Annotated in this window: 64 protein-coding genes, 1 other RNA gene and 1 pseudogene; 29 read left to right on the top strand and 37 right to left on the bottom strand. The window is 72.5% G+C overall.

What is annotated here, in order from left to right:
• Positions 1-116 precede the first annotated feature (116 nt).
• The 13 genes from AMK33_RS05440 to AMK33_RS05380 form a co-directional block, all read right to left on the bottom strand.
• Positions 117-398, bottom strand: a complete 282-nt coding sequence (locus tag AMK33_RS05440; RefSeq protein ID WP_004987462.1) for an HU family DNA-binding protein — start codon at positions 396-398, stop codon at positions 117-119.
• Positions 399-734: 336 nt separating this feature from the next.
• Positions 735-2153, bottom strand: a complete 1419-nt coding sequence (locus tag AMK33_RS05435; protein ID WP_073931592.1) for an NAD-dependent malic enzyme — start codon at positions 2151-2153, stop codon at positions 735-737.
• 407 nt (positions 2154-2560) lie between these two features.
• Positions 2561-4954 carry a HelD family protein gene (locus tag AMK33_RS05430; protein ID WP_073931591.1) on the bottom strand — a complete coding sequence of 798 codons (2394 nt, stop codon included), beginning with the start codon at positions 4952-4954 and terminating at the stop codon, positions 2561-2563.
• A 60-nt stretch (positions 4955-5014) separates the two neighbouring features.
• Positions 5015-5776 (bottom strand): anti-sigma factor family protein, encoded by a 762-nt coding sequence (locus tag AMK33_RS05425; protein ID WP_327378543.1) that lies wholly within the window; start codon positions 5774-5776, stop codon positions 5015-5017.
• Between the two features lie 65 nt (positions 5777-5841).
• On the bottom strand, positions 5842-6426 hold the full coding sequence (locus tag AMK33_RS05420) for a sigma-70 family RNA polymerase sigma factor (RefSeq protein WP_004930798.1): 585 nt from the start codon (positions 6424-6426) through the stop codon (positions 5842-5844).
• 280 nt (positions 6427-6706) lie between these two features.
• Positions 6707-7300, bottom strand: coding sequence for a CGNR zinc finger domain-containing protein (locus tag AMK33_RS05415; RefSeq protein ID WP_073931589.1), 594 nt, complete (start codon positions 7298-7300; stop codon positions 6707-6709).
• A gap of 266 nt (positions 7301-7566) precedes the next feature.
• Complete coding sequence (locus tag AMK33_RS05410) at positions 7567-8721, bottom strand: uroporphyrinogen-III synthase (RefSeq protein ID WP_073931588.1); 1155 nt, start codon at positions 8719-8721, stop codon at positions 7567-7569.
• A gap of 140 nt (positions 8722-8861) precedes the next feature.
• Positions 8862-10220, bottom strand: coding sequence for a nitrate/nitrite transporter (locus AMK33_RS05405; RefSeq protein WP_073931587.1), 1359 nt, complete (start codon positions 10218-10220; stop codon positions 8862-8864).
• Between the two features lie 152 nt (positions 10221-10372).
• Positions 10373-11185: a hypothetical protein gene (locus AMK33_RS05400; protein WP_073931586.1), complete on the bottom strand. Its 813-nt coding sequence runs from the start codon at positions 11183-11185 to the stop codon at positions 10373-10375.
• 276 nt (positions 11186-11461) lie between these two features.
• Complete coding sequence (locus AMK33_RS05395; protein WP_073931585.1) at positions 11462-12787, bottom strand: acyltransferase family protein; 1326 nt, start codon at positions 12785-12787, stop codon at positions 11462-11464.
• Complete coding sequence (locus AMK33_RS05390; RefSeq protein ID WP_073931584.1) at positions 12784-14985, bottom strand: polysaccharide deacetylase family protein; 2202 nt, start codon at positions 14983-14985, stop codon at positions 12784-12786. The genes AMK33_RS05395 and AMK33_RS05390 overlap by 4 nt, the downstream gene beginning before the upstream one ends.
• Positions 14985-15722, bottom strand: a complete 738-nt coding sequence (locus tag AMK33_RS42115) for a hypothetical protein (protein ID WP_235617988.1) — start codon at positions 15720-15722, stop codon at positions 14985-14987. The genes AMK33_RS05390 and AMK33_RS42115 overlap by 1 nt, the downstream gene beginning before the upstream one ends.
• 1225 nt (positions 15723-16947) lie before the next feature.
• Positions 16948-17916 (bottom strand): LysR family transcriptional regulator, encoded by a 969-nt coding sequence (locus AMK33_RS05380; protein ID WP_073931583.1) that lies wholly within the window; start codon positions 17914-17916, stop codon positions 16948-16950.
• An 83-nt stretch (positions 17917-17999) separates the two neighbouring features.
• Between AMK33_RS05380 and AMK33_RS05375 the strand changes: the two genes are divergently transcribed.
• Together AMK33_RS05375 and AMK33_RS05370 are read left to right on the top strand one after the other, a co-directional pair.
• Complete coding sequence (locus tag AMK33_RS05375) at positions 18000-19346, top strand: MFS transporter (RefSeq protein ID WP_073931582.1); 1347 nt, start codon at positions 18000-18002, stop codon at positions 19344-19346.
• A 90-nt stretch (positions 19347-19436) separates the two neighbouring features.
• Positions 19437-20447 carry a LacI family DNA-binding transcriptional regulator gene (locus AMK33_RS05370; protein ID WP_073931581.1) on the top strand — a complete coding sequence of 337 codons (1011 nt, stop codon included), beginning with the start codon at positions 19437-19439 and terminating at the stop codon, positions 20445-20447.
• Positions 20448-20603: 156 nt separating this feature from the next.
• Here AMK33_RS05370 and ssrA read toward each other — a convergent pair.
• The 5 genes from ssrA to ftsE all read right to left on the bottom strand — a co-directional run bounded on the left by ssrA (position 20604) and on the right by ftsE (position 24609).
• Positions 20604-21007, bottom strand: a transfer-messenger RNA (tmRNA) gene (gene ssrA / locus AMK33_RS05365).
• Positions 21008-21204: 197 nt separating this feature from the next.
• On the bottom strand, positions 21205-21684 hold the full coding sequence (gene smpB / locus AMK33_RS05360; protein ID WP_030834350.1) for an SsrA-binding protein SmpB: 480 nt from the start codon (positions 21682-21684) through the stop codon (positions 21205-21207).
• Between the two features lie 60 nt (positions 21685-21744).
• Positions 21745-22905, bottom strand: a complete 1161-nt coding sequence (locus AMK33_RS05355; protein ID WP_079194759.1) for a S41 family peptidase — start codon at positions 22903-22905, stop codon at positions 21745-21747.
• A gap of 67 nt (positions 22906-22972) precedes the next feature.
• Entirely contained in the window at positions 22973-23890 is a 918-nt protein-coding gene (gene ftsX, locus AMK33_RS05350; protein WP_073931579.1) for a permease-like cell division protein FtsX, read from the bottom strand.
• A gap of 29 nt (positions 23891-23919) precedes the next feature.
• Positions 23920-24609 (bottom strand): cell division ATP-binding protein FtsE, encoded by a 690-nt coding sequence (gene ftsE / locus AMK33_RS05345; protein ID WP_030868506.1) that lies wholly within the window; start codon positions 24607-24609, stop codon positions 23920-23922.
• 309 nt (positions 24610-24918) lie between these two features.
• On the opposite strand from ftsE, the gene AMK33_RS05340 reads away from it, so the two are divergent.
• A complete protein-coding gene (locus AMK33_RS05340) occupies positions 24919-25110 on the top strand; it encodes a hypothetical protein (protein WP_073932041.1) in 192 nt (63 codons plus the stop codon).
• A 97-nt stretch (positions 25111-25207) separates the two neighbouring features.
• On the opposite strand, the gene AMK33_RS43660 is transcribed toward AMK33_RS05340, so the two are convergent.
• The 4 genes from AMK33_RS43660 to AMK33_RS05320 all read right to left on the bottom strand — a co-directional run bounded on the left by AMK33_RS43660 (position 25208) and on the right by AMK33_RS05320 (position 30579).
• Positions 25208-25867 carry an LPXTG cell wall anchor domain-containing protein gene (locus tag AMK33_RS43660; RefSeq protein ID WP_327378530.1) on the bottom strand — a complete coding sequence of 220 codons (660 nt, stop codon included), beginning with the start codon at positions 25865-25867 and terminating at the stop codon, positions 25208-25210.
• A gap of 319 nt (positions 25868-26186) precedes the next feature.
• Positions 26187-27293: a peptide chain release factor 2 gene (prfB, locus tag AMK33_RS05330; RefSeq protein ID WP_073931578.1), complete on the bottom strand. Its 1107-nt coding sequence runs from the start codon at positions 27291-27293 to the stop codon at positions 26187-26189.
• Positions 27294-27521: 228 nt separating this feature from the next.
• Positions 27522-28766, bottom strand: a complete 1245-nt coding sequence (locus AMK33_RS05325) for a serine/threonine-protein kinase (protein ID WP_073931577.1) — start codon at positions 28764-28766, stop codon at positions 27522-27524.
• A gap of 109 nt (positions 28767-28875) precedes the next feature.
• On the bottom strand, positions 28876-30579 hold the full coding sequence (locus AMK33_RS05320; protein ID WP_073931576.1) for a serine/threonine-protein kinase: 1704 nt from the start codon (positions 30577-30579) through the stop codon (positions 28876-28878).
• 481 nt (positions 30580-31060) lie between these two features.
• Here AMK33_RS05320 and AMK33_RS05315 point away from each other — a divergent pair, with 481 nt between their 5' ends.
• From AMK33_RS05315 to AMK33_RS05275, 9 genes are all read left to right on the top strand, one after another.
• Entirely contained in the window at positions 31061-34489 is a 3429-nt protein-coding gene (locus AMK33_RS05315) for an FHA domain-containing protein (RefSeq protein WP_073931575.1), read from the top strand.
• Positions 34490-34801: 312 nt separating this feature from the next.
• Positions 34802-36205, top strand: coding sequence for an ABC transporter substrate-binding protein (locus tag AMK33_RS05310; protein WP_073931574.1), 1404 nt, complete (start codon positions 34802-34804; stop codon positions 36203-36205).
• A gap of 7 nt (positions 36206-36212) precedes the next feature.
• Entirely contained in the window at positions 36213-37562 is a 1350-nt protein-coding gene (locus AMK33_RS05305) for a carbohydrate ABC transporter permease (RefSeq protein WP_079194758.1), read from the top strand.
• The gene (locus AMK33_RS05300; RefSeq protein ID WP_073931573.1) at positions 37559-38461 is read left to right on the top strand and encodes a carbohydrate ABC transporter permease; all 903 of its coding nucleotides are present in this window, start codon (positions 37559-37561) and stop codon (positions 38459-38461) included. The genes AMK33_RS05305 and AMK33_RS05300 overlap by 4 nt, the downstream gene beginning before the upstream one ends.
• Before the next feature lie 148 nt (positions 38462-38609).
• On the top strand, positions 38610-40880 hold the full coding sequence (locus tag AMK33_RS05295; RefSeq protein ID WP_073931572.1) for a bifunctional glycosyltransferase/CDP-glycerol:glycerophosphate glycerophosphotransferase: 2271 nt from the start codon (positions 38610-38612) through the stop codon (positions 40878-40880).
• A 177-nt stretch (positions 40881-41057) separates the two neighbouring features.
• A complete protein-coding gene (locus tag AMK33_RS05290; protein WP_073931571.1) occupies positions 41058-43262 on the top strand; it encodes a CDP-glycerol glycerophosphotransferase family protein in 2205 nt (734 codons plus the stop codon).
• Position 43263: 1 nt separating this feature from the next.
• A complete protein-coding gene (locus AMK33_RS05285; protein WP_073931570.1) occupies positions 43264-45474 on the top strand; it encodes a bifunctional glycosyltransferase/CDP-glycerol:glycerophosphate glycerophosphotransferase in 2211 nt (736 codons plus the stop codon).
• The gene (locus tag AMK33_RS05280) at positions 45471-46736 is read left to right on the top strand and encodes a hypothetical protein (protein WP_073931569.1); all 1266 of its coding nucleotides are present in this window, start codon (positions 45471-45473) and stop codon (positions 46734-46736) included. The genes AMK33_RS05285 and AMK33_RS05280 overlap by 4 nt, the downstream gene beginning before the upstream one ends.
• A 113-nt stretch (positions 46737-46849) precedes the next feature.
• Positions 46850-48403 (top strand): hypothetical protein, encoded by a 1554-nt coding sequence (locus tag AMK33_RS05275; protein ID WP_073931568.1) that lies wholly within the window; start codon positions 46850-46852, stop codon positions 48401-48403.
• On the opposite strand, the gene AMK33_RS05270 is transcribed toward AMK33_RS05275, so the two are convergent.
• Positions 48393-48806, bottom strand: coding sequence for an organic hydroperoxide resistance protein (locus AMK33_RS05270; protein ID WP_073931567.1), 414 nt, complete (start codon positions 48804-48806; stop codon positions 48393-48395). The genes AMK33_RS05275 and AMK33_RS05270 overlap by 11 nt on opposite strands.
• A gap of 136 nt (positions 48807-48942) precedes the next feature.
• Between AMK33_RS05270 and AMK33_RS05265 the strand changes: the two genes are divergently transcribed.
• From AMK33_RS05265 to AMK33_RS05245, 5 genes are all read left to right on the top strand, one after another.
• A complete protein-coding gene (locus AMK33_RS05265; protein ID WP_073931566.1) occupies positions 48943-49440 on the top strand; it encodes a MarR family winged helix-turn-helix transcriptional regulator in 498 nt (165 codons plus the stop codon).
• A gap of 79 nt (positions 49441-49519) precedes the next feature.
• The gene (locus tag AMK33_RS05260; RefSeq protein WP_073932039.1) at positions 49520-51121 is read left to right on the top strand and encodes a glycosyltransferase family 2 protein; all 1602 of its coding nucleotides are present in this window, start codon (positions 49520-49522) and stop codon (positions 51119-51121) included.
• Positions 51122-51177: 56 nt separating this feature from the next.
• Positions 51178-52161, top strand: coding sequence for a UDP-glucose 4-epimerase GalE (gene galE / locus AMK33_RS05255; protein ID WP_073931565.1), 984 nt, complete (start codon positions 51178-51180; stop codon positions 52159-52161).
• The gene (locus AMK33_RS05250; RefSeq protein ID WP_073931564.1) at positions 52161-53093 is read left to right on the top strand and encodes an ADP-ribosylglycohydrolase family protein; all 933 of its coding nucleotides are present in this window, start codon (positions 52161-52163) and stop codon (positions 53091-53093) included. Before galE ends, AMK33_RS05250 begins: the two co-directional genes overlap by 1 nt.
• Positions 53094-53113: 20 nt before the next feature.
• Positions 53114-53344, top strand: coding sequence for a S1 RNA-binding domain-containing protein (locus AMK33_RS05245; protein ID WP_235617986.1), 231 nt, complete (start codon positions 53114-53116; stop codon positions 53342-53344).
• An 89-nt stretch (positions 53345-53433) separates the two neighbouring features.
• Here AMK33_RS05245 and AMK33_RS05240 read toward each other — a convergent pair whose 3' ends face one another.
• The gene (locus AMK33_RS05240; RefSeq protein WP_073931563.1) at positions 53434-54060 is read right to left on the bottom strand and encodes a TetR/AcrR family transcriptional regulator; all 627 of its coding nucleotides are present in this window, start codon (positions 54058-54060) and stop codon (positions 53434-53436) included.
• Positions 54061-54204: 144 nt separating this feature from the next.
• Between AMK33_RS05240 and AMK33_RS05235 the strand changes: the two genes are divergently transcribed.
• The 4 genes from AMK33_RS05235 (at position 54205) to AMK33_RS05220 (ending at position 59881) form a co-directional block, all read left to right on the top strand.
• Complete coding sequence (locus AMK33_RS05235; protein ID WP_073931562.1) at positions 54205-55134, top strand: ABC transporter permease; 930 nt, start codon at positions 54205-54207, stop codon at positions 55132-55134.
• Positions 55127-55966, top strand: coding sequence for an ABC transporter ATP-binding protein (locus tag AMK33_RS05230; protein WP_073931561.1), 840 nt, complete (start codon positions 55127-55129; stop codon positions 55964-55966). The genes AMK33_RS05235 and AMK33_RS05230 overlap by 8 nt, the downstream gene beginning before the upstream one ends.
• A 91-nt stretch (positions 55967-56057) precedes the next feature.
• Positions 56058-58250, top strand: coding sequence for a CDP-glycerol glycerophosphotransferase family protein (locus AMK33_RS05225; RefSeq protein ID WP_073931560.1), 2193 nt, complete (start codon positions 56058-56060; stop codon positions 58248-58250).
• On the top strand, positions 58247-59881 hold the full coding sequence (locus AMK33_RS05220; RefSeq protein ID WP_073931559.1) for a glycosyltransferase family 2 protein: 1635 nt from the start codon (positions 58247-58249) through the stop codon (positions 59879-59881). The genes AMK33_RS05225 and AMK33_RS05220 overlap by 4 nt, the downstream gene beginning before the upstream one ends.
• 2 nt (positions 59882-59883) lie before the next feature.
• On the opposite strand, the pseudogene AMK33_RS45140 reads toward AMK33_RS05220, so the two are convergent.
• The 5 genes and pseudogenes from AMK33_RS45140 to AMK33_RS05200 all read right to left on the bottom strand — a co-directional run.
• Positions 59884-60076: pseudogene (locus tag AMK33_RS45140) on the bottom strand (cobyrinate a,c-diamide synthase); the annotation flags it as partial.
• Entirely contained in the window at positions 60049-61584 is a 1536-nt protein-coding gene (locus AMK33_RS05215; RefSeq protein ID WP_073931558.1) for a hypothetical protein, read from the bottom strand. The gene AMK33_RS05215 and the pseudogene AMK33_RS45140, both read right to left, overlap by 28 nt.
• 125 nt (positions 61585-61709) lie before the next feature.
• Positions 61710-66656, bottom strand: a complete 4947-nt coding sequence (locus AMK33_RS05210; RefSeq protein WP_073931557.1) for an NAD-glutamate dehydrogenase — start codon at positions 66654-66656, stop codon at positions 61710-61712.
• A gap of 626 nt (positions 66657-67282) precedes the next feature.
• Positions 67283-67951 carry an HAD family hydrolase gene (locus tag AMK33_RS05205; RefSeq protein ID WP_073931556.1) on the bottom strand — a complete coding sequence of 223 codons (669 nt, stop codon included), beginning with the start codon at positions 67949-67951 and terminating at the stop codon, positions 67283-67285.
• Positions 67952-67997: 46 nt separating this feature from the next.
• Positions 67998-68504, bottom strand: coding sequence for a DUF6912 family protein (locus AMK33_RS05200; protein WP_073931555.1), 507 nt, complete (start codon positions 68502-68504; stop codon positions 67998-68000).
• A gap of 605 nt (positions 68505-69109) precedes the next feature.
• Between AMK33_RS05200 and AMK33_RS44865 the strand changes: the two genes are divergently transcribed.
• A complete protein-coding gene (locus tag AMK33_RS44865; RefSeq protein WP_327378514.1) occupies positions 69110-69535 on the top strand; it encodes an Rv3235 family protein in 426 nt (141 codons plus the stop codon).
• Positions 69536-69623: 88 nt separating this feature from the next.
• Here AMK33_RS44865 and secA read toward each other — a convergent pair whose 3' ends face one another.
• Complete coding sequence (gene secA, locus AMK33_RS05190) at positions 69624-72470, bottom strand: preprotein translocase subunit SecA (RefSeq protein ID WP_073931553.1); 2847 nt, start codon at positions 72468-72470, stop codon at positions 69624-69626.
• A gap of 280 nt (positions 72471-72750) precedes the next feature.
• Between secA and AMK33_RS05185 the strand changes: the two genes are divergently transcribed.
• Complete coding sequence (locus tag AMK33_RS05185) at positions 72751-73320, top strand: GNAT family N-acetyltransferase (RefSeq protein ID WP_073931552.1); 570 nt, start codon at positions 72751-72753, stop codon at positions 73318-73320.
• Between the two features lie 49 nt (positions 73321-73369).
• Complete coding sequence (locus AMK33_RS05180; RefSeq protein WP_073931551.1) at positions 73370-74557, top strand: winged helix-turn-helix domain-containing protein; 1188 nt, start codon at positions 73370-73372, stop codon at positions 74555-74557.
• A 12-nt stretch (positions 74558-74569) separates the two neighbouring features.
• On the opposite strand, the gene AMK33_RS05175 is transcribed toward AMK33_RS05180, so the two are convergent.
• The 7 genes from AMK33_RS05175 to mtnA all read right to left on the bottom strand — a co-directional run bounded on the left by AMK33_RS05175 (position 74570) and on the right by mtnA (position 83474).
• Positions 74570-75316 (bottom strand): response regulator, encoded by a 747-nt coding sequence (locus tag AMK33_RS05175; protein WP_073931550.1) that lies wholly within the window; start codon positions 75314-75316, stop codon positions 74570-74572.
• A 202-nt stretch (positions 75317-75518) separates the two neighbouring features.
• Positions 75519-76211, bottom strand: coding sequence for a ribosome hibernation-promoting factor, HPF/YfiA family (hpf, locus tag AMK33_RS05170; RefSeq protein ID WP_073931549.1), 693 nt, complete (start codon positions 76209-76211; stop codon positions 75519-75521).
• A 311-nt stretch (positions 76212-76522) separates the two neighbouring features.
• On the bottom strand, positions 76523-77404 hold the full coding sequence (locus AMK33_RS05165; protein ID WP_073931548.1) for a ComF family protein: 882 nt from the start codon (positions 77402-77404) through the stop codon (positions 76523-76525).
• Positions 77405-77480: 76 nt separating this feature from the next.
• Complete coding sequence (locus AMK33_RS05160; RefSeq protein WP_073932037.1) at positions 77481-79319, bottom strand: LpqB family beta-propeller domain-containing protein; 1839 nt, start codon at positions 79317-79319, stop codon at positions 77481-77483.
• The gene (gene mtrB, locus AMK33_RS05155; RefSeq protein ID WP_235617985.1) at positions 79279-81630 is read right to left on the bottom strand and encodes an MtrAB system histidine kinase MtrB; all 2352 of its coding nucleotides are present in this window, start codon (positions 81628-81630) and stop codon (positions 79279-79281) included. The genes AMK33_RS05160 and mtrB overlap by 41 nt, the downstream gene beginning before the upstream one ends.
• Before the next feature lies 1 nt (position 81631).
• Complete coding sequence (gene mtrA / locus AMK33_RS05150) at positions 81632-82321, bottom strand: two-component system response regulator MtrA (protein ID WP_004930665.1); 690 nt, start codon at positions 82319-82321, stop codon at positions 81632-81634.
• 4 nt (positions 82322-82325) lie between these two features.
• Positions 82326-83474 carry an S-methyl-5-thioribose-1-phosphate isomerase gene (mtnA, locus tag AMK33_RS05145; protein WP_073931547.1) on the bottom strand — a complete coding sequence of 383 codons (1149 nt, stop codon included), beginning with the start codon at positions 83472-83474 and terminating at the stop codon, positions 82326-82328.
• 140 nt (positions 83475-83614) lie between these two features.
• Between mtnA and AMK33_RS05140 the strand changes: the two genes are divergently transcribed.
• Genes AMK33_RS05140 through AMK33_RS05120 form a run of 5 tightly spaced genes read left to right on the top strand, consistent with a single transcriptional unit; the run spans position 83615 to position 89237 of the window.
• Positions 83615-84976, top strand: a complete 1362-nt coding sequence (locus AMK33_RS05140; RefSeq protein WP_073931546.1) for a proline-rich domain-containing protein — start codon at positions 83615-83617, stop codon at positions 84974-84976.
• A gap of 4 nt (positions 84977-84980) precedes the next feature.
• A complete protein-coding gene (locus AMK33_RS05135; RefSeq protein ID WP_073931545.1) occupies positions 84981-85739 on the top strand; it encodes a DUF4129 domain-containing protein in 759 nt (252 codons plus the stop codon).
• Positions 85736-86938: a DUF4350 domain-containing protein gene (locus AMK33_RS05130; RefSeq protein WP_073931544.1), complete on the top strand. Its 1203-nt coding sequence runs from the start codon at positions 85736-85738 to the stop codon at positions 86936-86938. The genes AMK33_RS05135 and AMK33_RS05130 overlap by 4 nt, the downstream gene beginning before the upstream one ends.
• A complete protein-coding gene (locus AMK33_RS05125) occupies positions 86938-87927 on the top strand; it encodes an AAA family ATPase (protein ID WP_107425022.1) in 990 nt (329 codons plus the stop codon). Before AMK33_RS05130 ends, AMK33_RS05125 begins: the two co-directional genes overlap by 1 nt.
• Positions 87927-89237, top strand: coding sequence for a DUF58 domain-containing protein (locus AMK33_RS05120; protein WP_073931542.1), 1311 nt, complete (start codon positions 87927-87929; stop codon positions 89235-89237). The genes AMK33_RS05125 and AMK33_RS05120 overlap by 1 nt, the downstream gene beginning before the upstream one ends.
• Positions 89238-89356: the final 119 nt, after the last annotated feature.

The raw sequence follows: 89356 nt of genomic DNA, 5'->3' as shown, positions 1-89356 counted from the left end.
GACCGCCCCATCGGCGTTCGTGCAAGCGCCCTGAAGGGGCGCGGGGAACTGCGCGATCAGCCACAGACTGCCGGCAGTCGCCCACGGCGCCGAACCTGAGCGGCGCTCACGCGCCCTTACTTGCCCTTGGCGGCTTCCTTCAGCTTCGAGCCCGCCGACACCTTCACGCTGTACCCCGCGGGGATCTGAATCGGCTCACCGGTCTGCGGGTTGCGCGCGGTGCGCGCGGCCCGGTGGGTGCGCTCGAAGGTCAGGAAGCCGGGGACGGTGACCTTCTCGTCGCCCTTGGAGACGATGTCGCCGACGACCTCGGCGAACGCGGCCAGCACGGCGTCGGCGTCCTTGCGGGTCACCTCGGCGCGGTCGGCCAGCGCGGCCACCAGCTCACTGCGGTTCATGTTGTTACTCCCGTGTTCTTCTTGCCGTTGAGGCGTGCCACGCGGCGGAGCCGCATGTCGGGCACGGCCAAGCCGATGCTGCCAGGTTCCTCGGTGGGTCCCCGGACCCGGGTCCCTCGTCGGACCCTCGCGCCCAGGGACGCATCCTGCCTCTACCTGCGGCGGTAATGCCAATCCGGCACCCGCAGGAGTCGTGAGAACACCCCGGGGAGTCACACGAAGAGCGCCACGGCCCGGCCGCCACCATAAAGGGCGACCAGGATCTCCGGGTGCCCCGACGCGCCGGTTCCAACCGGTCGTGGTGATCCTCACAGCCCCCTCGGTGTCCGGATTTCCCTAGGAGGCCGACGCCCCCGCCGCCTTCGCCGCGTCGCGCACCGCGCCGGCGACGGCGCCCGCGACCTTGTCGTTGAAGACGCTGGGGATGATGTAGTTCGGGTTCAGCTCGTCCTCGGTCACCACGTCGGCGAGGGCCTGTGCGGCGGCCAGCATCATCTCGGTGTTGACGGTGCGGGACTGGGCGTCGAGCAGGCCGCGGAAGACACCCGGGAAGACCAGCACGTTGTTGATCTGGTTGGGGAAGTCGGAGCGGCCGGTGGCCACAACGGCCGCCGTCTGGCGGGCGATTGCCGGGTCGACCTCGGGGTCGGGGTTCGCGAGCGCGAACACGATCGCGCCCTCGGCCATCGCGGACACGTCGTCGCCGTCGAGGACGTTCGGGGCGGAGACGCCGATGAAGACGTCCGCGCCGCGCACGGCCTCCTTCAGGGTGCCGGTGAGGTTCTCGGGGTTGGTGTTGTCGGCGATCCAGCGCAGCGCGGAGCCGGGGGCGGCGTCGACGAGGTCCTCGCGGCCGGCGTGCACGACGCCGTGGATGTCGGCCACCACGGCGTTCTTCACGCCCGCGGCGATCAGCAGCTTCAGGATGGCCGTGCCGGCGGCGCCGGCGCCGGACATCACGACGCGGATGTTCTCGATGGCCTTGCCGGTGACCCGCAGGGCGTTGGTCAGGGCGGCGAGGACGACGATCGCGGTGCCGTGCTGGTCGTCGTGGAAGACGGGGATGTCCAGGGCCTCGCGCAGCCGCGCCTCGATCTCGAAGCAGCGGGGGGCGGAGATGTCCTCCAGGTTGATGCCGGCGAAGCCCGGGGCGATGGCCTTGACGATCTCGACGATCGCGTCGGTGTCCTGGGTGTCCAGGCAGATCGGCCAGGCGTCGATGCCGGCGAACCGCTTGAACAGGGCCGCCTTGCCCTCCATCACCGGCAGCGCGGCCTTGGGGCCGATGTTGCCGAGGCCGAGGACGGCGGAGCCGTCCGTCACGACCGCAACGGAGTTGCGCTTGATGGTGAGGCGGCGGGCGTCCTCGGGGTTCTCGGCGATCGCCATGCACACGCGGGCCACACCGGGCGTGTAGACCATGGAGAGGTCGTCACGGTTGCGGATGGGGTGCTTCGACGCCATCTCGATCTTGCCGCCGAGGTGCATCAGGAACGTACGGTCGGAGACCTTGCCCAGGGTGACGCCCTCGATGCCGCGCAGCTGCTCGACGATCTCGTCGGCGTGCGAGGTGGAGGAGGCCGCGATGGTGACGTCGATACGGAGCTTCTCGTGGCCGGACGCGGTGACGTCGAGGCCGGTCACCGAGCCTCCGGAGGACTCCACGGCCGTGGTGAGCTGCGATACGGCGGTTCCGCTCGCGGGCACCTCCAGCCGGATCGTCATCGAGTAGGAGACGCTGGGCGCCGTTGCCATGGCCGACTTCCTCTGCTTTTACCGTGTCGCTAAACGTGCCGTCCGATCGTCGCACCTACCCCTGAGTACGCGGTAGCCGCCCTGGATTGCGGACGTTTTGTTCACCGACATGTGCCGTCTAGCGGAAAGTTTTTTCCACCATACGAGAGGATCCCGGACAAGAAAAGAGGTCCACGTCACAGCTGTGACGTGGACCTCTCGAACACTTGAGTGACACCGACCCGCCATGCTCGCCTCGCGGCAAGTGGTCGCTCGAAGCGACTAAGGTTGGGCCCGGGGGCTTGGATCGGGCCGGTGCCACACCAAGGCTAACAAACGGATCCGGTAAGGCCATTCCCGTGGCGCAACCCGTTTTTCCGAGCGCCCCTCAGCTCCCCGGTCCCCCGATTCCCCAGTCCCGCGGTCCCTCAGTCCCTGAGCAGATCCGGCACCCCGGCCGCGTCCGGCTCGTCGCGGTCCGCCGAGACCACCGTGAGCTGCTGCGTGGCCCGGGTCAGGGCGACGTACAGGACCCGCAGGCCGGCCGGGGACTCGTCGGCGATCTCCGCGGGGGAGACGACGATCGTCGCGTCGTACTCCAGGCCCTTGGCCTCCAGGCTGCCGAGCGCCACCACGCGGTCGCCGAGCCCGTCGAGCCAGCGGCGGGCCTCCTCGCGGCGCTGCATGGCGACGACCACGCCCACGGTGCCGTCCACGCGCTCCAGCAGCCGGGCCGCCTCCGCGCGCACGGTCTCGCCCAGCGGGCCCCCGGCGACGGAGAAGCGCGGCTCGACACCGGTGGAGCGCACCGCCCTCGGCGACTGCGACCCCGGCATGGCGAGGGCGAGCACCTTTGACGCCAGTTCGGCGATCTCGGCGGGGTTGCGGTAGTTCACGGTGAGCTCGAAGCGGCGGCGCGGGCGGGTGCCGAGGGCCTCGTCGCGGGCCTGGGCGGCCTCGTCGGGGTCGGACCAGGAGGACTGGGCCGGGTCGCCCACGACCGTCCAGGTGGCGTGCCGGCCGCGGCGGCCGACCATGCGCCACTGCATCGGGGTGAGGTCCTGCGCCTCGTCGACGATGACGTGCGCGTACTCGACGCGCTCTTGGGCGAGCCGCTCGGCCCGCTCCCACTGCGTCTCCTCGCGCACCGGCATCAGCTCCTCCAGGCCGGTGAGCTGGTCCAGCGGGTCGAGCTCGCGCTTCTTGCGGGGGCGGGCCGGGGCGCCGAGGATCGCCTGGAGCTCGTCGAGCATCGCGATGTCGTGCACGGAGCGCCCGCCGCGCTTCAGCGCGCGGGCGACCTTGCGGACCTCGCCCGGGTTGAGGATCCGCCGGGCCCAGCGGCCGAGGCGCCGCTCGTCCGCCATGGCGTCCAGGACGGCCGCCGGGGTCAGCTCGGGCCACCAGGCGTCGAGGAAGGCGACGAAGTCGTCCTCGGTGGTGACGTCCTCGTCGAAGGAGGAGCGCAGCTCCGCGGCCAGCTCCGGGTCGGTGTGCCGGTTCCCGGCGCCGGAGCGCTCCCACAGGGCGTCCAGGAGCAGCTTGCGGGCGCGGGGGCGCAGCAGGTTGACCGGGGCGGTGCCGCCGAGGGCGGTGCGGCGGATACGTTCCAGCGCGTCGGACTCCAGCTCCAGGCGGCGCCCGAAGGCGACCACGCGGAGTCGGGAGGGAGGCCCGGCGGGGGGCGTCGCGGGGGCGTCGTCGGTGTCGTCGGTGTCGTCGCCGAAGGCGAGCTGCCCCGTACGGTCCGCGGCGGCCGGGCGGCCGGCCGGCCCCAGCTCCAGCGCACCGCGCGCGGCCTTCCGCAGCACCTTCAGCATGCGGTACGAGCCCTTGGCGCGGGCCACCGACGGGGAGTCGTACAGGGTGGCCTCGGCGCCGTCGACCAGCGAGCCGATGGCGCGGATGGCGACCTGGCCCTCCTCGCCGAGGGAGGGCAGCACGCCCTCGGTGTAGGCGACGAGCAGCGGGGTGGGCGAGACGATGAGGATGCCGCCCGCGTACCGGCGCCGGTCCTGGTAGAGGAGGTAGGCCGCGCGGTGCAGGGCGACGGCGGTCTTGCCGGTGCCGGGGCCGCCCTCCACGTAGGTCACGGAGGCGGCGGGGGCGCGGATCACCAGGTCCTGCTCGGCCTGGATGGACGCCACGATGTCCCGCATGGTGTGCGTACGGGCCTGGCCCAGCGCGGCCATCAGGGCGCCGTCGCCGATCACGGGCAGCTCGCGACCGTCCAGGGACGCCGTCAGCTCGGGGCGCATCAGGTCGTCCTCGACGCTCTGGACCCGGCGGCCCTTGGATCGGATGACGCGGCGCCGCACGACCCGGCCGGGGTCGACCGGGGTGGACCGGTAGAAGGGTGCGGCGGCCGGCGCCCGCCAGTCGATGACCAGCGGGGCGTAGTCCTCGTCCAGGACGCCGATGCGGCCGATGTGCAGGGTCTCGGCGATGTCGGCGGTGTTGTCGGGGCGTACGGCGCCCTCGGCGGGCTCGACGGCGGTGTACGCGCCGTCGGGGCCCTTCTTGCCGTCCTTGCCGAGCAGCAGGTCGATACGGCCGAAGAGGAAGTCCTCGTACTCGTTGTTCAGCCGGTTGAGGTGGATGCCGGCCCGGAAGACCTGGGCGTCCCGCTCGGCGAGGGCGCCGGGCGTGCCGACCTGGCCGCGCCGGGCGGCGTCGCGCATGAGGAACTCGGCCTCGTGGATCTTCTCCTCGAGGCGCAGGTACACCCGGTCGAGGTGTTCCTGTTCGACTCGGATCTCCCGGTCGCGAACGGAGTCGTGAACCGGATCGACCGCGGTTTCCTGTTGAGCCTGAGCGGCCACCGGGCCCCCTTCTGACGTGCTGGGCAGCCGTCAACCGTACGCGAAGGGGACCCCGTAAGGCTACGCGTCGACCTCGACGAGCAGCTTGCCGTCGAAGGTCATGACCTGGAAGTGGTCGATCTCGTTCGGTGCGAAGGCGGCGCCGCCCTGGACGTACAGGGGCTGCTTGGCCTTGTCCGTCTTGGCGTCGGGCAGGCCGTATCCCTCGCCGGGCACGGACCAGGAGTTCACCGTCTCGCGCTCGCCGTTCTTGCCGACGGCGACGAGCGAGCACTTCTGCGGGCCCTCGACGTTCTTCAGCTCCGTGACGATCTCGGTGCCCCAGAGCTTCTCCTCCAGGGCCACCGTCGCGGTCACCTGAGTACCGGGATCGGTCGCCATGATCTTGTCGGAGCTCTTGTCGAAGGCCTCCTTCGCGGGGTTGGCCGCGAGCGTCCGGTTGGCACCGCTCCCACCACCCCCTTCGTCGCCCCCGCCGCTCGCCGCGACGGCCACGAACGGCCCGCTGATGATCAGCGCACCGGCGGCGGCCACCATGTAGAAGTTTCGGCGGCGCTTCCTCGCGCGGCGCTCGGCCACCTCGTCGACCAGCTTCTCCACCACGCGCGGGGAGGGCTTGGCGGACAGCGACTCGCCCAGCGCGGGCGTCCCGGTGCCGGGCAGGTCCGCGAGCGCGGCCAGCATCGGTTCCATGCCGGCGAGTTCGTCGAGCTGCTGGGCGCACCACTCGCAGGTCGCGAGGTGCGCCTCGAAAGCGGTTGCTTCGGCGTCGTCGAGAATGCCGAGTGCGTAGGCGCCGACGGTCTCGTGTTCGTTCGGCACCGGTGATCCCTGCATGGGACCAGACATACCCGTGCCACCCTCTCCGTATCCCCCGTAGACCCTCGTCACGCCGTCACCCCCCGCTCCTCCAGAGCCAGCTTCATCGACCGCAGGGCGTAGAAGACCCGGGAGCGGACGGTGCCGCTGGGTATGCCGAGTGTCTGCGCCGCCTCATTGACGGTACGCCCCTTGAAGTACGTCTCGACGAGGACCTCCCGGTGAGCCGGGGTCAGGTCGTCGAGCGCGTCCGACAGCGTCATCAGCCACAGCGCCTTGTCGATCTCGTCCTCCGCGGGGATGACCTCCAGCGGCGACGGATCGACCTCCTGCGGCCGGGCCTGCCGGCTGCGGTGGCCGTCGATGACGATGCGCCGGGCGACCGTCACCAGCCAGGGGCGTACCGAACCGGTCGCCCGATTGAGCTGACCGGCGTTCTTCCAGGCACGGATGAGCGTTTCCTGAACGACGTCCTCGGCGCGCTGCCGGTCTCCGGCGACCAGCCGCAGGACGTAGGCCAGCAGAGGTCCGGCGTGCTCGCGGTACAGCGCCCGCATCAGCTCCTCGTCGGGTTCCGAGGGCTGTGAGGACATGCGATGTCGGGCCCTCGCTCCACGTTCATTGGCCACGGCCGCATCCTTGCGCACGCCCACCTCCGGTGTCCGGGGGATCCCCCAGTCGGTCGCTCGACAACCGGTACGGACGTCAGGGGGCGCGTGTTCAAAGCGAGATGACAGTTTTCCGCGAGGTCAGGTGACGACCGGGACATGAACCCACAATCCCCCCGCCGCTTCTTCACATTTCCGACACGACGACAAGAGTGTGACGTCGATCACAATGCGAGGGCGGTGAACAGCGGTGTAACCGACGTCACTTCGGCGCCCTTTCGTGGACCGCGCTTCGGCGTCCTTTCGTGGACGGCACCGGAGTCGGTCAGGCCCGCGCGAGTGCCGCGCGCCGGCGGTGGCGGGCGACACGCTCCCGGTTGCCGCAGATCTCGCTGGAGCACCAGCGCCGCCTGCGCCCCCGGGAGGTGTCGAGGTACACGATCGGGCAGTTGTCGCCCTCGCACTGCCGCAGACTCCCGAGCGCGACGGGGTCGGTGAGCAGATCCACCGCGTCCCGCGCGACGGCCGCGAGCAGCGCCGCGCGGCCGGGCGGGCCGTCTAGGCGGCGCACCAGCACGCCGTCCTCACCGGGCACCGCGCGGGGCACCGGCGGCGCGGCACGGGCCAGTTCGTTGACCCGGGCGAGCGCGAGGTCGTACGAGGGGACGCCGGGCGCCGGCCGGCCACGCACCAACGGGGCGAGCCGTCCGCGCAGTTCGCGGAAGGCCACCGGCCAGGACGTGTCGGCGTGGGCGAGCGCGGTGCCCGCGGGCACGAGCCCGGAGCCAGTGATCCAGGCGCGCAGCACCTCCACGGAGCCGAGCCGTTCCACGGGATGGGTGGTCGCGAGCAGATCCAGGCAGACCCGCCCGGTGTCGAACCGCAGCTCGTGGGGCGCCGTGACCGTACCCAGTGCCATGTTCCTGCCACCGCCTAGGTTGGCCCCGCGCGAGGGGCCGGTGAGCGATCCGGGAAGCTGTTCCCTTCCCACAGTGCCTGCCCGCCCCGGCCGCCGGAACCCCTGGAGCCTGTCCTCGGACTCCCGTCCTCCGCCCCGGAGGGTCGGGCCGCGTGGCGCCGGGTGCGTGCTCCGGGGACGCCTCCTGCTCCAAGCAGCCCGGAAGCGTGCGGGCGCCGCGAGACGAACGGAAGCCGGCGGCAGGGCTCGAACCCCTCGCGCCGTGCTCAGCTCTCCCCGTACTTCTCCTCCGCCACCGGGTCCAGGGCGAGGCGGTAGCCGCGTTTGACGACCGTCTGGATCAGCTTCGGGGCGCCCAGGGCGGAGCGGAGGCGGGCCATGGCGGTCTCCACCGCGTGTTCGTCGCGGCCCGCGCCCGGAAGGGCGCGCAGCAGCTCCGCGCGGGAGACGACCCAGCCGGGCCGCCGGGACAGCGCCCGCAGCAGCGACATCCCGGCCGGCGGTACGGGCCTGAGCGCGCCGTCCACCAGGACCGCGTGCCCCCGGATCTCCACCCGGTGCCCGGCGACGGGCAACGCACGCGCCCGCGCGGGCAGTTCCCGGCAGAGGAGCTGGACCAGCGGGCCGAGCCGGAAGCGCTCGGGCTGCACCGTGTCGATGCCGCGGGCCTGCAACGGCAGCGCGGTGACCGGGCCGACGCAGGCGGACAGCACGTCGTGGCCGAGCGCGGCGAGCAGGTCGTCGAGCAGTCCGCGTTCCTCCGCGCGGGACAGCAGGGACACGGCGGCGGGCGCACTGGTGAAGGTGACCGCGTCCAGGGTGCGGGCGACGGCCGCGTCGATGAGACGGTCGACGGGCCCGAGGTCCTCCGGCGGCAGCCACCGGTAGACCGGCACCCCCACCACCTCCGCTCCCCCGGCCCGCAGCGACTCCACGAACCCGGGCAGCGGCTCACCGTGGAGCTGTACGGCGATCCGCAGCCCGTCGACGCCCTCCTCCAGCAGCCGGTCGAGCACCTCCGCCATGGACTCCGACGCCGGCGACCACTCCTCCGTCAGCCCGGCGGCCCGGATCGCGCCCTTCACCTTCGGCCCGCGCGCCAGGATCCGCACCCCGCGCAGCCGCTCCAGCAGGTCCTCGCCCAGCCCCCAGCCGTCGGCGGCCTCCACCCAGCCCCGGAACCCGATGGCGGTGGTGGCGACCGCGATGTCCGGGACCTGCCCGATGATGTCCTTGGTGGCGGCCAGCAGCTCGCTGTCGTCGGCGAGCGGCACGATCCGCAGGGCCGGGGCGTGCAGCACGGCGGCTCCGCGCCGCTCAAGCAGCGCGCCCAGCTCGTCGGCCCGTCGCGCCGCGGTCACACCCACGGTGAACCCCGCGAGGGGCCCGTGTTCCGGTGGCTGCTCTTGTTCGTCGTACATGGCTCTCGTCCCGGCTCGAGTCGGCGTACTGCGGGGAGGTGCGTCCTGCGTGCGTGAAAGTGCGGCTCCACCTCCATGCCGATCGAGCCTGTCAACGATCCGTGACAGGCTCGGTTCGGCTTCATGTCACCAGTGTTACGTCATACGTCGGCGTAGCTGAGCTGCGGCTTCTCCTCCGGGGCGGCATCCGTGTCCGTCGGCCGGGCCGCCGGGCGGCGCAGGTATACGGCCCAGGTGACCGCGAAACAGACCGCGTAACAGGCGAGGAAGGCGACGAACGCGCCGGTGCCGGAGCCGTAGGAGAGGAAGGACTGGCGGAAGGCCAGGTTGATGCCGACCCCGCCGAGCGCCCCCACCGCGCCGATCAGCCCCATGGACGCCCCCGACAGCCGCCGCCCGTACGCGGCCGCCTCCTCACCCGCGAGCCCCCTGGCCAGGGCCTTCGCCTGGAAGATGCCGGGGATCATCTTGTACGTCGACCCGTTGCCGAGGCCGGTCAGCACGAACAGCACCACGAAGGCGACGGTGAAAAGCGCCAGCGACTTCTGCATGGAGGCGACGATCAGCACCGCCGTCGCCGCGCCCATCGCGACGAAGTTCCACAGCGTGATCCGCGCGCCGCCGTACCGGTCGGCGAGCGACCCGCCCACCGGACGGATCAGGGAGCCGAGCAGCGGGCCGATGAAGGTGACGTACGCGGCTTCGAGCGGCGTGCGGTCGAACTGGTTCTGCAGCACCTGCCCGAAGGCGAAGCTGTAGCCGATGAACGAGCCGAAGGTGCCGATGTAGAGGAAGGACATGATCCAGGTGTGCGCTTCCCTGGCGGCGTCCTTGGCGGCGCCGGTGTCGTTCTTCACCGAGGCCAGGTTGTCCATGTAGAGCGCGGCGAGCACGGCGGCGACGACGATCAGCGGGATGTAGATGCCGAGCAGCACCCGCGGTCCGCCGCTCGCGCCGATGATCGCGAGGGCGGCGAGCTGGATCACCGGGACGCCGATGTTGCCTCCGCCGGCGTTCAGCCCGAGCGCCCAGCCCTTCTTCCTGAGCGGGAAGAAGGCGTTGATGTTGGTCATGGAGGAGGCGAAGTTGCCGCCGCCGATCCCGGCCAGCAGGCCGACCAGCAGGAAGGTGGAGAAGGACGTCCCCGGCTCCATCACGGCGAACGCGGCGACGCTGGGCACGAGCAGCAGCCCGGCGCTGATCACCGTCCAGTTCCGCCCACCGAAGATCGCGACGGCGAAGGTGTACGGCACCCGGACCACGGCGCCGACCAGCGTGACCATCGACGTCAGCAGGAACTTGTCGGCGGGCGTCAACCCGTACTCCGGGCCCATGAAGAGCACGAGCACGGACCACATCGTCCAGATCGAGAACCCGATGTGCTCGGACAGCACGGAGAAGAAGAGGTTCCGACGGGCGGTCTTCTCTCCGGTCCGGTCCCAGAAGGTCTCGTCCTCCGGATCCCACTCGTGAATCCAGCGGCCACTGCGGGCTGTCATGAGGCCTCCACTGCTCTCCGGGGGCGCGGGCGGTGCCGCGAGGTGCTGATCCCGAAGGTAGGGAGGAGGCGTTTCGGTGCTGTGGCAGGCGGTGACCGGGAGGGAACGTTGCGCTCACCCAGGGCGGGGGCGGGGTGAGAGGTACGGCGGCTTCAGCGCTGCGGGGGCTGCCAGTGGGGGTTCTGCTGGGCGGGATGCCCGTACGGGGGCTGGGGCTGGGCGTAGGGGCCGGGGGCCTGAGCGGTGGGCTGTCCGTACGGCATCGGGGGCTGAGGGGGCTGGTAGCCGTAACCCGGCACCGGCGCCGGCGTTCCGGGCACCGCGGCCCCGTACGGGCCGCCCCCGAAGGGATTGCCCTGCTGCCCCGGCATCTGCCCGCCCGGGGGCAGATAGCGTACCCGGCCCGTCTCGTCCGCCACCGGGGCGAAGCCGGCCGCCTGCAACCGGGCCGCGAACTTGGCGTTGCGCTTGCGGGTGACGACGAGGCCGATGCCGAAGACGGCCATGAGGGCGAGCCAGATGACGGCCGCGATGACGAAGCCGGAGGAGTTCCAGCCGATCCGGTAGGCGATGACCACGCAGCCGAGGGAGACACCGAGGGCGCCGTACCCCATCCGCTTCTCGGCGCTCTTGCCGGTGAGGTCGAAGTTGATGCGGGCCTTGAGGAGTTCGAAGGCGTCCGGCACGAGCGGCGGCAGGGACACCCCGTCGTGGGCGTTCGGGTACTGCGCCCAGTTCTGCGCGGCGCGGGTGCGGGCCTGCGGACTGTGGTCGGGCACGATCAGCATCTTCAACTGACTGTTGTTCCCGCCGCCCTGCCGTACATCGGCGTACTCGTACCCGAACTGCTGGGCGACGAAGGCGAGTCGGGCGAGCTTCTTCACGGAAGCCATCGCACTGGTGAGCTCGACCGGCTCCCCGCTCGCCATCAGTCGCAGCATCTTCCGCGTCTGCCGCTTGCTCATCCGCCCTCGCCCCCTGGCACCTCTGTTCACTTCCGCAACAGGGGCAGTTTTGCACGCCCGCCCACTTCGAACCAGAGCAGCTTCCCGGCCCCTCGCCCCGGCATGCCGTCGCCGAGAGCCCAACCACCCCACGAGTCGGCGTGCTCCTGCACGAGACGCAGCCCACGCCCGGACCCGGCTCGGTCTCTCCCCACCACATGGGCCGCCTTCCTCACGCACATCACGAGGTGACCGCTGCGCCACCGGTGAACCCCGGTGGCGCAGGCAACCGTGACGTCAGCCCCGGTGCGCCCCGGCGCTCGGCTGGGGACGCTTGCTCTTGCTTCCGTTCGGCCACAGGCGTGGCCTGCGCTTCGCCGCGAGGTCCTCGACCCAGCCGACCGCGAGGACCATCAGGCCGATGAGCGGCCAGACCAGGGCGAACATCCAGATGGTGTACGCGCCGTCGAGGGCGGCGACCGCCCGCTCGCTCTGCATGAAGGGGAGCCGGTAGGCCAGGTCGATGATCGGGACCGTCGCCATGATCAGCAGGTTGTGCCACAGGTAGATGGTGACCGCGCGGTTGTTGGAGAGGGTCACCATCTTGTCCCACTTGGCCAGCCGGCCAGGGAGTTCCTGCCAGGACGGGGAGTACTGGAGCAGGATCACGACGAAGCCGAACGACCAGGTGGCCTGGGCCAGCGGGATGTCGTTGAGGTCCCAGCCGTCGGGGCCGAGGTGGTTCGAGGCCCACCACAGGCCGAAGGCCATCACCAGCGACGCGCAGGAAACGGAGACGTACCGGGGGACCTGCTTCAGCAGGCCCTCGTGGTGGGCGAAGCCCAGCACCCAGCAGCTGCCGTAGACCGCGAAGTCGGTGACCGCGTTGCCCGTCTCGCCGGGAATGGTCACCACGCCCGTGCCGACGATCGCCGTCAGGCCGAGCGGCGCGAGCAGCGTCGGCCAGGGAGCCTTGCGGAACAGCCACAGCAACAGCGGCGACGCGAGGACGAACCACAGGTAGGCGCGCAGGTACCACAGAACGCCCGCGGCCTGCACCGCCCAGGTGTCCTCAAGCAGGCCGGACTTCGAGCCGACGTGCCAGGGGTAGGGCGGGGCGCCGATCGGGACGATGTAGTTGAACAGCCCGATCAGGCCCCAGGTGTCACCGTGGTCCGGGTCCTCGGACGGGTTCCAGCCGTTGACGAACATCATCGCCAGCACGACCGCGGAGAACGCCCACAGGGGCGGTAGCAGGCGCCGGACGCGGCTGCGGATCACGCTCAGTGCCGGACGCTTCAGCGAACGTGCCATCAGCGAACCGGCCAGCGCGAACATCACGCCCATCGAGGGGAACAGCACCGTCAGCCAGGCCCAGCCGAAGAGGTGGTACACCACGACGCGGACCAGGGCGATGGAGCGCAGCAGGTCCAGGTACCGGTCGCGGCCCGGCTTCCTGGGCGCCGGGGCGGACTCGGGCTTGGGCGCCGCCTCGGCCGCACGCTGCTGCGGGAGCGTGTACGGCGTCTCGGGGACCGCGCCCGCGCCCCCCGCGTACGGCGTTCCGTACGGGCCCGCCGGTTCCGGGCTCGTGCCCGTGCCGGTCGTGTATCCGTGGGTCATGCCACGGGCCTCCGATCATCGCTGCGCCGGTCACGCTGGCCCGGCACCGCTCCGGCGACGGGGGCTCCGACCACGCCGGTGCGCCGCAGCTTCTGCCAGCGCAGGCGGCCGCCGGTGAGTGCGGTGATCCAGGACTGGAGCAGCACCACGTACATGAGCTGGCGGTAGAGGATCTGCTGCAGCGGCAGCGAGATCAGGTGGGTCATGCGTTCACGGTCGAGGCGGAAGGCGAAGGCCGCGCAGACCGCCTGGATGGCGAGGACGCCCAGCCACGCCATGATCGTCTTCTGGGTCGGGCCGAAGACGATGCCGTAGAGCAGGAAGACGTCGATCAGCGGGGCCAGCAGCGGGGCCACGATCATGAACAGGGAGACGAAGGGCAGGCCGATCCGGCCGAAGCGGCCCGAGGGGCCCTTCTCGATCACCGCGCGGCGGTGCTTCCAGATGGCCTGCATGGTGCCGTACGACCAGCGGTAGCGCTGGGACCAGAGCTGCTGGACGGTCTCCGGGGCCTCGGTCCAGGCGCGGGCGTTCTCGGCGTAGACCACGCGCCAGCCGGCGCGGTGCAGCGCCATGGTGACGTCGGTGTCCTCGGCGAGGGTGTCGTCGCTCATGCCGCCGATGGGCTCCAGGGCGGAGCGGCGGAAGGCGCCCACCGCGCCGGGGATGGTGGGCATGCAGCGCAGGATGTCGTACATCCGGCGGTCCAGGTTGAAGCCCATCACGTACTCGATGTGCTGCCAGGCGCCGATGAGGCTGTCCTTGTTGCCGACCTTGGCGTTGCCCGCCACCGCGCCGACCCTCGGGTCGCCGAAGGGCTGGACGAGTTCACGGACCGTGGACGGTTCGAAGACGGTGTCGCCGTCCATCATCACGACGATGTCGTAACGGGCGTTGGCCAGGCCCCGGTTGAGCGCGGCCGGCTTGCCCGCGTTGAGTTGGCGGATCACCCGTACGTTGGGCAGGCCCATCGCCTCGACGATGCGGGCGGTGCCGTCGGTGGAACCGTCGTCGATGACGAGGACCTCGATCGGGTGCTCGCTCGCCATCAGGGAGTTGACGGTGTTCTCGATGCACTTGGCCTCGTTGTACGCAGGGACCAGCACCGTCACCGGTTCGTTGACCGGCGGGCCCCAGCGGAAGTTCTTCCGGCGGACCCGGCGGGCGTGGACGCCGGAGAGGAGCAGCATCAGGACGAAGCGGCCGATGACCAGGGTGCCGATGATCGCGAGGCCGACCACCAGGACGTCGGTGATGTGCTCCGAGGCCTGGACCAGGAAGATCCACGCCTTGCCCTTCCAGAGGTCGGCGCCGGTGACCGGGCTGTGCGCGCTGGGCGCGTCCAGGGCCTCGGTGAGGTTGTCGAACTCGTAGCCCTTGTCCTTGAGGTCGGGCAGGAACCTGTCGAGCGCCGCGACGGTCTGGCTGCGGTCGCCGCCGGAGTCGTGCATCAGGACGATGGCGCCCTTGCCGTGGTGCGGCGTGGCGCGGCGGATGATCTCGTCGACGCCGGGCCGCTTCCAGTCCTCGCTGTCGGTGTTGTTGACGATGGTGAGGTAACCGCGGCTGCCGATGTACTCGGTGACCGGCCAGGACTCGTTGTCCATGGCCTCGGCGTAGGAGGAGTACGGCGGGCGGAAGAGCGAGGTGCGGATGCCGGCCGCGCCGGTGATCGCGAGCTGGTTCTGCGACAGCTCCCAGTCGATGCGCTTCTTGGACTGGAGGGCGAGGTCGGGGTGGTTGAAGGTGTGCAGGCCGATCTCGTGGCCCTCGTCGACCATGCGCTGGACGAGGTCCGGGTAGCGGGAGGCCATGGTGCCGGTGACGAAGAAGACCGCGTGCGCGTCGTGCTTCTTCAGCACGTCGAGCACCTTCGGGGTCCAGGTCGGGTCCGGGCCGTCGTCGAAGGTGAGGACGAGGCGGTGGTCGGGCACGCTCAGGCTCTGGACCTTGCCGGCGCGGGCGTCGATGACCGGGCCGCCCTCCAGGATTTCCTCCGGCACCTGGGTGGTGGGTGCGGGTTTCTGGACGCGGTGGTCGGCGAGGATCTCGCTGTGCACGTATCCGCGCAGCATGAGCATCGCCGCCAGGGCGACGAGGACGAGCACCGGAAGCAGGAGGCGCAGGGGTACGCGGCGACGCAGGGCACCGCCACGGGCCTGACGGGGAGGCCGGTGACGGGGGGAGCGGGATGCCATCAGACGACGTTCTCCGGGGACTGTGCGGCGGGGGTGGTGGACGGGTCCGGCTGAGCGGCGGAGCCGTCGTCGGCGACGACCGGCTGGTCGGCGGGGGCACCGGCGAGGTCGTCGGTGCCGGCCTCTCCGCCGCCCGTGGGGGCGGTCGTCACGGGGTCTGGGGTCTCCGACACCGGTTGGTCCGCGGGCGGTGTGCTCACGGTGTCGTCCGGGGGTGTGGAGGTGGCGTCGTCGTCACCGCCGGTGGCCGGGTCGGTGGTGTTCTGCTCGGTCGCCGTCGGTGTCGGGTCGGTGGCGTCCGGCTGGTTCCCGGTGCCGGTTCCGCCGCCCGTCGCGGGGGCGGTGGCGTCGGGCGCGGGCAGGGTCGGGGCGCCGGTGGTCGGCGTGCCGCCCGGGGCGAGGCTGGTGCCGGAGCCGGGCGTGGTGTCCGTCTCGGTGGGCTGCGGTGTCGTCTCGACCTGACCGGCGGGCTTGTTCTCCTGGCCGGGCACGGGCATCCAGGGGGCGTCGGAGTTGCCGGACAGCAGCGTGGCGACCATGACGACGGCGTAGCCGGCGCAGGCGAGGCCGACGACCAGGCCGATACGGCGGTAGAGGCGGCTGCGGCGGCCGGACTCGTCGACGAACACGGGTCCGCCGGCGGCGTCCTGCCCGCCGCCCGCGTGGCGCGCGTGGCCCGGCGTCCGGCGCAGTTCGAGGCCTTCCCCTATCTGCACGGAGTCGAGCTGGACCGTCACCTCGTGCGGGTCGTGGGTGGCCGCGGCGGAGTCACCGGCCTCTTCCTGCCAGGGGTCACGGACGGGGGTGCGGGGGGCCGTCGGGGCGCCGGGGCCCGAGGAGGGACGCAGGAACTCGGTCGGAGCACCAGTGTCCGGAGAGGGACGCAGGAACTCGGTCGGAGCACCGGAGTCCGAGGACGGGCGCAGGAACTCGGTCGGGGCCCCTGCCGCCCCGGGGGCGGACGACGGGCGCCCGGAAGCCGCCGGGAGAACGGCGGTCCCGGCGTCGGGCGACGAGCCTCCGGAAGCCGGCGGGAAGCCGGTTGTCCCAGGGCCGGACGACGGGCCTCCGGAAGCCGGCGGGAAACCCGCTGTCCCGGGGGCGGACGACGGGCGTCGGGAGGCCGGCGGGGAGCCGGCCGCTCCTCGGTCGCCCGAGAGGCGTGCTCCACCCTGCCGGGAGGAGGGGTCTGCCGACTTGGCGCCGGGGGCGCCGCCCGGCTGGCGGGGGACGCGCAGGGCGGTGGTGCGCTCGGCGTCCCAGGAAGCGTCCGGCCGGCTTTCGGACGGCGTGGTCCGGTGCGGCGCCGCGGGGCGTCCGGCATTCCGGGGACCGTCCGCCGGGCTCTCGGACGGTGCCGTCCGACCCGGCGCCGCAGGGCGCTCGGCGTCCCAGGGAGCATCCGGCCGACCCGGCGTCGGCGCCGCGGGGCGCTCGGTGTTCCGGGGGCCGTCCGGACGGCCCCCGGACGGTGTCGTCCGGTGCGGCGCCGCGGGGCCACGGGTGTCACCGGTCCGCGGCCCGGGCCGGGCGGGGGGCTCCGCGCGGTGAGCGGTGTCGGGCAGGACCTGGGTCTTGTCGTTGCCGCTGGGGAAGACTCCGAGGCGGGCCCAGCGGTCCTCGAGGGAGCCGGGGCCGGCGTCGCGCACGTCCGCGTCGGCGGGCTTCTCTCCCAGGGGGAGGACCCTCGTCTCACGCAGGTCCTCGTCCTCGGCGTTCCTGTCGAACGCCGACGCGCCCTCGGGCCGATCCGGTTGGGCGTCTTCTCGCCAATTCTCCACGCGCACGCACTTCCCCCCACAGGGCACTTACGGTGCGCACGTACGACCCGAGCACCCGTCGGCGGACCGGGCCCCCACCCGCTCCGAGCGCCCCGTTTATCACACCGTGCTCGGGGACCGAATGTAGCGTACGTGGAGGCCCTGTGTTCCCGCGGCAGTCGTTCGTGTCAGTAGTGAGACATCACCGGGCCGCCATCACGACAATATCCCGATCGGGCAGCCATCCCCCGTCCGGCCGCCGCAGCCAGCCCTCCTCGGCGGCGACGACGGCCGCCGCCCGCCGCAGGGCGTCCAGAGCGGGATGGATCATCCCTTTCCTCCACACCAGGGACACGGGTGACAACGGAACCGGATCCACGAGAGGGCGCAGCACCGTCGAGGGCAGTGGCGGAAAGTCGACCACGGCGAGGATCGGATGACGTGTTCTGGCCATGATCCGCTGGAACTCCTCCTCCCCGACGGCCAGCGGCGCGGGCGACGCGAGCGTGATCCCCCGCCCCTCGAACAGCGACCGCGCGAGGTCCGTCCACTCCGGTGTACGGGGGTTCCCGGCACCGGCGTAGACCGTCTCGCCGGCGAGTGCGGCGAGCGGCACCTCGGTCAGTGCGGCCAGCGGGTGGTCCTCGGGCAGGACGACCGCCATCGGCTCGTGGCGCACGGGCTGCTGGTCGAGTCCGGCCCGCAGTGCGGGGGCGAGGCCCGCGAACCGTCCGAACGACGCGTCGAGCCGCCCCGCGAGCAGTTCCCCCGCGGCCCCGGTCAGCCCGCTCTCGTAGCGGGCCATCAGTTCGTGGGCGGGGGCGAGTTCGCGGGCCCGGTGCAGTATCCGGCGCGGGGTGGCGAGGCCCGGCGAGTTGAGGTCCACCAGCAGGGGGCGGGCCTGTCCGGCGGCGGCGAGCAGGTCGTCCTGCGCCTGGAGCACCGCGCGGGCGTACGGCAGCAGGCGTTCGCCGTCGGCGGTCAGGGTCACCTGGCGGGTGGTCCGTACGAACAGCTCGCTGCCCAGGTCGCGTTCCAGCCGCCGTACGTCCCGGCTGAGCGCCTGCTGGGCGACGTAGAGGCGCGTGGCGGCCCGGGTGAAGTGCAGCTCCTCGGCGACGGTCACGAAGGCGCGCAGCAGGCGGGGGTCGAGGTGGGCGGGGGCGGCCATGACGTGAACTTACAACACAGGTGCGTCAATCGGTGCGGGGAAGGTGTTGGACCGGCCGTACGACCGCGGGCGACGGTGGTGTCATGCCTCAGCCGACCTCCCGGGCCACCCGGGACACTCCCCTGTTCGCGGTCACCGCCGACACCCTGGTCGCCGTCGACTTCGGCCCGCGCGGGCGGAACGGGCCCAGCGCGAAGGGCCCGTACCGCCGCCCCAAGGGCCCGTACCGCCGTCTCTTCGCACTGCCCGGCACCCGCGCGTTCACCGCCGGGAACCTGATCGCGCGGCTGCCGATGGGCATGTTCAGCGTGAGCGCGGTCGTGATGATCGCCGGGACGCGGGACTCGTACGCCCTGGCCGGCGCCGTCACCGCGACGGGCCTGGCGGCGACGGCGGTGGTCGCGCCGTGGACCGCGCGCCTGGTCGACCGGTACGGACAGGCCCGTGTCGCCCTGCCGGCCACGGTGTTCGCCGTACTCGGCTCCCTCGCGCTGCTGCTCTGCGTGCGGCACGGCGCCCCGGACTGGACCCTGTTCGCCTCCTACGCCGCCACCGCCACCACCCCCAACACCGGCGGGATGTCGCGGGCCCGCTGGGCGCACCTGCTGAAGGGGGACGCCGAGGCCCTGCACACCGCGAACTCCTTCGAACAGGCCGCCGACGAACTGTGCTTCATGCTCGGCCCGGTGCTCGCGGCCTTCCTGTGCGGGACGTTCTTCCCGGAGGCGGGCACGCTCGTGGGTGCCGTACTGCTGCTGACGGGCACCGTTCTGTTCACCGCCCAGCGGTCGACCGAGCCGCCGGCCGCACGGCGCTCCTCCGCGCGGGCGCCGTTCCGGTCGCCCGGCATGCGGCCGCTGCTGGTGGTCTGTCTCGCGACGGGCGCGGTGTTCGGCTCGCTGGAGGTCGTCACCCTCGCGTTCGCGGACGAGCGGGGGCACCGCGCGGCGTCCGGCGCCGTGCTCGCGCTCCAGGCGGCCGGTTCCTGTGCGGCGGGGCTGCTGTACGGGGCGATACGCCCGGCGGGGTCCGCGCGGTCCCGGCTGCCGTGGTGCCTGGCCGCGATGGCCGCGCTGATGACCCTGCCGCTGCTCGCGGCCGGGCTCACCGGCTCGCTGGTGCTGCTGGCGGGGGCGCTGCTGGTCGCCGGGATGGCGACCGCCCCCACCATGGTCACCACCATGACCCTGGTCCAGCGGTACACGCCCGAGGACCGGCTGAACGAGGGCATGACGCTCGCGGTGACCGGCCTGCTCGGCGGGATCGCCTGCGGCAGCGCGGCGGGCGGCTGGACGGTGGAGCACGTCTCGGCGACGGCCGGGTACGGCGTGCCGGTGGCGGCGGCCGCGATCGCCCTTCTCGTGGCCCTCTGCACCTCTGTCCTGTTCGGGCCGTCGAACCGCTCCACCGATTCCCTCCCGACCCATTGACGGGCACAGGTCCCGCACATACCTTCACCCGTCGAAGCGCTTCGAAACCGCTTTCTGCATCCCCACGGACCGTGCAGATGAGGACCCCCGATGGTGAAGATCACGGATGTGGCCCGGCGCGCCGGGGTCTCCCCCAGTACGGTCTCGTACGCGCTCAGCGGCAAGCGTCCGATCTCCGACGCGACCCGGCTCCGGGTGCAGGCGGCCGTCCGCGAACTGGGCTACCGCGCGGACGGCGGTGGCCGGGGCGCGGCCGGCCACCGGTCGAAGGTGCTGGCCCTGGCGGTCCCGATGCGCTCCGGCGTCCACGTGCCGGTGGTCACGCAGTTCGCGGTGTCGGTGGTCACCGCCGCCCGCGCCCACGACCACGACGTGCTGATGCTCACCCAGGGCGAGGGCGAGGAGGGCATCGGGCGCGTCGCGGACACCCGGCTGGCGGACGGGGTGATCGTGATGGACGTACAGCTCCAGGACTCCCGGCTGCCGCTGCTGCGCGCGGGGTCCTTGCCGTCCGTGCTGATCGGCGTGCCCGCCGAGCCGGACGGGCTGACCTGTGTCGACCTGGACTTCCGGGCGGCCGGTGAGCTGTGTGTGGACCATCTGGCGCGGCTCGGGCACCGGGTGGTGGCGCTGGTCGGCTCGCCGCCGGAGGTGTACGTGCGGCGGACCGCGTTCGCGCGGCGGCTGGTGGAGGGCTTCACGGCTGCCGCCGACCGGCACCGGCTCACCTCGGCCGTGCATCCGTGCGGGGCCGGCCGTGACGCCGCCCGCGCGATCGCCGAGCGGCTGGTGCGCGAGCTGCCGGCGCTGACGGGGGTGGTCGTGCACAACGAACCGCTGATCGATCCGCTGATCGACGCCTTCGAGCGGCTGGGGCTGAGCGTCCCCGGCGATCTGTCCCTGACCGCCGTCTGCCCGTCCCCCGTCGCCGCGTCGGCCCGCGTCCCGGTCACCTCGGTCGCCGTGCCGTCGGCGGAGCTGGGCACCCGCGCGGTGCACCTGCTCGTACGGAAGCTGTCCGGTCTCCCCGTACCGGGGACCACCCTGCTGCCGCCCCGGCTGACGGAACGGGCGAGCACGGTACCGCGCGGGACGGCATGACGACCGGGGCGGCCCCGGCCCGGTCCCGGGCCTCTCCGGCCGCTCCGGATCTCCTCGGGTCTCTCTGGGTCTCCCGGGCCTCCCCAGGCTTCTTCCCGAAGCCGCATGACAAAGGCCCCGCCGCTCGAAGCGACGGGGCCTGTGCCCACATGGGATGAGTGGAGATGGCGGGAATCGAACCCGCGTCCAACGGTGCGGAACCAGGGCTTCTCCGTGTGCAGTCGGCTGTGCTTTTCTCGGCCCCGGAGATCACGCCGACAAGTCTCCGACGGGCCCAGTCACTGTGTGGTTTCCCTCTTCACCCCGTGACCGGGATCAAGGTTTAGTTCCCTAGCTGATGCCAGGATCCGGGTCGGGAACATCCCCGGGCTGACACTCCCTTAAGTAGGGGAGCCGCTGCTCGCTACCTGAAGATCAGGCAGCGAGGGCGAGCTCGCCCTGGGAGACAGATCGCTTGGAATTGGCGATTATTTTTTTCGGCCTGTGGTTTACGAGATCATGGCCGCTTCCTCGACACGCTTCCCCTGCTTCGACAGCCGCTGTCGAAACCGATCATCCCCATGTTGTTTTTTCAAGCCCCCGAGAGGGGCACGCACCCGCTATGAGGTGCTTGCGCCATCGTACGTGACCAACGCCCGACGATGCCACTGTATTCCCGGCGGTCGTCCCGCCGTTTCCAGCGGTCCTTCCGCCGTTTCCGGTGGTCGTCCCGCCTTCGTACCGGGTTCAACGCCACCCGGGTCCGGGATGTTCCCGCTCAGGCCCGCTGCTTCCTGCGGACCGCCGAGATCGCCCGCTCGGTCTCGCGCCGGTCCTGCTTCTCCCGGAGCGTCTGCCGCTTGTCGTACTCCTTCTTGCCCTTGGCCAGCGCGATCTCGACCTTCGCGCGGCCGTCCTTGAAGTACAGGGCGAGCGGCACGATGGTGTGGCCCGTCTCCTGGGACTTGGACTCCAGCTTGTCGATCTCCTCGCGGTGCAGCAGCAGCTTGCGCTTGCGCCGCGCGCTGTGGTTGGTCCAGGTGCCCTGGCTGTACTCCGGGACGTGCACGTTGTGCAGCCACGCCTCGTTGCCGTCGAGCTGGACGAAGCCGTCCACCAGCGACGCCCGTCCCTGGCGCAGGGACTTCACCTCGGTGCCGGTGAGGACCAGGCCGGCCTCGTAGGTGTCGATGATGAGGTAGTCGTGCCGCGCCTTCTTGTTCTGCGCGATCAGCTTGCGCCCTTTTTCCTTAGCCATAGTGCCGCCCATTTTCGCACTACGGAGGGGGTCGGCGGGAAGCCGATTATCGACGGTGCCCTACCGGCCGAGTCCGCTGAGGACCGTCTCGGCCCGCTGGAGCGCCTCTTCGTCGGCCTCCACGTCGGGGGTGAGGCCGTGGCCGTCGACGCCGCGGCCGGAGGGGGTGCGGTAGTGGCCGACGGTCAGCTCGGCGACGGAGCCGTCGGGCAGCGGGGTCGGCATCTGGACCGAGCCCTTGCCGAAGGTGCGGGAGCCCACGACGACCGCCCGTCCGCGGTCCTGCAGGGCGCCGGTGAGGAGTTCGGCCGCGCTCATCGTGCCGCCGTCGACGAGCGCGACCAGGGGTCTGGTGGTGTCGCCGCCGGGCTCGGCGTGCAGGGCGCGCTGCTCGCCCTCGACGTCGTACGTGGCGACCAGGCCGCCGTCGAGGAAGGCGGAGGCGGCGGTGACCGCCTCGGCGACCAGACCGCCGGAGTTGCCGCGCAGGTCGAGGACGATGCCGGCGCCGGCGGGAGCCTGCCGTACGGCGGCGCGGACCTCGTCGCCCGATCCCTTGGTGAAGGCGCCGACCTTGACGACGGTCGCCCCGGAGGCGAGCTCGCGGACGGTGACGGTGTCCCGGGACAGCCTGGCGCGGCGCACGGTCTCGTGCCACGCGCGCGTGCCGCGTTCCAGACCGAGCCGGACGGTGGTGCCGGCGGACTCGCCGGTGGTCTCGCCGCGCAGTAAGGAGACGACCTCCGTGACGGGCCGGCCGTCGACCTTCTCCCCGTCGACGCTGCGCAAACGGTCGCCCGCGCGGATCCCGGCGTCGGCGGCGGGCGTGTCGTCGCCCACCTTCGTCACCTCGATACGGCCCTCCCGCTCGCGGGCCCACAGGCCGACGCCGGTGTACCGGCCGTCCAGGGCCTCCTTGAACTCCTCGTACTCACCCGGGGAGTAGACGGCGGCCCAACGGTCCCCGCTGCGGCTGACGGCGCGCTGGGCGGCCTCCATGGGAGAGGTGCCGTCGGCGGCGGCCTCCTCGGCCGCCCTGGTGACGTCGGCCTGGTGGCCGACGGGAGCGGCCGGAGGGGCCTCCTCCGCCGTGGCCCTGCCGTCGGCCTCGGGGAGGTTGCCCGTGGCCGCGCCGGCGACGAGCACGCTCGCGAACACCAAGGTCAGGGCGGCCCCACGGCGGATGCGGCGGGGCTGACAGAACAGGGCACGACCTGACATGCCGGTGAGTCTAGGACAACGCGAAGGGGCGCACGGCCGGTTGGCCGTACGCCCCTCTTGGCAAGAGTCACACCTTGAGATACTTGCGCAGCGCGAAGAACGCGGCCAACGCCGGCATCAGCAGACTGGTCGCGAGGATCAGCGGGAGCTTCGTCAGTACGGCGTCCCAGCCGATGAAGTTGATCAGATTCAGCTTCTCCGACAGGGCCAGTCCGTTGTCGATGATGAAGTACCGGCCGACCACCAGGAACCCGCACGCGAGCATGCCGCCGATGAGTCCGGCGACCGCGGCCTCCATGATGAACGGCGTCTGGATGTAGAAGCCGGAGGCGCCGACCAGCCGCATGATGCCGGTCTCGCGGCGGCGGCTGAACGCGGAGACGCGCACCGTGTTCACGATCAGCATCAGGGCGACGACCAGCATGAGCGCCATCATCGCGAGGGCGGCGATGTTCATGCCCTCCAACAGCCCGAAGAGGTTGTCCAGGATGCCCTTCTGGTCCTGCACCGACTGCACGCCGTCCCGCCCGTCGAAGGCGGTCGCGATGACCTGGTACTTCTCCGGGTCCTTCAGCTTGATGCGGTACGACTCCTGCATCTGGTCCGGCGTCAGGGAGCTGGCCAGCGGGGAGTCGCCGAACTGCTCCTTGTAGTGCTTGTACGCCTCGTCCTGCGACTCGTACGTCACGTTGTCGACGACCGACATCTTCTCCAGGTCGGTCTTGATCTGACCCTTCTGGTCGTCGGTCACCGCGCCCTTGGCGCAGTTGGGGTCGGACTCGGCGTCACTCTTGTTGCACAGGAAGATGGAGACGTTGACCTTGTCGTACCAGTAGCCCTTCATGGTGTTCACCTGATCGTTCATCAGGAGCGACCCACCGAACAGGGCCAGCGACAGGGCGACGGAGACGACGACGGCGAAGGTCATCGTCAGGTTGCGGCGGAGACCGACGCCGATCTCCGACAGGACGAACTGGGCGCGCATGGCGTCTGATCAAGCCTTTCCGTGGAGCGTCAGTGCTGGTAGCCGTAGACGCCGCGTGCCTGGTCGCGGACGAGACGGCCCTTCTCCAGCTCGATGACGCGCTTGCGCATCTGGTCCACGATGTTCTGGTCGTGCGTCGCCATCACCACGGTGGTGCCCGTCCGGTTGATGCGATCGAGCAGCTTCATGATGCCGACGGAGGTCTGCGGGTCGAGGTTGCCGGTGGGCTCGTCGCAGATGAGCAGCTTGGGCCGGTTGACGAAGGCCCGCGCGATGGCGACGCGCTGCTGCTCACCGCCGGAGAGCTCGCCGGGCATCCGCTCCTCCTTGCCGCCGAGCCCGACGAGGTCGAGCACCTGCGGCACGGACTTGCGGATCTCACCGCGCGACTTGCCGATCACCTCCTGCGCGAAGGCGACGTTCTCGGCGACCGTCTTGTTCGGCAGCAGACGGAAGTCCTGGAACACGGTCCCCAGCTGGCGCCGGATCTGCGGCACCTTCCAGTTGGAGACGCGGGCGAGATCCTTGCCCAGGACGTGCACCTGTCCGTGGCTGGCCCGCTCCTCGCGGAGGATCAGCCGCAGGAAGGTGGACTTTCCGGAGCCGGAGGACCCCACGAGGAACACGAACTCGCCCTTCTCCACTTCCAGGGAGACATCCCTGAGTGCGGGGCGGTTCTGCTTGGGGTAGGCCTTGGACACGTTGTCGAATCGGATCACGGATGCACCACGGTTAGCCGGGGGTAGATGAGCGTGACCATACGCGAACCGGGCAGGCGTGCGCAGGCACCGGAGCCGTTGTGCAGGACTTACGCCCTTTTGTTCCAGTGCCGGGCGAGGACAGCACCCCCAGGGGCGCGGGGAACTGCGCGACCAGCCCCCACGGCGCCGCAGCCGCGAAATCCCCCGGAACCACCCCTCTGAGAGCGACCCGGCGCAGCTTCCGCAGGAACCTGGCACAGTGGAAGGGGAACGTTCGCGAGAAGGTGGGCGTTGTTCATCTGGAACCGGTGCGAGGAGGGCGAGCGCATGACGTACGACCGGCTGGTGTGCGCGAACTGCGCCGCGCCCGTGAGCGAGGGCCGGTGCCCGGTGTGCCGTGCGAACCGCGAGCGGCTGCAGCAGGAGAACTTCTTCGCGGGGCTGAACCCCATGACGCTGATCGCGCTGCTGGCGGTGCTGGTCGCGGCGGTGGCGCTGCTCGCCCACCAGACCGTCTGACGCCGGTCACACAGACATAAGCGAGGGCCCGGAGCGCGGTTGCGCTCCGGGCCCTCGCCCTACGTCATGCGTACGGTGCGTACGCGCGCGGCCACCGTCAGGCGGCGGCGCCGCCGCGGCCGGACATCATGCGCGGCAGCACCCGGAAGCCGATACCGCCGGCGATCATCGTGGCGGCACCGATCAGCAGGAACGTGGTCTCGGCGGCACCGGTCTCGGCGAGCTCCTTGCCGTCGCCACCCTGGGCCGAGGTGGCGTCGTCGCCGGTGTCGGTGAGGGCCGAGGAGCCCTGGTCCTGCGGAGAGGCGTTGTTGCCGCCGTCCGGGGTGGTACCGGTGTTGTCGTCACCGTCGCCGCCCGTACCCGGGGTGGTCGGGTCGTCGGTGGGCTCCTCTACGGGGTTCTCGTCATCGTCCCCGGGAGTGTCCGGGGTGTCAGGCGTGTCCGGCGTGTCCGGGGTATCCGGCGTGTCCGGCGTGTCCGGGGTGTCCGGCGTGTCCGGGGTGTCCGGCGTGTCCGGGGTATCCGGGGTATCCGGGGTGTCAGGCGTGTCCGGGGTGTCAGGGGTATCCGGGGTGTCAGGCGTGTCCGGGGTGTCCGGGGTGTCCGGGGTGTCAGGCGTGTCCTCCACGCACTCCGGGTCGACCACGAGGTCACAGGTGGGGTTCTCGTCGGCCTGGGCGACACTCGCCACCGCCAGCGACGCACCCGCGGCGACCATGGCGCCGGCTGCGATGCGCGCGATGCGAATCCGCATCTTGTTCGTCATATGTGTGCTACCCCCAGTAGCTGATCGTCAATGAGGCCGCGCTCGGGGCGGTGATCAACGGGGGTAACTGCGATGAAACGCCCCCCGGTTCACATGCGCCCCAGAGATACGCATGCCACGCTTCACCCTTCCCATTTTCCAAAAGAACGTCAAGGCCGTTGCGTACGCGATGTCCGCCTACGCGCGCTTTGCGGGAAAACGAAACTGTGAGTGTGATGTAAATCCCGGATGTCACCGGACGAAAAAGGCAACTGCCGTCCAAGTGACGGCAGTTGCCTTGTCGACAAATCGGCGTTCGCGCCGGAGGTTACTTCTCCTGCTGCTTGCGCCAGCGAATTCCGGCCTCCAGGAAGCCGTCGATCTCGCCGTTGAACACGGACTCCGGGTTGCCGACCTCGTGCTCCGTGCGCAGGTCCTTGACCATCTGGTACGGGTGCAGCACGTACGAACGCATCTGGTTGCCCCAGGAGTTGCCGCCGTCGCCCTTGAGGGCGTCCATCTTGGCCTGCTCCTCCTGACGGCGCCGCTCCAGGAGCTTGGCCTGGAGGACGTTCATCGCGGTGGCCTTGTTCTGGATCTGGGAGCGCTCGTTCTGGCAGGAGACCACGATGCCGGTGGGGAGGTGGGTGAGGCGCACCGCGGAGTCGGTGGTGTTCACGCCCTGGCCGCCGGGGCCGGACGAGCGGTACACGTCCACCCGCAGCTCGGACTCGTCGATCTCGATGTGGTCGGTCTGCTCGACCACGGGGAGGATCTCGACGCCGGCGAAGGAGGTCTGGCGGCGGCCCTGGTTGTCGAAGGGCGAGATGCGCACCAGGCGGTGCGTGCCCTGCTCGACGGAGAGGGTGCCGTAGGCGTAGGGCGCCTGGACGGAGAAGGTGGTCGACTTGATGCCGGCCTCCTCCGCGTACGACGTCTCGATCAGCTCGGTCTTGTAGCCGTGCTGCTCGGCCCAGCGCAGGTACATGCGCTGGAGCTTCTCGGCGAAGTCTGCGGCGTCGACGCCACCGGCCTCCGCGCGGATGTTGACGAGCGCCTCGCGGGAGTCGTACTCGCCGCTGAGCAGCGTCCGGACCTCCATCTCGTCCAGCGCCTTCCTGACGGACTCGAGCTCGGACTCGGCCTCCGCGCGGGTGTCCGGGTCGTCCTCCTCCTCGGCCATCTCGAAGAGCACGGAGAGATCGTCGATCCGGCCCCGGAGCGCCTCGGCCTTCCGCACCTCGGCCTGGAGGTGGGAGAGCTTGCTGGTGATCTTCTGCGCCTCGTCCGGGTTGTCCCACAGGGACGGCGCGGCCGCCTGCTCCTCGAGCACGGCGATGTCTGCCCTCAGCTTGTCGAGGTCCAGGACGGCCTCGATCGACTCCATGGTCGAGGAGAGGGACTTGAGCTCTTCGGATACGTCGACGACTGCCACGCCCTCCAGCGTAACGGCTCCGCGCGCCGGCCCACGCAGGGTGGCGGGGCCGGGGCGGGGCATTACCTGGACCGGGCCCGTCGGGGCGGGGGCTTCTGGGCGTGGGGCGGTCGTTTGTTTCGCCCCCGCCGCCCCTTCCCGTCCCTGGGGGCTTCGCCCCCGGACCCCCTTCGCGCCCACGCGGCGGAGCCGCATGTCGACACAGCCCCGCGCCCCTGAAGGGGAGGGTCAGGGGTTGGCCGGGGCTGAGTTCTGGGTGTCCTGGGGTGGGGTCGTGTCGTCTTCCGTCGTGGCCAGCCAGGTGCCTACGCCTGCCGCCACCAGGATCACCGCCGCCACCGCCAGGGTGAGCCGGCGGCGGCGGGTGATCGCGCGGTTGCGGGCGGAGCCCGGGCGGCGGGCGCCTGTCGCGCGGGGGGCGCGGGCCGTGCCCCGGGCGCCGCCGGCCAGCTCGTCGGGGGCCGGCACCCTCATCGACGTATGCGTGTCGCGGTTGGAGTCGGCCGGTTTCGCGCCCGGTACCAGCGGGACCGCGCCGCGGCGCCGCACCGGCTCTCCGGCGGCCGGGGCGGGCCCGGAGGGCTGGAGCTCCTCGCCCTCCTCCTCCGCGGGCTCGGTGTCCGGCTCGTCCACGTCCAGCGGCGGCATCCCCGTCAGCATCGGCAGCAGCTCCCGCAGCCGCGCGCCCAGCTCGGAGGCGCGCAGCCGGGACGCCGGGGCCTTCGCCAGGCACTGCACCAGAAGCTGCCACAGCTCGTCCGGGATGCCGGGGAGGGGGACGACCGTCTCCGTGACGTGGCGGCGCAGGACCGCGCCCGGGTGGCCGCCGCCGAACGGCGTGAAGCCGGCGAGCAGCTCGTACAGGACCGTGGCCAGCGCGTAGATGTCGACCGACGCGCGCGGGGGCAGGCCCTCGACGATCTCCGGGGCCAGGTAGTCGGGCGTTCCGATGATCTTCGTGGCGCGGGTGCGGCGCGGGGTGTCGATGAGTTTCGCCACGCCGAAGTCGGTGAGCAGGGCGCGGTGGGAGCCGCCGGGGCCGAGCGGGCCCTGCATGTCGAGCAGTACGTTCTCCGGCTTCACGTCCCGGTGCACGACCCCGGCCGCGTGGGCCGCCGCCAGGCCGTCGGCGACGTCGGCGACGATCGCCACGGCGGCCTCGGGGGCCAGCCTGCGTTCCCGGTCGAGGCGGGTGCGCAGGTCCGTGCCCCGGACGAGGTCCATGACGAGGGCGAGATCGTTGCCGTCGACCACCAGGTCGCGTACGGAGACGACGTGCGGGTGCTCCAGACCGAGCAGCGCCGTCCGCTCCTGCACGAAGCGGCCGACGAGCTCCTGGTCCGAGGAGAGATCCTCACGCAGCAGCTTGATGGCGACGGGCCCGTCGGGGCCCTCGCCCAGCCACACCGTGCCGGCGCTGCCCCGCCCGAGGATCTGGTGGGCGGTGTACCGGCTGCCGATTCTCCGTGCCAAGACTGCTCCTACCGACGCGTGTTGTCGCTAAAACTACGCGTCCGGGGCGCCGGCCTTCACGGCGGATCCGGAAATCAGCCTTCAGATGTCGACAAATCAGCAAACAGGCTCAGTTCGTCCCGGAGGGCACCGAGGGCTCGTCGGAGCCGCCCAGGTCCTCGATCCAGCCCGTCACCGAGCCGAACCAGTCGCTGAGCTGGTCCCAGTAGCCCTTGCCGGTGCCGATCCAGTCCTGGAGCGGGCTCAGCTCCCAGATCAGCCAGCTCGCGACGAACAGGATGAGGATCGTGAACAGGCAGCCCTTCAGACAGCCCAGGCCGGGGATGCGCATCGGGTTGGCGCCGCGCTGCCGGGGCTGCCGGGGCTCCCGGACCGGACGCTGCGGCTCCGGCGGCGGGGGCGGGGGTGCGTACCGCTGCGGCTGGGGCTGGGGCTGCTGCCGGCGCTGCGGCTCCGGCGGCGGGGCGTACTGCTGCGGCGGGGGCTGCTGCGGGTAGCCGTACCCCGGGCCGGGCCGCTGCTGGGGCTGCGGGCGCCGCTGCTGCGGCTGCGGCGGCTGCTGCTGCTGGGGCCGGGCGACCTGCCGCTGGGGGCGGCGGCGCAGCGGGTCCTCGCTCGGGTCGAGGTACTGGACCTGGGTCTGCTCGTTGCGGTCACGGGCCGCGCGGAGCTGGTTCTGCCAGGGGTGCGGGTCCTCCGGGCCGGCTCCGGGGCCGCCGGGCTGCCCCGGCTGTCCGGGCGGTACGGGGGGCATGACGGCCGTGGGGTCGGCGGCGCCCGCCGGGCCGCCGGTCTGCGGCAGGACGCTGGTCGCGCCGTTGGGGTCGTAGGCGCTCGCGCCGTGCGGCAGCACCTGCGTCGGGTCGGCGTCCCCGCCGGGCGCGCCGGGTACGGGCGCGGGCGCCGGGTCCGGGGCGAGGAGCGCGCCGACGTTCTCGGCGGCGGCGATCTGCGCGGAGTTCGCGTGCACGCCGATGCCGTCGGCGACGACGCGCAGGCCGCGCGCGAGGTTCTCGGCGCTGGGCCGCTGGTCGGGGTTCTTGCGCAGGCAGCGCTCGATGACCGTCCACAGCGGGTCGGGGACCGTGGAGGGGCGGCGCGGTTCGGCGCTCAGGTGCTGGTGCAGCACCTCCAGGGCGGAGCCGCCGGAGAACGGCGGGCGGCCGGTGACCAGCTCGTAGAGCAGGATGCCGGCGCCGTAGATGTCGACGGCGGAGGTCTGCGGGCGGCCCTCGGCGGACTCGGGCGCGATGTACGCGGGCGTGCCGACGAACTCGTGGGTGCGGGTGAGGCCCGGGGAGTCGGCGAGGCGGGCGATGCCGAAGTCGGTCAGCATCGGGTGCATCTCGCCGCCCTGCTGCTTGAGCAGGACGTTGGCGGGCTTCAGGTCGCGGTGCACCACGCCGTCGGCGTGGCTGGCGCCGAGCGCGTCGGCGATCTGCGCGGTCAGCAGGGCGGCGGCGACGGGGGTGAAGGGACCGTTCTCACGGAGGTGGCGGTGCAGGTCGGGGCCCTCGACGAGGTCCATGACCAGCGCCAGCAGATCGCCCTCGACGACCAGGTCGCGGACCCGGACGATGTTGGGGTGGGTGAGCCGGAGCAGGACGGAGCGCTCGCGGAGGAAGCGCGTCACGATGTCGGCGTCGTTGGCGAGCTCCTCCTTGAGGACCTTGATCGCGACGGTCTCGCCGGGCTGTCCGGGCACGGCCGCCTCGGCGCCCGCGGTCTCCCGCTGGCGGGCTCGCCAGACGGTCCCCGTGGCGCCGCGACCGAGCGGCTCCTCGAGGAGGTACTTGCTGCCAACCGGCCGCACGTCGCGCTCCCTGCTGCTTGCCTGGCGTACACCGTGGTCCACCGTGCTACGGAATGTTCCGACCCACTGTAGTGCCGCCACGCGGGATACCGGCTGGTCGTCTTCGACGTGATCTCACGGTGATCTCACGGTGGGTCTTACGTACCGGTTCCCGTCCGGGTTCGAAGGTCCTGAACGTTCCGAAGGAAAGACGCTCGACTCGGTCCGTTGGTTGCCGCATGCCGGACGTGACCGATCTCAAGCGGACTCTGAACGATCATTCGCTCCTCACCGGTCAGGCACTTTTACGGGCAGAGCCGACCAATCAAGATCATTTGCTGCCGGAGGGCGGGCGCGTTGTCGGTGGCAGGTGCGAGGATGCGTGCAGTACTGGCCGTACGTGCGCGTGTGGCGGTGGGGGAAGTCCGCGGTCGGGGGATCCGCGGGGCGGTGGTGTCCCCCCGCGTCGCGGGCGCCCGCGCAGAAGGGACCGCTGACGGCGATGCAGATCCGGCTGACCGTCGTAGACCCGCTGGGCCCCTCCTCCCCCGCGCGGGAGCGGGCCGCGAGCTGTGACGTGCTGGTCACGGCGCCCGCGGGCACGGCCCTGGCCGCGGTCGCCTCCGCGCTGGCCTCGGTGGTCTCCGGCGGTGACGGCTCGTCCGGCTCACCGGTGCTGTACGCCGGTGACCAGCGGCTCGACGCCCAGCGCTGCACGCTGGGCGAGCCGCCGCTGATCGACGGCGCGGTGCTGGCCGTGGGCGCCCCCGGCGAGCCCGAGCCGCATCCCGAGCTGGACGAGGCCCCGACCCGGCTGCACGTCGTCGCCGGTCCCGACGCGGGCGGGGTGCACCTGCTGCACGGCGGCGAGATCCGCATAGGCCGTTCCGCCGACGCCGACGTGCCGCTCGACGACCCGGACGTCTCCCGGCTGCACTGCGCCGTGACGGTCGCCCCGGACGGCGGCGTCTCGGTCGTCGACCTCGACTCCACCAACGGCACGACCCTGGACGGCCGGCGCGTGGGCCCCCGCCCGGTCCGCCTCGCCCCGGGCGCGCTCCTGCGCATCGGCGAGTCGGCCCTGCGCCTGACCCCGACGGCGGGTCCCCCCGCGCGAGCGGCCACGACACCGGACGGCGAGGGGCACGTACGGGTACCGCCCCCGGCCTGGCAGGCCGACGACGAGGACGCCCACGCACGCGTGGCGGCACCGACGGCACCCACCCACCACGCCCACGGCTCGGCCGGCTGGGCCGTGACGCCACCGGACGTACGGGAGGACGTACAGGGCGTACGGGAGACACCGGACACGACGCGGTGGGACGGTGCGGGCCAACCGCCGCGAGTGCCGGGACAGGGCCGCGCCCCCGGGATCGAGCGCACCGACCCCGCCCCCGGGGGGCGCACGGTACACACGGTCACCCGGGGAGACGTGCCCCACCTCCCCAAGGGCCGCCGCGTCTCGCGGTCGTCGCCCGCCGACGGGGACACGCACGCGGGGCGCTCCGGCGTGGGCGCGCGCGGTGCGGACCCCGACGCCGCCGCTCCCGAACGCGACGCCGCCGGGACGGCCGTCCCGGCGCCCGGCCGCCTCACCGGCCCGACCACCGGGCCCGCCACCGGCCACATGCCCACCGGGGCACCCTTCATTCCGCACGAGGAGTTCCCCGGCACCCGCAAGGGCACCCCCGTGCGCGGCACCGACCTCACCCGGCCGACGGGCGGGCGCAGGCGCGGTGGACTCACCGCCTGGGCACGGCGGCTGACCGGTGGACGGCAGGAACCGGAGGCCGCGTGGGCCACCCACGACGAGGAGGGCTCCGGTGGCGCACCCGACCCGGGCGCAACCGCCCCCGCCATGCCCGAGACCTGGCCGGACCCCGCCACGCTGCTGCTGACCGCGCTCGGCCCCGGCCCCCGGTTGTGGGAGCGCGGGCCGGGGCACCCGGAGGCGCTCGCGGTGCGGCTCGGCACGGCGGACCGGGCGGCGCCGGACGGCTCGGGCCTGCTGCCCGCCGTACCGGTGACCTCGGGGCTGCGTGAGGTCGGCGCGCTGGGACTGGCCGGCCCGCGTGAGCGGCTCGCCGGGCTGGCCCGCGCGGTACTCGCCCAGCTCGCCGCGCTGCACTCCCCCGACTCCCTGGAGATCGTCCTGATCGCCGCGGACCACTCCCGCCCCCTGGCGGAGCGCACCGCCGAGTGGTCCTGGCTGGGCTGGCTGCCGCACGTACGCCCGGGGCACGGCCAGGACTGCCGCCTGCTCCTCGCGCACGACCACGAACAGGCCACGGCCCGCGCCGAGGAACTGCTGCGCCGGCTGGCGGACCACGACCACGCGGCCCCCCGCATATCCGGCGGCGAAGGGCCGTACACCGTGGTCGTCGTGGACGGTGACCCCGGCGGCCCCGACGCGCGCGAGGCGGTGGCACGGCTGGCCCTGGAGGGGCCCCGGGCCGGGATCCACGTGGTGTGCCTCGCCGAGACGGCCGCCGCCTCCCCCGTGTCCCCGGTGACGGAGACGTACGAGGCGGCCTGCGCGGTGGCGCCGACGTTCCGGCGGTGCGGGGCCGTCGCCCTGCTCAGCGGGGACGTGGCGACCGCCCTGCGCCTGCTGCGGGTGGCCGGGACCGGCTCCGGTCGTCCCCCCGGCCCCGTCGGCCACGGCACCCTCGCCACGGTCGACGCGGTCTCCCCCGCCTGGGCCGAGCGGTTCGCGCGGGCGCTCGCGCCGCTGCGCACGGACGGCACCGGCGGGGAGCGGCACGCGCGCGTGTCGGCGCCGCTGCCCCGGTCGGCGCGGCTCCTCGACGAACTGGGCCTGGCCCGGGCCACCCCGGCCTCGCTGATGGCCCGCTGGGCGGACGCGGCCGACGACACCCAGGCGCTCGGCGGACGCGTCACCGCCATACTGGGCGCCGGTCCGCGCGGACCGGTCACCGCCGACCTCGCCGCCGACGGACCGCATCTGCTGGTCGAGGGGCCGTCCGGCAGCGGTCGTACGGAACTGCTGCGGGCGGTCGTCGCCTCGCTGGCCGCCGCCGAGCGTCCCGACCGGCTGGGCATCGTGCTGGTCGACGGCCGGGGTGTGCCCACGACGGGCGACGCGCCCGGCGAGGGCCTGCGTGTCTGTACGGACGTACCGCATGTCACCACGCATCTGTGCGCCAACGACCCGGTGCGGATGCGGGAGTTCGCGCAGTCCCTGAGCGCCGAGCTGAAGCGGCGCGCGGAGCTGCTGGGCCGGTCGGACTTCACGGAGTGGCACACCGGACGGGAGCTGTCGGACCGTATGGTCGCCCAGCGCACGGCGGTCGCGTCCCGCGCGGAGCAGAACGGGGACCTCGACACCCCGCCGAGTTCGACGCTGCGGCTGCGGCCGGGGGCGGACCGGCGCAAGACCGGGGCCGCGCCGCCGCTGCCCCGGCTGGTGGTGGTCGTGGACGATCTGGACGCGCTCGTGTCCCCGGCGCTCGGCTCGCCCGGGCGGCCCGCCGCCGGATCGGTGATGCGGGCGCTGGAGGCGGTGGCGCGGGACGGTGAGCGGCTGGGCGTGCATCTGGTGGTGGCCAGCGGGCCCTGCGACCGTACGGCGCAGAGCGAGCCGGTGCGGCAGGCGTCGCTGCGGGTCGCGCTCGACGCGGTGGTGTCGGGGGGCGGGCCGGAGGAGCCTGCGCCGGGGCGGGGGCGGGTGGTCCTGCCGGACGGGCGGGAGACGGCGTTCCAGGGGGGTCGGGTGACCGGTCGTATTCCGCGGACGGCGACTTTGCGGCCGACGGTCGTGCCTCTGGAGTGGCATCGGATGGGGGATCCGCCGGCTCGGCGGCAGGTTCGTGAGCTCGGTAACGGGCCCACCGATCTGGCTCTGCTCGCCAGTGCGTTGGAGCGGGCCGCGCGGCAGGTTGCTGCGGCGGAGGTGCCGTCGCTGCTCTGACGGGGCGGTCGGTTGTGCGGGTGCACGGGGTGAGGGCTGGGCGGGGGTGTTCGCGCGGCCCGGCGCTTGCGGGGGTGCCGTCGCGCCCACCCGTGCCGCCCCAGCGGCACGACTGCCCGCGGCTGACGCGGCATGCGACTGCCCGCGGTTACGCGGGCCTTGTCCGCACCGACCGGTGACGCCTGGTCACGACGCGGTCACGATAGCCGTCTTGACACGGGAGGCGGTCTTGCCACCCCTACCCCCCGGGCGTAGACCAGAGCGCACGGGACAGCGCTCGGCGTTCGACGGAGTACGAAGAACGGGGCAGTGATGCGCAGGACGAGCAGGATCATCCGGACACGCAGGTCGTCTGAGAACCACGTGACGGCCCCCCGCACCCGCAGGGCCGCCGCGGCGCTCGCCGCGGGAGTGCTCGCGGTCTCGCTCACCGCGTGCGGCGGGGGCGACGACGACAGCAACAGCGATGACGAGAACAAGGGCGGCGGCGAGACCGGGACCACCGTCACCCTTCCCAAGCTGGACGGCGCGAGCCTCGAGGTCGCCGCCGTGTGGACCGGCGCCGAGCAGGCCAACTTCAAGAAGGTCCTCGCGGAGTTCGAGAAGCGCACCGGCGCCAAGGTGACCTTCGTCCCCGCCCAGGACCCGATCATCAACTTCCTCGGCTCGAAGGTCGCGGGCGGCGCCCCGCCGGACGTGGCGATGCTGCCGCAGCCGGGCGCCATCAGGCAGGCCGTCGACAAGGGCTGGGCCAAGCCGCTCGGCGCCGAGGCGGCCAAGGAGCTCGGCGAGAACTACTCGCAGGGCTGGCAGGACATCGGCAAGGTCGACGGCAAGCAGTACGGCGTCTACTACAAGGCCGCCAACAAGTCGCTGATCTGGTACAACGCCCAGGTCTTCGAGAACGCGGGCGCCGCCGAGCCGAAGACGTGGGACGAACTGCTCACCACCGCGCAGATGGTCTACGACTCCGGTGTCACCCCGTTCTCGGTCGGCGGCGCCGAAGGCTGGACGCTCACCGACTGGTTCGAGAACGTCTACCTCTCCCAGGCCGGACCGGAGAAGTACGACCAGTTGGCCCAGCACGAGATCAAGTGGACGGACCCCTCCGTCAAGGAGGCGCTGACCACGCTCGCCGAGATCTGGGGCAGGAAGGACTACGTCGCCTCCGGCGCGCTGGGGACCGATTTCCCGACGTCCGTGACGCAGACCTTCACCGGCGGTGACCAGCCCAAGGCAGGCATGGTCTACGAGGGCGACTTCGCGCAGGTCAACATCGGCGAGACCGAGGCGAAGGTGGGCACGGACGCCAAGGTGTTCCCGTTCCCGGCGGTCGGTGACACCCCGCCCGTGGTGTCCGGCGGCGACGCGGCGGTGATCCTGGAGGACTCCGAGGCGTCCCAGGCGCTGGCGACCTTCCTCGCCTCCCCGGACGCCGCGCGCATCCACGCCGGGCTCGGCGGCTACCTCTCGCCGAACAAGAACGTGCCGGCCTCGGCGTACCCGAACGAGGTCCAGCAGAAGATCGCCAAGGCGCTCGTCGACTCCGGGGACGACTTCCGCTTCGACATGTCCGACCAGGCCCCGCAGGCGTTCGGCGGCACGCCCGGCAAGGGCGAGTGGAAGATCCTCCAGGACTTCCTGAAGAACCCGGAGGACGTCGCCGGTACGCAGGCGAAGCTGGAGGCCGACGCGGCCGCGGCGTACGGGAACTGATCCGGCGATGGCGTCGGACACGGCGGCAGGGGCACCGAAGGCGGCCCCTGCCGCTCCCAAGTCGCGCAAGAGCGTCACCGGCACCCGCGGAACTGTGGCGGCGCTGTTCCTGCTGCCCGCGCTCGTGCTGCTCGGTGCGCTCGTGGTCTACCCGATCGGGTACTCCGTCGTCCGCAGCTTCTACGACCAGTCCGGCGACGGCTTCGCCGGATTCGACAACTACCGGGCGCTGTTCACCGACGACGGCATCCGCACGGCCCTGAAGAACAACGTCATCTGGGTGGTGTTCGCGCCGACGATCGCGACCGCCCTCGGTCTGGTCTTCGCGGTGCTGACCGAACGGGTGCGCTGGGGCACGGCGTTCAAGCTGGTCGTCTTCATGCCGATGGCGATCTCGATGCTGGCGGCCGGGATCATCTTCCGGCTGGTGTACGACCAGGACCCGGACAAGGGCGTGGCGAACGCGGTGTGGGTGGGGGTGCACGACACCTTCGCCCAGTCGTCGGCGTTCCCGAAGGCGCACCCGGGCCGCGAGTCGCCGCTGGAACCGGCCGGCGGGGGCGCGTTCATCACCAAGGGGACGGTGAGCGCCGGTGACACGGTGACGCTGCCGCTGGTCGGGGTCGCCCCGGACCTGATGCCGGACGACGCGGAGCGGGCGGCGGCGCCGAAGCCGGAGGACGACCGGATCACCGGCACCACCTGGCAGGACTTCACCCGCGGCAAGGGCGTCGGCACGCTGAACGGCGTCGACGCGGCCGAGCTGGGCTATCCGGGGATGAAGATCGAGGCCGTCAAGGACGGCGAGGTGGTGGAGACGGCCACGGCGGGCGACGACGGCACGTTCTCCTTCTCCTCGAAGGCCGACGGGGCACAACTGCGGCTCCCGGCGAGCAACTTCGCCGAGCCGTACAACGGCCTCGACTGGCTCGGCCCGTCGCTGGTCACACCGGCGATCATCGGCTCGTACATCTGGATGTGGGCGGGCTTCGCGATGGTGCTGATCGCGGCCGGGCTCGCGGGGATGCCCCGGGAGCTGCTGGAGGCGGCGCGGGTGGACGGCGCGAACGAGTGGCAGGTGTTCAGACGTGTCACGGTGCCGCTGCTGGCGCCGGTCCTCGCGGTCGTCACCGTCACCCTGATGATCAATGTGCTGAAGGTGTTCGACCTGGTCTTCATCATCGCCCCGGGCTCGTCCCAGGACGACGCCAACGTCCTCGCGCTGGAGCTGTACCGCAAGGGCTTCGCGGCGGACCAGCCGGGCATCGCCAGCGCGATCGCGGTGTTCCTGCTGCTGCTCGTCATCCCGGTGATGTGGTTCAACGTACGGCGGCTTCGGCGGGAGGTGCGGCGATGAGTGCGGACGCCGGCAGCGTCACCAAGGCGGTCCCCACCGTCAAGGCCGAGCGGTCACTGGGCTCCCGGCTCAGCCAGTGGGTCAGCGGCGGCCTGGTCCGCGTCTTCCTGATCGTCGTGGGCCTGTTCTGGCTGGTCCCGACGGTCGGCCTGCTGCTGGCCAGCCTGCGCACCCCGCAGGACATGGCCGCCGACGGCTGGTGGAAGGTGTTCACCGAGCCCTCGCAGCTCACCTTCGGCGCCTACGAGACGCTGCTGGAGAACGACGACATCACCGGCTCGCTGCTGAACACGGTGTACATCACCGTCCCGGCGACCGTGCTGGTGGTGGTGATCGGCTCCCTCGCGGGGTACGCCTTCGCCTGGATGGAGTTCCCCGGCCGGGACTGGTGGTTCCTGGCGGTGGTGGGGCTGCTGGTGGTGCCGGTGCAGGTGGCGCTGATCCCGATCGCCGAACTCTTCGGCAACATCGGCCTCTTCGGCTCCGTGGCCGGTGTGGTCCTCTTCCACGTCGGTTTCGGTCTGCCGTTCGCGGTGTTCCTGCTGCGGAACTTCTTCGCGGAGATCCCGAAGGAGCTGCTGGAGGCGGCCCGGCTGGACGGCGCGGGCGAACTGCGGCTGTTCGTACGGGTCGTGATGCCGCTCGCCGGTCCGGCCATCGCCGCGCTCGGCATCTTCCAGTTCCTGTGGGTGTGGAACGACATGCTGGTCGCGTTGATCTTCACCGACTCCGGGAGCCAGCCGATCACGGTCGCCCTGCAGACCCAGGTACGGCAGTTCGGCAACAACATCGACGTCCTGGCGCCCGGCGCGTTCATCTCGATGGTGGTCCCGCTGGTCGTGTTCTTCGCGTTCCAGCGGCAGTTCGTCTCCGGTGTGATGGCGGGCGCGGTGAAGTAGCCGACGTACGCGACATGTTGAGGGGGCGGGCCGTCACAGGTCCGCCCCTTCGCGTGACGGGCGTCCCCCGGATGCCGCAGGGGGCGTAACCAAGTGGGGCCGGCGGCCGTTGCCGGGCAGAACGCCCGCACCGACCGTTGGATGCCCCTTGCCCAGGTTCAGTGTCATTGTCCCCGCGTACCAGGTTCAGGCGTATCTGCACGAGTGCCTGGAATCGGTGCTGTCCCAGTCGTATCCCGATCTCGAACTGATCGCCGTCGACGACTGCTCGCCGGACGCCTGCGGTGCGGTGATCGACGAGTTCGCGGCCCGCGACCCTCGCGTACGGGCCGTGCACCTGCCCCGGAACACCGGTCTCGGTCCGGCCCGCAACGCCGGGATGGAGCGGGCGACCGGCGACTACCTGGTCTTCCTGGACGGCGACGACACCCTCACGCCCGACGCGCTGCTCGCCCTCGCCGACCGGCTGAAGGAGACGGGCGAACCGGACGTGCTGGTCTACGACTACGCGCGCACCTACTGGTCGGGCGAGGCCGTGCGCAACCGGGTCGCCGCCGAACTCACCGAGCAGGGACCTGCGCCGTTCCGTCTCGAGGACCGGCCGGGGCTGCTGAACCTGCTGATGGTGGCCTGGAACAAGGCGTACCGGCGGGAGTTCGTCGAGCGCGCGGGCTTCACCTTCCCGCCCGGCTACTACGAGGACACCCCGTGGACGTACCCGGTCCTGATGACGGCGGAGTCGATCGCCACCCTGGACCGGGTGTGCGTGCACTACCGGCAGCGCCGGGCCGGCGGCATCCTGCGCACCACCAGCGAACGGCACTTCGACGTCTTCGACCAGTACGACCGGGTCTTCGCGTTCCTCGACGAGCGGCCCGCGCTGCGGCGCTGGCGGCCGGTGCTGTTCCGCCGCATGGTCGACCACCTGGTGACGGTGTACACGCGGCGGGACCGGCTGCCGCGCGGGTCGCGCGCCGCCTTCCTGCGCCGGGCGCGTGTCCACTGCCGGCGCCATCGGACGCCCGGCGCGGCCGGGTCCGCGCGTGCCCGGGTCCACCACACGATGGTCCGTTACGGACTGCACCGCACCTATCGGGCGTTGCGGCTGGCGGCGGCGCTGCGCCGCAGGTGGGCCCGGATCGCGGGGCGGCTGCCGCGCGCCCTGCGCCGCGCGGCCCTGCGCCTGCACTACCGGCTCCAGCGGCTGCTCCCGCTCCGTGCCGACCGGGCCGTCTTCGCCGCCGACGGGGGCCGCGGTCACGGCGGTGACCCGGGCGCCCTGGAGTCGGCGCTGCGCGAGCTGGCCCCGCACATCCGCACCGCCTGGGCGGCCCGTCCCGAGTACCACCACACCCTTCCGCCGGGCGCCCGCCGGCTCGTGCCCGGCACGGCCGCCCACTGGAGCGCGCTCGCCCGGTCCGCGTATCTGGTGACCGACGCCGACACCGTGCCGGGGCTGGTCAAGCGCAAGGGGCAGACCGTGGTGCAGACGCGGCGCGGCACCCCCCTCGGGCACGAGGGCCTGGACCTGCTGGAACGTCCCGCGGCGGCCCGGGACACCGACTTCGCGCGGCTCCTCGCGGGGGTCGACCAGTGGGACTACGTCGTCTCCGCCGACCGCCACTCGACCCTGACCTGGGAGCGGGTCTGCCCCGGCCGCTACACCACCCTGGAGTACGGCAGGCCGCGCACCGACCGGTTCCACACGGCGACCGGGGCGGACGTGGCCCGGCTGCGGGAGTCGCTCGGCGTCCCGGAGGGGTCGGTGGCGATCCTGTACGCGCCGGCCCACCGCGACTACCGGCGCACCCAGCGCCGGCTGCTCGACCTGGAGCGCGTGGTGCGCCGTCTCGGCCCGCGGTTCGTCGTCCTGTCCCTCGCCGACCACCACCCGTACGGCGGGCCGCGCGAGGCCGCCTCCGACCGGGTCCTGGACGTCTCCGGCCATCCGGACGTCACCGCGCTGTGCCTGGCCTCGGACGCCCTGGTCACGGACTACTCGACGCTGATGTTCGACTACGCGGGCCTGGACCGGCCGGTGGTGCTGCACATCGACGACTGGGAGGCGTACGAGGCGGCCCGCGGCGCCTATTTCGACCCGCGGGCGTTCCCGCCGGGCGCGGTCGCGGGCGGCGAGGACGAGCTGATCGACATCTTCGCGAGCGGTCACTGGTGCGGCGCCCGCTCCGCCCGGCTGCGGGCGGACTTCCGCGCCCGCTTCTGCCCGTACGACGACGGCCGCGCCGCCGAGCGGGTCGTGCGCCGGGTGGTGCTCGGGGAGAGCGACCTGCCGCCGGTGGTGCCGATGGACGGGCGCCGCCCGGTGCCGTCGGCCGGTGCCGTGTCCGGCCCGCCGGCGCTCACGACGGTGCCGCAGCAGCAGCCCGCCGGTGCCCTGACCGTCACCGACCGCGGCTGACCGCCGTTCCCCCTTGTGGACACAGGGAGTTCCCATGCCCTCCGGATCGTCGCGACCCACCCCGACCCGGCCTCCGGCGGGGCGGCCCGGTCGACGCCCCGCCCGCTGAGAGCGCCACGCCATCCTCCACGGACCACGGAACACGGTTCACGGACCACGGATTACGGAAAGAGCAGAATGCCCCGCTTCAGCATCATCGTCCCGTCCCACGGGGTCGCCGGCCGGCTGGGCCAGGCGCTGGACTCGGTCCTCGCCCAGTCCTTCGGTGACTTCGAGCTGATCCCGGTCTGCGATGCGCCGGGGTCCGCCGCGGCCGACGTGGCCGCCCGGCACGCCGAGCGGGACTCGCGGGTGGCGCCGGTGCACGCGCCGCCGTCGGCCGGGCTGGCGGGGGCGCGCAACGCGGGGACGCGGGCGGCCACGGGGGCGTACCTGCTGTTCCTCGACGGTGACGACGTCCTCGTACCGGGCGCGCTCGCGGCTCTGGACGCGCGCCTGACCGAGACCGGTCCGGTGGACGTGCTGCACTTCGAGCACGAGCGTGCGCCCTGGTGGGAGGGCGAGCCCTCCAACCCTGCCGCGCCCCTGCTGGCGAAGGCCCCCGACGGCGCGTTCCCGCCCGACCGCGCCCCGCACCTCACCGGCGTGGGCCTCCCGGCGTGGAGCGCGGCCTGGCGCCGTGCCTTCGTCACCGAGCGGGGTCTCGCCTTCCCCGCGGGTCACTTCACGGACATCGGCTGGGGCGGGCAGGCGATGCTCGCCGCCGAGCGGGTGGCGGTGCTGCGCACGGTCGTCGTACGGCATCTGGTGCGGCGGCAGGGCAGCCGGCTGAGCCTGCCCGGGGAGCACCACGCCGAACTGCTGGACCAGGTCGAGCTGGTGCTGGAGCGGGCCGCCGAACGGGGGCTGTCCGCCGAGCGGTCGGCGCCGTTGTTCGAGCAGCTCTTCACCGCCGTGCTGAAGACGGCCGCCCGTCCCCGGCGGCTCCCGTCGGGCCGCCGCGCCTTCTTCCGCCGGGCGAGCACCCTGTACCGCCGCCACCGCCCCACCGGACACCGGCCCCCGCGCGGCAGCCTCGGGGTGCAGCACCGGCTGCTGGCGTCGGGCTCCTACGGGGCCTTCGCCGCCCTGCGCGGCGCCCGCCGCGCGGTGGCGCGGACCGTGGCGGCGGTGCCGCGCCCGCGGGGTCTGCGCACCCGGCTGCTGTACCGGATGCACCTGTGCCGCCCGCTCGATCCGAACCTCGCCGTGTACTGCGCGTACTGGGGCCGCGGTTACGCCTGCAACCCGGCCGCGATCCACGCCAAGGCGCGTGAACTCGCCCCGCACATCCGCTCGGTGTTCCTGGTGGAGGCCGGCCAGGAACACACCGTGCCGGACGGCGTCGAGTACGCGGTCATCGGCAGCCGCCGTTACTGGGAGGTGCTGGCCCGCGCCAAGTACCTGGTCAACAACGCCAACTTCGCGGAGGGCGTGGTCAAGCGGCCCGGCAGCGTCCACCTCCAGACGCAGCACGGCACCCCGCTGAAGACGATGGGCGTCGACCAGTCGACGTACCCGGTGGTGGCCGCCGCCACCGGCAGCTTCACCAGGCTGCTCGGCCGGGTGGACCGCTGGGACTACAACCTCTCCGCCAACCCGCACTCCACGCGCGTGTGGGAGCGCGCCTTCCCCGGCTCCTACGAGCACCTGGAGTACGGCTACCCGCGCAACGACGTGTACTGCGCGGCCGGCGCGGACGACGTGGCCCGGATCCGTGCGGAGCTGGGCGTCCCGGAGGGCGCGCGGGCCGTGCTGTACGCGCCCACCCACCGCGACCACCGCACCGGCTTCGAGCCCGGCCTCGACCTGGAGGCGTTCTGCGAGGCGGCCGGCGAGGACGTCGTGGTCCTGCTGCGCGCCCACTACTTCTACGACCGGGGCACCGCGCGGGCCGGGGGCCGGGTCATCGACGTCACCGCGCACCGCTCGTCGGAGGACGTGTGCCTGGCCGCCGACGCGCTGGTCACCGACTACTCGTCGATCATGTTCGACTACGCCTGTCTGGACCGCCCGATCGTCGTGTACGCCGACGACTGGGACGTCTACCGGGAGGTCCGGGGCGTCTGCTTCGACCTGATGGAGGGGCCGCCGGGACCGGTGGTCCGCACCCCCGAGGAGCTGGCCCGCGTGTTCCGCGACGGCTCGTACGCGGACGCGGGGTCGGCGGCGCTCCGGGCCCGGTTCCGGGAGCGGTTCTGCGCCTTCGACGACGGGCGGGCCGCCGAACGGGTCGTACGCCGGGTGCTGCTCGGTGAGCCGCCCGAGGCCCTGCCGCCCGTGATCCCGCTCGCGGAGCGCGTCCCCGCCCCCGCGGCCGCCGCCACCCTGGTGAGGAGCTGACGTGCCCCGTTTCAGCGTCATCGTCCCCGTCCACAAGGTGCAGGGGTACCTGCACGCCTGCCTCGACTCGGTGCTCGGGCAGTCGTACCGCGACATCGAGGTGATCGCCGTCGACGACCGCTCCCCCGACGGCTGCGGCGCGATCCTCGACGCGTACGCGGCCCGCGACGAGCGCGTCCGGGTGGTGCGCCTGCCGGAGAACGTGGGCCTCGGCCGGGCCCGCAACGCGGGGATGGAGCACGCGACGGGCGACCACCTGTTCTTCCTCGACAGCGACGACACCCTCACCCCGGGCGCGCTGCGCGCGATGGCCGACCGCCTCGACGAGACCGGCGACCCGGACGTCCTGGTCTTCGACTACGCCCGCACCCACTGGTGGGGCGGCACCCGCCGCAACGTCCTGGCCCGTCTGCTGGCCACCGAGGACGTGTTCACGGCCGCCGAGCGGCCGGAGATCCTCGATCTGCTGATGGTGGTGTGGAACAAGGTCTACCGCCGTGACTTCGTCGCACGGGAGGGCTTCGCCTTCCCGCCCGGCTACTACGAGGACACGCCCTGGACGTTCCCGGTGCTGCTCAGCGCGGAGCGCATCGCGACCCTGGACCGGATCTGCGTGTACTACCGGCAGCGCCGCCGGGGCAGCATCCTGTCCACCACCAGCCGCAGACACTTCGACGTCCACGAGCAGTACGCGCGGGTGTTCCGGTTCGTCGACGCCCGCCCGGCGCTCGCGCACTGGCGGCCCTTCCTGCACGCCAAGATGGGCGAGCACTGCCTCGACATCCTCTCCAAGCCGGACCGCCTGCCGCCGTCCGACAAGGGCGAGTTCTTCCGCCGTACGGCCGAGATGTTCCGGGCGCACCGGCCGGAGGGCGTCCGGGTCCCGGCGGAACTGCGGGTGCTGGAGGGGAGCTACACCGGGTACGTCCTGCGGCAGCGGGCGGAAAAGGCCGGACAGGAGCTGGGCCGTCGGGCCCGGCAGGCGGGTACGGCGACGGCGGCGCGGTACGCCCGTGTCCGGCCGGCGTTCCGGCGTCCGCTCGACCCGGACCTCGCCGTGTACTCGGCGTTCTCGCACCGGGGCGTGCTCGGCGACCCGGCGGCGATCCACCGCGCGGCGCGCGAACTCGCCCCGCACATCAGGAACGTATGGGTGCTGGCCGACGAGGAGCAGGCGGCCGGTCTCGATCCGGACACCGAGTACGTGCTGCTCGACTCGCCCGGATACCGCCGGGTGACCGAGCGGGCCACGTACTTCGTCAACAACGTCAACTGGTCCGGGGCGCTGGTCAAACGCCCCGGAAGCGTGCACATCCACACCCACCACGGCACCCCGCTGAAGTACCTGGGCGCCGATCTGCTGGACCGGCCCGGCGCCCGGCTCGGCTTCGACGTACCCCAGATGCTGCGTCGGGCCGACCGCTGGGACTACAGCCTGGTCGCCAACCGGCACTCCGAGCTGGTGTGGGAGCGGGCCTACCCCTGCCGCTTCACCTCCCTGCGCAGCGGCAGCCCGCGCAACGACGTCCTGGTCGGGGCGTCGCAGGAGCGGGGGCGTGCGGTGCGCGCACGGCTCGGTGTCCCGGACGGCGACACGGTGGTGCTGTACGCGCCGACCCGCCGCGACTACCGCAGGGGCGGGCTGGTGGAGCGGCTCGACCTCGCACGGTTCGCCGCCGACCTGGGCGAGGGCCGCACCCTCGTGGTCCGCCTGCACCCCTCCCTCGCCGCCGGACCGGCGCGCGGCCTCGGCCTGTCCGAGCTGCACCGGCGGGGCGTGCTCGTCGACGCGACGGACGAACCGGAGGTGCAGGACGTGCTGCTCGCCGCCGACGTGCTGGTCACGGACTACTCGTCGGTCATGTTCGACTACGCCCTGCTGGACCGCCCGATCGTCGTGTACGCCGACGACTGGGGCGCCTACCGGGCGAGCCGGGGCACCTACCTGGACATCATGGCCGAGGCGCCGGGCCATGTGGCGCGCTCCCCCTGGGAGCTGGCGTGGCTGTTCGACTCCGGGACCTGGCGGGACGAGGAGGCGGCGCGGCTGCGGTCGGCGTTCCGGAGGCGGTTCTGCGAGTTCGACGACGGCCGGGCCGCCGAGCGGGTGGTACGGACGCTGATGCTGAACGAGCCGATGCCCGAGCGGCCGGCCGGACCGGCCCGGGTGCCCGCCCAGGCCACCGGCGTCGACCTGCTGACCCCGTCGTGACGCCGCGCGCCCGGGTCCTGCTGCTGGCCGCCGTCTTCGCGCTGCTGCAACTCGCCAACGTCACCGGCCGGGACACCCCCGACAGCAAGAACTACCTGTCGTACGCCCTGAGCCTGACCGGTGCGGACAAGCGGGAGGCGGCCATCGCCACCATCGATTACTTCTGTGCGGGCCGGGCGTCGATCGCGCACCGCGAGCAGAACGTGAACGTGATCCGTTTCCACGCCCCCGACCCCGCCCCGGAGGTCCTGCGGGAGTGCCGGGAGCGGGAGTGGCGGCAGGTGGAGGCGCGGCTGGCGGCCGGGCAGACCGGCGGGCACACCGTGCCGTTCATGCCGGAGCGGTTCATGCGGATCTTCGAGGTGCGGCCCGGCTATCCGGTGTTCCTGGCGCCGTTCATCTCTCTGCTCGGGGTGACCTGGGGCGTGTGGGCGGCGGGCGTGGTGGTGACCTGCGCGGGCGGGGTGCTCGCCTTCCTGGTGCTGCGCGCCCTGTCGGTGCCGGTGCCGCTCGCGCTCACCGGGCAGGCGCTGTTCCTGGTCCTGCCGTGCGGGACGACCGCGATGCGCCCGATGACCGAGGGACTGCTGCTGACGCTCACCCTGGCGGCGCTGTGGGGCTGTGCGCTGGTACTGGAGGGGCACAGGACGCGGCCGGGCCTGACGCTGGTGGGCGCGGCGCTGCTCGCGCTGTTCACCGTCAAGCACTCGCAGGCCCTGTTCCTCGGGCTGTGCCTGGCGGGCGCGGGCGCGGCGATCGCCGTACGACGCCGGTGGCGGGGCCTGGAGCCGGGGCGCGGGGTGGTGGCGCTCGCGGGGGCCGGGTGCGTGGGGGTGTTCGGCACGGTGCTGCTGGCCCGGCTGCTGGGGCATCCGTCGGTGTCGGAGAGCGTGCAGGACCTGCTCACCGATCACTTCGCCCGCCCCGACCGGGAGCGGCCGTGGGCGGAGTTCTTCCAGTTGCAGGGGAACTTCTGGATGGAGTGGCTGCGGCGGCAGCTGTGGGAGCCGGTGTTCGTCGCGTTCCTGGCGGCCGGTGTCCTGGGGGCGCTGCGGCGGCCGGCGTTCGGCGCCTTCCTGGTGGCCGCCGCCTGCACGGGGTTCCTCAACCAGGCCGGGCATCCGGACATCAACATCTGGGGCGACCGGCTGATCACGCTGGCCTGGCTGCTGCCGGTGCTGGGAGTGCCGCTGCTGCTGGAGCCGGTGGTGCGGCGGGCGGTGGTGCCGGCGCAGGGGGCTCCGGTGGGGCTGGCACGCTGAACCCCGGGGCCGCTCGCTTCACTCGATGAGGTGATACGAGGTCATGCCGTCGACCGCGCCGGGAACATACGGCAGATGCCCAAGACGCTCCCCTTCCTCTTCCTCACCCCCCGATGAGCTCCGGAGTCCTCGTCCGGCCGGCCGTGCGCGGTGCCACGGCGCTGCGCGGCGGCGGGGCCTGGCGTCCCACCCCGTACCAGCTCTTCGGCTTCCTGTTCTGGCTCGTGATGTCGCTGGCGTACTGGAGGGTGCCGCTGTGCTGCGACGCCGGGCAGCACGCGGCGGTCGTGGAGCGCCTCAAGGACGATCTGCTGAACCCCCGGCACCCGATGGCGGACCTGCCGGGGACGGGCAGCCCCTACTACTCGCCGTTCGCGCTGGCGCAGGGCGTGGCCGCCCGGCTGACGGGGCTGGGCGGCTGGGAGGTGCTCAAGCTCACCGGGCCGCTGAACCTGCTGGTGCTGCTGACCGGGATCGGCCGCTTCGTGCGCGTGCTGGCCCCGCGCCCCTGGGCGCCGGTGCTGGCGCTCGGCGCGATGACGCTGCTGTGGGGGGTGGAGCGGGCCTGGTGGAGCGGCTATCTGAACCTGATGTCGATGACGGGCAATCTGGCCTACCCGTCGGCGTTCGCGATCGGGCTCACCTTCTGGGCGTGGGCGCTGACGGGGGCGCGGGCCCGGAACGCGGGGGCCGTGCGGTACGTGGGGCCGAGCGGACTGCGCCCGGTCTCCGGGTACGCGGCGCTGGGCGCGCTGTACGGGCTGGTCCTGCTCGTGCATCCGATCACCGCGGTCGCGGCGGCGCTGGGGGCGGTGGCGCTGGTCGCCGGGTGGCAGCGGCGGTGGGGGGTCGCGGTCGCCGCGCGGTGGGCGGTGACGGGGGCGGTGGCGCTGCTGACGGCCGCCTGCTGGCCGTACTTCGACGTGTTCGCGCTGGCCGGGGACGACAGCGTGGACGCGATGCACCGGCGGCTGTACCTGGACCTCGGCGGGCGGTTCGGGCTGGCGCTGCTCGGGCTGCCGGTGCTGTGGCTGCGGGCGCGGCGCACCTCGTGGCGTGATCCGCTGGTGCTGATGTTCGTACTGGACTGCCTGGTGGTGGCGTACGGCTGGGTCAGCGGCCACTACACCTACGGCAGGATCCTCGGGCTCACGCTGGTGCCGTTGCAGTTCGCGCTGGCGGTGGAGCTGGCCGCGTCCCGGCCGTGGCCGGTGTGGCGGCGGCTGCTGGGCGGGACGGCGGCGGCGGGGGCGTGCGTGGCGTTCCTGACCGTGCACGCGGGGGCGGTGGTGCCGGCGGGCTTCGAACGGCCGCCGGACTGGCCGTCGTACGACTGGGCCGCGCGGTACATCGGACCGGGCGAGGTCGTGATCACCGACGGCTACTACGCCGTCCACGCGCTCGCCGGTCACGGGCCGAACCTCGCCGCACCCGCCTGGCCGGACGCCTCACTGGACGAGGAGGAGCGGCTGCGGCGGGTGGCCGATGTGCGCGCGTATCTCGGCCCCGGTTCGACCCGCGCCGAGCGGGCCGCGGTCGTCCGCCGGTACCACGCGCGCTGGCTGCTGCTGACGCCCTCGCAGCGGGTGCCCGAGGAGGCGGTGGTGGTGGCGTGGAGCCGGCGGACGGGGGAGGTGCTGGCGCGGGTGCCGAGGATTACTCGATGACGAGCTCGACGGGGATGTTGCCGCGGGTGGCGTTGGAGTAGGGGCAGACCTGGTGGGCCTGCTCGACCAGCTTGCGGCCGGTCTCCTCCTCGATGCCCTCGGGCAGCTCGACGCGCAGCGTCACCGCGAGCGCGAAGCCCTCGCCCTGCTTGCCGAGGACGACCTCGGCGGTCACCGCGGCGTCGCTGACGTCGACCTTCGCCGCCCGGCCGACCACGCCGAGGGCACTGCCGAAGCAGGCCGCGTAACCGGCGGCGAAGAGCTGCTCCGGGTTGGTGCCCTGGCCGTTGCCGCCGAGCTCCACGGGGGCGCTCAGGCCGAGGTCCAGCTTGCCGTCGGAGGTGACGGCGCGGCCCTCGCGGCCGTGGGTGGCGGTGGCGACAGCGGTGTAGAGCGCGTCCATGGAAAGGACCTTCCCTCTCGAGTCGTGGGTCGGCCGGGCCCTTCGGTTCGGTGGGTCCGGCCGCCGTGCGACCACAAGTAGAGCACGCAATTGAATTGCGCGCAACCAAATGGCCAGCGAGAGCTACCCTGGAGCCATGACAGCCACCCCGAGCCCACCCCCCGCGACGGCCCCGCTGCCGGGCGCCGCGGACGACTGGCTCCGCCTCGACCAGCAGATCTGCTTCAACCTGAACGCGGCCTCTCGCGCCTTCAACGGCGTCTACCGGGTGGTCCTCAAGGAGCTCGGGCTCACCTATCCGCAGTACCTGGTCATGCTGGTGCTGTGGGAGCACGGCACGCTGCCGGTGAAGAAGCTCGGCGAGCATCTGCGACTGGACTCCGGCACGCTGTCCCCGCTGCTCAAGCGGCTGGAGGCGGCCGGCCTGGTGCGCCGGGAGCGCAGTGCGCGCGACGAGCGGTCGGTGGAGGTCCGGCCCACCGAGGAGGGCACCGCGCTGCGGCAGCGGGCCCTGGAGGTGCCGCGCCGGATCGTGGCCGCGACCGGCTTCGACATCGACGAGATCCGCGACCTGAGCACCCGTCTGCACCGGCTCACGGCGGCGCTGGACACGGCGGTGGCGGAGGGCGCGTGACGGCGGCCGACGTGCGCCGCGTGCGCCGAGCGTCCTCAATAGAGGGCAGGAGCAGCCCCGTGACGTGCCCGAGGACACCATGCAGCCCCCTCAGCCCCAGGTCGCCGTCGTCGTCATCGGCTACGACGACGCCTCCCATGTGACCGACGCCGTGCGCTCGGCGCTCGGGCAGGGGCCCGCCGTACGGGAGGTCGTCGCCGTGGACGACTGCTCGACGGACGGCAGCGGGGACCTGCTGGACCGGCTCGCCGAGGACGAACCCCGGCTACGGGTGATCCGGCTCCCCGTCAACAGCGGCGGCTGCGGCACCCCGCGCAACACCGGGCTCTCCGCGGTGACCTCGCCGTACGTGATGTTCCTGGACAGCGACGACGTGCTGCCGCCCGGCGCGGTGGACGCGCTGCTCACGGCCGCGACCGGGGCGGACGCGCAGGTCGCGGGCGGCCTGTGCGTGCGCCGCGAGCTGCCGTCGGGGACCGAGGCGCCGTGGGAGCCGGCCCTGTACGCCGCGCCCGCCGTACTCGCCCGCCCGGCGCTGCGCCCGCGCCTGGTCCACGACACGCTGTGCGTCAACAAGCTCTACGGCACGGCCTTCCTGCACGCGCACGGCATCCGCTTCCCCGACGGCCGTTTCCCCTACGAGGACGTCGTGTTCACCGCGCGGGTGTGGGCCGCCGCCCCGCGCGTCGCGCTGGTCCCCGACCCGGTGTACGTCTGGCACGTCCGCCGGTCCGCGCGGCGGCTGTCGATCTCGCTGGACCGCGCGGGCGTCGACAACTGGCGGGCCCGCACACGCGCGTGCCGCACCGCCCACGAGATCCTGCTGGACGCCGGGCAGAAGCGGCTGGCGCGCAGGGCGCGGGCCAAGTTCCTCGACCACGACCTGCGCATGTACGCCCGCGAGCTGCCGCTGCACGACGAGGAGTACCGGCGGGAGTGGTGGGCGCACACGCGGGCGTTCCTCGCGGAGTACGACGCCGCCGACCTGGCCCGCGACCCGGTCGCCCCCGGCCGGCTGATCGGGCGGGTGGTGCTGGCCTCCCCCGAGCCGTGCGACCTGCCCCGGCTGCGGGAGCTGGCGGCCCGGCCGGCCCGGCTGTGCCCGCCGTACACCCGCGCGACGGACGGCACGCCCTGCTGGTCGGCCGCCCTGCCCGGGATCACCCTGGAGCACCTGCTGACCCGTCCCGTGTCCCTCCTCTCGCTCGCCGTGGACGCGGAACTGCGCCCCCGCGCGCACGGCCCGCGGCTGCGGGTGCGCCTGCACGAGCTGTACGGCCGGGTGGCGCGGGCCGGGCCGGTGGCGGCGGAGGTGGAGTGGCGCCACCGGGACCAAGGCGGCGCCCGGGTCCGCCGTACGGTGCCGCTGCGGACGGCCGCCGACGGCACCTGGGTGGCGGAGACGACCGTACGGCCGGACCGGCTGGCCACGCTCGGCACGGGCACCTGGGACCTGCGGCTGCGGGTGCGCTTCCGGGACGGTTCGAGCCGCCGGGTGACGGCGCACGCGCTCGCCGGACCGGGTCTGCTGCGCCGCTGTGTGATGCCGAGCCGCCGGCACGGCGTGGTGCTGGTGCGGCCGTACGCCACGAACTCGGGCGCGCTGGCCCTGCGCGTGGCGGCCGGTGTGCGCGGAGTCGTCCCGGTGCTGCGCGGAAGGCTTTGGCGCCTGCTTCACTGAGGGTCGACCTGTTCGATCGCGGAAGACACGGGCCAACGACGAGGGGACGGCCATCCATGACCTGGTTGATCACCGGCGGCGCCGGCTACATCGGGGCGCACGTCGTACGGGCGATGACCGAGGCGGGCGAACGGGCGGTGGTGTACGACGACCTGTCCACCGGCCGCGCCGACCGGGTGCCGGACGGGGTGCCGCTGGTGGTCGGCTCCACCCTGGACGGCGAACGGGTCGCGCGGGCCCTCACGGACCACGAGGTCACCGGGGTCGTCCACCTCGCGGCGAAGAAGCAGGTCGCCGAGTCGCTCTCCCTCCCCCTGCACTACTACCGGGAGAACGTCGAGGGCCTGCGCGTCCTGCTGGACGCGGTCACGGCGGCCGGGGTCCGCTCCTTCGTCTTCTCCTCCTCCGCGGCGGTGTACGGCATGCCGGACGTGGACCTCGTGACGGAGGAGACCCCGTGCGTGCCCATGTCGCCGTACGGCGAGACGAAGCTGGCCGGCGAGTGGCTGGTCCGCGCGACCGGCAGAGCGGCCGGACTCTCCACGGCCTGCCTGCGCTACTTCAACGTGGCCGGCGCCGCCCGCCCGGACCTCGCCGACACGGGCGTCTCCAACCTCATCCCCATGATCTTCGAGAAGCTGGCGGACGACCTGCCCCCGCACGTGTTCGGCGACGACTACCCGACCCCCGACGGCACCTGTGTCCGCGACTACATCCACGTCGTCGACCTGGCCGAGGCCCATGTGGCGGCGGCCCGCGCGCTGCGCGCCGCCCCCGGCCGGGACCTCACCCTCAACATCGGCCGCGGCGAGGGCGTCTCCGTGCGGGAGGTGATCGACCGCGTCAACACCCTCACCGGCCACGACCGCCCGCCCGTGGTCACCCCGCGCCGCCCCGGCGACCCGCCCCGCGTCGTCGCCTCCGCCGACCGCGCGGCCACGGAACTGGGCTGGAAGGCCCGCCACGCCATCGACGACATGATCACCTCGGCCTGGGCCGGCCGGCAGCACCCGCACCCGCCGACGACGGCCCGCCCCTGATGCCGACCCGAACCGAACGCGCCCTGGGCGCCGTCATCGGCTCCGCCGTGGGCGACGCCCTGGGCGCCCCCTTCGAGTTCGGCCCCGAGGGCGCCTTCTCGGCCCGCTTCCCGGCGCCGGGGGCCGGTGGCGAGATGTGCGGGGGCGGCGGCTGGGACCCGGGCGAGGCGACGGACGACACGCAGATGGCGGTGCTGGTCGCCGAGTCGCTGCTGGAGCGCGACGGCCTTGACCTCCCCGACGTCTTCCGCCGCTTCCGGCGGTGGGCCGCCGCCGACCCGAAGGACATCGGCCTCCAGACGGAGGCCGTACTGACCAGCGGCGACCCGTGGGACCTGGCCGCCGCACTGCACTTCCGGACCAGCCAACGGGCGGCGGGAAACGGCGCGTTGATGCGGGCGGCGCCCTCCGCCGTGTACTTCGCGCCCCTGGGCCGCGCCACCACCATGGACGCCGCCCGCCGCCTGTCCGCCCTCACCCACGGCGACCGGGCGGCCTGGGAGGGCACGGCCGTCCTCCACGAACTGATCCGCGTCGCCCTGACCGGCGACGATCCCGTGACCGCCGTACCCGACACCCTGCACGCGGTGCACCCCGACCACCGCGAGCGCTACACGACCGTCCTCGCCCCCGACTGGCACCCGGACCTGGCCACGGAGTTCAACGGCGCGGTCTGGCCCTGCCTGGCCTCCGCCGTCTGGGCGGTACGGACGACGACCGGCTACGAGGACGCCGTACGCGCGGCGGTCGACCTGGGAGGCGACACGGACACGGTGGCGGCGGTGACCGGCGGCCTGGCGGGGGCGGTGTACGGCATCGACGCCGTGCCGACGCGCTGGAGGGACGCGCTGCACGTCCCCCTGCCGGGCTTCGGGCAACGGGTGCTGCGGACGGCGGACCTGGCCGCCCTCGCCCGAGGGTTGTGCGGCTGAGCCCCTGATCCGCATCGTGGTTGCCGCCGCGCGGACGGGTCACCAAACCGGTCCCGTTCGGCGTCTTCGTCCAGGTCGCCGACGCGATCGAGGGACTGGTCCAGCTGAAAGAGCTCACCTGGACGCCCGTGGAAACTCCGGCGGAGGTCGTTCAGGTCGGCGACGAGGTCACGGTCGTCGTCACCGAGATCGACCGAGAGCGACGCAGGCCGGTCCTCTCCCGGCGGCAGGGCTCGGCCGACGGTCGATGACTCCTCTGCGCGCAGGACGACGGTGCCCCCGTCGGTGAGGAGCGGCGGTGTCCGGGACGGCGCCCTCTCGGCCGGCACCGACAACGCCGTCACAGCGCCTTGAGCGCCTCCGCCGTCGCCCGCGTCAGCGCCTCCAGGTAGCCCTTCGGCAGCTTCGGGCTGCGGATGACCACCGAGCGCCAGTACAGGGGGCCCGAGATCAGGTCGAGGGCCAGGGCGTGGTCGGCGCCGGGGCGGAGGTCGCCGCGTTCCTGTGCCGCCGTGACGATGCCCTTGGCGACCCCGTCCTGGCCCTCGCGCAGCGCCTTCTGCAGGGCCTCGGCGATGTCCGGGTTGCGGGCGGCCTCGGCCTGGAGGTCGGGGAGGATCTGTGAGGCGACGGGGTGGCGCAGGGCGCGGGAGGTGACCTCGTACAGCAGGCGCAGGTCGCCCTCCAGGGAGCCGGTGTCCGGCGCGGGCAGGCCCTGGACGGCGATCGCGGAGACCAGGTCGAGGACGAGGTGCAGTTTGGAGCGCCAGCGGCGGTACACCGCGGTCTTGCCGACGCCCGCGCGGCGCGCGATCCCCTCGATCGACATCCGCGCGTAGCCGGCCGCGGCCAGCTCCTCGAAGACGGCCGCCCGGATCGCCTCCGTCACATCCTGGCGCAGTACGGCGGCCCCGGCGGGGGCCCTGCGGCGCGTACGCGGCTGGGGCTCGTCGGCGTTCGTCGTCATGCGGACAGCATAGGCCGCCACCGTCACGACGAAACGGTTGCGTTCCGACGTTCTTTCGACTTACGCTCCCGTTGCGACGATACGGTTCCGTTCCGACGTAGGACCGGCCCGTCGCCACCCCTCTCTCTAGCGAAAGCGCCGGATGTGAGTCAGGTCCTCCACACACCGCCCCCCGCACCGGGCGCCCCGACACCCGCCGAGGCCGACCTCGCGGCCCTCGCCGCCCGGCACGGCCTCACGGTCAGCGGCGCCCGGCCGTCCCTCGGCGAGTACGTCCGTCAGCTCTGGGACCGGCGGCACTTCATCCTCGCCTTCTCCCGGGCGAAGCTGACCGCCCAGTACAGCCAGGCCAAGCTCGGCCAGCTCTGGCAGGTGGCGACCCCGCTGCTGAACGCGGCCGTGTACTTCTTCATCTTCGGCCTGCTGCTGGGCGCCAACCGGGGCATCCCGAAGGACGTCTACGTGCCGTTCCTGGTGACGGGCGTGTTCGTGTTCACCTTCACCCAGAGCTCGGTCCTCGCCGGGGTGCGGGCCATCTCCGGGAACCTGGGACTGGTGCGGGCCCTGCACTTCCCGCGCGCCTCGCTGCCCGTCTCCTTCGCGCTCCAGCAGCTCCAGCAACTCCTGTTCTCGATGATCGTGCTGGTCATCGTCATGGTGGCCTCCGGCAGCCTGCCCGCCCTGTCCTGGCTGCTCGTCGTCCCGGCGCTGCTGCTGCAGTTCGTGTTCAACACCGGGCTCGCGCTGGTCTTCGCGCGGATGGGCAGCAAGACGCCCGACCTGGCCCAGCTGATGCCGTTCGTGCTGCGCACCTGGATGTACGCGTCCGGCGTGATGTTCAGCATCCCGGCGATGCTGCACGGCAAGGACGTGCCCACCTGGCTGGCCGACGTGCTGCAGTGGAACCCGGCGGCGATCTACATGGACCTGGTCCGCTTCGCGATGATCGACGAGTACGGCTCCTCGTACCTGCCCCCGCACGTGTGGGCGTTCGCGGCGGGCTGGGCGCTGCTGGCCGGCGTGATCGGGTTCGTGTACTTCTGGAAGGCAGAGGAGAAATACGGCCGTGGCTGACAGCAGCGACAGCAAGATCCCCACGGTCGTCGCCGACCGCGTCGACATCGTCTACCGGGTCAACGGCACCGGCGCCGGACGCGGCTCCGCCACCGCCGCCCTCAACCGCATGCTGCGCCGCAAGCAGGCCGAGAAGGCGGCCGGTGTGCGCACGGTGCACGCCGTACGGGGCGTGTCCTTCGTGGCGTACCGGGGCGAGGCGATCGGGCTGATCGGCACCAACGGCTCGGGCAAGTCGACCCTGCTCAAGGCCGTCGCCGGGCTGCTCCCGGTGGAGAACGGCCGTATCTACACCGACGGCCAGCCCTCGCTGCTCGGCGTCAACGCCGCCCTGATGCGCGACCTGACCGGCGAGCGCAACGTCCACCTCGGCGGGCTCGCCATGGGCATGTCCCGCGAGGAGATCAAGTCCCGGTACGAGGAGATCGTCGACTTCTCCGGGATCAACGAGAAGGGCGACTTCATCACCCTGCCGATGCGGACGTACTCCTCCGGCATGGCGGCCCGGCTGCGCTTCTCCATCGCCGCCGCCAAGGACCACGACGTCCTCCTCGTCGACGAGGCGCTGGCCACCGGCGACCGCTCCTTCCAGAAGCGCTCCGAGGCCCGGATCCGGGAACTGCGCGAGCGGGCGGGGACGGTGTTCCTGGTCAGCCACAACAACAAGTCGATCCGCGACACCTGCGACCGCGTGCTGTGGCTGGAGCGGGGAGAGCTGCTGATGGACGGGCCGACGGAGGACGTGCTCAAGGAGTACGAGGCGTTCACCGGAGGCACGGCCAAGGACCGCAAGCCGCAGCCCAAGCCGAAGGCGGTGCCGGTGCCCTCCTGAGGCCCACGCCCGCGCGCCCTCTCCATCGTATTGATGCCAATATGACCGAAGAGGACTGTCCGGAGCGACGAGCAGCCGAAGGAGCCCCGTGATGCCCGAGCTGAGCGTCATCGTCCACGGGCCGAACACGCAGGACCACCTGACCGGTCTGCTCGACTCCCTCACCGCCCGTCCCCTCCCGGACACCGAGGTCGTCGTCGCCGCCGTCGGCGACTGGGCCCGCGAGACCGCCCGGCGGCACGCCCCGCACGTCCAGGTGCTGCCCCTGCCCGACGGCACGTCCGACGCGACGGCCAGGGCGGCGGGGGCGGCGCGGGCCGCCGGCCGCTGGCTGCACTTCGTCCGCGCCAAGGACGGCCTGCCGCCCGACAGCACCCGTACCGTCGCCGAACGGGTCGCCGAGCTCCCCGGCACCGTCGACGTCCTGCTCCTGGACCACCTGCGCAGCACCTGGCGCGGTTCCGGGCTCCCCTCGGCGGACGGCCCCCTGCTCGCCCGCGCGGGCCGCGCCGACCTCGCCCTCGACGACAGCGCCTACCTGCTGCGCCTGACCCCGCTGCTCGGCACCCGCGTCCTGCGCGCCGGCTTCTGGCGGGCGCACGAGGACCGGCTCACCACCGACGACGAACCACGGGCGGCCCTCGCCGCCCTGCTGCTCGCCGACCGCGTCGCCGCCCTGCCGCACATCGCCCACGAGGACCGCCGGCCGCGCCCCGCCGCCCTCCCGCCGCTCACCCCCGCACAGCACTACGCGCTCGTCGACCGCTACGAGAGCCTCCTCGACCTCGCCCGCGAACGCCCCGCCGTCTACACCGTGCTCTACGAGATCATGGTCCGTGACTGCCTGCGCGCCTTCACCCGCGGCGACATGCCCGAGGACGTGGCCCGGGAGTTCTTCCACCGGGCCTCGGTCGCCGCCCTGCGCCGCCGCCCCGAGGGCCACCGGCGCCCCGCCGGCCTCGAGGGCGTCCGCCGCTCCCTGCTCGAAGAGGGCGCCTACGGCAAGTACCGCGCCTTCCAGACCGCCAACCGCGCCCGCCGCACCGTGCGGTCCACGGTGCGCACCGGCCGGCGCCGGCTCGGCGCACAGGTCCGCGACCTCCAGTACCGCCGGGCCCTGCACCGCCCCGTCGACCCCCGTCTCGCGGTGTTCGCCGCCTACTGGAACCGCGGGGTCGCCTGCAACCCGGCCGCGATCGCCGCCAAGCTCGCCGAACTCGCCCCGCACATCCACCCGGTGTGGGTGGTGACCGGCGAGAACGCCGCCCTGCTCCCGCCCGGCACCGACCACGTCGTCCCCGGCACCCGCCGCTACTGGGAGGTGCTCGCCACCGCGAAATACCTCGTCAACAACGTCAACTTCCCGAACGCCGTGGTCAAACGCCCCGACGCGGTCCACCTCCAGACCCACCACGGCACCCCGCTCAAGCGCATGGGCGTGGACCAGATGCCGTTCCCGGCCGCCGCCCAGGGCCTGGACTTCGACGCGCTGCTGGAACGCGTCGACAAGTGGGACTTCAGCGTCTCCGCCAACAGCCACACCACCCGCATGTGGGAGAGGGCGTACCCGTCGCGGTTCGTCTCGCTCGACTACGGCTATCCGCGCAACGACGTCTACTACACGGCCGGCGCCGACGACATCCGCGCGGTCCGCGCACGCCTCGGCATCGCGCCCGGCCGCCGGGCCGTCCTGTACGCGCCCACGCACCGCGACTACGAGGCCGGCTGGACCCCGCGCCTGGACCTCGCCGCCCTCGCCGAACGCCTCGGCGAGGACACCGTGCTGCTGGTGCGCGGCCACTACTTCTACGACGGTGCCGCCTCACCCGTGACCGGCCTGCGCCGCTCCGGCCGCATCGTGGACGTCTCGTCCTACGACCCGGTCGAGGAACTGTGCCTGGCCGCCGACGCCCTGGTCACGGACTACTCGTCGATCATGTTCGACTACGCCAACCTCGACCGCCCGATCGTCGTCCACGCCGACGACTGGGAGACGTACCGCACCACGCGCGGCGTCTACTTCGACCTGATGGCCGAGGCGCCCGGCCCGGTGGCCCGCACCCAGGACGAGCTGACCGGGATCCTCACCACCGACGCCTGGCGCGACGACAGCGCGGCGAAGGCGCGGGCCGTCTTCCGGCGCCGGTTCTGCGAGTACGACGACGGCCGCGCCGCCGAACGCGTCGTACGCCGGGTCTTCCTCGGCCAGGACGAGGCGTCGCTGCCGCCGGTGCTGCCGATCGAGGAACGCACCCCGGCACCGACCCCCGAGGAGGCGTCATGAGCACCTCGCGACTCCCCGACGTCACCGTCACGGTGATCGTGCACAACGACGCCGGACGGCTCCCCCGCGCGGTGGAGTCCGTACGCCGCCAGACCCACCGCGACCTCGAGATCGTCATCAGCGACGACCACTCCACGGACGACACCCCCCGGGTGGCGCGGGCGCTGGCGGCCCGCGACGGCCGTATCCGGTGTCTGCGGCTGCCGGAGAACAGCGGCGGGTGCAGCGCGCCGCGCAACCGCGCCCTGGAGATCGCGCGGGCGCCGTACCTGATGTTCCTCGACAGCGACGACGAGCTCCCGCCGGAGTCGGTCGCCTCGCTGCTCGCCGCGCACCGCGAGCGCGACCTCGACTTCGCGATGGGCGCGGTGCGGCGGATCCGGGTGGACACCGGCCGCCGCTCCACCTGGATGCCGCACCTCGTGCGCGAACGCCGCACCCTGGACGGCATCGAGGCCGACCCACGGCTGTTCTTCGAGCACCTGTCGACCGGCAAGATGTACTCCCGCGCCTTCCTCGACCGGCACGACCTGCGCTTTCCCGAGGGCATCCACTACGAGGACCAGCTCTTCTCGGCCCAGGCGTACTGCCTGGCGAAACGGTTCACGATCATCCCGGAGCCGGTGTACCTCTGGTACGTCGCCCCGTACGCGGGCTCCGACGCCGCCTCCATCTCCAACCAGCGGCATCTGATCGGCAACGTCCGCGACCGGATCCACGTCCAGCGGCTGATCGACGCCTTCCTGGCGGAGAGCGGGCACGAGGGGCTGCGCGAGGACAAGGACCACAAGTTCCTGAAGCACGACTTCCGGATGTACGCGGGCGATCTGCCCTACCGGGAGGAGGAGTGGCTGGCGGCCTTCGCGGACCTGGTGAACCCGTACCTGGAGACACTGTCGCCGGGCGCGTACGCCCGGCTGCCCCGCGCCGAGCGGGTGGTGCTCCAGCTCATCCGCGACCGGCGGCTGGCCGAGGCCCGGTGGGCCGCCCGGGGACTGGGGCACGATGTCGCCCCGAGGGAGCTGACCACGGGCCCGGACGGCCGTACGTACTGGGGCGACCGGGTCCCCGAGTCGGCGGGCGCCCGCCGTGAACTGGACCTGAGCGAGCTGGAGCCGGAGACCCGCCCGTTCTCCGTCGCCCAGTTCCGCCACGAGGTCACGGAGATCGTCCGGGGCCCGGGTGCCTCCGTCGACCTGACCGTACGCACGTACGACCCGGCCCTGCGCCTCCCGGTCGGCCCCCAGCGCGCGAGCCTGCTCCTCTCCCCGGGCCGCCGCCTGACCGTCCCCTTCCGTCTCTCCCCGGTCCGCCCCGGTGTCTTCGAGGGCCGCGTCCGCCTCGACCCGGCGACCGCGCGCCTCCCGCTGAGCGGCTTCGCCGGGGTGCGTCACCCGATGGTCCGCCTGACCTGCCGGGGCCGCAGCAACCGAGGCCTGCTCCTGGCTCCCCTGGCCTTCCCACCCCTGACCGCCCGCGTCCCACACCACCAGCTCACGATCGAGCCCGAGGGCCACACCCCGGGCCGCCTCCAACTCCGCTGGCAACCGACCGGCCTCACGGCAGGCGCCCTCCGGGTACGCCGAGCGGCCCGGAGGGCGGCGAGCGTCTTCAGCCCGTCCGGCGTTTGATCTTTCAGCCCGTCCGGCGTTTGAGGACGAGGCCGTTCAGGCCGAAGGGGGTCCGGGGGCGCAGCCCCCGGGGGACGGTGGGGGCACCTCCCGCTCGAGCGAAGCCGAGAGTGGGGGAGGGAAGGGGCGGCGGGGGCGAAACAAACCAGAACCGCCACCACCACAGCTCAGGGCACCGCATAAAGCACCTGCCCCTCCGGCCCCCGAGCCACCACCCGCAGCCCACCGTCGTCCAGGCCACCACCCCCGCCGACCACCCACCGAACCCCGTACTCCCGCTCGATCCCCCGCCGCACGGACGACGGCGTCCGCTCCTCGAAGTACACCCCCGTGACCGCCACCCGACGCTCCTCATCCGAGAGGAAGAAGTCGGGATACCCCGGAGCAACCGTGTAGGGCCCGTACGCCGGCACCTGCCGGGCCGCCCGCCCCTCCGCCATGACCACATCCCCGTACCGCACCCAAGGCGTGATCCACTGATACCCCGCCCAGGGCACCCGGTACCTCTCCTCCACCCCCGCCGGCAGCCCCCCGCGCGGAACCACATACCCGAGCACCCCCACCTGCCCCCACCCCCCGACCAGCAGCCCCCCGGCCAGCAGAACCGCCCACCCGGCACGCACCCCCCGCCGCCCCGCCCCCACCACCTCCAGCGCCACCGCGAGCTGCGCCGGGATCACCACGGCCGGCAGCGCACGCCCCCACGAGTAGTGGCCGCTCACCCACCCCACCCCCACGACCGCCACCCCCAGCCCGGCGAAGAGAACCAGCGGATCCCACCGGTCCCGCCACCACCGCGGAACCAGCGCGACCACCCCGACCAGCACCAGCCCGTACCGCGCGACCGGATGCCCGTACAACCCCCGGTGCACCGCGTCCAGCCCACCCCCCGCCGCGCCGAACAGCGCGAAGAAGTCGTAGTACGGCCACACCCACAGCACCACCGCCCCCACCACCGTCCCGGCGCCGAGCCGCGGCCACACCACGCGCCCGCCCCGCCCCGCCGCGAGCACCGTGGCGACGGCCCCCACCGTGGCCACGACCCCCGAGAACTGATGGCAGAGCAGGATCACCCCCCACAGCACCCCCAGCCCGGACCACACCGGCCACCCGGCCTCCCGGCGCAGCGCTCCCGCCAGCCACGCCCAGAAGTGAAAGGTGAGCCCGAGCGCGAACGTGCTCGGATACGACACCGTCAGCGCGAGTGAGTGCAGCCCCAGGAAGCCGCTCCACAGGAACGGCGTCGTGCCCCACAGCAGCAGCAGGCTCAGCAGGGCGAGCGCGGGCGCGGCCCGGTGCGCGCTCAGCGTCCGCACGTACCGCCATACGCCCGTCACCAGCAGCGCCAGTCCGGCGACGGCGGCCAGCCGCAGCACCACGAACACCGACAGGCCCGGTGTTCGGGCGACGGTGCCGAGCAGCAGCATCCACGGCGAGTAGTACGGGCTCGGCGTGTCCGCGTCGACCAGCGGGTTGCCGGGGTCGAGCGGACTGTGCCGCAGCCGCTGCACGGTCGCCGCGTGCATGCCCAGGTCACCGACCCACGGGAGCCGCACGATCACCAGGGCCATCAGGACCATCAGGACGAGAACGAGTCCGACGACAGCCAGGGCCACGGTCCGGCCGGCAACCGCCGACCGGTCCGCGGTACGGCGCGCACCGCCCCTCCCCGGCGGAGCGGATGATGAAAATCGGACAGTCACACATAAACCATTGCCCGGAACGGTGACCCCGCACCGGATCCCGCCCAATGCCCACCCAAGGCACCACAACGACGCGAGGGCGCCCCGGACCCGACACGGCCCGGGGCGCCCTCGCTCACCTGCGCCTACGAGTGCGACCGCAGCAGCGTCCGCATCGTCCGCATCGCCACCGACAGGTTGGCGAGATCGAACGCGTCGGAGCCGTGGATCTCCTCCAGCGTGGTACGGGCCCGGCCCAGCAGCGCCGCGTTCTTCTGCTCCCACTGCGTGAAGCGTTGCTGCGGCGTCGAGGAGCCGTTGCCCTCCGCCAGCACGTCCGCGGCCACCGCCGCGTGCGCCGCGTACAGGTCCTCGCGGATCGCCGCGCGGGCCATGGACTGCCAGCGGTCGGCGCGCGGCAGCTCGATGATGCGGTCCATCAGCTGGGTGATGCGCAGCCGGTCACCGAGGTCGTAGTACACCTCGGCGACGTCCAGCGGCTCCTTGCCCGTCCGGTCGGCCACCGACACGATGTCCAGCGTCGGGAAGGCGGAGGAGAACCCGGCGACCCGGGTGGCCAGCTCGTCCGGGACACCGGCGCCGCTCAGCTCGTCGTAGATCCGCTGGTACCAGTCCAGGTCCGCGCCGCGCAGCAGCTTCGGCAGCTGCGACCAGACCTGCTCGACCCGCTCGGCGAAGAACGACACCGTCTCCTCGAGCTCCAGCGGCTGCGGCCGGTTGTTGAGCAGCCACCGCGTACCGCGCTCCACCAGGCGGCGCGAGTGCAGCCGGATGCGGGTCTGGACGTCCGCGTCGACCGTGTTGTCGAGTGCCTCGACCCCGTCCCACACCACCGAGGAGCGGAAGATCGCGCGGGCCGCGGTCTGCGCCCGGACGATCTCCTCCAGCGACGCGCCGGTCTCCTCGCGCAGCCGGTGCAGATACGTCGTACCGCCCGTGTTGACCGTGTCGTTGACCAGCACCGTCGTGGTGATCTCGCGGCGCAGCGGGTGGGTGTCGATCCGGTCGAGGAACTGCTCGCGCAGCTCCGTCGGGAAGTAGGCGTGCAGCAGCACCTTCAGATACGGGTCGTCGGGCAGCGAGGTGGCCAGCAGCTCCTCGGCGACCGTGATCTTCGTGTACGCCAGCAGCACGGCCGTCTCCGGTCCGGTCAGACCCTGCCCGGAGGAGAGCCGCTCGCGGATCTGGCGGTCGGTGGGCAGGAACTCCAGGGCCCGGTCCAGCTGGCCCTCGCGCACCAGGTGCTTCAGGAACCGCTGCTGGGCGTGGACCATGTCCTTCGACTGCGCCAGCGCGTTGGCGATGGCGGTGTTCTGCGCGTAGTTGTTGCGCAGGACCAGCCGGCCGACCTCGTCGGTCATCCCGGCGAGCAGCTTGTTGCGCTGCTTCACGGTCATGTCGCCGTCCTTGACGAGACCGGTGAGCAGGATCTTGATGTTCACCTCGTGGTCGGAGGTGTCCACGCCGGCGCTGTTGTCGATCGCGTCGGTGTTGATCCGGCCGCCGTGCAGCGCGAACTCGATCCGGCCGAGCTGGGTGCAGCCCAGGTTGCCGCCCTCCCCGACGACCTCGACGCGCAGGTCCTTGCCGTCGACGCGGATGGCGTCGTTGCCCTTGTCGCCGACGTCGGCGTTGGACTCGGTGGAGGCCTTGACGTACGTGCCGATGCCGCCGTTCCACAGCAGGTCCACCGGCGCCTTGAGGATCGCCTTCATCAGGTCGGCCGGGGTCATCTTGGTGACGCCCGGCTCGATGCCGAGGGCCTCGCGGATCTGCGAGTTGACCGGGATGGACTTGGCGCTGCGCGGGAAGATCCCGCCGCCGGCCGACAGCAGCTCGGTGTTGTAGTCGGCCCAGGAGCTGCGCGGCAGCTCGAACAGCCGGCGGCGCTCGGCGTAGGAGACGGCCGCGTCGGGGTTCGGGTCGATGATGATGTGCCGGTGGTCGAAGGCGGCGACCAGGCGGATGTGCTCGCTGAGCAGCATGCCGTTGCCGAACACGTCACCGGACATGTCGCCGATGCCGACGACCGTGAAGTCCTGGGTCTGGGTGTCCACGCCCAGCTCCCGGAAGTGCCGCTTCACGGACTCCCAGGCGCCGCGGGCGGTGATGCCCATGCCCTTGTGGTCGTACCCGGCGGAGCCGCCGGAGGCGAAGGCGTCACCGAGCCAGAAGTTGTACGACTCGGCGACCTCGTTGGCGATGTCCGAGAACTTCGCGGTGCCCTTGTCGGCGGCGACGACGAGGTACGTGTCGTCCTCGTCGTGCCGGACGACGTCCACCGGGTGCACGACCTCGCCGGCCACCATGTTGTCGGTGATGTCGAGCAGCGCCGAGATGAACGTCCGGTAGCTGGCGATGCCCTCGGCCATCCAGGCGTCGCGGTCCACGGCCGGGTCGGGGAGCTGCTTGGCGACGAAGCCGCCCTTGGCGCCCACCGGCACGATGACGGTGTTCTTCACCATCTGCGCCTTGACCAGGCCGAGGATCTCCGTACGGAAGTCCTCCCGGCGGTCCGACCAGCGCAGACCGCCGCGCGCGACCTTGCCGAAGCGCAGGTGCACGCCCTCGACGCGCGGCGAGTACACCCAGATCTCGAACGCCGGGCGCGGCGCCGGGAGGTCCGGGATGGCCGTCGGGTCGAACTTCATGGAGACGTAGTCGTGCGGCACGCCGCCGCTCGTCTCCTGGAAGAAGTTGGTGCGCAGCGTCGCCTTGATGACCGTGAGGAAGGAGCGCAGGATGCGGTCCTCGTCGAGCGAGGCGACCTGGTCGAGGGCGGCGTCGACCTCCTCGAGGAGCGCGTCCACCAGTTCGTACCCGGCGCGCTGCCGGTCCGGCGACATCCGCGCCTCGAAGAGGGAGACGAGCAGCCGGGTGGTGTGGACGTTGTGACGGAGGGTGTCCTCCATGTAGTCCTGGCTGAAGGTGGAGCCCGCCTGGCGCAGGTACTTGGCGTACGCCCGCAGCACCACGGCCTGCCGCCAGGTCAGTCCGGCGCTGAGCACGAGGGCGTTGAAGCCGTCGTTCTCCGCCTTGCCGGTCCAGGTCGCCGCGAAGGCGTCCTGGAACCGCTCACGGGCGTCGTCGCCGAGGTGGTCGGCGCCACCGCGCGTGGGCATGCGCAGGCCGAAGTCGTAGATCCAGGACACGCTGCGGTCGGCGCAGCGCAGCTCGTACGGCCGCTCGTCGACGACCTCGACGCCGAGCCGCTGGAGCACCGGCAGCACCGCGGACAGGGAGACGGCCTCGCCCTTGCGGTAGATCTTGAAGCGGCGTTCCTCGGCGCCCGCGCCCACCGGTTCGTACAGGCTGAGCGCGAAGTCGCGCTCCTCGCCGAGCTCCTCCAGGCGCACCAGGTCGGCGACGGCGCTGCGCGGGGAGTGGTCGGCCTTGTAGCCCTCGGCGAAGGCGCCGGAGTAGCGGCGCAGCAGCTCGGCGGCGCGCTCCTCGCCGAACTCGGCGTTCAGCGCCTCGGCGAAGCCGTCGGCCCAGGAGCGGGCGGCCTCGACGAGCCGGGCCTCGATGCGCTCCTTGTCGGCGTCGGACAGCTCGGGCAGCTCGGTTCCCTGCGGGACGCGGACCACGAAGTGCAGCCGGGAGAGGACCGATTCGGTGTTCCAGGCGGTGAAGTCGACGCTGATGCCGCCGAGCTCCTCCTTGAGGATGTCGATGATCCGCAGCCGGACGCCGGTGGTGTAGCGGTCGCGCGGCAGGTAGACGAGGGCGGAGTAGTAGCGCCCGTACTCGTCCTGGCGCAGGTAGAGCCGGAGCCGGCGGCGCTCCTGGAGGTAGAGCACCGACGTCACGATGGACTGGAGCTCGGCGGCCGGGGTCTGGAACAGCTCGTCGCGCGGGTAGGTCTCCAGGATCTGGAGCAGGTCGCGCCCGTCGTGGCTGTGCGGCGAGAAGCCGGCGCGCTCCAGGACCTCCTCGACCTTGCGGCGGATCACCGGCACCCGGCGCACGGACTCGGTGTAGGCGGCGGACGAGAACAGTCCGAGGAAGCGCCGCTCACCGACGACGTTGCCGTCCGCGTCGAACTTCTTGACGCCGATGTAGTCCAGGTACGACGGCCGGTGCACGGTGGCCCGGCTGTTGGCCTTGGTCAGCACCAGCAGCTTGTGCTCGCGGGCCTTGGCGCGGGCGTCGGCGGGCAGCCGCTCGAAGGACGGGCTGACCGGGTGGCTCTCGTCGGCGGCGTGGTGCGGGTCGGAGCGCAGGATGCCGAGGCCGGTGCCGGGGACGGCGGCCAGCGAGTCGTCCTCGCGCAGCTGGTACTCGCGGTAGCCGAGGAAGGTGAAGTGGTCGTCGGCGAGCCAGCGCAGCAGCTCGCGGGCCTCCTCGACCTGCGGCGCGGGCAGGTCGGCGGGGACGGGCTCGCCGGGCAGCGCCTCGGCCAGCGCGGTCGCGGCCTGGCGCATCTTGCCCCAGTCCTCGACGGCCTCACGGACGTCGGACAGCACGCGCAGCAGATCGGCGGTGATCTGCTTGAGGTCGCCGCGGTCGGTCTCCCGGTCGATCTCCACGTGGATCCAGGACTCGACGTGCGCGTCGTGCGGAAGGTCGCGCGCGTCGTGCGGGAGGTCGCCGCCGGGCGAGGTGGTGAGCACCTCGATCAGCTTGCCGGTGACGTCCCGGCGGACCACGAACTGCGGGTGGATGACGACGTGGATGCCGCGGCCCTGGCGGGTCAGCTCGTTGGTGACGGAGTCGACCAGGAAGGGCATGTCGTCGGTGACCACCTCGACGACGGAGTGGCTGCAGGTCCAGCCGTTCTCCTCGACGGTCGGGGTGTGGACGCGGACGTTGGCCGTGCCCTGGGGGCGGCTCTCGGCGAGCCGGTAGTGCGAGTAGGCGGCTCCGAAGATGTCGACCGGGTCGCGGTCGGTCAGGTCCTCCGGGGCGGTGTGCAGGTAGTAGCGCTGGAGGAACTCGAGCACGGTGTCCCGGTCGGGCATGCCCTTGTCCGTCGTCCCAGTCGGCAGTTTCCCCCCGGCCGGGCTGTTCTCAGCTACCCGGGCCGCCCTCTCGAGCAGCTCGGCCTTGGCTTCGTCCAGCTTGGTCTGCATGGTCCTCTGGCTCCTGTCGCGCGCCGTTGCGTGACGTAGAAGGAAGTACGGTCTCCGACCTCGTGGTGCGGTGGTACGACACGGGGTGTCCGGTCTGTGCCGACGCTATGCCGTGAGGTGAGAGGAGCGGGGGCTTCTCGGCCGAATTCGACGCGTCCGACGGGTGTGACGTCGCTCTCTGCGACGCCTTTCCCCGGGAGGTGCGCCGCGTCCCGGGTGCCCTCTTGGCCCCGTGCCGCCCGCGAAGACCAGCGACCGTCACCCGGTCACGGATGTCGTCCGTGTTCTCCGGGCGCACAGCAGGGACACCGAGGTCCCCGCGAGCTATCGCGCTGATCACGCCACCAAGGCTATCTCTCCTTACAGGCCCCCCGTCATGAGCCGTATGTGTACAAAACCAGGCCGTGAACTTTGACGTTCTGCACAGTGCACTTTGCCCTCGCCGGGCCCACACAGCTACAGGCAGCCGCGCCGCCGTAGCCGCGGGCAGCCGCGCCGCCGTAGCTGCGGGCAGTCGCGCCGCTGGGGCGGCACGGGTGGGCGCAGCGGCACCCTTCGACGCCGGGCTGCGCAACACCCCCGCCCAGCCCCACGCCAGGGCCCGGTGCAAGGAGCCCAGGGTCCTGTCAGGCCGCCGCCAGACGCTCCGCCTCCGCGACGGCTTCGCGCAGGGTGTCCACCACCGGCACCCCCACCGCCTCCAGACTGGCCCGCCCATGCGACCCCCCGGTGTACAGCACCGCCCGCGCCCCCACGTGCCGCGCAGCCACCGCGTCGTCGGCCGCGTCGCCGATCACCACCGTGCGCGCCGGGTCGACCCCGGTCAGCGCGCGGAGGTGGCGCACCATGTGCTCCGCCTTGCCGCCCCCGGAGGGTCCGGTCCGCCCGTCGACCCGTATGAAGTGCGCCTCGATCCCGAAGCCCCGCACCAGCGGGACCAGGTCCTCGTGCCCGTACAGGCTGAGGATGGACTGGCTGCGGCCGGCCGACGCCCACCCCGTCAGCAGCTCCACCGCGCCCTCGGCGAGCCCGCACCGCACGTGGTGCTCCGTGTAGTGGCGGTGGAAGGTGGAGTCCATCAGCTCCCACTCGGCCGCGCTGGGCAGCCGCCCCATCAGCCGCTCGTAGAACTTGGGCACCGGCACGCAGTACAGCTCCCGGTACCGCTCCAGTGTGAGCGGCTCCAGGCCCAGCTCGGCGAAGGCCGCGTTCGTCGCCCCGATGACCGCGTCGACGTCGTGGAACAGCGTGCCGTTCCAGTCCCACACGATGTGCGCGTCCGTGTGCATCCCCATGCCCGAAAACGTACCCGCCCCCACTGACAATGAGGAGACCCGCAGGTCAGCCCACCAGGTTGGGGATCTCCTGGGTGGCGTACCAGAGCAGTTCGTGGTCCTCCGCGCCGTCCACCGTGTACTGCGCGTCGTCGTCCCCGCCGTCCGCCGCGGGCAGCGCGTCGGCGGCGGCCGTCACGTCCGCCTCCGCGTCCGCCGCGTCCACGTGCACCGCCGCCGCCTTGGCCAGCCGTACGGCGCCGGCGACCCGCACCTCACCGAGGGCGGCCGGATCGAGACCCCGGCCGGGGTCGGTCGAGGCTGCGCCGTCGGACACGTCCACGGCGACCACGACCCGGCGGCGCGGCGCACCGGCGTCCGCCGCCAGCAGCCGCAGGGAGGCCAGCGCGGCGCGGCTGAGCGCGGCGTACTCCAGCTCCTCGATGTCGTCGGAGAGGTACCACTCGCGCAGCGCGGGCGTCACGGCGTACGCGAGGAACGGCCCGTCGCCCAGCGCACCCGTCCGGTACGCCTCGGCGAGCCCGGGGAGGGTCAGGGGGACGTAGACGCGCATGGTCGGCCGCTTTCGTGTGATCGGAGCTCCAAAGGGCCTTCAGGATACGTGCGGGCGTCCCCCATCGAGTCCCCGCCCACACCCTCGGCCGCGTCCACTCACGTCCGGGAATTCACCCGGTACGCCCGCGTGAGCATGGGGCCGAGGACCCCCTGAACCACCCTGATAGGTGAATTCCCCTGCCTTTCCGGCCCGCCCTCCGCCTCCTTGCCACCGCACCGCCCACCCCCGTACAAGATCCCCAACCACGAAGTTACCGCCCGGTACGCCACCCCCGGCCGCCCCGGGTCCATCGAACGGGGTCCCCCATGCACAAGGTCATGACCAGAGCCCAACACCGCCCCGCCCACCGTCCCCCCACCCGCCGAGACCCCCGCCGCCCCGCGGCCACCACACCACCCCGCACTCCCGCGGGCCGGCCCGCACCCGCCCTTTCCCCCGACGAGACCCCGTCCCCCACGGGTACCGCACCACCCCGTATCCCCACCGGCAGGGCCGTCTCCGCCCCCTCTCCCGGCGGGCGCCGGCCGGCCGCCGCGGCTCTTCCGACCCGGCCCGCCGACAACCGTCCGCCGGGCCGCGCGGGCCGGCGGGCCGTTTCGCCGGTGCCGGCTGCACGGGGCACCCGGGAGTCGGCCGGTGCCCGCCCGCGCGTCACCGACCGGGCTCCCCTCCGTCCCGTCGTCCCCCAGCCGGGGCCCACCGACCGCTTCGCCGAGCTGCTGCTCGCCGTTCTCAGCGGGCAGCGCCCCGTGCACGCGATGCTGCGCCACACCGCCGGGCAGGCCTACGACGAGCTGATCCGGCTGGCCGAGCGCGGGCCACTGCGTACCCGGGGCGTCCGTCCCGTCGTACGCGACATCGGCTGGTTCGAGCCCCGCGAGGGCGCCATCGAGGCGTTCGCCCGGATCGGGGCCGGGGACAGGCTGCGCGCCATGGCCTTCCGGCTGGAACAGGGCCGGGACCTGCGCTGGCGCTGCACCGCCGTGGAGCTGGGCGGCCCGCGGGCGCACCGAGCGGACACCCGCTGAGCGCACCCGAGAAACGGTCGAGGGCCGGACACCACCTGGGGGTGTCCGGCCCTCGGCCTGCTCACAGCCGCTCCTCGTGGAGCGACGCTCACTTCTTGCGGCGACGCCCGCCCCGCGCCTGCTTGCGGCGCTCCGCGCGCGTGAGACCGTCCGCCTCGGAGCGCACCGGCTCGTCGTCGGTGGCGAAGTCACCCTCGATGGTGCCGCCCTCGCCGTCCACCGTCGGCGCGGAGAAGTGCAGGTTCCGCCGCTGCGGGGCGTCGAGCCCCTTGGCCCGGATCTCGGGGCGCGGACCCGCCTGCGCGGGCACCGCGTCCTGCTTCTCCAGGTCGGCCACCGGCTTGGCCTCCTCGACCGGGACCTCCTCGACCTGCTGCTCGACCTGGACCTCCAGGTTGAACAGATAGCCGACGGACTCCTCCTTGATGCCGTCCATCATCGCGGTGAACATGTCGAAGCCCTCGCGCTGGTACTCGACCAGCGGGTCCTTCTGCGCCATCGCGCGCAGGCCGATGCCCTCCTGGAGGTAGTCCATCTCGTAGAGGTGCTCGCGCCACTTGCGGTCCAGGACCGACAGCACGACCCGGCGCTCCAGCTCACGCATGATCTCGGAACCGAGCTGCGTCTCACGGGACTCGTACTGCGCGCGGATGTCGTCCTTGATGGACTCGGAGATGAACTCGGCCGTCAGCCCGGCCCGGTCGCCGGACGTCTCCTCCAGCTCCTCGATGGTGACGCTCACCGGGTACAGCTGCTTGAACGCGCCCCACAGCCGGTCCAGGTCCCAGTCCTCGGGGAAGCCCTCGGCGGTCTCCGCCTGGACGTAGGCGTCGATCGTGTCGTCCATGAAGTGCTGGATCTGCTCCTGCAGGTCCTCGCCCTCCAGGACACGGCGCCGCTCGCCGTAGATGACCTCGCGCTGCCGGTTGAGGACCTCGTCGTACTTCAGGACGTTCTTGCGCGTCTCGAAGTTCTGCGTCTCCACCTGCGACTGCGCGGACGCGATCGCGCGGGTGACCATCTTGTTCTCGATCGGCACGTCGTCCGGCACGTTCGCCATGGACATCACGCGCTCGACCATCTGCGCCTTGAACAGCCGCATCAGGTCGTCACCGAGCGAGAGGTAGAAGCGGGACTCGCCCGGGTCGCCCTGACGGCCGGAACGACCGCGCAGCTGGTTGTCGATGCGCCGCGACTCGTGCCGCTCGGTGCCGAGGACGTACAGGCCGCCGTTCCGCTCGACCTCTTCCTTCTCGGCCTTGACCGCCGCCTCGGCCCGCTCGATGGCCTCGGGCAGGGCGTGCGCCCACTCCTCGATGTGCTCCTCGGGGTCGAGACCGCGCTGACGCAGCTCCGCCTCGGCGAGGTCCTCGGGGTTGCCGCCGAGCTTGATGTCCGTACCACGGCCGGCCATGTTGGTGGCCACGGTGACACTGCCCTTGCGGCCGGCCTGGGCGACGATCGACGCCTCCCGCTCGTGGTGCTTGGCGTTCAGCACCTCGTGCTGGATGCCGCGCTTGCTGAGCTGCTGCGAGAGGTACTCGGACTTCTCCACCGAGGTCGTGCCGACGAGGATCGGCTGGCCCTTGCGGTGCTTCTCCTCGATGTCGTCGACGACCGCCTCGAACTTGGCGACCTCGGTGCGGTAGATCAGGTCCGACTGGTCCTTGCGGACCATCGGCCGGTTGGTCGGGATGGGCACCACGCCGAGCTTGTAGATCTGGTGGAACTCGGCGGCCTCGGTCATCGCCGTACCGGTCATGCCGGACAGGCCCGGCTGCTCCTTGCCGTCGTGGTCGTGGCGCTTGTAGAGGCGGAAGAAGTTCTGCAGCGTGATCGTGGCGAGGGTCTGGTTCTCGTCCTTGATCGGCACCGCTTCCTTCGCCTCGATGGCCTGGTGCATGCCCTCGTTGTAGCGGCGGCCGGCGAGGATACGGCCGGTGTGCTCGTCCACGATCATGACTTCGTCATCGATGATGACGTAGTCCTTGTCCTTCTTGAAGAGCTCCTTGGCCTTGATGGCGTTGTTCAGGTAGCCCACGAGCGGGGTGTTCACCGACTCGTACAGGTTGTCGATGCCCAGCCAGTCCTCGACCTTGGCGACACCGGACTCGTGGATGGCGACCGTGCGCTTCTTCTCGTCGACCTCGTAGTCGCCGGTCTCCTCGATGCCCTTGAGCGGCTGGCCGGGCTCGCCGCGCTTGAGGCGCTTGACCAGCTTGGCGAAGTCGCCGTACCACTTGGTGGCCTGGTCGGCCGGGCCGGAGATGATCAGCGGCGTACGGGCCTCGTCGATGAGGATGGAGTCGACCTCGTCGACGATGGCGAAGTTGTGCCCGCGCTGGACGAGCTCCTCCTTCGACCACGCCATGTTGTCGCGCAGGTAGTCGAAGCCGAACTCGTTGTTCGTGCCGTAGGTGATGTCGCACGCGTACTGCTCGCGGCGCTGGGCCGGGGTCATGTTGGCGAGGATGCAGCCGACGGTCAGACCCAGGAACTTGTGGACGCGGCCCATCATCTCGGAGTCGCGCTCGGCCAGGTAGTCGTTGACCGTGATGATGTGGACGCCCTCACCGGACAGGGCGTTCAGATACGCGGGCAGGGTGCCGACGAGGGTCTTGCCCTCACCGGTCTTCATCTCGGCCACGTAGCCCATGTGCAGGGCGGCGCCGCCCATGAGCTGGACGTCGTAGTGCCGCTGGCCCAGGACGCGCTTGGCGGCCTCGCGGACGGTGGCGTACGCCTCGGGGAGCAGGTCGTCCAGGCTCTCACCGTCGGCGTACCGCTGCTTGTACTCATCGGTGAGGGCCCGCAGCTCGGCGTCGGAGAGGCCTTCGAAGTCCTCTTCGATGGAGTTGACCTGGTCCGCGATGCGGTGCAGCTTGCGCAGGATCTTGCCTTCGCCTGCACGCATGATCTTCGAGAGGACGGACACGGGGGTTGGTCTCCTTGCCGGTCGGGCCTGGGACGGTCGGTTTCCATTTCACTGACTGAGCAACGGCCATCGTATGCGAGGACCCCGCCGCGCCGGGAGGCCTGCCGCGGGGGTGACCGTCGGCTGCTTCCTATCCGTTTCACGGCTGCTTCAAAAGGAGAACGTCCGGGCCCCTCGGATGGTGCCGCCTCACGCCGGCGAATTGCGCGAAGGGTGATCATCGCCTCACGCACCGCGAAAGGGATGGCGCCGTTCGCCCCCGCGCGAGCAGAATCGGCCGATGGAACCCGTCACGCTCACCACCGACCGCCTCCTGCTGCGCACGGTCGGCCCTCAGGACACCGACACCGTGTACGCGATCTGCCAGGATCCGGACATCCAGCGCTGGACCACGATCCCCTCCCCGTACCTTCCGGAGCACGCGCGGGGTTTCACGGAGCAGATCGCTCCCGACGGGTGGGCCAACGGTTCGATGTTCACCTTCGGCGTCTTCCTGCCCACCGGGGAGCTCACGGGGATGCTCGGCATCACCATGCGCTCCCTGGGGACGGGCGAGATCGGCTTCTGGTGCGCGAAGGAGCACCGCGGCAACGGCTACATCACCGAGGCCGCCCTCGCCGCCTCCCGCTGGGCCTTCACCCGGATGTCGGTCGACCGCGTGGAGTGGCGCGCGGAGGTGGGCAACACCGCCTCCCGCGCGGTGGCGGAGCGCGCGGGCTTCACCATCGAGGGCGTCCTGCGTTCCTCGCTCAGCAACAAGGGAGTGCTGCGGGACGGCTGGGTGGGCTCCCTGCTCCCGTCCGACCTGGGACTTCCCTCCACGGCGCCCTACGTTCCCGGGCAGGGATGAGCCCCGGGCCCGCCGCCGTTGTCAGTGCCGCCCTCTATCGTGCGGACGTATGACGACTCTTCCGCGTCCGACCACGGAACTGACGGCAGACGAGGCCCGCCGCATCGCCCTGCGGGCCCAGGGATTCCTCGGCGCCCCGGACCGCCGCTCGGGTGTCCGGGGCGTCCTCCGCCATCTGGGCGCGGTGCAGCTCGACACCATCTCCGTCCTCGCCCGCTCCCACGAGCTCATCCCGTACGCCCGTCTGGGCTCCGTGGGGCGCCGGACCGTGGAGGAGGCGTACTGGAAGGCGGACTCCCAGCCGCCGCGCGCGTTCGAGTACTGGTCGCACGCCGCGTGCATCCTCCCCGTCGAGGAGTGGCCTCACTTCGCCTTCCGCCGCCGCGCCTACCGCGCCCGCCCGCTCTGGGGCCACGAGCTCCCCGACGGCGTGTACGACCAGGTGATCAAGCAGCTCCGCGCGGAGGGCCCCCTGACGGCCACGGAGCTGGGCGGCGCCAAGCGCACCAGCGAGTGGTGGGACTGGTCCGGCACCAAGGTCGCCGTCGAGCGCGCCCTGATGTACGGCGAGGTGGTGTGCGTCGAGCGCCGCGGCTGGAAGCGGGTCTACGACCTCGCCGAGCGGGCGATCCCCACGGAGCTGCTGCACGACGAGCTGGACGACGCCGAGTGCCTGCGCCGTCTGGTCCGCCTGGCCGGTAGGTCCCTCGGCGTGGGCACGCGCGCGGACATCGCCGACTACCACCGCCTCAGGGGTGACCAGGTCGACGCGGTGATCGACGACTCGGGCCTGGTCCCGGTCACGGTGGCGGGCTGGTCCAAGCCGGCCTGGGCCGATCCGGAGGCCCTGGCGACACCGCCGCGCGGCCGGCACCGTACGACGCTGCTGTCCCCGTTCGACTCCCTGGTCTGGGAACGGGCGCGCACGGAGCGGATCTTCGGCTTCACCCACCGCCTGGAGGCCTACGTGCCCAAGCCCAAGCGGGTGCACGGCTACTTCGCGATGCCCGTCCTCGCGGGCGGCCGGCTCGTCGGCCGGGTCGACCCGGCCCGTGAGGGCCGCACGCTGGTGGCCAAGCAGGTCACCCTGGACGGCCGCAAGGCGGTCCCCGCCGCGGCCCAGGCCCTGGTCGAGGCGGCGGGCTGGGTGGACTGCACGGACGTGCGCGTGGAGCGGGTCGACGCACCGGAGCTGCGCGAGGCCCTCACCCTGGAGCTCGCCCGGTCCCTGGCCTGACGCGGGGCGCCGTCACCGGATCTCGAGGATCTTCTCCCGCATCGCGTAGACCACCGCCTCCATCCTGGAGTGCAGCTGGAGCTTCTCCAGGATGTTGCGCACGTGGTTCTTCACGGTGTTCTCGGAGATGAACAGTTCCTTGGCGATGTCGCGGTTGTTCATTCCCGTGGCCACCAGCTTGAGGACTTCGAGTTCACGGTCCGTCAGCCGGGGCGCGGGCACCAGCCGGCGCTCGTCGGTGCGCTGGATCATCGACTTGAACTCGGTGAGCAGTTTCGACGCCATGGACGGGCTGATCTGCGACTGTCCGTCGGCCACCGCGCGAATGGCGGTGGCCACCTCGTCCGTGGAGATCTCCTTGAGGAGATAACCGGTCGCGCCCGCCTTGATGGCGTCGTAGAGATCGGCTTCCTCGTCGCTGATCGTCAGCATGATGATCTTCGCGCTGGGGGCGACCTCCTTGATGGAGGTGCACGCCTCGATCCCGCCCCGCTTGGGCATCCGCACGTCCATCAGGACGATGTCGGGCAGCAGGTCGGCCGCCTTCTCCACCGCCTCCGCGCCGTCCCCCGCCTCGCCGACGACCTGGATGTCCTCCTCGGCCGCGAGCACGATCTCCAGTCCGCGGCGGAACAGCGCGTGGTCGTCCACCACAAGGACTCTGATCGGCTCCTTGCGTGGTGTGTCCGCGTCCGGGCCCATGCCGACGACGCCGTCGTCGGCGCCCCCGTCACGCATCGGTCCGAAGCTGTCCGCCATCGTTCCTCCCCCTGAAGGCTGTGGCCTGTGGTCCTGACCATCGCCAACCCAAGGCAGCGGCCCACCGGTTGGGCCGTTGCAGCCATGATTCCATGCCCCGCCGCCACCGGGGTGCCGGTGTGCGCGCCGAGTGGTCGCACACCGGTGCCCCTGGGGGCGCACACGCGCACCAGGGGCACCGGCTCGGCCGTCACGCGGCGGGTCAGCCGCCGAGCGTCCCGCCCGCCTCGGGGGACTGCGTCTGGGTGACCATCGTGTCCGTGCTGAGGTGGATCACGCCGTAGTCGTAGGCGTGCCGCCGGTAGACGACACTGGGTTCCTTGGTCTCGGAGTCGATGAACAGATAGAAGTCGTGCCCGACCAGCTCCATCTCGTAGAGAGCCTGGTCGAGCGTCATGGGCGCTGCCACGTGGGTCTTCTCACGGACGATCAGGGGCCCCTCACCCTGGACTTCCAGGGAGCCGATCTTCTTGGTGGGGACGCCTTCCGGCTCCTCCACGACGGAACTCGCGCCGGCCCCGTTGAGTGTCGCCGCGCCCGGGACGTGGTCGGGGACCTCGGCGGCCGAGATCCTGCGCGCACCGCGCCGCGAGAATCGCTTGTCGTGCTGCTTGCGCAGCCGGGCGTCCAGCTTCTCCGCTGCCAGGTCGAGCGCCGCGTACGGATCGCTCGCCGCTGCCTCCGCCCGGATCACCGGACCGCGGGAGCGGAGCGTGATCTCCACCCGGTCGCTGCGGTCGGCCTGTCGGGGGTTGGGCTCCTTGGACACCTCGACGTCGAGGCTGATCACCTTGCCATCGAGCTTCTGGATCTTCTCCAGGTTCAGCTTCTCGGCCACGTGCTTCCGGAACCGCTCGGGCACCTCGGTCTTGCGGCCCTTGACGACGATGTCCACGCAGAACTCCGTTCCCGGATCACTCCGCCTCGGTGCGGAGCGTCTCCCTTTTGCACCAGGTTCCGGTGACGTCCGGAACCTCGGACTCGGTGACGTCCACCTCCTCCCCCATCGGCGAGATCTCCACTCCACCGGCACGGGTGATGACGAAAAACCCGCAGCACGGCAAACGGATTCGAGAGGTGTGGCCTGCGGCTTTCCCTCACAACCGAACATATCTCGCCCGGACGGATGTCGTCACCCTCTACCGCGCCATACCTCCATTCTCGTGAATTAACCCTCTCATTACCTGTAACGACGCACGTTCTCAGTCAGTTCCGGTTTATTTCGAAAGCGTCCGGAGATGCCGCGACGACGGCCGCGCACATCGCGTCGGCGCTGCCCGCGCCCGCCGTGACCGGCGGCCGGCCCTGCCGCCGACCCGCCCGCTGTTGAACTGGTCCGCTCCGCTGTTCCCCTCTCCTTTCCCATGTCTCACCCCAGTACACGAGCGCGGGCCCCGGAATACTCGATTCGGCGCCCCGATCCGGTGACTCGGCCCACGGCCGCGCCCGTACGGCGCGCGCCGCCTCGGCCAGCGACGCCCCGGTCGTCATCAGGTCGTCGACCAGGACGACCCGGCCTGCCGAAAGCAGCCGGCCGCACCCCGGCGCCACCGTCAGCGCGCCCGCGAGATTGGCCAGCCGCTGCCGGGAGCCGAGCCCCGACTGGTCGGCCACGTCCCGCCGTTGCCGCAGTGCGGGAAGCACTCGTGCGGGTACCCCTGCCCGCCGCAGCTCACCCGCCGCCGCGTACGCGATCCGCCGGGCGGGGTCATGCCCGCGCGCCCGCACCGCCCGCCGCGCGGAGGGAACGGGGACGAGCAGCACCGGACCGCCGCCCGCGCACGGCGCACGGACCGCTGCCAGTCCCGCCCGCACCGCTCCCGCCAGCGCCTCGCCGAGCGGCCCGGAGAGGGCCAGGGCGCCCCGCTCCTTGTGGGCCAGCAGAGTGGCGCGCACCTCGTCCGCGTACCGGGCCGCCGCATGCACCGACGGCAGCCCGGCCGGCTCGGGCACCGGCCGCACCCGGCACGGCACGGCCCCGCTCAGCGCCGTACGGCACCGGGCGCAGAGCACCGTACGAGGTCTGCCGCAGCCGCCGCACTCGGCCGGGAGCACCAGGTCGGTGAGGTCCTGCCACCAGTCCCGCATGGGACCACTGTGCCAACGACCGCCGCACCCGGCCACCCCTGTGGATAACCCGGGGGACGGGTCCGGCCGGCCCGGCTCACCCCGGATAGACCGGCGCGGTCCCCTCCGCCACCTTCTGCCACTGCGCCCCCGAGGGCAGCCGTACGATCCCGTCCACCGAGTACGCCATCAGCGGCGCCTGTTCGTCCTCGGAGGCGGTGACGGCCTTGACGCCGGTCAGGGCGGCGGGCGGCGGCACGTCCGGCGTGGAGCCGTCGACCTCGACGTACTTCATCTGCTCCACGCCTCCCTGCTCGCGTCCGACCACCACGAGCCGGCTGTCCCCGGCCCAGGACATGGCCGTGACCTGCTCCAGCACCGGCGTCGCGGAGCGCGGGTCCAGCACGGTGACCACCGGCTGCTCACCCGTTCCGCCGTTCCGGTCGATCCGCCCGATCACCAGGGAACTCCGGCCGTCCTTCTCCACGACGAGCGCGATCCGCACCCCGTCGGCGGCCACCCGGACCGCCCGCACACGGCCGTCCAGCCCCGGCGTCCGCACCTGGACCGGCTCGCCCGCGCCCTCCTCCAGGAGGTACAGCCGAGGGTCCGCGGGGTCGCTGTCGGCCACCCACAGTCCGCCCTGCGCGTCCCAGCTGGGCGTGGTCAGCCTGTCGTCCTCGGTCTTGCCCGTACTGCTCAGCACGGGCTCCCCGAGGGAACTCCCCGACACCAGCGAGGCGACGAACAGCGACCTGCCGTCGAGGGAGACCCCGGCCGCGGTCCGCTCGTCCCGGGCGACCGCCACCGACCGCAGCGCCTTCTCGCCCTCGCCCAGCGCACCGGGCACCGGCGCGGGCTCGGTGTCGCTGCTGCCCGCGGTGATCCGCACGAGCCGGTGCTTGTCGTCGACGAAGTACAGGTGGTCGGGCGAGTCCAGCGCGCCCCGGGTGGCGACGAGCTCGACCCCGTTCCGGGCGAGCGAGCACAACTGCCCGCCGCCGGCCCGCAGCTCGACCTCGTCCACCGCGGGGCTGAGCGTGCGCAGCGTGAACAGCAGCTGGGCCGCCATCTCCTCGCACCGGCCGGTGTCGACCTCGGCCGCCTTGTCGTTGAGCGGCACGGTCAGTCTGCCCCGGTCGTCCGGGGTCAGCGGGCCGGCGCCCTTCCGCAACGCCGTCCCCGCGGGGAAGGCGGTCCTGACGGCGGGGTCCAGCCAGGTCGTGGGCCCCTCGACGAGGGAGCGCACCATCTGGGTCGTGGGGTCCACGTGACTGCGCACGTAGACGGGGTCGGCGACCGTCATCGGCGCCGCCCCCGCGCTGTCCGAGGCGAAGTAGTACTTGTTGACGGACATGTAGTTGCGCTGGAAGTCCGACTTGCCCATGACGACGCCCTGCGGCACCGTGTCGATGCGCCACTGCTCGCTCTTGGCGTCCTTCGTGAGGTGCACCAGTTCGTCGTAGGGCCCTGAGGCGGGCGCGTACGACTGCTGCGCGTCCACCGTGGCGACCTTGGTCCCGGTCAGCGTGTAGGACAGGGAACCGGTGTCCTGCTGGTCCGTGCTGTCGGCCTGGGCGCCCGGCCCGTCCGACAGCACGGTGGTGGACAGCTCCGGCTTCCAGGTCTTCGCCGCCTCACGGGTCAGATACTGGCGCGCGGTCTTGTAGTCGGGGTCGTCGCTGGTCAGCGCCTCCAGGAAGCCCTGCACGATCTGTGTGGGGGTGGCGTCCTCACTGGGCGGCATGGCGAACACCCGCACCTGTGTGTCCTGCCGCGGCGTCGACTCGACGCCCCGCAGATCCCCGCTGTCGGGCATGGAGGCGCACCCGGCCAGCAGAACGGCCCCACTGGCGACGTACGCCGCCGTCCGCACCCGCGCCCTCCGGCCGCGCTCACCGCCGCCCACGCGAAGCCTCCCCGTCCCTGTCCGCATCCCGCGCCACACTCCGACCGTCCTCGTCACCGGCCGCCCCGGCCCCGCGCTCCGACTCCCGGCCGGTCTCCGGGTCCCGGCCACGGCCACCGTCCGCGCCGTCGCCGCTCCCCGCGGCCGACGCCCCCGAACCCCCGCCACGGCCGGCGTCCGGCTCCCGCGCGGAGCCACCGTGCCCGGCCCGCACCCCCTGGCCCGAGCCCTCGCCGCTCGCGGCGGAAGCCTCCGCACCCCTGTCGTGCCCGTCGTCCGGCCGTCCCCCGGAACCGCCGCCGGTCTCCGGGAACCCGTCATCGCCGCCCGCGGTCGTGTTCTGTGCCCCCGGCGTCATCCGCGTGCTGCCCGTCCGTACCGGTGGGGCGGGCCGGGCCACCACGCGTGCGCCGTTGCCGGGCAGTGCGGTGGGGTCGGCCGTCGGGGTGACGGTCGCCGGCCTCAGCGCGAACGGATCCCGCGCCGGCCCGTCGGTGCCCGCCTGCCGCGCCGACACCGTCGCGCGCTTCTCGTCGTCCCCGCCGCCGCGCGGCAGACCGGCGTCGTCCGGCCCGCTGTTGCGCCGCGAGTCCTTGGGCTCCAACGGTATCGGCGACCCCCGCAGCGGCTCGTCCGCGGTCCTGGGCAGCGTCAGCCGGAACTGCGAGCCGCCGCCCGGCTCGCCCCACGCCTGGAGCCAGCCGCCGTGCAACCGCGCGTCCTCCAGGGCGATGGACAGCCCCAGTCCCGTACCGCCGGTGGTACGCGCGCGTGCCGGGTCGGCCCGCCAGAAGCGGCTGAAGACCCGGGTCGCCTCACCGGGCTTGAGCCCGACGCCGTAGTCGCGCACGGCCACCGCCACCGCCCCGCCGGCCGCGGCGAGCTTGACGACGACGTCCCTGCCCTCGCCGTGCTCCACCGCGTTGACGACCAGGTTGCGCAGCACGCGCTCCACGCGCCGCGCGTCGGCCTCGGCGACGACGGGCTGCTGGTCGCCGACGGTCCTGATCCGCGTGCCCTTGCGCTCGGCGAGCGGCTCCGCCCCGCTGACCACCCGCCGTACGACCTCACGCAGGTCTATCGGCTCCGCCTCCAGCGCCGCCGCGCCCGCGTCGAACCGGCTGATCTCCAGCAGGTCCGCGAGCAGCGACTCGAACCGGTCGATCTGGTCGGCGAGCAGCTCCGCCGACCGCGCGGTCACCGGGTCGAAGTCCTCGCGCGCCTCGTGGATGACGTCCGCGGCCATCCGCACCGTCGTCAGCGGCGTCCGCAGCTCGTGCGACACGTCCGACACGAACCGGCGCTGCATCCGCGACAGGTCCTCGAGCTGGTTGATCTTCAGCTGGAGGTTCTGCGCCATCTTGTTGAACGCCTCGCCGAGCCGCGCGATGTCGTCCTCGCCGGTGACCTTCATGCGTTCCTGCAGCCGCCCCGCGGACAGCCGCTCGGCGATCCCGGCCGCCATCCGCACCGGCGTGACGACCTGGCGCACCACGAGCCAGGCGATCGCCCCGAGGAGTACGACGACGAACAGCCCGGCGGTCGCCAGGGTGCCCTTGACCAGGCTCAGCGACTTCTCCTCCTGGGTGAGCGGGAAGAGGTAGTACAGCTGGTACGGGTCGCCGTTGGGGTCGTTGACCTGCTTGCCGATGACCAGGCCGGGCTGGGAGGGCTTGTTGGTGTCGTAGACGATGCGCGTGTAGCTCTGGGCCGCCGACGCGCTGGTGTCGATCCTCTCCCGCAGCGCCGCCGGCACACTCGCCGTCGGGTTGACCTCACCGGAGGCGCGCGGTCCGCGCCCGCTGCCGCTCTCGTCGCCCGCGGGCAGGGTCACCACGTCGAAGGCGCCCTGGCCGCCGCTGGAGAGCGACTCCACGAGGTCGCTCATCCACTGGATGACGCTCTGCGAGGAACGGCCGTCCACCGCCGCGCCGTCGTCGCCCGTGACGCTCACGGCCTCCTCGGCCTGCTGTTTGGCCACCGCGAATCCACCGGTGGCCTGGCTCTGCGACGCCTTCACCTTGGCGTCCAGCAGACCGTTGCGCACCTGGCCGATGACGACGAAGCCCAGCAGCAGGACCACGCCCAGCGACATCAGCAGTGTGGTGGCGACGACCTTGAGCTGGATGTTGCGCCGCCACAGCCGCATGACGGGCAGCAGCGGGCGGCGCACCCAGCGCACGAACAGCCGGATCACCGGGCTGCCCTGGACCCCGCCCTGCAGCAGCCCGCCGTCGAGCAGGCGCCCCCAGCGGGAGCCCGGGGTCTTCCGGCCGACAGGCCGCCCCGGACGGCTCCCGGACCGGCCGGGCGCCGAAGCGGCACTGTCACCGGACATGTCAGCTCGGTCCTGCCTTGTATCCGACACCACGGACGGTCACCACGATCTCCGGCTTCTCCGGGTCCTTCTCGACCTTGGAGCGCAGCCGCTGCACATGCACGTTCACCAGCCGGGTGTCCGCCGCGTGGCGGTAGCCCCAGACCTGCTCCAGCAGGACCTCGCGGGTGAACACCTGCCACGGCTTGCGGGCGAGCGCGACCAGCAGGTCGAACTCCAGCGGCGTCAGCGCGATCGACTGCCCGTCCCGCTTCACGGAGTGCCCGGCCACGTCGATCACCAGGTCGCCGATGGCGAGCTGCTCCGGCGCCGGCTCCTCCGACCTGCGCAGCCGCGCCCGGATACGGGCCACCAGCTCCTTCGGCTTGAACGGCTTCACGATGTAGTCGTCGGCCCCGGACTCCAGGCCCACCACGACATCGACGGTGTCGCTCTTCGCCGTGAGCATCACGATCGGCACCCCGGACTCCGCCCTGATCAGGCGGCACACCTCGATGCCGTCCCGGCCGGGCAGCATCAGGTCCAGGAGGACCAGATCGGGCTTGGCCTCGCGGAAAGCGGCCAGCGCCTTGTCGCCGTCGGCTACGAAAGACGGCTCAAAACCTTCACCGCGCAGCACGATGCCGAGCATCTCGGCCAGTGCGCTGTCGTCGTCGACGACAAGGACTCGTCCCTTCATAAACGACATCATCCCATTAGCTAATCGTGACCTGGCGTGACCTGGCACACAGCGTGGCCAGAGCCTCGGCCGTCACGGGCGAAACGGCACCTTCTTCGGTGACGATCGCCGTCACCAGCTCCGGCGGTGTCACATCGAACGCCGGGTTGTACGCCTGGGTCCCCAGGGGCGCCACCGGAATCCCCCCTCCTGCTTCCGTTCCGGCCACCGGCACCTGCGGTGCCGTGACCTCGGTCACCTCATGACCGGGACGCTGCTCCACCTCGATGGACGCCCCGTCCGGCGTCCGAGGATCCACCGTCGTCACCGGTGCCACCACGACGAACGGCACATGGTGGTACCGCGCGAGCACCGCGAGCGGATAGCTCCCCACCTTGTTCGCCACCGAGCCGTCGGCCGCGATGCGGTCCGCGCCGACGAGCACCGCGTCCACCTCACCCGCCGCGAACAGCGATCCCGCCGCGTTGTCGGTGAGCAGGGTGTACGCCATGCCACTGCGGGCCGCCTCGTACGCCGTCAGGCGAGCACCTTGCAGCAACGGACGCGTTTCGTCCACCCACAGGCGCCGAAGCCGTCCCACCCGGTGCGCCGCCAGCGCCACCGCGAACGCCGTCCCCTCGCCGCCCGACACCAGCGAACCGGTGTTGCAGTGCGTGAGGATCCGGTGCCCGCCGCCGGGCAGCAGCTCGTCGAGGAGCGCCAGCCCGTGCTCGGCCATCCGGGCACTGGCCTCGGCGTCCTCCCGGTGCAGCTGCCGTGCCGCGGCCAGCGCGGCCCCGGCCGCCTGCCGGCCGTCCCCGCCGCGGGCGAGGACGGCCTGGTGGGCGGAGTGCGCCCGGCGTACGCCGACGGCGAGGTTCACCGCGGTGGGCCGGGCGCTCTCCAGCGCCGCCGCCGCGTCGTCCACGTCGTAGCCCCGTACGGCGGCGAGCGCGACGCCGTAGGCTCCCGCGATGCCCAGCAGGGGAGCACCGCGCACGGCGAGCGAGCGGATCGCCTCCACCAGCGCCGGCGCATCCGTACAGACGAGTTCGACCTCCTCGGCAGGCAGCCTCGTCTGGTCGAGCAGGACCAGGACGGGGCCTTCGGGCGGCTCCTCCCAGCGCAGCGCCGGGATCTCGGTCGGCCGTTTGTTGTCGCCGCTGTGTGCGTACTGATCAGCCATGCGGCCAGTCTGCCCCCTGTCGCGCGGACAATTGAAGGTACGCAGCCCTCACCTCGGCAGGTCGGTTGATGACCACCCCATGGCACGATGGCAGCCAAGCTGCCGCCGCGACCGCGGACGGGCACCGTGAAGGAGCGACGATGAACGACACTCCGGGCTGGGCCTCGCCCGGATCCGCCCCGTCCGAAGGGCAGGAACCGGGCGCGTCCGGCCCTGCCGAGCCCGCCGACCGTCCGGACCGGCCCCAGCAGCCGGGCCAGGCCCCGCAGGACCCGGGCGTGAAGTGGTCGAAGGAACAGCCACCGCCCGCCCAGTGGTCCGCCCCCACCGGCCAACCCGGACCCACGGATCCCGGCCAGGCGCCCCCGCCTCCGCCGCCGCCCGGCCAGGGCTGGGGCACCCCGCCCCCCGGCGGACCCGGAGGTCACGGCGGCCACGGCGGCCACGGAGGCCCCGGCGGACCCGGTGGGTACGGCGCCTGGGGAGGCAACTGGGGCGGCGGCTGGGGAGGCCCCCCGCCCGCGGCCAAGCCCGGCGTCATCCCGCTCCGCCCGCTCGGCGTGGGCGAGATCCTCGACGGCGCCGTCTCCACCATGCGCACCTACTGGCGCACGGTCCTCGGCATCTCGCTGACCGTCGCCGTCCTCACCGAGATCGTCGTCGTGCTGCTCCAGGGCCTCGTCCTGGACAACTCCAGCACCGCGGTCCTCGACGACCCCAGCGCCACCCTCGGCGAACTGACCGACGCCATGGGCGACGCCCTGCTCAACTCCGGCGTGGTCTTCCTGGTCACCCTGGTCGGCACCGTCGCCGCCACCGCCCTGCTCACGACCGTCACCAGCCGCGCGGTACTCGGCAGGTCGGTCACCACCGGCGAGGCCTGGCGCGACGCGCGCCCCCAGATCGTCAAGCTGTTCGGCCTGATCTGCCTGCTGCTGCTCATCACCGCCGTCATCATGGCCGTCGGCGCACTGCCCGGCTTCCTCGTCACCCTCGCCGCGGGCGGCGGGGCGGGCGTCCCCCTCACCGTCCTGGGCCTGGTCGGCGCCGTCGTCGTCACCCTGTGGCTCATGATCCGCCTGTCGCTGGCCTCGCCCACGCTGATGCTGGAGAAGCAGGGCATCGTGAAGGCGATGAGCCGCTCCGCCAAACTGGTGCGCGGCTCCTGGTGGCGGATCTTCGGCATCCAACTGCTCGCCACGATCATCGCGAACGTCGTCGCGTCGATCATCGTCATCCCCTTCACCTTCCTCGCCGCGGCCGTCGGCGGCGACGGCGTCTCCGGCTTCCTCAACAGCGCCGGCGGCGACATCGGCTGGACGTTCCTCATCGTCAGCGGCATCGGCTCGGTCATCGGCGCCATGATCACGTTCCCGATCACGGCCGGCGTCACCGTGCTCCTCTACGTCGACCAGCGCATCCGCCGCGAGGCCCTCGACCTCGAACTGGCCCGCGCCGCCGGCGTCCAGGGCCCCGGCCCCGGCACCACCCCGGGGAGCTGATGGCGTGACCGCCACGGGGGGAGTTCTCACATCCGTACAGGCGCTGCCCACGGCTGCCGACACCGCCGTACGCCTGCTGCTGCGCGGCGACGACGAGCCGCCCGTCACCATCCCGCGCGACCCCGCGCGTGAGGCGGCCCGGCGCGAACTGTCCAAGGGCATGTACCACGAGAACGACCCCAGCTGGTTCCAGCAGGCCCTCGACACCTTCTGGGAATGGGTCGGCAAGCTGTTCGGCGCCGCCTCCACCGCGACACCCGGCGGCGCACTCGGCCTGGTCGTCGTCATCGCGGCCGTGATCGCCGTCCTGGGCGCCCTGTGGTGGCGCCTGGGCACCCCGCGCCGCGAACCGACCTCGGCCCCCGCCCTGTTCGACGACCGCCCCCGCAGCGCCGCCGAACACCGCGCGGCAGCCGAGGCGCACGCCGCCCAGGGCCACTGGAACCAGGCCGTCCAGGAACGCATGCGGGCCCTCGTCCGCGCCCTGGAGGAACGCGCCCTGCTCGACCTCCGCCCCGGCCGCACCGCCGACGAGGCCGCCGCGGAGGCCGGCCGCGCCCTGCCCGCCCACACCGACCGGCTGCACACCGCCGCCCGCGCCTTCGACGACGTCACATACGGCGGACGGGCCGCCACGGAACAGTCGTACCGCCGGCTCGCCGAACTCGACCACGACCTGGAACGCACCAAACCACAGCTCACGGCCGACGGCAGCAGCACCCACAGCACGGACACCAACGCCCGCCAGGGAGCCGCCGGATGACGACCGAGGTCACGCTCCCGTCCACCTCGGCCTCGCCCACCGCCCGCCAGGTGTGGACCCGCGCGCGAGGCATCGCCCTGGCGCTGGTGCTGCTGATCGCGGCGGCCGTCGCCATCGCCGTGGTCCGCTCCGACGCCCGGCACGGCGAACTCGACCCGCGCTCCGCCGACCCCTACGGCAGCCGCGCCGTCGCCGAACTCCTCGCCGACCGCGGGGTGGACACGCGCGTGGTCACCACCCTCGACGAGGCCATCGCCGCGGCCGGCCCCGACACGACCCTCCTGGTCGCCGTCCCCGATCTCCTGACCGGACCCCAGCAGTCCCGGCTGCACTCCGCCACCACCGGCTCCGGCGGCCGCACCGTCCTGGTCTCCGCCGGCAGCGCCTCCGTGGAACGACTCGCCCCCGGCGTCACCGCCGACCCGGCCACCAGCTTCGACTCCACCCTCTCCCCCGACTGCGACCTGCCCGCCGCCCGCCGCGCGGGCACCGCCGACCTGGGCGGCATCCGCTACACCACCACCCACCTCACCGCCGACGAGTGCTACCCCAGCGAGCGCCTCGCCACCCTGCTGCGCATTCCGGGCTCCTCCGGCGACAGCGACGGCGACACCGTCCTCCTCGGCGCGCCCGACATCCTCCTCAACGACCGCCTCGACGAGCACGGCAACGCCTCGCTCGCCCTCCAACTCCTCGGCTCCCGCCCCCATCTGGTCTGGTACCTCCCCTCGCTCGCCGACGCCTCCGCCGCCTCCGAAGAGGGCGAGCGAGGCTTCTTCGACCTGCTCCCCTCCGGCTGGCTGTGGGGCACCCTGCAACTCTTCATCGCGGCAGCACTGGCCGCCCTCTGGCGGGCACGCCGGCTCGGCCCCCTGGTGCCCGAGAAACTCCCCGTGGCGATCCGCGCCTCCGAAACCGTCGAAGGCCGCGCCCGCCTCTACCGCAAGGCGAACGCCCGCGACCGCGCGGCCACCGCTCTTCGCTCCACCACCCGCACGCGCCTCGCCCCCCTCGTAGGCATCCCCGTGTCCCAGGCGCACGCGCCCGAGGCCCTGCTCCCCGCGCTGTCCGCCCACCTCCAGGGCGACGGACAGTCCCTGCACACCCTCCTCTTCGGCCCGCCCCCGGGCGACGACGCAGCACTCATCCAGCTCGCCGACCACCTCGACGCCCTCGAAAGAGAGGTACGCCGTCCATGATGGACCCGACCACTGACAACGCCGCGCACACCGGGGACCCGGCCGCCGCCCGGGCCTCCCTGGAGGCCCTGCGTGCCGAGATCGCCAAGGCCGTGGTCGGCCAGGACCCCGCGGTGACCGGCCTCGTCGTCGCCCTGCTCTGCCGCGGCCACGTCCTCCTCGAAGGCGTCCCCGGCGTCGCCAAGACCCTCCTCGTCCGCGCCCTCGCGGCCACCCTGGAACTCGACACCAAGCGCGTCCAGTTCACCCCCGATCTGATGCCGAGCGACGTCACCGGCTCCCTGGTCTACGACGCCCGCACCGCCGAGTTCTCCTTCCAGCCCGGCCCGGTCTTCACCAACCTCCTCCTCGCGGACGAGATCAACCGCACGCCCCCGAAGACCCAGTCCTCCCTCCTGGAGGCCATGGAGGAACGCCAGGTCACGGTCGACGGCACCCCCCGCCCCCTGCCCGATCCCTTCCTGGTCGCCGCGACCCAGAACCCGGTCGAGTACGAGGGCACCTACCCCCTCCCCGAGGCCCAGCTGGACCGTTTCCTCCTCAAGCTGACCATCCCGCTGCCCTCCCGCCAGGACGAGATCGACGTCCTCACCCGCCACGCCGAGGGCTTCGACCCGCGCGACCTGCGCGCCGCCGGCGTACGCCCCGTCGCGAACGCCGCCGACCTGGAAGCCGCCCGCCGCGCGGTCGCCGAAACGACGATCTCCCCCGAGATCACCGCCTACGTCGTGGACATCTGCCGCGCCACCCGCGAGTCGCCGTCCCTCACTCTCGGCGTCTCCCCGCGCGGGGCCACCGCGCTCCTGGCCACCGCCCGCGCGTGGGCCTGGCTGACCGGCCGCGACTACGTCATCCCCGACGACGTGAAGGCCCTCGCCCTGCCCACGCTCCGCCACCGCGTCCAGCTCCGCCCGGAGGCCGAGATGGAAGGCGTCACGACCGACTCGGTCATCAACGCGATCCTCGCTCACGTCCCCGTCCCCCGCTGATGGCACTCACCGGACGCGCCGCCCTGCTCGCGGCCCTCGGCTCCCTACCGGTCGGCATCTGGGAACCCGGCTGGACGGGCATCCTCGCCGTCAACGCCCCGCTGGCGGTGGCCTGCGCCTGCGACTTCGCCCTGGCCGCCCCCGTACGCCGCCTCGGCCTGACCCGTTCCGGCGACACCTCGGTACGCCTGGGCGACACCGCCGACGTCACCCTGACGATCACCAACTCGTCCAACCGCCCGTTGCGCGCCCGCATCCGCGACGCCTGGCCGCCCAGCAGCTGGCAGCCCGGTACGGAGATGACGGCCTCCCGCCACCGCCTGACGATCCCCCCGGGTGAACGCCGACGCGTCACGACCCGCCTGCGCCCCACCCGCCGCGGCGACCGCCGGGCCGACCGCGTCACCATCCGCTCCTACGGCCCCCTCGGCCTCTTCGCCCGCCAGGGCGCCCACAAGGTCCCGTGGACGGTACGCGTCCTCCCGCCCTTCACCAGCCGCAAGCACCTGCCGTCCAAACTGGCCCGGCTGCGCGAACTGGACGGCCGCACCAGCGTGCTGACCCGAGGCGAGGGAACGGAGTTCGACAGCCTGCGCGAGTACGTTCCCGGCGACGACACCCGCTCCATCGACTGGCGTGCCACCGCCCGCCAGTCCGCGGTCGCGGTACGCACCTGGCGTCCCGAACGCGACCGTCACATCCTGCTGGTCCTCGACACCGGCCGCACCTCCGCGGGCCGTGTCGGCGACGCTCCCCGCCTGGACGCCTCCATGGACGCGGCCCTGCTCCTCGGGGCCCTCGCCTCCCGTGCCGGCGACCGCGTCGACCTCCTGGCCTACGACCGTCGCCTGCGCGCCCTCGTGCAGGGCCGCACAGCGGGCGACGTCCTTCCGTCCCTCGTCAACGCCATGGCCACCCTCGAACCCGAGCTCGTCGAAACCGACGCCCGGGGGCTGACGGCGACGGCGCTCCGTACGGCTCCCCGCCGGTCGCTGATCGTGCTGCTCACCACTCTCGACGCCGCGCCCATCGAGGAGGGCCTGCTGCCCGTCCTGGCCCGACTGACCCAGCGCCACACGGTTCTCCTTGCCTCAGTGGCGGACCCGCACATCGCCAAGATGGCCAAGGCGCGCGGAAACACCGACGCGGTGTACGAGGCAGCGGCGGCAGCCCAGGCCCACACGGAACGCGTCCGCACCGCGGAGCAACTCCGCCGCCATGGCGTCACGGTCGTGGACGCGACTCCGGAGGAACTGGCGCCGGCACTGGCGGACGCGTATCTGGCTTTGAAGGCGGCTGGGCGTCTGTGATTCACGAGGGCGGCGGGCTGGGGTTTCGAAGGCCCCGTCGGCTCCGTAGGCCCTGAAACGCAGAAAGCCCCCGTGCCGAATGGCACGGGGGCTTTCTCAATATTTGTTCGGCGGCGTCC

The sequence above is a fragment of the Streptomyces sp. CB02400 genome (genome assembly GCF_001905725.1).
Classification (GTDB): Bacteria; Actinomycetota; Actinomycetes; order Streptomycetales; family Streptomycetaceae; genus Streptomyces; species Streptomyces atrovirens.
The sequence above is the reverse complement of the archived record's forward strand: the minus strand, read 5'-3'. Positions and strand labels throughout refer to the sequence as shown.

Excerpts from the sequence above, each read along its gene's own strand:
- AMK33_RS05405 (WP_073931587.1), bottom strand. The coding sequence starts at position 10,220 with ATGACAGCCCGCAGTGGCCGCTGGATTCACGAGTGGGATCCGGAGGAC.
- AMK33_RS05270 (WP_073931567.1), bottom strand. The coding sequence starts at position 48,806 with ATGGACGCGCTCTACACCGCTGTCGCCACCGCCACCCACGGCCGCGAG.
- AMK33_RS05240 (WP_073931563.1), bottom strand. The coding sequence starts at position 54,060 with ATGACGACGAACGCCGACGAGCCCCAGCCGCGTACGCGCCGCAGGGCC.
- AMK33_RS05175 (WP_073931550.1), bottom strand. The coding sequence starts at position 75,316 with ATGGCGGACAGCTTCGGACCGATGCGTGACGGGGGCGCCGACGACGGC.
- AMK33_RS05370 (WP_073931581.1), top strand. The coding sequence starts at position 19,437 with ATGGTGAAGATCACGGATGTGGCCCGGCGCGCCGGGGTCTCCCCCAGT.
- AMK33_RS05200 (WP_073931555.1), bottom strand. The coding sequence starts at position 68,504 with ATGCGCGTCTACGTCCCCCTGACCCTCCCCGGGCTCGCCGAGGCGTAC.
- AMK33_RS05275 (WP_073931568.1), top strand. The coding sequence starts at position 46,850 with ATGAGCTCCGGAGTCCTCGTCCGGCCGGCCGTGCGCGGTGCCACGGCG.
- smpB (WP_030834350.1), bottom strand. The coding sequence starts at position 21,684 with ATGGCTAAGGAAAAAGGGCGCAAGCTGATCGCGCAGAACAAGAAGGCG.
- AMK33_RS05435 (WP_073931592.1), bottom strand. The coding sequence starts at position 2,153 with ATGGCAACGGCGCCCAGCGTCTCCTACTCGATGACGATCCGGCTGGAG.
- AMK33_RS05250 (WP_073931564.1), top strand. The coding sequence starts at position 52,161 with ATGCCGACCCGAACCGAACGCGCCCTGGGCGCCGTCATCGGCTCCGCC.
- AMK33_RS05290 (WP_073931571.1), top strand. The coding sequence starts at position 41,058 with ATGCCCCGCTTCAGCATCATCGTCCCGTCCCACGGGGTCGCCGGCCGG.
- AMK33_RS05415 (WP_073931589.1), bottom strand. The coding sequence starts at position 7,300 with ATGGCACTGGGTACGGTCACGGCGCCCCACGAGCTGCGGTTCGACACC.
- AMK33_RS05160 (WP_073932037.1), bottom strand. The coding sequence starts at position 79,319 with ATGCGGACAGGGACGGGGAGGCTTCGCGTGGGCGGCGGTGAGCGCGGC.
- AMK33_RS05125 (WP_107425022.1), top strand. The coding sequence starts at position 86,938 with ATGGACCCGACCACTGACAACGCCGCGCACACCGGGGACCCGGCCGCC.
- AMK33_RS05260 (WP_073932039.1), top strand. The coding sequence starts at position 49,520 with ATGCAGCCCCCTCAGCCCCAGGTCGCCGTCGTCGTCATCGGCTACGAC.
- AMK33_RS05305 (WP_079194758.1), top strand. The coding sequence starts at position 36,213 with ATGGCGTCGGACACGGCGGCAGGGGCACCGAAGGCGGCCCCTGCCGCT.
- AMK33_RS05310 (WP_073931574.1), top strand. The coding sequence starts at position 34,802 with ATGCGCAGGACGAGCAGGATCATCCGGACACGCAGGTCGTCTGAGAAC.
- AMK33_RS05210 (WP_073931557.1), bottom strand. The coding sequence starts at position 66,656 with ATGCAGACCAAGCTGGACGAAGCCAAGGCCGAGCTGCTCGAGAGGGCG.
- AMK33_RS05390 (WP_073931584.1), bottom strand. The coding sequence starts at position 14,985 with ATGGCATCCCGCTCCCCCCGTCACCGGCCTCCCCGTCAGGCCCGTGGC.
- AMK33_RS05410 (WP_073931588.1), bottom strand. The coding sequence starts at position 8,721 with ATGTACGACGAACAAGAGCAGCCACCGGAACACGGGCCCCTCGCGGGG.
- AMK33_RS05140 (WP_073931546.1), top strand. The coding sequence starts at position 83,615 with ATGAACGACACTCCGGGCTGGGCCTCGCCCGGATCCGCCCCGTCCGAA.
- ftsX (WP_073931579.1), bottom strand. The coding sequence starts at position 23,890 with ATGCGCGCCCAGTTCGTCCTGTCGGAGATCGGCGTCGGTCTCCGCCGC.
- AMK33_RS05300 (WP_073931573.1), top strand. The coding sequence starts at position 37,559 with ATGAGTGCGGACGCCGGCAGCGTCACCAAGGCGGTCCCCACCGTCAAG.
- AMK33_RS05340 (WP_073932041.1), top strand. The coding sequence starts at position 24,919 with ATGACGTACGACCGGCTGGTGTGCGCGAACTGCGCCGCGCCCGTGAGC.
- AMK33_RS05225 (WP_073931560.1), top strand. The coding sequence starts at position 56,058 with ATGCCCGAGCTGAGCGTCATCGTCCACGGGCCGAACACGCAGGACCAC.
- AMK33_RS05180 (WP_073931551.1), top strand. The coding sequence starts at position 73,370 with ATGACGACTCTTCCGCGTCCGACCACGGAACTGACGGCAGACGAGGCC.
- mtnA (WP_073931547.1), bottom strand. The coding sequence starts at position 83,474 with ATGGCTGATCAGTACGCACACAGCGGCGACAACAAACGGCCGACCGAG.
- AMK33_RS05315 (WP_073931575.1), top strand. The coding sequence starts at position 31,061 with ATGCAGATCCGGCTGACCGTCGTAGACCCGCTGGGCCCCTCCTCCCCC.
- AMK33_RS05395 (WP_073931585.1), bottom strand. The coding sequence starts at position 12,787 with ATGACCCACGGATACACGACCGGCACGGGCACGAGCCCGGAACCGGCG.
- mtrA (WP_004930665.1), bottom strand. The coding sequence starts at position 82,321 with ATGATGTCGTTTATGAAGGGACGAGTCCTTGTCGTCGACGACGACAGC.
- AMK33_RS05165 (WP_073931548.1), bottom strand. The coding sequence starts at position 77,404 with ATGCGGGACTGGTGGCAGGACCTCACCGACCTGGTGCTCCCGGCCGAG.
- AMK33_RS05440 (WP_004987462.1), bottom strand. The coding sequence starts at position 398 with ATGAACCGCAGTGAGCTGGTGGCCGCGCTGGCCGACCGCGCCGAGGTG.
- AMK33_RS05120 (WP_073931542.1), top strand. The coding sequence starts at position 87,927 with ATGGCACTCACCGGACGCGCCGCCCTGCTCGCGGCCCTCGGCTCCCTA.
- AMK33_RS05130 (WP_073931544.1), top strand. The coding sequence starts at position 85,736 with ATGACGACCGAGGTCACGCTCCCGTCCACCTCGGCCTCGCCCACCGCC.
- AMK33_RS05185 (WP_073931552.1), top strand. The coding sequence starts at position 72,751 with ATGGAACCCGTCACGCTCACCACCGACCGCCTCCTGCTGCGCACGGTC.
- AMK33_RS05265 (WP_073931566.1), top strand. The coding sequence starts at position 48,943 with ATGACAGCCACCCCGAGCCCACCCCCCGCGACGGCCCCGCTGCCGGGC.
- AMK33_RS05380 (WP_073931583.1), bottom strand. The coding sequence starts at position 17,916 with ATGGCCGCCCCCGCCCACCTCGACCCCCGCCTGCTGCGCGCCTTCGTG.
- AMK33_RS05355 (WP_079194759.1), bottom strand. The coding sequence starts at position 22,905 with ATGTCAGGTCGTGCCCTGTTCTGTCAGCCCCGCCGCATCCGCCGTGGG.
- AMK33_RS05220 (WP_073931559.1), top strand. The coding sequence starts at position 58,247 with ATGAGCACCTCGCGACTCCCCGACGTCACCGTCACGGTGATCGTGCAC.
- AMK33_RS05205 (WP_073931556.1), bottom strand. The coding sequence starts at position 67,951 with ATGGGGATGCACACGGACGCGCACATCGTGTGGGACTGGAACGGCACG.
- AMK33_RS05375 (WP_073931582.1), top strand. The coding sequence starts at position 18,000 with ATGCCTCAGCCGACCTCCCGGGCCACCCGGGACACTCCCCTGTTCGCG.
- AMK33_RS05400 (WP_073931586.1), bottom strand. The coding sequence starts at position 11,185 with ATGAGCAAGCGGCAGACGCGGAAGATGCTGCGACTGATGGCGAGCGGG.
- mtrB (WP_235617985.1), bottom strand. The coding sequence starts at position 81,630 with ATGTCCGGTGACAGTGCCGCTTCGGCGCCCGGCCGGTCCGGGAGCCGT.
- galE (WP_073931565.1), top strand. The coding sequence starts at position 51,178 with ATGACCTGGTTGATCACCGGCGGCGCCGGCTACATCGGGGCGCACGTC.
- AMK33_RS43660 (WP_327378530.1), bottom strand. The coding sequence starts at position 25,867 with ATGCGGATTCGCATCGCGCGCATCGCAGCCGGCGCCATGGTCGCCGCG.